115 protein-coding genes, 1 tRNA gene and 1 other RNA gene (1 of these 117 cut by a window edge) are annotated in these 108919 nt (G+C 61.2%); 68 read left to right on the plus strand and 49 right to left on the minus strand.

Features of this window, described 5'->3' with window-relative positions:
* Positions 1-116: 116 nt before the first annotated feature.
* On the plus strand, positions 117-644 hold the full coding sequence (locus tag J2046_RS21875; protein WP_233470204.1) for a P-loop NTPase family protein: 528 nt from the start codon (positions 117-119) through the stop codon (positions 642-644).
* A 52-nt stretch (positions 645-696) separates the two neighbouring features.
* Here J2046_RS21875 and rcdA read toward each other — a convergent pair whose 3' ends face one another.
* The 3 genes from rcdA to J2046_RS21890 form a co-directional block, all read right to left on the minus strand.
* Positions 697-1209, minus strand: a complete 513-nt coding sequence (rcdA, locus tag J2046_RS21880; protein WP_037156053.1) for a protease adaptor protein RcdA — start codon at positions 1207-1209, stop codon at positions 697-699.
* Between the two features lie 467 nt (positions 1210-1676).
* On the minus strand, positions 1677-1868 hold the full coding sequence (locus tag J2046_RS21885; RefSeq protein WP_210055556.1) for a DUF1192 domain-containing protein: 192 nt from the start codon (positions 1866-1868) through the stop codon (positions 1677-1679).
* Positions 1865-3136, minus strand: coding sequence for an MFS transporter (locus J2046_RS21890; protein WP_210055558.1), 1272 nt, complete (start codon positions 3134-3136; stop codon positions 1865-1867). Before J2046_RS21890 ends, J2046_RS21885 begins: the two co-directional genes overlap by 4 nt.
* Before the next feature lie 288 nt (positions 3137-3424).
* On the opposite strand from J2046_RS21890, the gene J2046_RS21895 reads away from it, so the two are divergent.
* Positions 3425-3586, plus strand: coding sequence for a hypothetical protein (locus J2046_RS21895; protein WP_200883990.1), 162 nt, complete (start codon positions 3425-3427; stop codon positions 3584-3586).
* A 16-nt stretch (positions 3587-3602) separates the two neighbouring features.
* On the opposite strand, the gene J2046_RS21900 is transcribed toward J2046_RS21895, so the two are convergent.
* The 5 genes from J2046_RS21900 to J2046_RS21920 all read right to left on the minus strand — a co-directional run bounded on the left by J2046_RS21900 (position 3603) and on the right by J2046_RS21920 (position 9196).
* The gene (locus J2046_RS21900) at positions 3603-4520 is read right to left on the minus strand and encodes a PhzF family phenazine biosynthesis protein (RefSeq protein WP_210055560.1); all 918 of its coding nucleotides are present in this window, start codon (positions 4518-4520) and stop codon (positions 3603-3605) included.
* Positions 4521-4640: 120 nt separating this feature from the next.
* Entirely contained in the window at positions 4641-4805 is a 165-nt protein-coding gene (locus tag J2046_RS21905; protein ID WP_210055562.1) for a hypothetical protein, read from the minus strand.
* A gap of 109 nt (positions 4806-4914) precedes the next feature.
* Positions 4915-5811: a fructose bisphosphate aldolase gene (locus J2046_RS21910; protein WP_210055564.1), complete on the minus strand. Its 897-nt coding sequence runs from the start codon at positions 5809-5811 to the stop codon at positions 4915-4917.
* Between the two features lie 215 nt (positions 5812-6026).
* Positions 6027-7229, minus strand: coding sequence for a phosphoglycerate kinase (locus J2046_RS21915; protein WP_210055566.1), 1203 nt, complete (start codon positions 7227-7229; stop codon positions 6027-6029).
* A 110-nt stretch (positions 7230-7339) separates the two neighbouring features.
* A complete protein-coding gene (locus tag J2046_RS21920; protein ID WP_210055568.1) occupies positions 7340-9196 on the minus strand; it encodes a potassium/proton antiporter in 1857 nt (618 codons plus the stop codon).
* A gap of 428 nt (positions 9197-9624) precedes the next feature.
* Here J2046_RS21920 and J2046_RS21925 point away from each other — a divergent pair, with 428 nt between their 5' ends.
* Genes J2046_RS21925 through J2046_RS21935 form a run of 3 tightly spaced genes read left to right on the plus strand, consistent with a single transcriptional unit; the run spans position 9625 to position 10951 of the window.
* Entirely contained in the window at positions 9625-9939 is a 315-nt protein-coding gene (locus tag J2046_RS21925; protein ID WP_210055570.1) for an ArsR/SmtB family transcription factor, read from the plus strand.
* Complete coding sequence (locus J2046_RS21930) at positions 9936-10295, plus strand: SRPBCC family protein (RefSeq protein WP_210055572.1); 360 nt, start codon at positions 9936-9938, stop codon at positions 10293-10295. The genes J2046_RS21925 and J2046_RS21930 overlap by 4 nt, the downstream gene beginning before the upstream one ends.
* A gap of 44 nt (positions 10296-10339) precedes the next feature.
* A complete protein-coding gene (locus tag J2046_RS21935; protein WP_210055574.1) occupies positions 10340-10951 on the plus strand; it encodes an ATP-dependent Clp protease proteolytic subunit in 612 nt (203 codons plus the stop codon).
* Between the two features lie 60 nt (positions 10952-11011).
* Here the strand turns inward: J2046_RS21935 and gap are convergent, their stop codons facing one another.
* Positions 11012-12022, minus strand: a complete 1011-nt coding sequence (gene gap, locus J2046_RS21940) for a type I glyceraldehyde-3-phosphate dehydrogenase (RefSeq protein WP_210055577.1) — start codon at positions 12020-12022, stop codon at positions 11012-11014.
* A gap of 47 nt (positions 12023-12069) precedes the next feature.
* Positions 12070-14052: a transketolase gene (gene tkt, locus J2046_RS21945; RefSeq protein WP_210055579.1), complete on the minus strand. Its 1983-nt coding sequence runs from the start codon at positions 14050-14052 to the stop codon at positions 12070-12072.
* 342 nt (positions 14053-14394) lie between these two features.
* Between tkt and J2046_RS21950 the strand changes: the two genes are divergently transcribed.
* The 9 genes from J2046_RS21950 to J2046_RS21990 all read left to right on the plus strand — a co-directional run bounded on the left by J2046_RS21950 (position 14395) and on the right by J2046_RS21990 (position 21359).
* On the plus strand, positions 14395-14667 hold the full coding sequence (locus tag J2046_RS21950) for a DUF4164 domain-containing protein (protein ID WP_210055581.1): 273 nt from the start codon (positions 14395-14397) through the stop codon (positions 14665-14667).
* Between the two features lie 28 nt (positions 14668-14695).
* Positions 14696-15073: a cell division protein ZapA gene (locus J2046_RS21955; RefSeq protein WP_210055583.1), complete on the plus strand. Its 378-nt coding sequence runs from the start codon at positions 14696-14698 to the stop codon at positions 15071-15073.
* Positions 15074-15153: 80 nt separating this feature from the next.
* Positions 15154-15313: non-coding RNA, 6S RNA (gene ssrS, locus J2046_RS21960), on the plus strand.
* A 117-nt stretch (positions 15314-15430) separates the two neighbouring features.
* Entirely contained in the window at positions 15431-16930 is a 1500-nt protein-coding gene (locus J2046_RS21965) for a sensor histidine kinase (protein ID WP_210055585.1), read from the plus strand.
* Positions 16927-17370 (plus strand): response regulator, encoded by a 444-nt coding sequence (locus J2046_RS21970; RefSeq protein WP_210055586.1) that lies wholly within the window; start codon positions 16927-16929, stop codon positions 17368-17370. Before J2046_RS21965 ends, J2046_RS21970 begins: the two co-directional genes overlap by 4 nt.
* A gap of 9 nt (positions 17371-17379) precedes the next feature.
* The gene (locus J2046_RS21975; RefSeq protein ID WP_210055589.1) at positions 17380-18408 is read left to right on the plus strand and encodes a sensor histidine kinase; all 1029 of its coding nucleotides are present in this window, start codon (positions 17380-17382) and stop codon (positions 18406-18408) included.
* 253 nt (positions 18409-18661) lie between these two features.
* Positions 18662-19933: a hemolysin family protein gene (locus J2046_RS21980; protein ID WP_210055923.1), complete on the plus strand. Its 1272-nt coding sequence runs from the start codon at positions 18662-18664 to the stop codon at positions 19931-19933.
* Complete coding sequence (locus J2046_RS21985) at positions 19933-20523, plus strand: 5-formyltetrahydrofolate cyclo-ligase (protein ID WP_210055591.1); 591 nt, start codon at positions 19933-19935, stop codon at positions 20521-20523. Before J2046_RS21980 ends, J2046_RS21985 begins: the two co-directional genes overlap by 1 nt.
* An 11-nt stretch (positions 20524-20534) precedes the next feature.
* Positions 20535-21359, plus strand: a complete 825-nt coding sequence (locus J2046_RS21990) for a TIGR00282 family metallophosphoesterase (RefSeq protein WP_037156095.1) — start codon at positions 20535-20537, stop codon at positions 21357-21359.
* Positions 21360-21502: 143 nt separating this feature from the next.
* Here the strand turns inward: J2046_RS21990 and J2046_RS21995 are convergent, their stop codons facing one another.
* From J2046_RS21995 to J2046_RS22005, 3 genes are all read right to left on the minus strand, one after another.
* Entirely contained in the window at positions 21503-22363 is an 861-nt protein-coding gene (locus tag J2046_RS21995; protein WP_210055593.1) for a transglutaminase-like domain-containing protein, read from the minus strand.
* A 252-nt stretch (positions 22364-22615) separates the two neighbouring features.
* Entirely contained in the window at positions 22616-22999 is a 384-nt protein-coding gene (locus tag J2046_RS22000) for a YciI family protein (protein ID WP_210055595.1), read from the minus strand.
* A 30-nt stretch (positions 23000-23029) separates the two neighbouring features.
* Positions 23030-23761, minus strand: a complete 732-nt coding sequence (locus J2046_RS22005) for a dienelactone hydrolase family protein (RefSeq protein ID WP_210055597.1) — start codon at positions 23759-23761, stop codon at positions 23030-23032.
* Positions 23762-23962: 201 nt separating this feature from the next.
* Between J2046_RS22005 and J2046_RS22010 the strand changes: the two genes are divergently transcribed.
* Positions 23963-24811 (plus strand): MBL fold metallo-hydrolase, encoded by an 849-nt coding sequence (locus J2046_RS22010; RefSeq protein WP_210055599.1) that lies wholly within the window; start codon positions 23963-23965, stop codon positions 24809-24811.
* Positions 24812-24836: 25 nt separating this feature from the next.
* On the opposite strand, the gene J2046_RS22015 is transcribed toward J2046_RS22010, so the two are convergent.
* On the minus strand, positions 24837-25349 hold the full coding sequence (locus J2046_RS22015; protein ID WP_210055601.1) for a pyridoxamine 5'-phosphate oxidase family protein: 513 nt from the start codon (positions 25347-25349) through the stop codon (positions 24837-24839).
* Between the two features lie 186 nt (positions 25350-25535).
* On the opposite strand from J2046_RS22015, the gene J2046_RS22020 reads away from it, so the two are divergent.
* On the plus strand, positions 25536-26282 hold the full coding sequence (locus J2046_RS22020) for a YebC/PmpR family DNA-binding transcriptional regulator (protein WP_210055603.1): 747 nt from the start codon (positions 25536-25538) through the stop codon (positions 26280-26282).
* Positions 26283-26449: 167 nt separating this feature from the next.
* On the opposite strand, the gene J2046_RS22025 is transcribed toward J2046_RS22020, so the two are convergent.
* Both J2046_RS22025 and J2046_RS22030 read right to left on the minus strand, forming a co-directional pair.
* Entirely contained in the window at positions 26450-27451 is a 1002-nt protein-coding gene (locus J2046_RS22025) for an LLM class flavin-dependent oxidoreductase (RefSeq protein WP_210055605.1), read from the minus strand.
* 115 nt (positions 27452-27566) lie between these two features.
* A complete protein-coding gene (locus J2046_RS22030; protein ID WP_210055607.1) occupies positions 27567-28397 on the minus strand; it encodes a methyl-accepting chemotaxis protein in 831 nt (276 codons plus the stop codon).
* A 199-nt stretch (positions 28398-28596) separates the two neighbouring features.
* On the opposite strand from J2046_RS22030, the gene ruvC reads away from it, so the two are divergent.
* From ruvC to J2046_RS22070, 8 genes are all read left to right on the plus strand, one after another.
* Positions 28597-29106, plus strand: coding sequence for a crossover junction endodeoxyribonuclease RuvC (gene ruvC, locus J2046_RS22035; RefSeq protein WP_037149610.1), 510 nt, complete (start codon positions 28597-28599; stop codon positions 29104-29106).
* A gap of 55 nt (positions 29107-29161) precedes the next feature.
* Entirely contained in the window at positions 29162-29425 is a 264-nt protein-coding gene (locus J2046_RS22040; RefSeq protein ID WP_210055608.1) for an AbrB/MazE/SpoVT family DNA-binding domain-containing protein, read from the plus strand.
* Complete coding sequence (locus tag J2046_RS22045) at positions 29406-29822, plus strand: type II toxin-antitoxin system VapC family toxin (protein WP_210055610.1); 417 nt, start codon at positions 29406-29408, stop codon at positions 29820-29822. Before J2046_RS22040 ends, J2046_RS22045 begins: the two co-directional genes overlap by 20 nt.
* Before the next feature lie 11 nt (positions 29823-29833).
* Entirely contained in the window at positions 29834-30451 is a 618-nt protein-coding gene (gene ruvA, locus J2046_RS22050) for a Holliday junction branch migration protein RuvA (protein ID WP_210055612.1), read from the plus strand.
* Between the two features lie 77 nt (positions 30452-30528).
* Complete coding sequence (locus tag J2046_RS22055; RefSeq protein ID WP_210055614.1) at positions 30529-30813, plus strand: AbrB/MazE/SpoVT family DNA-binding domain-containing protein; 285 nt, start codon at positions 30529-30531, stop codon at positions 30811-30813.
* Complete coding sequence (locus J2046_RS22060; protein ID WP_210055616.1) at positions 30810-31214, plus strand: PIN domain-containing protein; 405 nt, start codon at positions 30810-30812, stop codon at positions 31212-31214. Before J2046_RS22055 ends, J2046_RS22060 begins: the two co-directional genes overlap by 4 nt.
* Positions 31211-32251, plus strand: a complete 1041-nt coding sequence (gene ruvB, locus J2046_RS22065; RefSeq protein ID WP_210055618.1) for a Holliday junction branch migration DNA helicase RuvB — start codon at positions 31211-31213, stop codon at positions 32249-32251. The genes J2046_RS22060 and ruvB overlap by 4 nt, the downstream gene beginning before the upstream one ends.
* A 190-nt stretch (positions 32252-32441) precedes the next feature.
* Positions 32442-32828, plus strand: a complete 387-nt coding sequence (locus J2046_RS22070; protein WP_210055620.1) for a hypothetical protein — start codon at positions 32442-32444, stop codon at positions 32826-32828.
* Here the strand turns inward: J2046_RS22070 and J2046_RS22075 are convergent.
* Genes J2046_RS22075 through J2046_RS22085 form a run of 3 tightly spaced genes read right to left on the minus strand, consistent with a single transcriptional unit; the run spans position 32791 to position 35761 of the window.
* Positions 32791-33678 carry an NAD-dependent epimerase/dehydratase family protein gene (locus tag J2046_RS22075; RefSeq protein ID WP_210055622.1) on the minus strand — a complete coding sequence of 296 codons (888 nt, stop codon included), beginning with the start codon at positions 33676-33678 and terminating at the stop codon, positions 32791-32793. The genes J2046_RS22070 and J2046_RS22075 overlap by 38 nt on opposite strands.
* Positions 33675-34529: a glycosyltransferase gene (locus tag J2046_RS22080; protein ID WP_210055626.1), complete on the minus strand. Its 855-nt coding sequence runs from the start codon at positions 34527-34529 to the stop codon at positions 33675-33677. Before J2046_RS22080 ends, J2046_RS22075 begins: the two co-directional genes overlap by 4 nt.
* Before the next feature lie 11 nt (positions 34530-34540).
* Positions 34541-35761 carry an NAD-dependent epimerase/dehydratase family protein gene (locus tag J2046_RS22085; RefSeq protein WP_210055633.1) on the minus strand — a complete coding sequence of 407 codons (1221 nt, stop codon included), beginning with the start codon at positions 35759-35761 and terminating at the stop codon, positions 34541-34543.
* Between the two features lie 122 nt (positions 35762-35883).
* On the opposite strand from J2046_RS22085, the gene ybgC reads away from it, so the two are divergent.
* From ybgC to glmM, 10 genes are all read left to right on the plus strand, one after another.
* Positions 35884-36333, plus strand: coding sequence for a tol-pal system-associated acyl-CoA thioesterase (gene ybgC / locus J2046_RS22090; protein WP_210055634.1), 450 nt, complete (start codon positions 35884-35886; stop codon positions 36331-36333).
* A 254-nt stretch (positions 36334-36587) separates the two neighbouring features.
* Complete coding sequence (gene tolQ / locus J2046_RS22095; protein WP_210055636.1) at positions 36588-37307, plus strand: protein TolQ; 720 nt, start codon at positions 36588-36590, stop codon at positions 37305-37307.
* 25 nt (positions 37308-37332) lie between these two features.
* On the plus strand, positions 37333-37785 hold the full coding sequence (tolR, locus tag J2046_RS22100; RefSeq protein WP_037149007.1) for a protein TolR: 453 nt from the start codon (positions 37333-37335) through the stop codon (positions 37783-37785).
* A 10-nt stretch (positions 37786-37795) separates the two neighbouring features.
* The gene (locus J2046_RS22105; RefSeq protein ID WP_210055638.1) at positions 37796-38959 is read left to right on the plus strand and encodes a hypothetical protein; all 1164 of its coding nucleotides are present in this window, start codon (positions 37796-37798) and stop codon (positions 38957-38959) included.
* 14 nt (positions 38960-38973) lie between these two features.
* Positions 38974-40281 (plus strand): Tol-Pal system beta propeller repeat protein TolB, encoded by a 1308-nt coding sequence (tolB, locus tag J2046_RS22110; RefSeq protein WP_037149011.1) that lies wholly within the window; start codon positions 38974-38976, stop codon positions 40279-40281.
* A gap of 184 nt (positions 40282-40465) precedes the next feature.
* A complete protein-coding gene (gene pal / locus J2046_RS22115; protein WP_210055639.1) occupies positions 40466-40975 on the plus strand; it encodes a peptidoglycan-associated lipoprotein Pal in 510 nt (169 codons plus the stop codon).
* A gap of 178 nt (positions 40976-41153) precedes the next feature.
* Positions 41154-42188: a tol-pal system protein YbgF gene (gene ybgF, locus J2046_RS22120; RefSeq protein ID WP_210055640.1), complete on the plus strand. Its 1035-nt coding sequence runs from the start codon at positions 41154-41156 to the stop codon at positions 42186-42188.
* Between the two features lie 10 nt (positions 42189-42198).
* Positions 42199-43701 carry a tRNA lysidine(34) synthetase TilS gene (tilS, locus tag J2046_RS22125; RefSeq protein ID WP_210055642.1) on the plus strand — a complete coding sequence of 501 codons (1503 nt, stop codon included), beginning with the start codon at positions 42199-42201 and terminating at the stop codon, positions 43699-43701.
* A gap of 110 nt (positions 43702-43811) precedes the next feature.
* A complete protein-coding gene (gene ftsH, locus J2046_RS22130) occupies positions 43812-45749 on the plus strand; it encodes an ATP-dependent zinc metalloprotease FtsH (RefSeq protein ID WP_210055646.1) in 1938 nt (645 codons plus the stop codon).
* 286 nt (positions 45750-46035) lie between these two features.
* Entirely contained in the window at positions 46036-47391 is a 1356-nt protein-coding gene (glmM, locus tag J2046_RS22135; protein WP_210055652.1) for a phosphoglucosamine mutase, read from the plus strand.
* A 42-nt stretch (positions 47392-47433) separates the two neighbouring features.
* Here glmM and J2046_RS22140 read toward each other — a convergent pair whose 3' ends face one another.
* Positions 47434-47592, minus strand: coding sequence for a hypothetical protein (locus tag J2046_RS22140; RefSeq protein WP_200883933.1), 159 nt, complete (start codon positions 47590-47592; stop codon positions 47434-47436).
* A gap of 235 nt (positions 47593-47827) precedes the next feature.
* Here J2046_RS22140 and J2046_RS22145 point away from each other — a divergent pair, with 235 nt between their 5' ends.
* The 4 genes from J2046_RS22145 to serA all read left to right on the plus strand — a co-directional run bounded on the left by J2046_RS22145 (position 47828) and on the right by serA (position 53000).
* Complete coding sequence (locus J2046_RS22145) at positions 47828-48667, plus strand: outer membrane protein (protein ID WP_210055653.1); 840 nt, start codon at positions 47828-47830, stop codon at positions 48665-48667.
* Between the two features lie 159 nt (positions 48668-48826).
* Positions 48827-50002 (plus strand): GNAT family N-acetyltransferase, encoded by a 1176-nt coding sequence (locus J2046_RS22150; protein WP_210055655.1) that lies wholly within the window; start codon positions 48827-48829, stop codon positions 50000-50002.
* 142 nt (positions 50003-50144) lie between these two features.
* Positions 50145-51323: a phosphoserine transaminase gene (locus tag J2046_RS22155; RefSeq protein WP_210055656.1), complete on the plus strand. Its 1179-nt coding sequence runs from the start codon at positions 50145-50147 to the stop codon at positions 51321-51323.
* Positions 51324-51404: 81 nt separating this feature from the next.
* On the plus strand, positions 51405-53000 hold the full coding sequence (gene serA / locus J2046_RS22160) for a phosphoglycerate dehydrogenase (protein WP_210055657.1): 1596 nt from the start codon (positions 51405-51407) through the stop codon (positions 52998-53000).
* A 52-nt stretch (positions 53001-53052) separates the two neighbouring features.
* Here the strand turns inward: serA and J2046_RS22165 are convergent, their stop codons facing one another.
* Positions 53053-53499 carry a DUF305 domain-containing protein gene (locus J2046_RS22165; RefSeq protein ID WP_210055658.1) on the minus strand — a complete coding sequence of 149 codons (447 nt, stop codon included), beginning with the start codon at positions 53497-53499 and terminating at the stop codon, positions 53053-53055.
* A gap of 258 nt (positions 53500-53757) precedes the next feature.
* Between J2046_RS22165 and J2046_RS22170 the strand changes: the two genes are divergently transcribed.
* Entirely contained in the window at positions 53758-54786 is a 1029-nt protein-coding gene (locus J2046_RS22170; protein ID WP_210055659.1) for a Tim44 domain-containing protein, read from the plus strand.
* Here J2046_RS22170 and J2046_RS22175 read toward each other — a convergent pair.
* The gene (locus tag J2046_RS22175; protein WP_210055660.1) at positions 54783-55202 is read right to left on the minus strand and encodes a DUF1810 domain-containing protein; all 420 of its coding nucleotides are present in this window, start codon (positions 55200-55202) and stop codon (positions 54783-54785) included. The genes J2046_RS22170 and J2046_RS22175 overlap by 4 nt on opposite strands.
* Positions 55203-55320: 118 nt before the next feature.
* Between J2046_RS22175 and J2046_RS22180 the strand changes: the two genes are divergently transcribed.
* Positions 55321-56436 carry a mechanosensitive ion channel family protein gene (locus J2046_RS22180; protein ID WP_210055661.1) on the plus strand — a complete coding sequence of 372 codons (1116 nt, stop codon included), beginning with the start codon at positions 55321-55323 and terminating at the stop codon, positions 56434-56436.
* A 286-nt stretch (positions 56437-56722) separates the two neighbouring features.
* On the opposite strand, the gene J2046_RS22185 is transcribed toward J2046_RS22180, so the two are convergent.
* A complete protein-coding gene (locus tag J2046_RS22185; protein ID WP_210055662.1) occupies positions 56723-56995 on the minus strand; it encodes an endonuclease domain-containing protein in 273 nt (90 codons plus the stop codon).
* A 283-nt stretch (positions 56996-57278) separates the two neighbouring features.
* On the opposite strand from J2046_RS22185, the gene mnmA reads away from it, so the two are divergent.
* A complete protein-coding gene (gene mnmA / locus J2046_RS22190; RefSeq protein WP_210055663.1) occupies positions 57279-58475 on the plus strand; it encodes a tRNA 2-thiouridine(34) synthase MnmA in 1197 nt (398 codons plus the stop codon).
* Between the two features lie 131 nt (positions 58476-58606).
* Positions 58607-58683 (plus strand) — tRNA-Met (locus J2046_RS22195).
* Between the two features lie 341 nt (positions 58684-59024).
* Here the strand turns inward: J2046_RS22195 and J2046_RS22200 are convergent.
* A complete protein-coding gene (locus tag J2046_RS22200; protein ID WP_210055664.1) occupies positions 59025-59321 on the minus strand; it encodes a hypothetical protein in 297 nt (98 codons plus the stop codon).
* A gap of 182 nt (positions 59322-59503) precedes the next feature.
* Positions 59504-60865, minus strand: a complete 1362-nt coding sequence (locus J2046_RS22205) for an amidase (protein WP_210055665.1) — start codon at positions 60863-60865, stop codon at positions 59504-59506.
* Between the two features lie 156 nt (positions 60866-61021).
* On the opposite strand from J2046_RS22205, the gene J2046_RS22210 reads away from it, so the two are divergent.
* Positions 61022-61324: a hypothetical protein gene (locus J2046_RS22210; protein ID WP_210055666.1), complete on the plus strand. Its 303-nt coding sequence runs from the start codon at positions 61022-61024 to the stop codon at positions 61322-61324.
* 5 nt (positions 61325-61329) lie between these two features.
* On the opposite strand, the gene J2046_RS22215 is transcribed toward J2046_RS22210, so the two are convergent.
* Positions 61330-62184: a glycerophosphodiester phosphodiesterase gene (locus J2046_RS22215; protein ID WP_210055667.1), complete on the minus strand. Its 855-nt coding sequence runs from the start codon at positions 62182-62184 to the stop codon at positions 61330-61332.
* A gap of 213 nt (positions 62185-62397) precedes the next feature.
* Here J2046_RS22215 and J2046_RS22220 point away from each other — a divergent pair, with 213 nt between their 5' ends.
* Complete coding sequence (locus J2046_RS22220; protein ID WP_210055669.1) at positions 62398-62817, plus strand: DUF983 domain-containing protein; 420 nt, start codon at positions 62398-62400, stop codon at positions 62815-62817.
* A 34-nt stretch (positions 62818-62851) separates the two neighbouring features.
* Here the strand turns inward: J2046_RS22220 and J2046_RS22225 are convergent, their stop codons facing one another.
* Both J2046_RS22225 and J2046_RS22230 read right to left on the minus strand, forming a co-directional pair.
* A complete protein-coding gene (locus J2046_RS22225) occupies positions 62852-63136 on the minus strand; it encodes a hypothetical protein (protein WP_210055670.1) in 285 nt (94 codons plus the stop codon).
* A complete protein-coding gene (locus tag J2046_RS22230; RefSeq protein ID WP_210055672.1) occupies positions 63133-64458 on the minus strand; it encodes an NAD(P)/FAD-dependent oxidoreductase in 1326 nt (441 codons plus the stop codon). Before J2046_RS22230 ends, J2046_RS22225 begins: the two co-directional genes overlap by 4 nt.
* A 37-nt stretch (positions 64459-64495) precedes the next feature.
* Between J2046_RS22230 and J2046_RS22235 the strand changes: the two genes are divergently transcribed.
* Positions 64496-64675 (plus strand): hypothetical protein, encoded by a 180-nt coding sequence (locus tag J2046_RS22235; RefSeq protein WP_210055675.1) that lies wholly within the window; start codon positions 64496-64498, stop codon positions 64673-64675.
* A 97-nt stretch (positions 64676-64772) separates the two neighbouring features.
* Here J2046_RS22235 and treY read toward each other — a convergent pair whose 3' ends face one another.
* Positions 64773-67313 (minus strand): malto-oligosyltrehalose synthase, encoded by a 2541-nt coding sequence (gene treY, locus J2046_RS22240; protein WP_210055677.1) that lies wholly within the window; start codon positions 67311-67313, stop codon positions 64773-64775.
* Positions 67310-69124, minus strand: a complete 1815-nt coding sequence (gene treZ, locus J2046_RS22245; RefSeq protein WP_210055679.1) for a malto-oligosyltrehalose trehalohydrolase — start codon at positions 69122-69124, stop codon at positions 67310-67312. Before treZ ends, treY begins: the two co-directional genes overlap by 4 nt.
* 186 nt (positions 69125-69310) lie before the next feature.
* Here treZ and J2046_RS22250 point away from each other — a divergent pair, with 186 nt between their 5' ends.
* From J2046_RS22250 to lpdA, 5 genes are read left to right on the plus strand one after another with little or no spacing between them, the layout of a single operon-like run.
* On the plus strand, positions 69311-70441 hold the full coding sequence (locus J2046_RS22250) for an acyl-CoA dehydrogenase family protein (protein ID WP_210055681.1): 1131 nt from the start codon (positions 69311-69313) through the stop codon (positions 70439-70441).
* Between the two features lie 47 nt (positions 70442-70488).
* On the plus strand, positions 70489-71739 hold the full coding sequence (locus J2046_RS22255) for a 3-methyl-2-oxobutanoate dehydrogenase (2-methylpropanoyl-transferring) subunit alpha (RefSeq protein ID WP_233470209.1): 1251 nt from the start codon (positions 70489-70491) through the stop codon (positions 71737-71739).
* Between the two features lie 3 nt (positions 71740-71742).
* Entirely contained in the window at positions 71743-72756 is a 1014-nt protein-coding gene (locus J2046_RS22260; protein WP_210055682.1) for an alpha-ketoacid dehydrogenase subunit beta, read from the plus strand.
* Between the two features lies 1 nt (position 72757).
* The gene (locus J2046_RS22265; RefSeq protein WP_210055683.1) at positions 72758-74059 is read left to right on the plus strand and encodes a dihydrolipoamide acetyltransferase family protein; all 1302 of its coding nucleotides are present in this window, start codon (positions 72758-72760) and stop codon (positions 74057-74059) included.
* A gap of 4 nt (positions 74060-74063) precedes the next feature.
* Complete coding sequence (gene lpdA / locus J2046_RS22270) at positions 74064-75461, plus strand: dihydrolipoyl dehydrogenase (protein ID WP_210055684.1); 1398 nt, start codon at positions 74064-74066, stop codon at positions 75459-75461.
* 111 nt (positions 75462-75572) lie between these two features.
* Here lpdA and J2046_RS22275 read toward each other — a convergent pair whose 3' ends face one another.
* Together J2046_RS22275 and J2046_RS22280 are read right to left on the minus strand one after the other, a co-directional pair.
* On the minus strand, positions 75573-76292 hold the full coding sequence (locus J2046_RS22275; RefSeq protein ID WP_210055927.1) for a metallophosphoesterase family protein: 720 nt from the start codon (positions 76290-76292) through the stop codon (positions 75573-75575).
* Positions 76293-76324: 32 nt separating this feature from the next.
* The gene (locus J2046_RS22280; RefSeq protein WP_411828542.1) at positions 76325-77170 is read right to left on the minus strand and encodes a nucleotidyltransferase family protein; all 846 of its coding nucleotides are present in this window, start codon (positions 77168-77170) and stop codon (positions 76325-76327) included.
* Between the two features lie 186 nt (positions 77171-77356).
* Here J2046_RS22280 and J2046_RS22285 point away from each other — a divergent pair, with 186 nt between their 5' ends.
* Both J2046_RS22285 and J2046_RS22290 read left to right on the plus strand, forming a co-directional pair.
* Positions 77357-77545, plus strand: coding sequence for a DUF3008 family protein (locus J2046_RS22285; protein ID WP_210055686.1), 189 nt, complete (start codon positions 77357-77359; stop codon positions 77543-77545).
* 92 nt (positions 77546-77637) lie between these two features.
* On the plus strand, positions 77638-77868 hold the full coding sequence (locus J2046_RS22290; RefSeq protein WP_037149096.1) for a hypothetical protein: 231 nt from the start codon (positions 77638-77640) through the stop codon (positions 77866-77868).
* Between the two features lie 302 nt (positions 77869-78170).
* On the opposite strand, the gene hutX is transcribed toward J2046_RS22290, so the two are convergent.
* Positions 78171-78695, minus strand: a complete 525-nt coding sequence (hutX, locus tag J2046_RS22295; RefSeq protein ID WP_210055687.1) for a heme utilization cystosolic carrier protein HutX — start codon at positions 78693-78695, stop codon at positions 78171-78173.
* A 9-nt stretch (positions 78696-78704) separates the two neighbouring features.
* Positions 78705-79049, minus strand: a complete 345-nt coding sequence (locus tag J2046_RS22300; protein ID WP_210055688.1) for an antibiotic biosynthesis monooxygenase family protein — start codon at positions 79047-79049, stop codon at positions 78705-78707.
* 164 nt (positions 79050-79213) lie between these two features.
* On the opposite strand from J2046_RS22300, the gene J2046_RS22305 reads away from it, so the two are divergent.
* The 3 genes from J2046_RS22305 to J2046_RS22315 are packed head-to-tail and all read left to right on the plus strand — an operon-like array spanning position 79214 to position 81962.
* Positions 79214-80098, plus strand: coding sequence for a heme/hemin ABC transporter substrate-binding protein (locus tag J2046_RS22305; protein ID WP_210055690.1), 885 nt, complete (start codon positions 79214-79216; stop codon positions 80096-80098).
* Entirely contained in the window at positions 80098-81183 is a 1086-nt protein-coding gene (locus J2046_RS22310; protein ID WP_210055692.1) for a FecCD family ABC transporter permease, read from the plus strand. The genes J2046_RS22305 and J2046_RS22310 overlap by 1 nt, the downstream gene beginning before the upstream one ends.
* Complete coding sequence (locus J2046_RS22315) at positions 81180-81962, plus strand: heme ABC transporter ATP-binding protein (RefSeq protein ID WP_210055693.1); 783 nt, start codon at positions 81180-81182, stop codon at positions 81960-81962. Before J2046_RS22310 ends, J2046_RS22315 begins: the two co-directional genes overlap by 4 nt.
* Positions 81963-81974: 12 nt before the next feature.
* Here J2046_RS22315 and J2046_RS22320 read toward each other — a convergent pair whose 3' ends face one another.
* Positions 81975-82337 (minus strand): YbaN family protein, encoded by a 363-nt coding sequence (locus J2046_RS22320; protein WP_210055695.1) that lies wholly within the window; start codon positions 82335-82337, stop codon positions 81975-81977.
* Between the two features lie 154 nt (positions 82338-82491).
* On the opposite strand from J2046_RS22320, the gene galE reads away from it, so the two are divergent.
* The 6 genes from galE (at position 82492) to J2046_RS22350 (ending at position 87855) form a co-directional block, all read left to right on the plus strand.
* Positions 82492-83481, plus strand: coding sequence for a UDP-glucose 4-epimerase GalE (gene galE, locus J2046_RS22325; RefSeq protein WP_210055697.1), 990 nt, complete (start codon positions 82492-82494; stop codon positions 83479-83481).
* 11 nt (positions 83482-83492) lie between these two features.
* Entirely contained in the window at positions 83493-83888 is a 396-nt protein-coding gene (locus J2046_RS22330) for a VOC family protein (protein ID WP_210055699.1), read from the plus strand.
* Between the two features lie 11 nt (positions 83889-83899).
* A complete protein-coding gene (gene ung / locus J2046_RS22335) occupies positions 83900-84604 on the plus strand; it encodes a uracil-DNA glycosylase (protein WP_210055701.1) in 705 nt (234 codons plus the stop codon).
* A 119-nt stretch (positions 84605-84723) separates the two neighbouring features.
* Complete coding sequence (locus J2046_RS22340; protein WP_210055702.1) at positions 84724-85653, plus strand: VOC family protein; 930 nt, start codon at positions 84724-84726, stop codon at positions 85651-85653.
* 75 nt (positions 85654-85728) lie between these two features.
* On the plus strand, positions 85729-86343 hold the full coding sequence (locus tag J2046_RS22345) for an alpha/beta hydrolase (protein WP_210055703.1): 615 nt from the start codon (positions 85729-85731) through the stop codon (positions 86341-86343).
* 87 nt (positions 86344-86430) lie between these two features.
* Positions 86431-87855, plus strand: a complete 1425-nt coding sequence (locus J2046_RS22350) for an aldehyde dehydrogenase family protein (RefSeq protein ID WP_210055704.1) — start codon at positions 86431-86433, stop codon at positions 87853-87855.
* An 11-nt stretch (positions 87856-87866) separates the two neighbouring features.
* Here the strand turns inward: J2046_RS22350 and J2046_RS22355 are convergent, their stop codons facing one another.
* Positions 87867-88907 carry a phytanoyl-CoA dioxygenase family protein gene (locus tag J2046_RS22355; protein WP_210055705.1) on the minus strand — a complete coding sequence of 347 codons (1041 nt, stop codon included), beginning with the start codon at positions 88905-88907 and terminating at the stop codon, positions 87867-87869.
* A gap of 216 nt (positions 88908-89123) precedes the next feature.
* On the opposite strand from J2046_RS22355, the gene J2046_RS22360 reads away from it, so the two are divergent.
* Positions 89124-89513, plus strand: a complete 390-nt coding sequence (locus tag J2046_RS22360; protein WP_210055706.1) for a RidA family protein — start codon at positions 89124-89126, stop codon at positions 89511-89513.
* Positions 89514-89519: 6 nt separating this feature from the next.
* Here J2046_RS22360 and J2046_RS22365 read toward each other — a convergent pair whose 3' ends face one another.
* From J2046_RS22365 to J2046_RS22375, 3 genes are all read right to left on the minus strand, one after another.
* Positions 89520-90233 carry a hypothetical protein gene (locus J2046_RS22365; protein WP_210055707.1) on the minus strand — a complete coding sequence of 238 codons (714 nt, stop codon included), beginning with the start codon at positions 90231-90233 and terminating at the stop codon, positions 89520-89522.
* Positions 90234-90409: 176 nt separating this feature from the next.
* Positions 90410-90985 (minus strand): transglycosylase SLT domain-containing protein, encoded by a 576-nt coding sequence (locus J2046_RS22370; RefSeq protein WP_210055708.1) that lies wholly within the window; start codon positions 90983-90985, stop codon positions 90410-90412.
* A gap of 54 nt (positions 90986-91039) precedes the next feature.
* Entirely contained in the window at positions 91040-92233 is a 1194-nt protein-coding gene (locus tag J2046_RS22375; RefSeq protein WP_210055709.1) for a low temperature requirement protein A, read from the minus strand.
* A 94-nt stretch (positions 92234-92327) separates the two neighbouring features.
* On the opposite strand from J2046_RS22375, the gene J2046_RS22380 reads away from it, so the two are divergent.
* Complete coding sequence (locus tag J2046_RS22380) at positions 92328-92933, plus strand: GNAT family N-acetyltransferase (protein ID WP_210055711.1); 606 nt, start codon at positions 92328-92330, stop codon at positions 92931-92933.
* A 114-nt stretch (positions 92934-93047) separates the two neighbouring features.
* On the plus strand, positions 93048-93617 hold the full coding sequence (locus J2046_RS22385; protein WP_210055713.1) for a dihydrofolate reductase family protein: 570 nt from the start codon (positions 93048-93050) through the stop codon (positions 93615-93617).
* Between the two features lie 3 nt (positions 93618-93620).
* Here the strand turns inward: J2046_RS22385 and J2046_RS22390 are convergent, their stop codons facing one another.
* The 6 genes from J2046_RS22390 to J2046_RS22415 form a co-directional block, all read right to left on the minus strand.
* Positions 93621-94202, minus strand: coding sequence for an NAD(P)H-dependent oxidoreductase (locus tag J2046_RS22390; protein WP_210055714.1), 582 nt, complete (start codon positions 94200-94202; stop codon positions 93621-93623).
* Entirely contained in the window at positions 94202-95608 is a 1407-nt protein-coding gene (locus J2046_RS22395) for an FAD-binding oxidoreductase (RefSeq protein ID WP_210055715.1), read from the minus strand. The genes J2046_RS22390 and J2046_RS22395 overlap by 1 nt, the downstream gene beginning before the upstream one ends.
* A 3-nt stretch (positions 95609-95611) precedes the next feature.
* Entirely contained in the window at positions 95612-96928 is a 1317-nt protein-coding gene (locus tag J2046_RS22400) for a cytosine deaminase (RefSeq protein ID WP_210055716.1), read from the minus strand.
* A complete protein-coding gene (locus J2046_RS22405; RefSeq protein ID WP_210055717.1) occupies positions 96928-97779 on the minus strand; it encodes an ABC transporter permease in 852 nt (283 codons plus the stop codon). Before J2046_RS22405 ends, J2046_RS22400 begins: the two co-directional genes overlap by 1 nt.
* Positions 97779-98603, minus strand: coding sequence for an ABC transporter ATP-binding protein (locus J2046_RS22410; protein WP_210055718.1), 825 nt, complete (start codon positions 98601-98603; stop codon positions 97779-97781). Before J2046_RS22410 ends, J2046_RS22405 begins: the two co-directional genes overlap by 1 nt.
* Positions 98604-98789: 186 nt before the next feature.
* Positions 98790-99806: an ABC transporter substrate-binding protein gene (locus J2046_RS22415; protein ID WP_210055719.1), complete on the minus strand. Its 1017-nt coding sequence runs from the start codon at positions 99804-99806 to the stop codon at positions 98790-98792.
* 189 nt (positions 99807-99995) lie between these two features.
* Here J2046_RS22415 and J2046_RS22420 point away from each other — a divergent pair, with 189 nt between their 5' ends.
* Positions 99996-100961, plus strand: coding sequence for a LysR family transcriptional regulator (locus tag J2046_RS22420; RefSeq protein ID WP_210055721.1), 966 nt, complete (start codon positions 99996-99998; stop codon positions 100959-100961).
* Positions 100962-100963: 2 nt separating this feature from the next.
* Here the strand turns inward: J2046_RS22420 and J2046_RS22425 are convergent, their stop codons facing one another.
* Entirely contained in the window at positions 100964-101752 is a 789-nt protein-coding gene (locus J2046_RS22425) for a creatininase family protein (protein WP_210055722.1), read from the minus strand.
* A gap of 257 nt (positions 101753-102009) precedes the next feature.
* Here J2046_RS22425 and J2046_RS22430 point away from each other — a divergent pair, with 257 nt between their 5' ends.
* The gene (locus tag J2046_RS22430; protein WP_210055724.1) at positions 102010-102549 is read left to right on the plus strand and encodes a transglutaminase-like cysteine peptidase; all 540 of its coding nucleotides are present in this window, start codon (positions 102010-102012) and stop codon (positions 102547-102549) included.
* 47 nt (positions 102550-102596) lie between these two features.
* On the opposite strand, the gene J2046_RS22435 is transcribed toward J2046_RS22430, so the two are convergent.
* The gene (locus J2046_RS22435) at positions 102597-103484 is read right to left on the minus strand and encodes a DMT family transporter (protein ID WP_210055725.1); all 888 of its coding nucleotides are present in this window, start codon (positions 103482-103484) and stop codon (positions 102597-102599) included.
* Positions 103485-103769: 285 nt separating this feature from the next.
* On the opposite strand from J2046_RS22435, the gene J2046_RS22440 reads away from it, so the two are divergent.
* Both J2046_RS22440 and J2046_RS22445 read left to right on the plus strand, forming a co-directional pair.
* Positions 103770-105065 carry an adenylosuccinate synthase gene (locus J2046_RS22440; RefSeq protein WP_210055727.1) on the plus strand — a complete coding sequence of 432 codons (1296 nt, stop codon included), beginning with the start codon at positions 103770-103772 and terminating at the stop codon, positions 105063-105065.
* A 59-nt stretch (positions 105066-105124) separates the two neighbouring features.
* Positions 105125-107434 carry a hypothetical protein gene (locus J2046_RS22445; protein WP_210055729.1) on the plus strand — a complete coding sequence of 770 codons (2310 nt, stop codon included), beginning with the start codon at positions 105125-105127 and terminating at the stop codon, positions 107432-107434.
* Positions 107435-107653: 219 nt separating this feature from the next.
* Here the strand turns inward: J2046_RS22445 and rpoH are convergent, their stop codons facing one another.
* A complete protein-coding gene (rpoH, locus tag J2046_RS22450) occupies positions 107654-108556 on the minus strand; it encodes an RNA polymerase sigma factor RpoH (protein ID WP_037149163.1) in 903 nt (300 codons plus the stop codon).
* Positions 108557-108749: 193 nt separating this feature from the next.
* Positions 108750-108919: the 3' end of a class I SAM-dependent methyltransferase gene (locus tag J2046_RS22455; protein ID WP_210055731.1), read on the minus strand. The gene runs 616 nt beyond the window's last position; 170 of the gene's 786 nt are visible here — the last part of the coding sequence; its start codon lies off the right edge, out of view; the stop codon is at positions 108750-108752.

Below are 108919 nucleotides of genomic sequence, written 5' to 3' on the forward strand. Positions count from 1 at the left end.
ATAACCTCAATCCCTCGAACCGCCCGGTGCGGACCCGCATGCCGGGTGGTGTGGCAGGGGAGCGATCAAATAAGATCGCCCCCTATGCCGATTGATGGGGCAGGAAGGGATGCGGGATGGAAAACCGATCGCACTTGCCGGACCCACTCCGCCGTATCGTCATCATGGGCAATGGCGGTGCCGGCAAGACCTGGCTGGCGAAACGATTGGCGGTGCGGATCGGGATGGAGGCCGTGCACCTCGACGATGTCTACTGGCAGCCCGGCCGCTATGGCATCGCTCGCGATAAGTCGGTTGTCATTCAAGAGGTCAAGAAGCGGGCCGATGACGACGCATGGCTTATGGAGGGCGTCTACGGATGGCTTGTCGACGTGCTTCTTCCGCGTGCGACGCAATTGATCTGGATCGACCTTTGCGAGGAGGAGTGCGTTGCGAATATCCGGGCGCGCGGCATTCAAGGCGGGGAAAGCGAGGAAAGCTTCGAGGGACTGGTGAGATGGGTCTCGGAGTATCGCGCGCGGAAGAACAACTGGAATTCCTTCGACGGCCACCTAAAGCTCTATAATGGCTTTTCAGGCGTGAAGGTTCGCTTGAAAAGCCGGGATGAGATTGCTGCCTATGTCTGGGACATTTCGCGGACATGAAAACACCGGCGCAACCGATATGCGCCGGCTGAATGGAGTAAGTTCGTATGGGTCAGTTGCCGAACGCTGTGCGCAGCAGGTTGAGCTGGGCGCGGACGCTGTTTTCGTTGTCAGGCATGACGGTGGTGTCGGCGGGCCGATAGATTTCCCGGTCGAGGAGGGCGATCCGGTTCTGCAGGCGGAGCGAACGCTCGACGAGCTCGCGGAAACCTTCCGGCAGGTCGAGCCAGCCCGGCGCGCTGCGGTCGACGTTGAAGCCGTCGAGGCGTACCTTGCTCTTTTCCGACAGGACTTGATCGCGGCTCATCTCGCCGTTGTTGACGGCGCGTTGCAGGAGCAGCCAGGAAGCCATCTGCATCAGGCGGGTGGTCAGCCGCATGGATTCAGCGGCATAGAGGACCGACGCCATGCGCGGCAGGACCTTGGAGGCGGCGCGCCCCGGACCGTCGAGATAGCTCGCGGTTTCCTCAACCAGGGCCATGCCCTCAGAGTAGAGCGCCTTGAACTGCGAGGAGGCAGCGGCGCGGCCGGCAAAACTGACGGTGTTCAATCCCTGTTCGGACATCGAATTCATCCTGCTAACGCAATCACATTCAGGCAAATGGTCAAGGTCGAGTAAAAGTTCCCAACCGCTCTGACTGGCATGAACATGATACTTATAATGGAAATCCGCAAGACGTTTCTTAAGGAAAGGTTAATACCCACAAGAAGTGGTAAATAGAGGCCATCTTCTTGAAATGAGACACATTTCAGGCTGTGAATACCGCTGCGGGCCTAGCTTGGGAAACGGACCCGTGCCGAAGCTGCCGCGATGCCGTGCCGAAGGAAAATCGGAGGAATGGTCCTGCAACAAAAAGAAGAGCCGCGGGATGGCGGCTCTCAAGGTAAAACAGGGAGAAATCAGACCATTCGCCGAACGGTGAAACTGTCTGAGTCCAGGAAGCCTGGACAGATGGATATTCTCCGTTAATGATTAATATTCCGTTGAGGCGAAGCAAAAAATACCCTTAAACTTCTCGATATCTTAGTTTTTCAAGATCTGAAGAAGCTGTCGGCGGCGCGACGGCCGGCATCCTTTCTCTCTTTTTCCGCTTCCAGTCGCGCGATCTCCTCTTTCAGGAGCTTGATGCGCGAATCGAGCTCATCGACTGAGAGCATGGAAAGATCGGAGCCGATCTCATGGACTGTCGGCTTCTTGGGTCGATCGTCATCAAGAAAGCTCATGATGCCTCCTTCATCTCTGCGGTTGCCTCGTTCTTGGCGCGCGGATCGAGCGACAGGCTTTCCGGCGTCGCAAGCGGCCCGGCTGAGGTCGGCGCGGTCTGGTAGGCCTCGCGCTCCTCGACTGGCACCGGTGCGCGCTGGCGGCTGCGGATGATCGCATAAGCCGTTACCAGCATATGCGCGACCGCGGTCACAGCAAAGAGGGCATGCGGGCCGGCGAAGCTCATAACCGGGCCTCCGAGCGTCGGCCCGATGATCGTGCCGATACCATATAGCAGCAGCAGGCCGCCCGAAACCTTCACGAAATCCTCAGGTGCGGCGAAGTCGTTGGCATGCGCGACGGCGATCGGATAAAGCGCGTTCGCCGCAGCACCATAGATCGCCACCAGGATAACGATGCTGTATACGTCTGTCGGCCTCAGGAGCGCGACGGCGAGGCCAGCCAGCGCCGAGGCCGCCGAAAGGCCGGCAAGCACGTGGCGGCGGTCCATGGTGTCCGAGAGCCGGCCTGCCGGAAACTGCATGATCGCGCCGGCAAAGATGGTAATGCTGACCATGGCGGCGACCGCGCCGTGGTCCAATCCCGCCCGGGTCGCAAAGACTGCCCCGAGCGTCCCGTAAGCGCCGTTTGCCGTGCCGATCAGCAGGATGCCGACGAAGGAAATGGGGGAATTGCGGAACAGGCCGGGAAGATCCAGCCGTGCCCGCTTCAGCGGCTGCGGAGAAGCCGCCTTGGAGAGCGTCGTCGGCAGCGCGGCGATGGAGTAGAGGATGCCGCAGACCATGAAGAGTATCGGCGTGGAAATATCCGCGAAGGGCACCATCAGCTGGCCGCCGACCACGCCGAACAGGGTGATCGAGATGTAGAAGGAGAAGATCGTGCCACGGCTTTCGGGTGTGGCGCGTTCGTTCAACCAGCTTTCGATGATCATCGACGTGCCGGCGGTGCAGAAGCCGGTGATGGCGCGCAGGATCAGCCAGGCGGTCTGGTCGACCAGGATGCCGGTCAGGAGCACATTCAGGCATATCAGAGACAGGAAGCCGGAAAAGGCGCGCACATGGCCGATGCGGCGCACCACGTTCGGCGCCACGAAGCAGCCGATTACGAAACCGGAGGCCCAGGTGGTGCCGAGCAGCCCGAGCACCTCGTTGGAATAACCTTCCTGCGAGCCGCGCACTGGCAGGAGAAGACCCTGCAGGCCGTTGCCAAGGAAGAGGAAAAGCGTACCGCAGAGGAGGGCGAGGACGGGCAGAAGGTTTCGGCTCATTTTTCGGTACTGTCAGCTCTTTTCGCGGATGCAGTCAATCATGGCATCGCGTGCAAGCATTGTTGCATGCGGATGAATCGGGCGTTAACGAAGGCGGAGCGGGTTCCCCCGAATCCTCTCCAGAGCTATCTGTGGTGAAGCGCAAAAATGTCCAGCCTGTGGCGACTAAGCATGTCGCGCAAAAGTGTGCAGCGGTTTTGCGATAACGACATGCGTGAAAATAAGCACTTAAAGCGTGGTAAGCGTATCTGAAGGATCGCGACACGCTTTAGCGAAACGAAGAATGGAATGACGAAGACAATTTCAGTCCTGCTGATCCTCGCCATGGCGGCCCAGATCATCAAGCCGCTCGGCTTGCCGGGTCTCAGGCGTCGCGGCGATTTCTGGAAACTCGCGATCTTCGCCTTCGCGATCTGGGGTGCGACGCTGATCCTGCGCGATTTCTCCTGACGCTGCCGAGATTTCCTCAGCAGTCGATTGCACCGCGCATGACGGAGATGCAGCGGCCGGTAATGCGCACGTCGGTAACGATACCGCCCGTTTTCGCCACATCCAGTTCGATCAAGCTGCGGCGCCCCATCTCGACGCCCTGTTCAATCGTGATCTGCATGTTTGCATCCACCTCGGACGCCCGCGTCGCCAGAAAGGCGGAAAGGGCGGCAGATGCGCTGCCGGTTGCCGGATCCTCCATGACGTTGTCGAGCGGCGCGAACATGCGGGCACGGATATGCCATGGATTTTCGGTGTTACGGACGTAAAGGAAAAGCGAAAAATCCCCTTCCGCACGCGGATGCCGGGCGGCCGCTTCGTGGAAGACCGTGATGTTCGGTCGCGCAGCAGCCAGCGCATCGAGGTTTTCAAGCTCGGCGATCGCGAAGGGCAGGCCGACGGAGGCGATAACCGGCTTGTGGCCGGAGATGCGGACATGAGCGGCTTCGATGGAAGCGCAGCCGGCAACGAGATCCGTCGGCACCTCGTCACCAAGTTCCAGAGGACGCGGCGCGCGGATCGTGGCGCCGGTTACCGTGTCGGCCTCGCGAAGAAGCGTGATCTCCACCAGTCCGGCGATTTCCTCGAAGCGGAGCCTCTCGCCGACCGGCCTGCCGAAGAGTTCCCCCTGGCAGCCGAGCACGAAAGCCGTGCCGACATTCGGATGGCCGGCAAAAGGGATTTCCATAGTCGGCGTGAAAATGCGCACGCGGGCGCTGTTCTCCGGATTTTCCGGCGGCAGCACGAACGTGCTTTCCGCATAGCCGAATTCGGCGGCGATCTTCTGCATCTCATCAGCTGTCAAGACGCGTGCGTCGGGGATGACGGCGAGCGGATTGCCGGCAAAGCGCTCGGTGGTGAAGACATCGACGGTGACAAATTCGGCGGTCGGCATAGCGGCGTCGCTCCCAGGATATGCAGTTCGTTAGTTAGTTAAACGACGAATTTCTCTTGCGCCAACCAATCTTTGTGATTCACCGATCAATAAAACGAAGGGCCGGCGACTAGGTGCGGATCAGACCAGGCCGTGATCCTTCATCGCCTTTTCCTCGTCGCCCGTGATATAGGCAAAATCCCAGCCGACCTCTGTGAGTGCGTGCAGATCATGGCTCAGCCTCCTTTCCGCAGAGAGGTGGCGCCGCCAATTCGGGTCATCAAGACTTACCGACCGGACTGCCAAGCAAAAGGCCGCTCCGTTGCCGGTGCGGCCCATTCCCTTCCGTGACAAGGTTCGTAGCATGGCGCCCGAGATCGGCGATATGCTCCGCCACCGATCAATCGGGATCGCATCAGGACTTATTGACGCTCGCGGCGTAGATCTGATCGATCGTTTCGGCCAGGCTGGTATCGAACTCTGCATCGCTCATCGTGACGCGCAGTTTTTCCGTCAGCCCGCGCGAGAAACTCGCGATCATGCCATGGTTATGGCTGAGCTTTTCGCAGGCTTCCGCTGTGCTGTAGCCGCCGGAAAGGGCGACGACGCGAATGACTGATTTATGAGCGACCAAAGGCGCATAGAAATCGGGGACCGTCGGGATCGTCAATTTGAGCATGACGGTCTCACCTGCTGGAAGCTTTTCGAGCCGTTCGGCGATCTCGTCGCGCAAAATGGCTTCAGCCTGTTCCTTTGTCGGGCTTTTGATGGAAACTTCAGGCTCGACGATCGGCACCAGGCCTTGGCCGATGATCTGGCGCGCAACCTGGAACTGCTGCTCCACGACGGCAGCGATCCCGGCCTTGTCGGCATGGGCGATCACCGACCGCATCTTCGTTCCGAATATTCCCTTTTCACGACCGCGGATCAGAAGAGTATCCAGATCGGGCATCGGCTTCATCGTTTGAACGCCGTTTTCCTCGGCATTCAGGCCCTTGTCGACTTTGAGAAAGGGTACCACACCGCGCTTTTCCCAGAGATAGGACGGAACAGCCTCACCATCGACATCGCCGTCCATGGTCCGCTCGAACAGAATAGCGCCGATAACCTTGTTACCCGTAAAGGCGGGCGCGCTCATGATGCGGACGCGCATGGCATGCATCAGGCGGAACATCTCCTCGTCGCCCTGATAGTCGGTGTCGGACACGCCATAAAGGCGCAACGCTCCAGGTGTTGAACCACCGCTTTGATCCAATGCCGCAATAAATCCGGGCGCAGAGCTGATCTTGTTCAACATCTTCGCGTCCACCATACTACACTCCTGTCCCTAAGTTGGCGCAAAACGCGCTCATATCTCCTAAGATGCCATCCGCGGATAACAGAAGTTTTTTTTAAGGGAAATCCCGTGGTAAGTCATTGAAACGATTGAAATCGTTTCAATCGTTTAAAAGATCTAAAGTTTTTAAATGCTTCTTGACGCCGGAACGTGCGGACATAAATCCGCACGCCGATTTTTGGAATTATAGCTCAAGCCGCCTTGGAAAGCACGGCCACGCCCGGCAGTTCCTTGCCTTCCATCCATTCCAGGAAGGCCCCGCCCGCGGTCGAGACATAGGAGAAGTCGTCCGCCACGCCGGCATGATTGAGGGCCGAAACCGTATCGCCGCCGCCGGCGACCGAGACGAGCTTGCCGGCCTTGGTCTCTTCTGCCGCATGCCTGGCTGCCACGACGGTCGCCTTGTCGAAGGGGGCGATCTCGAAGGCACCGAGCGGACCATTCCAGACGAGCGTCGAAGCCCTGGAAATCCAGTCGTTGATCGCCGCCACCGATTTCGGACCGACGTCCAACACCATGGCGTCCGAAGGGATCGATGCGATATCGACAACCTCGTTGGCGGCGCCCGCCTTGAACTCGCGCGCGACGACGCCGTCGGCCGGCAGCACGATCGCGCAATTGGCGGCGTCCGCTTCCTTCATGATTTCCCTAGCCGTATCCGCAAGGTCGTGCTCACACAGCGACTTGCCGACATTGATGCCCTTGGCCGCGAGGAAGGTATTGGCCATGCCGCCGCCGATCACCAGCGCATCGACCTTTTTCACGAGGTTCTTGAGGAGGTCGATCTTGGTGGAAACCTTGGCGCCGCCGACGATCGCCACCACCGGGCGGGCCGGATTGCCGAGACCCTTTTCCAGTGCCTCCAGCTCTTCCTGCATGGTGCGGCCGGCATAGGCGGGTAGATGATGGGCGAGGCCCTCGGTCGAGGCATGTGCACGATGGGCGGCGGAGAAGGCGTCGTTGACGTAGATGTCGCCGTTTTCGGCAAGCGCTTCGGTGAAGGCCGCGTCGTTCTTCTCCTCGCCCTTGTGGAAGCGGGTGTTTTCGAGGAGCAGGATGTCGCCGTTCGCCATAGCGTCGATCGCCTTCCTGGCATCGGGGCCGATGCAGTCGGTCGCGAACAGGACTTTCTGTCCGAGCACTTCGTTGACGGCCGTCATGATCAGTGACAGCGACATGTCGGCGACCGGCTCGCCCTTCGGACGGCCGAAATGGGCGAGCAGGATGACTTTCGCACCCTTCCCGGAAAGTTCCAGGATGGTCGGCGCCACGCGCTCGATTCGGGTCGCGTCTGTCACCTTGCCATTGGCGACGGGAACGTTGAGGTCGACACGCACGAGCACGCGCTTGCCTGCGATATCGGGAAGATCGTCAAGGGTTTTAAAGGCCGGCATGATGCTGATCCACTTGCTGAGGAAAAGTTCGTGCGGACCATACTATGCCAGACCGATGACGCAAGGCGGTTATCCGATGCTTGCGCCATTCTCTTCGGGAACCTCGGCATTCATGCCGCGGAGGCCGGACCTTCCGGGGGCGTCGCGCCGCTTTTTTCGGGCACCGGCTTGCCGCGATACTTGCGCAGGAGGTCGCGGATGCGGTGGGCGATCTCGCGCATGTTGATGAAGATCGGCAGGTTGGTCGCCGGCTCCACCGGCTCCAGCGAAATGCCGAGGCTGCGGATCTCGTCATGTTCGTCGAGCTCGCGGACGATCAGCACGATCGAACCGAAGCGGATGCGGTCCGCATATTCCGCTCTTCCGCCAAGCCTGGAGGTCATCAGGTCGCCGACCGTCATGTTCTGCTCGTTGGCGGATAGCAGGCCGGGCCCGTAGGCCGCATCGAGCTCCCTTGCAGGGCGCGTCGGCGAGATGGCGAAGGCGCCGAAGAATTCGGCATCGTCCTCCTCGACCGGCACGCGGCTTGCGAAAAGGCGATCGAGAAGCTTCGTGTAGCTGGGCGCCACGAAGAGATAGACCTGGTCGCCTTCCTTCAGCCGCCCGGCATATTGGTAGCGCATGCTGCGGCCGTCGCGGATGACGAGCGACGGCATCGCCCAGCGTGGGATGCGCTCGCCGCTCAGGATCGGGCTGTCCTTCATGACGCGGTAGGAGATCAGTTCGTGGGTCGCCTTGCCGGGCAGGTCCAGTTCGACCTTGTCGACCGCCCCCATGCGCGGCGGGATGATGAGGCCGAGCCTTTCGGCAACCGGCCTGATCGTCCAGCCCTGGACCAGCAGGGAAGCGAGCACGATGATGAAGGTCGTGTTGAAGAAGACGGAGCCGGTTTCGACCCCGCTCAGGATCGGCATGATCGCAAGCAGGATCGACACCGCCCCGCGCAGGCCCACCCAGGCGACGAAGCCGGTTTCCTGCTGGGTGAAGTCGTAGGGGAGCAGGCTGAGCCAGACGGCGACGGGGCGGGCGACGAACATCAGGAAAAGCGCAAGGCCGATCGCCGGCAGGAGGATGGCTGGAAACTGCGAGGGCGTGGCGAGCAGGCCGAGCACCAGGAACATGATGATCTGCGCAAGCCAGGTCAGCCCTTCGTTGAAACGGACGATCTGCTGCTTGGCGAACATCCGGCGGTTGCCGGAATAGATGCCGGCGACATAGACGGCCAGGAAGCCGCTGCCACCCATGACGCCGGTGAAGGCGAAGACGAGCAGCGCCAGCGTCAGCACGAAGATCGGCGCAAGCCCCCGGTCGGAGGTGAAGCGGTTCAGCACCCAGACGATCATCATGCCGCCGAACAGGCCGAATATCAGACCGAGCCCCATCTGCTCGATGAAAAGCATCAGGAAACGGAAGTCCAGGCCGGAAAAGCCCTGGCCGGTGGCGACCAGTTCCGACAGCGCGATCGTCAGGAAGATCGCCATAGGGTCGTTGGTGCCGGATTCCACCTCCAGCGTCGAGCGCACCCGGTCGCGGATGTTGATGCCGCCAATGCGCAGCAGGAAGAAGACGGCGGCGGCATCCGTGGACGCGACGATCGAGCCGAGCAGCAGGCCTTCGACAAAGGAGAAGCCGAGGAAGAGCGAGGCGGCAATCGCGAAAATGCCGGCCGTCAGGAGCACGCCGGCAGAGGCCAAGGTCAGCGCCGGCGCGGCGGCGATGCGGAAGGAATGAGCGGGCGTCATGAAGCCGGAATCGAAGAGCACGATCGCCAGTGCCAGCGATCCCAGCATGAAGGTGAAGGAGTAGTTCTCGAACTGGATGCCGAGGCCATCGACGCCGGCGAGCAGGCCGATCGACAGGAAGACCAGGAGGAGGGGGGCGCCGAAGCGAAAGGCAAGCAGGCTCGAAAGGGCAGCCGACAGCACCAGGACCGTGCCGACCAGCAGGATGATGTAGAATGCCTCCACCGAATTAAGCCCCTTCCTTCACACCTCGCTCGTGACACGATCCCCGCCCGCAGTCCCGATCGCCGGAACTGTGCTGTGCCGCCCGTGCGGCTTTGCAAGAATGAGGCAGATCCCGACTGGAAGCCAGGCGAATCGATACGATGCGTTGATTAGGGAGGAACAAATCCGGCAAGAGAAGGGCGGGATATAAAAAACCTATAAAGAAAAAGTGGCCGCACCCCTGACTGAAATGTGGAATACCTGGCGTCGCAAAAGTCGCTCGCATAGTTCGGAATTTTGCCGTTGAGCTTTGCGACAGAAATTCCTTCTTTGCTCAGCGGCCGCCGGTTTCCCGGCGAAAATCAGCATTCTCGCGACAAAGAGAAGCGTAGTGCCGTCAGGCTTAGAATTAGCTTGCGAATCACATAAGTATGCGCTTATGTTTTGGCATGATCGAGAATGATATTTTCCGAGCTTTGTCCGATCCGACCCGTCGCGCGATCTTCGAGAAATTGGCGGCGGGCGGCATGAACGCCAGCGCCCTGCGCGAGGGTATGGAGATCAGCCAGCCGGCTATGTCTCAACATCTCGCCGTGCTGCGGAGCGCCAAGCTCGTGAGGGAAGAACGGCAGGGGCGTTTCGTGAATTACGAAGTCGATCCGGATGGTTTGGCTCTCATCGCGCAATGGTTGGAGAAGTATCGCGCCTACTGGCCCGCGCGTATCGAAGCTCTCAAGGTCTTGCTGAAGGATATGGATCAATGAACGACGGAAAGACCAAGAGGCCGAATAACGGCATTGAGCTGGAATTCGACCTGGATGAACCACCGCAAAAGGTCTGGCGTGCGATCAGCATTCCAGGGTTTCGGGACAACTGGCTGCCGAAGGACGCATTGGTCGATTCGGAAGCGACAGCCATCACTCCCGGTCAAGAAGTCCGCTATAGGCTGCGCGACGGCACCCCGCCATTCCTCGAAAGCACTGTGACGTTCACGATCGGCCCGAATACGACCGGTGGAACCCGCCTTCGGATCATCCACGAGCTGACCGATGCGAGGTACGACCGGATGGCGAAGGCCGCTGCAAACAGTAACAATCCGGCACTCATGCTCGCAGCCTGACGCGACAAGCTTCCTTTCAAATTTGAAAAGATTGGAGTTCGCCAATGCGCGAAGCAATGCAACTCATCCCTATGGTCATAGAACAATCCAGTAGAGGGGAGAGGTCCTTCGATATCTACTCCCGCCTTCTCCGCGAGCGGATCATCTTCCTCAGCGGCGAGGTGAACGATACCGTTTCCGCACTGGTCTGCGCGCAGTTGCTATTCCTTGAGGCTGAAAACCCGAAGAAGCCGATCAATCTCTACATCAATTCGCCGGGCGGCGTCGTGACCAGTGGCCTTGCTATGTATGATACCATGCGCTTTGTCCGCGCGCCGGTGCATACGCTCTGCATGGGAACGGCCCGTTCCATGGGCTCGTTTCTGCTGATGGCAGGCGAACCCGGTGAAAGAGTCGCGTTGCCCAATGCCAGCATCCTCATTCACCAACCTTCCGGCGGCTTCCAGGGTCAGGCTTCAGATATGCTGATCCATGCCGAGGAAATGCTGAAAACCAAGCAACGCATGACACGGCTCTATGCAGAGCATTGCGGCCGCTCCTATGAAGAGTTCGAGCAGGCGATGGACCGGGATCGCTTCATGACGGCGCAAGAAGCACTGGAATGGGGCCTTATCGACCGCATCTTGCAGGCGCGCGAAGACGCGGCTGAACTATAAGCAGGCCCTCACCCTAACCTTCTCCCCGCAAGCGGGAAGAAGGTGACGGGTATCGTCCGCTCAGATCAGCTTTGCAAGCACGATCGCCGTGTCCGCCATGCGGTTGGAGAAGCCCCATTCGTTGTCGTACCAGGTGAGGATGCGTACGAAATTGCCTTCCATGACCTTGGTCTGATCGATCGCGAAGATCGAGGAATGGCTGTCGTGGTTGAAGTCGCGGGAAACCAGTGGCTCCTCGGTATAGGCGAGAACGCCCTTCAGCGCGCCGTTGGCGGCGGCCTTGATGGCCTCGTTGATTTCTTCCTTGGTCGTGTTGCGCTTGGCGACGAACTTTAGGTCGACGACGGAGACGTTCGGCGTCGGGACGCGGATCGAGGAGCCGTCGAGCTTGCCCTTCAGTTCCGGCAGCACGAGGCCGACGGCCTTGGCGGCACCCGTCGATGTCGGGATCATCGAAAGTGCCGCGGCGCGGGCGCGGTAGAGGTCCTTGTGCATCTGGTCGAGCGACGGCTGGTCGTTCGTGTAGGAGTGGATCGTGGTCATGAAGCCATGATCGACGCCCACGAGGTCGTTCAGCACCTTGACGACCGGCACGAGGCAGTTGGTCGTGCAGGAGGCATTGGAGACGACCAGGTGTTCGCTGGTCAGCTTGTCGTGGTTGACGCCGTAGACCACCGTGAGGTCGGCACCGTCGGCGGGGGCCGAGACGAGAACGCGCTTGGCGCCGGCGGTCAGATGGGCGGCGGCCTTGTCGCGGGCGGTGAAGATGCCCGTGCATTCCATGGCGATGTCGACGCCGAGTTCCCGGTGCGGCAGGGTCGCCGGGTCCTTGATCGCGGTCACCTTGATCGGCTTGCCGCCGTTGATGGCGATCGTGTCGCCTTCGACTTTCACTTCAGCGGGAAAGCGGCCGTGGATGGAATCGTAGCGCAGCAGGTGCGCATTGGTCTCGACCGGGCCGAGATCGTTGATGGCGACGACTTCGATATCGGTGCGGCCGGATTCCACGATGGCGCGCAGAACGTTGCGGCCGATGCGGCCGAACCCGTTGATGGCAACCTTGACAGTCATTTCTGATACTCCCGCTTCTTACAGGTCTCTGGGTGAATGGTTCCGGCTCACGCGAGCTCTTTCTCGGCAGCGGCGACGACCGCTTCCGCGGTAATGCCGAAATGCTTGTAGAGATCCTTGGCCGGACCGGAGGCGCCGAAGGACTTCATGCCGATGAAGACGCCCTTCGGGCCGATGAAGTGATCCCAGCCTTCGCGCACCGCTGCCTCGACGGCGATCTTGACCGGCGAGTTGCCGACGATCGCCTGCTGGTAGGCTTCCGGCTGCTCCAGGAAGAGTTCGACACAGGGGACCGAAACGACGCGCGTCGCGATCCCCTTGCCGTCGAGGACAGCCTGGGCCTTCAGCGCGATCTCGACTTCCGAGCCGGACGCGAAGATCGTCACCCTGGCGTCGCTTGCGGAAACCAGTTCGTAGGCTCCGTGGGCGCAGAGGTTCTTCTCTTCGTAGGTCTTGCGGGCAGGCGTCAAGTTCTGGCGGGTGAGCGCCAGGCCGGAGGGGCGATGCTTTTCCTTGAGCGCCAGCTGCCAGCATTCCGCCGTCTCGGTCTCGTCGGCCGGACGGAAGAGGAGCAGGTTCGGGATCGCCCGCAGCGCAGCCAGGTGCTCGACCGGCTGGTGGGTCGGGCCGTCCTCGCCGACGCCGATCGAGTCATGCGTCCAGACGTGAACGACGCGGATGCCCATCAATGCCGCGAGGCGGACGGACGGGCGGCAATAGTCCGAGAAGATCAGGAAGCCGCCGGAATAGGGGATCAGGCCGCCATGCAGGGCGATCCCGTTCATGGCCGCCGCCGTCGCATGCTCGCGGATGCCCCAGTGCATGTAGCGTCCGGAGAAGTCGGTCGGCGTGATCGACTTCATCTGGCTGGTCTTGGTGTTGTTCGACGGCGTCAGGTCGGCGGAACCGCCGAGCGTTTCCGGCACAAGCCCATTGATGATTTCAAGCGCATCCTCGGAGGCCTTGCGGGTTGCGACCGTCGGATTGTTCTCGGCAACCTTCCTCTTGAAGGCGTCGATGGCGCTATCGAAGCTGCCCGGCAGGTCGCCGGCGAAGCGGCGGACGAACTCAGACTTCTTTTCTGCCGGCGCGGCGGCGAGGCGATCTTCCCATTCCTTGCGTGTCTTGGTGGAGCGCAGGCCTGCGAGGCGCCAGGCATCCAGCACGTCGGCGGGGACGACGAAGGCTTCCGCCTCCCAGCCCAGCGCCTTGCGGGTCGCGGCGATTTCCTCCGCGCCAAGCGGCGAGCCGTGCACCTTGTGCGTACCGGCCTTGTTCGGAGCGCCGAAGCCGATGATCGTCTTGGCTGCGATGAAGGTGGGACGATCAGATTTCTGGGCGGCTTCGATGGCGGCGGCGATCTGATCGGGATCGTGACCATCGATCTCGATCGTGTTCCAATGCGCAGCCTTGAAGCGGGCGATCTGGTCGGTGGAATCGGCGAGGCTCACGGGGCCGTCGATGGTAATGTTGTTATTGTCCCAGATGAGCACGAGCTTGTTGAGCTTGAGATGTCCGGCAAGTGCGATCGCTTCCTGGCTGATACCTTCCATCAGGCAGCCATCGCCGCAAAGCGCGTATGTATAATGGCTCTGCAGGTCGGAGCCGAATTCTTCTTCAAGCTTGCGCTCGGCGATCGCCATGCCGACTGAGTTGGCAATGCCCTGGCCGAGCGGGCCGGTGGTCGTCTCGATGCCCGAGGCATGGCCGTATTCGGGGTGGCCGGCCGTCTTGGAGCCGAGCTGGCGGAACTGCTTGATGTCCTCGATAGTCATATCCTCATATCCCGTGAGATAGAGGAGCGAATAGAGGAGCATCGAACCGTGACCGGCGGACAGTACGAAACGGTCGCGGTCCGGCCAGAGCGGGTTCTTCGGATCGAATTTCAGGTAGCGGGTGAAGAGCACGGTCGCGATGTCGGCGGCGCCCATCGGCAGGCCTGGATGGCCCGAATTGGCCTTTTCCACAGCATCCATGGCAAGGAATCGGATCGCATTCGCCATCCGGTTATGTTTGTCGCGAGAGGTCATAGCTAATCCGCTTTTTCCGGGTGTCGGTCGCGGTCCCGTTGGTACCACCAGGAGGTGGACCATGGACCGTCGGGGAGCGGCTGATCCTTAGCAGGTGCAACGCGCAAGTCAATAAAAGCACAGGCCCGACGATGGAATGATGGCGAAGTTTCCCGCATGCTGCCTGATTTATATGCAGTGCGAAGAGCATGTCAAAACACAGGCCATGATCCACAGCTAGAACAGGTTCGGCGGGTTTGGATTGATTGACCGCCTTGCAACCCGTGAATAGTCTGTGGCGATTGTGGAGAATGCGGGCCGATGCGATTCGGCCCTCTTCGCGTTTCGACAGGAAGGCTTCTCATGCCGGCGGAAAAGACGATCGACATGGCGATCTCGGAGCTGAAGGCCGCGATCGGCGGTCTCGAAAGCGCCATCGACGCGCGCATCGAGCGCCAACGCGAAGGCCAGGAGGTGGAAGGCGAGGTTCGCCGCGTGCACGCGGACCGGGCGCGCCTTGCCCAGGAACTCGACGAATCGCAATTTCGCGCCAACCGCCTGGAAGAAGTGAACCGGGAAGTCTCGCGGCGCCTGGTGACGGCGATGGAGACCATCCGCGCCGTGCTCGACCGCTGACGCGGCAACAGGATCAAGAGGGGACCTCATGGCCCAGGTAACGGTGACGATCGACGGAAAAGCCTATCGCATGGCCTGCGAAGAAGGACAGGAAGAACACCTGACCGAGCTCGCCGAGCGCTTCGACCAGTATGTCGGACATCTCAAGAGCCAGTTCGGCGAGATCGGCGATCTCAGGATCACCGTCATGGCCGGCATCATGATTATGGACGAACTGTCCGAGGTGACGCGCAAGATGGGCAAGCTGGAGGCGGAGGTTGGGGCGCTCAAGGCAAGCAGCGACGGTACGCTCGAAAGCCAGCGGCAGAACGAGCAACTCGTGGTCTCCGCGCTTGGCGAACTCGCCTCCCGGCTCGAGGGCCTGACCGCGAAGCTCAACGGGCGTGCTTCGGCGACCGTGAACTAGCCAACAGGCGCTGGCGACCGGCGATAAAAAATGGCCGCGCCGCCACTGGTGCGAAGCCGCTTTCCTCCTTATATTGGCCTCGCGGTCTGTGCTTCTCGACAGGAACACTGAATCCTCGGGGCCATACCCGATCCTTAGGGAGCTGTCCCTGACCAGGCTCGTGGGCCTGGACATACGGCGCCCACCTACGTAAGTAGGCGCCCAGGATCGAAAGCTTCCATCGGTTGTCTCGGATCGCACTCTATCCTTTGTTCCTCAACAGATCATCTTCGCGGGCGTCCGTACCGTTCGGCGCTTGAAAACGGTGGCGAGGCAACCAACTTCTTGCCGTCCCCTTCCACCAGCGGCTTGTTTTCAATGCGCCTTTTCAATACGACCTTCGCCCGATCCTCCCTGCTTATGCTGCTTCTCGGCAGCGTCATCCTGGTCGCGATCGTGCTTTCTTCCTTTTTCATGGCGCGAAAGACGCAGGTCTATTTTCAGGACGTGGTGAAGCTGCGCGACGTGCGCAGTTCCGCCTCGGATTTGCTGCTCAATCTGCGTGCCGCCGAATCCGGCCAGCGGGGTTATCTGCTTGCCCAGGACGAACAGTTCCTGACGCCTTATACCCTTGCCACGACGAGGTTGCCGCAGGCTCGAGCCCGGTTCAAGGCAGCCGTCGAAGCGCAAAACTCCATACAGGTCCGGATGGACGAACTCGATCATCTGATGGACGAGAAGCTGGAGGAGTTGCGTGGCACAGTCGATCTCGGCAGGAAAGGCGACTTCGCCGGCGCCGTCGCGATCGTCAAGGGAGCCTATGGCCGCCAGACCATGGATGGCATCAGCGCGATCCTCAGCCAGTTGGTTCGGGACACGGATGGACGGCTCAATGCGGGTGTCGGCGAGCTTCATGATTCGGCGTCGTCGCTGCAGTGGTTCACGATCGGCGGCGGCGTTCTGATCATCCTCGTGCTCGGCGGCGCGATTGCCGTCGTCGTTCAGCATATACGCGAGTTGCAGCGCGCGCGGGCGGAAGTGGTGGAACTGAACAGCAGTCTCGAAGAGCGCGTCAACGAGCGGACGGAAGATCTCATCCAGGCGAACCGGGAGATCCAGCGCTATGCCTATATCGTATCGCACGACCTGCGGGCGCCGCTCGTCAACATCATGGGCTTTACCAGCGAACTCGATCAGACCCTGAAATCGATCAGCACCTATGTTCTCGCCGACGGGGCCGCGCTGACGGAAGGCGAAGTGCAGGAAGCGCGTCAGGCGGTCGAGGAGGACCTGCCCGAGGCGATCGCCTTCATCCGCTCCTCGACGAAGAAGATGGACGGGCTTATCAACGCGATCCTGAAGATTTCGCGTGACGGACGGCGTGAGCTGAAACCGGAGAGCGTCAACCTGCAGGAACTCCTCGAGATGACCGCGGCGAGTGTCTATCATCAGGTCAACGAGGCGGGCGGAGAGGTGAATATTTCGGTGGCGGCAGCTCGCGGCCTTATTACCGACCGATTTTCGATGGAACAAATCTTCGGCAATCTTTTCGACAATGCGGTCAAGTACAAGCACCCGGACCGCCCGTTGATGCTCTCGGTCAAGGCCATGCCGGCGGGGCGCAATTCTATTCGCATCGAGATCGCCGACAACGGCAGAGGAATAGCGCCGGAGGATCACGGGCGAATTTTCGAGCTTTTCCGGCGTTCCGGGGTCCAGGACAAGCCTGGCGAAGGAATCGGTCTCGCCCACGTGCGCTCATTAGTGAGAAATTTAGGGGGCGAGATTACGGTGACCTCCACCCTGGGCGGCGGCGCGACGTTCATCATCCGCCTGCCTACCAATCTGTCCCAATCTGTCAGGAGTTACGGGTCATGAAAGCTGCCGGAAGAGAAGTCACGATCGTGATGGTCGAGGACGACGAGGGTCATGCGCGGCTGATCGAGAAAAACGTCCGCCGCGCCGGAGTGAACAACGAGATCGTTCCGTTCACCAATGGCAACTCGGCGCTGGATTACATTCTCGGGACGGACCGCTCGGGAGCGGTCAGCCATGAACGGTACCTGCTCATCCTGCTCGACCTCAATCTGCCGGATATGTCGGGCGTCGACATCCTGGAGAAGGTGAAGTCCAATCCTCACACCAAACGCCTTCCGGTCGTCATCCTGACCACGACCGATGACGAGCGGGAAATCCAGCGTTGCTACGACCTTGGAGCCAACGTCTACATCACCAAGCCCGTCGACTACGAAAACTTCGCGCACGCCATCAGACAGCTTGGGCTGTTCTTTGCCGTGATGCAGATACCCGGACAATAACGAGAAGCGATGCCGCGCACCATTCTTTACGTCGATGACGACCTTGCCCTTGCCAGACTTGCCGAACGCCACCTTGGCCGCGCCGGTTATCAGGTCGTTCACGCGCTGGATGAGGCCTCCGCGATGGACGCGGTGGATCGGGGCGGCCTCGACGCGGTCGTGCTCGATCATTACCTGAGGTCCGGCACCGGGCTTGCGATCCTCCACCGGTTGAAGGAGCGTGGTTCGGATATTCCCGTGATCTACGTTACAGGCTCCAGCGACGCGACGATCGCCATCGACGCCTTGAAAAGCGGCGCCTCGGACTATGTCATCAAGACGGTCGGCGAGGAGTTCTGGCCGCTGATGGAAAGCGCAATCGATCAGGGCATTTTCAATGCCGAACTGCGCCGCGCCAAGGAGAAGGCCGAACAGGAGATCCGTCGCGGCAAGGAGCGCGCCGAGATACTGCTTGCGGAAGTCAACCACCGGGTCGCCAATAGCCTGGCGCTGGTTGCCGCACTCATCCGCCTGCAGGCCTCGAACAGCGGCAGCGAGGAGGTCAAGGCGGCACTCTCCGAAACGCAGGCGCGCATTACCGCCATCGCCGGCATGCACCGCAGCCTCTACACCTCCGACGACGTCCGCCACGTGGCGATGGACAAGTATCTCGACACGCTGGTGCGCGAGGTCCAGAGCTCGGTCAATAATCGGCAGGGGCCTTCGATCCGGCTGGATGCCGAACCGGTATCGCTCTCGTCCGATCGCGCCGTTTCCATCGGCATGATCGTCACGGAACTGCTTACCAACGCGTTGAAATATGCCTATCCGGCCAGCGCGGAAGGCGAGGTGAGAATCCTCCTGAAGCGTCAGGGCGAGGACAGCGTGCTTCTTGCCGTCGAGGACGACGGCATCGGTTGGCGCGAAGACGATCAGCCGAAAGGCACGGGGCTCGGCAGCCGTATCGTCAAGTCCATGGCTGCGACGCTCGGTTCGGCCATCCACTATGTGCCGAATATCGCCGGAACCCGCGCCGAACTGACGATCGGCCTGCACTGAAAGCTTCAGCCACTTCGCATGATTTTGTTCCAGCCATTGCAATGGGCGGGATGCGACCCTATGATTTCCATCTGCGAGTGAAGGTGCATAGCTCCGAGAACCGGTCTCCGGTTTTCTGAGCTGTGCGCGAAACTTTGCCGGCGAGGCGTCTTCGGCGCGATCGCATCAAGGCGGGCCGTTCTTCGGAGCGATGCTTCTGTTTCGCGCGCGGAATATTGTCCTAGCCAAAGAGCTCCTCTTGTTAACCGAAATCATCATCGTCATTGCGCTCACCGTTTTGAATGGTGTCCTGGCAATGTCGGAACTTGCCGTCGTGTCCTCCCGCCCCGTTCGTTTGAAGGTCATGTCCGAACAGGGCAACCGGGGCGCGGCGACGGCCATGCGGCTTGCGGAAGACCCCGGCCGCTTCCTCTCCACCGTGCAGATCGGCATCACGCTCGTGGGCGTGCTTTCCGGCGCCTTCTCCGGCGCCACGCTCGGCGCGCGTTTCAGCGGATGGCTTCAGGCACAAGGCCTGTCGGACAATGCCGCGGATGCGCTCGGCGTCGGCTCGGTGGTGGTCGCCATCACCTATCTCTCGCTGATCATCGGCGAACTGGTGCCGAAGCGGATCGCATTGCGTGCGCCGGAGACGGTCGCCGCGCGGGTCGCGCCGGCCATGAAGCTGCTTGCGACAATCGGCGCGCCGATCGTCTGGTTTCTGGATGTTTCCGGCCGTATGGTGCTTAGCCTGCTCGGCCAGAGGGGCGAATCCGGGGACAGGGTGACGGACGAGGAAATCCGCACCGTGCTCGCCGAAGCCCAGAGCGCGGGGGTGATAGAGACGGAGGAATCGGCGATGATTTCCGGCGTCATGCGGCTCGCCGACCGCACGGCGCGCGGCCTGATGACGCCGCGCCGGGATGTCGAGGTCATCGATACCGAGGATGACCCGGAAGAGCTTCGCGCCCAGCTTCGCGCCACGCAGCGCTCGCGCTTGCCGGTGCGCAAGGGTAGTTCCGACGAGATCCTTGGTGTGCTGTTCGTCAAGGACGCCTACGGCTTTATCGCCGGCGAGAAGCAATTCGACGTGGCGGGGCTGATGCGCGAGGCGCCTGTCGTTTCGGACCTCACGGGCGCGCTCGATGTCATCCAGGCGCTCCGCCGCGCGCCGGCCCATATGGCGCTGGTCTACGACGAATACGGTCATTTCGAAGGCATCATCACTTCCGGCGACGTCCTGGAGGCCATCACCGGCGTCTTCCAGGAGGACGAGGAGGAGGAGCCCGCGATCGTGCCGCGCGACGACGGCTCCTTCCTGGTGGCCGGCTGGATGCCTGTCGACGAGTTCGCCGAACAGATGGGCGTTCCGATCGGGGAGGACCCCGGCTACGAGACCGTCGCGGGCTTTGTGCTTGACGAGATGAAGCACCTGCCGGAACTCGGCGAGAGTTTCACGAAGAACGGCTGGACCTTCGAGGTCGTGGACCTCGACGGCCGGCGCATCGACAAGTTGCTCGTCACCAAGGCTACGGAAAGAGCGTGATGGCGGATGGGAAGACGAAAGCGGAGTTGCGTGGCGAGCGGCTCGCCGCGCGTGACGCTATCTTGCCGGTCGAGCGGATCGAAAGGAGCCTGGCGATCGCCTCGCACGGTGCCGGCGCGATCGACTTCGAAGCAGGCGCGATCGTTTCCGGTTTTCTGCCGATCCGCTCGGAGGTCGACCTGAGGCCGCTGATGGCCTCCTTGAGGGACCGCAGCGCGCGGCTTTGCGTTCCCGTCATCCTCGACAAGAAAACGATCGTCTTCCGCGAACTGATCCGCGGAGCCAACCTGGTGCCCGGTACGTTCGGCACCTTCGGCCCGGGTCCGGAGGCGGCGGAACTCGATCCCGACGTCATGCTGGTGCCGCTTTCGGCTTTCGATCGGCAGGGGCACCGGATCGGCTACGGCGGCGGCTACTATGACCGGGCGATTCACCGTCTACAGCAAAAAGGCCTGAAGCCGAAGCTGATCGGGATTGCATTCGACTGCCAGGAAGTGGCATCAGTGCCGTTTGAACCTCACGATATCAGACTGGACGCGGTCCTGACGGAAAGCGGCTACCGGCCCTTCGAACAATCGGGCCAGGCATAGATTGGATAAGAATGCGCCTTTTGTTTCTGGGTGACATGGTGGGCAAGACCGGCCGCACGGCGGTGTGGGAAAAGCTGCCCGGCCTCGTCTCCGACCTGAAGCTCGATTTCGTCATCGTCAACGGGGAAAATGCCGCCGGTGGTTTCGGCATCACGGAAGAGATTTTTCTGGAAACGATCAATGCGGGTGCCGACGTGGTGACGACCGGCAACCATGTCTGGGACCAGAAGGACGCGATTGCCTTCGCCGCTCGCCACGACCAGTTCCTCAGGCCCGCCAACTATCCCGCCGGGACGCCGGGCAGGGGCGCCGGGCTTTATTATGCCAGGAACGGCGCCCGCATCCTGGTCGCCAATATCATGGGCCGGGTCTTCATGCACCCGGAACTCGACGATCCGTTCAAGAGCGCCGAGACGATCCTCGCGGCTTGTCCGCTGAAGGAACAGGCGGACGCGATCGTCTTCGACTTCCATGCTGAGGCGACCAGCGAGAAGCAGTGCTTCGGGCATTTCGTTGATGGCCGCGCCAGCCTCGTGGTCGGCACCCATACGCATGTGCCGACGGCCGATTGCCAGATCCTCAACGGCGGCACGGGCTACATGTCGGATGCCGGCATGTGCGGCGACTATGACAGTTCGCTCGGCATGGACAAGGAAGAACCACTCAACCGCTTCATCTCGAAAATGCCGAAGGGGCGCTTCGAGGCGGCGACGGGCCCGGCCACGCTCTGCGGCCTCGGCATCGAGATTTCCGACGCCACCGGCCTTGCGGAGAAGATCGCGCCCCTGCGGATCGGCCCGCGGCTGGCCGAAACAGTTCCATCTTTTTGGAACTAGAGGGCTGCACTTGAGGGATGGTCTCAGGCCCAGCCCCCAACCTGAATGTGGAATAGCTCGTGTCAAAAATCTCTGTCGCGAAACTCTGACTTTTGCGACAGGATTTTCCTGAAAGGATCAGCCTCCCGTTTTTGTCGCAGAAGTTAGGAGTTACGCAACCTGACAGCCATAGGCTCGCCGTGTGGGAAGCTGATAACCTGCTCTGGTAACGGCCAATCCGCGATAGCTTCCGGCTCGTCCTCCCCATCAACAGTGACGATCCTGAGCCGTGAAGCGAGATGGTCTAGCGTCGTCCTCGCCTGGTGCGACAACCCGGTTGAAACGGGGGAGAGGTCCCTTGATAGACCCCAGTAATCCCACGGTTTCAGCTCCAGTTTACGCAGGGCTGCGATTTCTCGAAGCAGGCTTCCCGCGACGAACCATTCCCCGCCGAGATCGAGGCTCGATACGCCAAATCGTAAGGCAATCTCCGGCTCGTCTTTGATCCGGAACCATGCTTCGCCTGCCGTCAGGAACCGCTCGCGTGGCACATCCAGAGTGTCGAAAGAAACTCCTCCTATAGCCGTAAACTCCACATCAAGCCGTTTCCAACGCTCGCCGTCATGCCATTCGCAAAGCCAATGATCCTCCCAATGGTCTTGAACCAGATAATCGGCGAACCCGACACGGAGGCGAGCTGGAGTGCCGCACTCACGAAATCTGCTGACAGCCAGTATAGCGAAATCCCGGCATACGCCGCCGACCTTATGCTGTGCGGTATCGCCTTCAAGCAAATCGCGTTTTACGGCGACAGACAAAATTTCTGCCACTGAACGAAGCTCCAAATCGGCGGCCTGTTCAGGTGTGAAGCCTCGTTCTCGGGATTCGGCCCCGCGAGGATGCTGCATGAATGAGCCAATCCACCGGGCAATTGAGTTTGGCTCGACGCCACCGCGCATCAATGTTTCGCGATAAGGCCCAGGTTCCGAGTAGATGCTATGGGAAGCGTAGAAGGATTTGTGCATTGCTGTCTCTTCCTGTTGAGGTTGAGACACGACAAGAAGGGCAAATTTTCAAAAATTGTCAATCAAACCGTTGTCGCGTTAACCCCGATTAAAGCAACAGTTTTTCCGTTGAGTTCTGTTACCGCAAGATGCGCCTGCTGAAGCAGCCACGCCGCAAGCGGGCGCGGCATCCACATCCCCTCGAATGCCACATTTCGATATGGGGCGGTCCGGGCTGGGCCTCTTTTCGTTTCATGACTTCGGAAAGAACCCTTAACCCTCGTCCCGGGTCTCCAGTGGCGCCCCCGGCAGATAGAGTGAAACCGGCCGGATTTCATAGACCGCGGTCGGATTGACGCGGCGCAGGTCGCGCGCCGCTGCGACAGCGTCATCCAGCGTCGGGAAATCCACGACATAGAAGCCGAGCAACTCTTCCTTGGTTTCGGCAAAGGGGCCGTCGGTGACGATGCCGTCGCCCTTTCCCCGGAGAGTGACGGCGCCTTTCGTGGGGCCAAGTCGCGCGGCCGGTCCCAGATGTTTCTCCCTGACCAGCCGGTCATTGACCTTGAGCAGGTCGGTCATCAGCGCCGCATCCTCCTCTTCGGTCCAGGATTCGACCACTCCTTCCGCGTGATAGGCCAGGATTGCGTAGTACATGGATTGTCCCCTCCTTCTTGCAATCTCTCGTTAGAGCGCTTCCTCAAGCAGCGTCAGCAAGCGCTTGAAATGCCGCTCGGAACCCTGCTCGTTGTAGACGCTGTGGTCGGGTACGGCCCAGCCATGGGCCATGCCGACATAGTTTTCGATCGCATGGTCGACGCCGCCGTTGCGAAGGGCTTCCGCGAGCCTGGCCGACTGTTCGGGTGGAAACGAGTTGTCGACGCCGGCGACACCCACATAAACCTGTGCCTTTATCTTGTCGGCGAGCCTGTGCGGACTGTCATCGGCGTCGCTCGCCAGATTGCCGCCGTGGAAGCTCGCCGCCGCCTTGACGCGGTCGGGATAACGGGCGGCGGCGGTGAGAGCGCGTGCGCCGCCCATGCAATAGCCGACGGCAGCGACCGGGCCGGTCGCGCCTTCGCCGGCCAGCGCATCGATGAAGGCGGCGCTGTCGCGCGCCGTCATGTCCTGGGTGGTCGCCCGTATCATGGTCCTGAGCTGGGTTCCGGAGGCTTCCTGGCTGAAGGCGGTCTTCGCGTCGAACGGCCCGTAGCTGCCGAAGCGATAGAAAAGATCGGGGACGAGCACGACATGCCCGGCATCGGCAATGCGCCGGCCCATGCCGTAGAGGGCCTGGCGGGGGCCGAAGGCATCCATGTACATCACGACGCCGCTGGCCGTCGCCGCGCCGCTTTCCGGCTTGATGACGGTAGCCCTGGCAGTGCCGTCGGCCGTCTTGATCTCAATTTCATGCTTCATGAAATATCCCTCCAACATTCCTGCCTCATGCGCCGGCGAGGTTATCTCGGTCGGTGCGAAAGCTTTTCAATAGTCAATTTCATGATCTTCACCAATGACAGAATTGTGAGGGTCGGCGAGCCAATTCCGGCTGGACCGGTCTTTCGCATTGCCGCATGTTTTCGCCGGGAATGAGCATGAACCGCAGTTCTTGGGAGTGGCATGATGCTACGGGCTCTCGCATTCGGTCTTTCCAGTCTCCTTCTTTCGGCCTTCGCGGTGTTCGCGCAGGATGCCGGACTTCCGGTCAGCCAGTGCCAGGCGATCGCCCAGAAACTCCCCGGCGTCATGTTCGCGAGCTTCAAACCTTCCGACCTGCAGTTCGTCCAGGCGGGGAAAAACCTCTCGCTTGCCGAAAAGGAGGAGGTGCGGATCACCTTTGTCGGCCACTCCACCTATTTCATCGAGACGCCGGAGGGCGTCGGGATCGCGACGGATTACAGCGGTGTCTACCAACCGCTCCGTCTTCCCGACGTGGTGACTATGAACAAGGCGCATTCCACGCACTACACGCTCAGCGCTGATCCCGGCATCAAGCATGTCCTGCACGGCTGGAGCGATGTGCCGAGTGAAAAGGCCGAGCATCGTCTGACGGTCGGGGATGTCTATATCCGCAACGTCGTCTCCGACATTCGCTCCTGGGGTGGGGGCATCGAGGAAAACGGCAACTCGATCTTCATTTTCGAGGTCGCTGGGCTGTGCATCGGCCATCTCGGCCACCTGCATTTCGAGCTCACCGAGGAGCAATATACGGAGATAGGCCGGCTCGACATCCTGATGGTGCCGGTCGATGGCGGGCTCACGATGGGGGCGGACAGCATGAGCCGCGTCGTCCAGCGCCTGCGTTCCTCGCTCATCCTGCCCATGCACCGCTGGGGCCCGCCGCTGGACAATTTCCTCGCCATGTTCGACGGCCGGTTCGATATCGGCTATGCGAAGGAGCCGGTGATCAGGGTCTCGATGCGAACGCTGCCGAAGAAGCCAACCATTCTGGTGCCGCAAGGGCTGTGAGCAACCTTGCGGCTTTCGGAATGGGTCAGTGGAATTGCGGAAAGGCGAGGTGCTGCTTGACGCCGACCTCCGGCATCTTCTCATCGTTCAGGTTCGCCTTGGCGATCTCCCAGCCGAATTTTAGCGAACTGTCGGTGGACGCCCAGATTTCCGCATCGTCGACACGGAAGGCAAGCATGGTGAGCAGCGCGTCTTCCTTGCCGTTTTCGTACCAGGCGGCGGTCACGGCGCTCCAGTAGCTGTCGATCTTTGCAGAGTCCTTGCGCACTTCCAGGGTGCCGGCAAGGCAGGCATGATAGTCGTGGTTCTTGCCGACGACGCAGAAATGTGCCCGTGTACCCGGACGGATGGCTCGCACCAGGTCCGTATCGGTCTTGGTGAAGAACCAGATCGTGCTGGTCTTCCGATCGACATGCGGCGCCATCGGCTGGAAATGCATATGCGAGCCTTCGATGCCGAGCATGCCTGCATGGATGTTGTCGATCTCGTCCCAGAGCTGGCGTTCCGGCGCTTGGCGGGCTTCTGTCAGGCTTGCCATAGATTGTCTCCTCTATCTTCGTTCAGATGAAGAAACAGCGAGGCTTGGGCTTTGTTCCTGGATCGGGGCAGCGAAAAAAGCCCGCGGCGCAACCGGAAATGCTCTTGAACGGAAAAGCCTTGAACCTGTTGGGCTTCGAAATTATAAGGCGCCCATTCCAAAACAAGCTAAAGCGTCAGGGGTGCCATGGCTGGCCATTCACAGTTCAAGAACATCATGCACCGCAAGGGTCGCCAGGATGCGATCCGGTCGAAGCTGTTCTCCAAGCTCGCGCGCGAAATCACCGTCGCCGCCAAGCAGGGTTTGCCCGATCCGACCATGAATGCGGCCTTGCGTCTGGCGATCCAGAACGCCAAGGCGCAATCCATGCCGAAGGACAATATCGACCGTGCCATCAAGAAGGCGTCCGGCGCGGATGCCGAAACCTATGATTCCGTCCGTTACGAAGGTTACGGTCCGGGCGGCACGGCAGTCATCGTCGAGGCGCTGACCGACAACCGCAACCGCACGGCCTCGAACGTCCGTTCGATCTTCACCAAGGCGGGCGGTGCGCTCGGCGAAACCGGTTCGGTCTCCTTCTCCTTCGATCATGTGGGCGAGATCACTTACAAGCCGGGCGCCGGCGATGCGGACAAGGTAATGGAGGCGGCAATCGAGGCGGGCGCTGACGACGTGACCTCCGACGAGGACGGCCACACGATCATCTGCGCGTTCGAAAGCCTTGGCGAAGTGTCGAAAGCGCTGGAAGCCACGCTCGGCGAAGCCGAGACCGTCAAGGCGATCTGGAGGCCGCAGAACACGATCGAGGTCGATGAGGAAAAGGCGCAGTCGCTGATGAAGCTCATCGACAACCTGGAAGACGACGACGACGTGCAGAACGTCTATTCGAACTTCGAGGTCTCAGACGAGGTGATGGCCAAGCTTTCGGCTTGAATCTACGCATCCTTCAACGCCCCTCATCCGCCCTGCCGGGGCACCTTCTCTCCGTCAGAGCGGGGAGAAGGACATATGTCGACCGGTTTCCTCACCATGGAGGTTGAGTTGGCACGTTCCCTCTCCCCGCGTGCGGGGAGAGGGTTAGGGTGAGGGGCAAGTAGCTGCTAGGCCTTCACCCTCTCCATCATCGGGAGCGTCGCGAACAGTTCCACGGAGCGCAGGCGCTTGTCGACGTCGTGGATCGGCATGGAGATGATCAGTTCATCCGCCTGAGTTTCCTCCAGGAAGTCCCTGAGCTTGGCCGCGATCGTCGGCACGGAACCCACTGCTGCGTAACGCAGCGTGTGCTCGACATTCATCTTCTCCATCGGCGTCCAGAGGCCTTCCATGCTGTCGACCGGCTTCGGAAAGCGGGTGCGGATATTCTTGCGCAGGTTGACGAACTGCTGCTGCGAGGACGTGAAAAGCCGCTCAGCCTCGGTATCGGTTTCTGCCGCGACGCCCATGACGCCCACCATCACATAGGGCTTTTCGAGCTCAAGCGAGGGCTGGAACCGCTCACGGTAGATCGCGATCGCCTCCATCAGCATGTCGGGCGCGAAATGCGAGGCGAAGGCATAGGGAAGGCCCAGCGCGGCGGCGAGGTGGGCGCTATAGATGCTCGATCCGAGCAGCCAGATCGGCACATGGGCGTCCATGCCGGGAACGGCGATGAGGCCCTGGTCCTTTTCCGGTGTGCCGAGCAGACGCTGCAGTTCGAGGATGTCGTGCGGAAAATTCTCCGCCCCTGCTTCTAGGTTGCGGCGAAGCGCGCTTGCGGTGCGCATGTCTGTTCCCGGTGCACGGCCGAGGCCGAGATCGACACGACCGGGCAGCAGCGCTTCCAGCGTGCCGAACTGTTCGGCAATGACGAGCGGCGAATGATTGGGCAGCATGATGCCGCCGGAGCCCACGCGGATTGTCCTGGTCGCAGCGCCCACATGGCTGATCACCAGCGATGTGGCGGCGCTTGCGATACCCGGCATGCCATGATGTTCGGCGAGCCAGACCCGTTTATAGCCCTCCTCTTCCGCCTTGATTGCCATGCGGCGGGACTGGTCGAGCGCATCGCGCACGGAATAACCTTCACCGACTGGCGAAAGATCGAGAATGGAAAAGGGGATCATCGGCATGTCCTGAACGGATGGGAGACAGGGTGTCCCATCTATTTAGGCAGCCGTGTCCAGGAATGCGACCCCTCGGATCCACGGAAAAAGGGGCCGCGATGGCGGCCCCGACAGGTCACGATTTGACCAGCCGCAGATGCGGACCGCGCGTTCCGGGATCGCGCGGCGGCGGGGTGATGACCGTGACATGCATGAAGCGGCTCGCCTTCTGGTGGATCTCGGCGATGTTCCGGTCCATGCGGTCGAGTGTGAGCGTCTCGATATCGGCCTTCAGGCTCGCGGAGCGTCTCGATTTTGCAAGTTCGTTCAACTCGTCATGCGCGGAGGACGCGGCGCCGGCCTGGGTTTCGGCCATCTCCGCGAGATTGACGATATGTTCGCCCAGAGCGTCCAGATAAAGGCTGAGGGCGTCCAGTTCCCGGCCGATCTGCTCAGTCTTCTCCGAGAGCGCCTCGATGCGGCCGGATGATGCCTTGCCGCCGGGTTCTTTGCCGATCTTTTCAATGAGCTTCAGCGCGCCGGCAATCGCCTCCCTGGGACGATGGATGTCGAGCTTGGCGTTCTCGGCGATGGTGGCCGCGTGCTGGGCAAGCGCCTTCTGCTGGCGAAGGCCCAGGGCCACGCTGCCGGCAGCGGCGACCGCTTTGGAAAGGCGCGTGGATCCGTCGGCCTCTTTCCCGGCGTTTTCGGTCATGCTCTTGCGAAGAGAATCGGATTCGTGGCGGAGGAGGCTGGCGTTGTCGACGACCGAATCCATCGTGCCGCTCAGTGCGCGCAGGCCGCGGTTGAAATCCCGCCGCATGCCCTCGAAGTGGGCGGGAAAGGGCGTATCGATTGTCGCCTCCAGGTCTCCGACGGCAAACCGTCTCAGCCCACTGTCCAGCGCGTTGACGACGACACGCATATGCTGCAGTTCCAATTCATTCGGATCTCGATCCCGTATCATTCGGGCGCCTCCTTTATGCTTCGGCTCCCTCCCTTTGTGCTCAATCAACGCAGTGAAGGAAAGGCAGTTGCCGGATTTGTTAAGGTTCTGCCCAAATCCTTTTCCACATAGTTAACGGCGGTCGAGTTAAGCCGAAGTCGGCGATATGGCCGTCACGTCGGCGTGGCGCCTTTTGCGGGAAGGCGATAGGTTTACGCGCATGACAGAGACGATTCGCATCATCGGTATAGATCCGGGGCTTCGCCGCACCGGTTGGGGGATTATCGAGACGCTGGGCAACAGCCTGCGCTTCGTCGCATCGGGCACGGTAACCTCGGATGGCGACATGGACCTCGCCTCGCGCCTCTGCCAGCTCCATGACGGGCTTGCAGAGATCGTGCATGCCTACAGGCCGGACGAGGCGGCAGTGGAACAGACCTTCGTCAACAAGGACGCGGTGGCGACACTGAAGCTCGGCCAGGCGAGAGGGGTCGTCATGCTGGTGCCCGCGCGTGCCGGTCTGCCGGTTTCCGAATATGCACCGAATGCGGTGAAGAAATCGGTGATCGGTGTCGGACATGGCGAAAAGCAGCAGATCCACATGATGCTGAAGATCCTGATGCCGAAGGCAGATTTCAAAGGCAATGACGCGGCCGACGCACTGGCGATCGCCATCTGCCATGCTCATCACCGGGGTGGAAGGCGCATGCGGCAGGCATTGGCGGGGTAGTTTGTTCTTGACTTGTTCACGTTTGGTCAGTAGGTAATACTCGAGAGGTATTACCGTGCGCGTCACTGAAAAAGGTCAGGTTACGATTCCGAAGGAGATCCGCGACCGTCTGAAGATCGGTCCGGGATCGGAAGTGGATTTCATCGCTGACGACAAAGGTGCGAGGCTGGTCGTCGTGGCGAGGGGACCTGTCGAATCTGAAGAGGATTTCGAAACCTGGCTCAAAAGCAGGTCCGGCACGTTCGATACCGGGGGCATGACGACCGACGAATTCATGGAATGGCTGAGGGGGCCACGCGATGACCTCGGTCCTCGTTGATACGGATATTTTCATCGACGTTTTCGGGCCGGAAACGCCATTCAAGGAATGGTCTTCGGACGCAATCCTGTCGCTCAAAACCGACGTGCAATTCATCTTGAGTCCGATCGTATGGGCAGAACTCGCCAGCATGGCGCCCAACGAGGAGGAATTGATGTTCCTCTTGTCGCGTCTCGATCTCGTGCGCGAGCCATTGCCGTTTTCAGCGGCTTATCGAGCTGGGATGGCCCATGTTCAGTATCGGAAAAGCGGCGGCCTTCGGAAACGAACTTTGCCGGATTTCCTGATCGGCGCGCATGCATTCATCCGGTCGCACCGTCTTCTCACGCGCGACGCGTCCCGCTATCGCGCCTATTTTCCTTCGCTCGACATCATCTCCCCCGAAACTCATCCCTGACGGACTTTCTTATGATCGGCAAGCTCAAAGGCACTATCGACGAGATCGGCGACGACTACGTTCTCGTGGACGTGCATGGCGTCTGTTACGAGGTCTTTTGCTCGTCCCGCGCGCTTTCGAAGATGGGCTCGGTGGGCGAGGCGGTGGTGCTCTTCATCGAAACCTATGTGCGCGAGGACCAGTTGAAGCTCTTCGGCTTTCTTTCGGCGCTGGAGCGGGAATGGTTCAACCTGCTGCAAAGCGTGCAGGGGGTCGGCGCCAAGGTGGCGCTCGCCGTGCTTTCGACGCTGACGCCATCCGAGCTTGCCAATGCGATCGCGCTGCAGGATCGGACTTTCGTGTCGCGGGCGCCGGGCGTTGGCCCAAAGGTGGCGATGCGCATCGTGACGGAACTGAAGAACAAGGCCCCGGCCTTTGCGGGCGAGGCGTCTGCGAATATAGGCTTCAAACAGGAGATCGGCGAGGGTGTCGCTTCGGCGCCGGTGGCGGACGCGGTCTCGGCGCTGACCAATCTCGGCTATTCGCGCGACCAGGCGGCGAATGCGGTGGCGGCGGCACTCAAGAACGGCGGGGAGGGGGCGGACAGCGCCAAACTGATCCGGCTGGGCTTGAAGGAACTGGCGCGGTGATTGGCGGAATGCTTGGTTGTATGAGGAAAATTTGCCAATATTCGGCCAAGATTAGTTTTGTCGGAAGGAATTCGGATATGAATCGGGAGGTGACGCTTTCTCCGAAAGGTCAGGTGACAATCCCGAAAGAAATGCGGGAGGCTCTAAATCTTCATCCTGGGGACCACCTTATCTATTCCTTAGTCGATGGAGAGGTTGTTCTGACGCCCAAGAACCTGGATTTCAACGATCTTGCAGGTCATTTAGGCAAGCCGCCCTGGGGGCAGGCGACGCTGGAGGAGATCGAGGCGACAATCGTCAAGGCAGGTGGAGCAAACGCGGTCAACACACGGGATGATGATCAGGCGGAAGCGGCTGAATGATGATTTTTGGCCTTGATACCAATGTTATCCTCCGGCTTTTCATTGATGATGACCCAGCCCAGAGAGCGGCTGCCCTTGGGTTCGGGGAAAGACTTGGAAAAGATTATTCTGCCTTCGTCACATTGATCAGCTTGCTGGAGCTTGATTGGGCGCTTCGCTCGCAATACGGATTCAGCAAGAAACATGTAACGCTTGCCATCGATAAACTGCTTCATACGCGTGGGCTCGTCATCAAGAACCACACGCTCGTCGTGAAAGCATTGAGATTTGTCGAATCAAACAACGCAGACTTTGCCGATGCGCTGATAGCTTGTCGGTTGTCCGAGGAAGGTTGTCAGTCGACCAAAACTTTCGATATGAAAGCGGCCCGTAAAGTCCCCGGAATGGAACTTCTCACATGAATGAACCCGCCCGCCTGATATCGCCGGAAAAGCGGGGCGAAGACCTGGATGTGACGCTGCGCCCGCAGTCGCTGGACGAATTCACCGGCCAGGCGGAGGCGCGCGCCAACCTGAAGGTCTTCATCGAGGCGGCGAAGGGGCGTGGCGAGGCGCTCGACCACGTGCTTTTCGTCGGCCCGCCCGGGCTCGGCAAGACGACGCTGGCGCAAATCATGGCGAAGGAACTCGGCGTCAATTTCCGTTCCACCTCCGGCCCGGTCATCGCCAAGGCGGGCGATCTTGCGGCACTGCTCACCAATCTCGAAGAGCGCGACGTGCTCTTCATCGACGAAATTCATCGCCTCAATCCGGCGGTTGAGGAAATCCTTTATCCCGCCATGGAGGATTTCCAGCTCGACCTCATTATCGGCGAGGGGCCGGCGGCGCGTTCGGTGAAGATCGATCTTTCGAAATTCACGCTGGTCGCCGCCACCACCCGTCTCGGCCTGCTCACCACGCCGTTGCGGGATCGTTTCGGCATTCCGGTGCGCCTGTCATTCTACACCGTCGAGGAGTTGGAACTGATCGTGCGGCGCGGCGCGCGGCTGATGAACCTGCCGATGACGGACGATGGCGCCCGTGAGATCGCCCGGCGTGCGCGCGGCACGCCGCGCATCGCGGGCCGGCTGCTGCGTCGCGTGCGTGACTTCGCGGAGGTCGCGAAGGCGGAGGCGGTGACGAAGGAGATCGCCGACGAGGCGCTGACGCGGCTTCTGGTCGATCATGCGGGTCTCGACCAGCTCGACAAGCGCTACCTCAACATGATCGCTGTGAATTTTGGTGGTGGACCGGTTGGCATCGAGACGATTGCCGCTGGCCTGTCCGAGCCGCGCGATGCGATCGAGGACATTATCGAGCCCTACATGATCCAGCAGGGTTTCATCCAGCGCACGCCGCGCGGCCGCGTTTTAACCGCAAATGCCTGGAAACATCTCGGAATGCAGCCGCCCAAGGATCTTGAGGCAGCGCAATTCCGGATGTTTACCGAGGACGAGTAAGCGATCACCTCCGGCGGTCCCGGCTGACCCGATCTTGATCTCCGGTCCCGGCCAGCGGAACCTTCGCTGTCTGCCTGGGTTTTTCCTGGAAAGGAGAACGCCATGCGGACGATCGATATCGAGAACGCAGTTCATCGGACATGGCAGCGAAGCGAGGGGGAGCTTCTGAAGAGCCGGTCGGAGTTCTGCCATGTCTGACCAGGGTCCTGATCGCATCCCCCCGGCCGAAGTGGCAGAAAATGCGGAGAAGGGGCTGAAATTGCGCGCGCAATATCGGCGCGGCGGCACGATGGCGGGTATCGCCCGGGCCCGCGATCTGAAGAACCGCAAGCCGCTTTCCGAGAAGACCATCAGGAAGATGGTAAGCTACTTCCACCGTCACAAGGCGGACAAGCGCGCCGAGAACTTCGGTGACGATGAGAATCCATCAACCGGTTATATCGCCTGGTTGCTTTGGGGAGGCGATGCCGGTCAGAAATGGGCGGAAGAGCACAAAAGGGCGATCGAAACGGCCAGAAACGAGGGCAGGATGCGGCGTTTCAAACAGTCGGAGCACGGGCGTTCGCCAGATTCCTGACAGTCCGGTTTAAGAGCATCATGCCGCCCGGCTGCCAGCCCAGTGCCCTGATCTTATCCGTCGACATGGGATTGATCGAATGACGGTCGGCAGGTCGCGGCAGTTCATGCGGACGGTCTGGCAGATTGCCCAGGATCTCCCTTGTATCGGTCAGGATGTCGGAAATGTTGAAAACCTGCCCGTCGATCTTCCCTATCTCGGTATCGAGCATCAGGCGAACGGCAGCAGCCACGTCGCGGCCGTGGACCTCGGTGCCTGCCCGTGACGGCACGGGTCGGCCGGCGAGGTAATCCTCGAAAAGCGCGTCCCACTTGCTTGGCTGAAAGTCGCCGTAGACGCCCGTCAACCGCAGGCTCGCCGTGACGAAACCCGGACCGGAGAGAGCTGCGAGTGCCCGCTCGCCGTCGAGCTTGATCTCTCCGTAAAGGCTGTCCGGCCTGAGGACGAGGTCTTCGGTCAGCGGCGTACCAGCCGGCAGTCCGTCGTAGACCGCACGGCTGGAGAGAAAGATCGCGCGCCGCGTGCCCGCTCGTTTGGCCGTCTCGAAGAGCTTGACCGTCCCGTCGAGATTCAGCCGTCGGAAGCGGGCCGGATCGTTGCCTTCGCCGCCGCGGTATTTTCCGGGGAGGTGATCGAAGGCGGCATGCACGAAGAAATAGGCATCGTCGAAAGCCTCCATCCGGTCGATATCCGGATCGAGCGAGAGGGATGTGAAACCAACAGGTCGGGAGAAGAAGCCGGGTGCCGGCGGCATCCGTCCGCCGACGATGACCCGGTACCCGGCTTCCAGCAGGCCCTCGACGATGTAACGCCCCACAAGGCCGGTACCGCCTGAAACCAGGACTTTCATGAAGGCTCCCCCGGGTTGGGAAGTGCAGCTAGATCCGGGACATCCCGACCTTCATGAAAGGCATCCCAAAGGTCGATCAGCGGGCGCAGGCGATCCGCCTTCGGATGATCCCTTTCCCAGGGTTTCTCATACTGGTAGTGCAGCACCGAAATGCGCTCCCAATCCCAGAGCGCCGGCATATTGAACCATACATATTGCAGCATGTTCATGAACACCGGCAGGCCATGCCAGTCCGGGAAGAAGCTTTCGAGAAAGGTCTGGTCGGTGCGCCGCCAGAAGGCATCCGGCCGGTCGAGCGAGGCCAGCATCCGCTCGAAGGTCTCTGTCGAAGGCTTGGCAACGAAGACACCTGAGTTCAGCCGGTGGAAATCGGCGAGGCTTTCATAGACATTCGGCGCGGCGGAGAATTCCGGATAGTCGAACAGCTTGTCGATGTTCTTCAGTACCAGCGCATCGGCATCGATGAAGACGGCCCTGTCGTATTCGGTGAGCTGCCAGAGGCGGAGCTTGCAGAAATTGTCGAGCGGCGTGTGGAAGTCCGGCTTGCGGCCCTTGGTGAAGGGGGCCGCGCCATGCAGGTTTTGTCTGGCATGCCGTTCGTTGAAGGCGTCGGAGAGCGGCAAGTGGTCAACCTCGACCAGCCGACAGCCGAGAGAGATGAGGGCCCCCAGATCGTCTTTCGGCGCGCCGCCCGTGTGCAGCACGACGATCTCCGCCGCGGTGTCTGTCTGCCGGATCGAACGGGCAAGCGCCAAGGCGCCCATCGCATAGTCGGCATTGGTCACCAACGTAACGAATGCGTGCTTCGAACGGGCGGGGGAGGCGGGACGGAGACCGTCCCGCGCGGACATTCCGGCAACCATCAGGATACCGATTTCAGCCGCTTGCCTTCCGGGTCGTGCTCCACCTTGGCTGCGATGTCCCTGGTCCAGGCAGAAACGGCGGGAACGCGTGATCTGTCAACGCGATAGGCGTATTTCTTCGCAACATCGACGATCTCGCCGAGCAGACCTTCTCCGAGCGTGGTGGGGGCAAGACCAAGGCCGAGGAACTTCTCGTTCTTGACGATCAGTTCGTTTTCCGGCGCCTCTTTTCGCGGGTTCGGCAGCCAGGCGATCTTCGCGCCGGTCATCTTCGCGACCAATTCGGCAAGATCGCGCACCCGGTGAGTCTCGGTCATCTGGTTGAAGATCTCGACGCGGCTGCCGCGCTCAGGCGGATTGTTCAGTGCGATCTCGATGCAGCGCACCGAATCCTGGATATGGATGAAGGCGCGCGTCTGGCCACCGGTGCCGTGCACGGTCAGCGGATAACCGATCGCCGCCTGGATGAGAAAACGATTCAAGACCGTCCCGTAATCCCCGTCATAATCGAATCTATTGATCAATTGCGTGTGCCGCCGCGTCTGCTCCGTATGGGTGCCCCAGACGATGCCCTGGTGCAGGTCGGTGATCCGCAAGCCGTCGTTCTTCGCGTAGAACTGGAAGAGAAGCTGATCCAGGCACTTCGTCATGTGGTAGATCGAACCGGGATTGGCGGGATAGAGGATGTCCTGGGAAACGGTGCGGCCATCGGGGGTCTCGATGCCGACCGGCAGATAGCCTTCCGGAATTGCCGCGCCGACCGTCGAATAGCCGTAGACGCCCATCGTGCCGAGATGCACGAGGTGTGCGTCGAGTTCGAGTTCGACCAGCGCATTCAAAAGGTTATGGGTGGCGTTGACGTTGTTGTTGACCGTGTAGTTCTTGTGCCGGTCGCTCTTCATGGAATAGGGCGCGGCGCGCTGTTCGGCGAAATGGATGATGGCGTCCGGTCGATGCTTTGCAAGCCAGCCCTTCAGAAGCTCGTAATCCTTGGCGAGGTCGATCAGGTGGAAATGGATGCGGCGGCCGGTCTCCGCGTGCCAGATGCGGGTGCGCTCCTGGATGCTGTCCATCGGGGTGAGGGACTGGACGCCGAGCTCTGTGTCGATCCAGCGGCGGGAGAGGTTGTCGAGGATGTGAATTTCGTGGCCCGCATCGGACAGGTGAAGCGATGTCGGCCAGCCGACGAAACCGTCTCCGCCGAGGACTGCAATCTTCATGACGTACTCTCCGCTGGTTTTCGATGAATTTCCTGATAGGGAGGAACTGTGACAGCTCTTGAAAGCTGGTTCAGTGTTCCATGATTATCCAGTGGGCGATGAGGTTTTTCCAAGGCAAGCTTATGCAGGCACACAATTTTTTGTTATCGGGCGAATTGGTGGAGGGAGGCCATCGGCTTGCCCAGCGCGTCTATTATGAAGACACGGATTTCTCGGGCCTCGTCTATCACGCGCGCTACCTGCACTTCCTCGAACGCGGCCGCACGGACTATCTGCGCTGCCTCGGTTGTGAGCAGAGCGCGCTTCTTTTGGCCGACGAGGAGGGGCTCGTCTTCGTCGTCCATCGGATGGAGATCGATTTCAAGCAGCCGGCCCGCATGGACGATATCCTCGTCATCCAGACGGTGACGGAAAAGGCGGGCGGCGCGAAAATGGTGCTCAATCAGGAAATCCGCCGCGGCGAAACGCTATTGATCGCGGCAAAGGTGGTGATTGCCGTCATCAACAAACACGGCCGCCCGCGCCGCCTTCCGGAGAGTGTGGCGGAAAAGTTTCTGGGGCACCCGGTTTAGCTAAATGAAGTAAACCGGCATCCTCGGCTGTAACACATCCTTAACGATAATGATGTCTTACTGGCCGGTGAGGAATTTGTGCAACGCACGCCTTCCTTTGACCAAAATTGAAAGCGAGAAGCCAAGCTGGAAACTCAGGGCATCTTGGGGTTACGGCGGGCGCATTCAGCGATCAAGGACATTCTCGCGAGAGCGCGCTTTTGAACCCGCCCGGTCCTTAAAAACCGGGCGTTTGGATTCGGGGATAGTAGTAGATGGAACAGGTAGGTTTGGCGGCGGCGGCAAGCGAAGTAAGCCTCTGGTCGCTGTTCATGCAGGCCGGTCTTGTCGTCAAGCTGGTCATGATCGGTCTCATCGGCGCGTCGGTCTGGACCTGGGCGATCGTGATCGACAAATACGTGAGCTTCAACAAGGCGAAACGCCAGTTCGACCAGTTCGAACAGGTCTTCTGGTCCGGCCAGTCGCTGGAAGAGCTCTACCGCACGCTTTCGGAACGCCAGAACAACGGGCTTTCCGCCATCTTCGTCGCTGCCATGCGCGAGTGGAAGAAGAGCTTCGAGCGCGGCGCACGCGCGCCGATCGGATTGCAGATGCGCATCGACCGGGCGATGGACGTCACCATGGCACGTGAGAGCGAGGCTTATGAAGCCCGTCTCGGATCGCTCGCGACGATCGGTTCGGCGGGGCCTTTCATCGGCCTCTTCGGCACGGTTGTCGGTATCATGACCTCGTTCCAGGCGATCGCCGGTTCGAAATCCACCAACCTCGCCGTCGTCGCACCGGGTATCGCCGAAGCGCTGCTTGCCACCGCGATCGGCCTCGTGGCGGCCATACCGGCAGTCATCGCCTACAACAAGTTCACCGCAGATGCCGGCAAGCTTTCGGCCCGCATGGAAGGTTTCGCGGACGAGTTTTCCGCCATTCTGTCGCGCCAGATCGATGAGAAGCTCCAGCCGCGCCAGGCGGCGCAGTAAAGCGATCCGCAAGGAGTAACGTATCATGGGTATGTCGGCTGGAGGAGCAAAGGCATCGGGTGGTGGCCGTCGCAGGCGCGGCGGTCGGCGCGGCGCCATCAGCGAGATCAACGTCACGCCGCTCGTCGACGTGATGCTCGTGCTGCTCATCATCTTCATGGTGGCGGCGCCGATGATGACTGTCGGCGTGCCGATCGACCTGCCGGAAACACAGGCGAGCGCGATGAATGCCGATACGCAGCCGATCACCGTCTCGGTCAATCCGCAGGGCGAGATCTACCTGCAGGAAACGCCGATCGGCATCGACGAGATCGTACCGAAGCTGCAGGCGATCGCCACGACCGGCTACAACGAACGCATCTATGTGCGCGGCGACACGACCGCGGCCTACGGCGTCGTCATGAAGGTCATGGCCCGTATTTCCTCGGCCGGTTACAAGAATATCGGCCTCGTCACGCTTCAGGAACAGGAGAAGTGATCGCGGCGCCATGAGAGGTAGTCTCGGCACATCGCTGGTTCTCCACACACTGGTGCTCGGTTATGCGCTGGTGTCCATCAGCGCGCCGGCCTCCTTCGAGGTGGCCGACGTGGAAGCTTTGCCTGTCGATATCATTCCGGTCGAGTCAATCACCCAGATCCAGCAGGGTGACAAGAAGGCGCCCGTTGCCGAGAAGGCCGCGCCGAAGCCGACGACCAAGCCGAACATCGTAGAGAATGCCGAAAATGCCGGCGACAACGATATCGATCTGAAGACGCCGCCGACGCCCGCCAAGAAGCCGGTGCCGACGGAGGCGGCGGCTGCGCCGAAGCCGGCCGAGAAGCCGGTGCCGACCCCGACCCCCGAACAGAACGAGGTCAAGGACATCGTGCCGGAGGAGACGACACCAAAGCCGGCCGAGGTTGCCGCCCTGCCGGAGCCGAAGCCCGACGTAACGCCGCCGCAGCCCAAACCCGAACCGGCGCCTCAGCCCCAGCCGACACCAGCACCCGCCGAAACCCAGGCGGAAGAGATCCCGCTGCCGGACGCCGTGCCGATCCCCGTCGCCAAGCCGAGGCCGGAACCGCCGAAGGAAGAGGCCAAACCGGTCGAGAAGCCTGCCGAAAAGCCGGCCGAGAAAAAGCCCGAGACGCCGAAGCCGGCGGAGACCGCCAAGGCTGCCGAGAAGCCGACCGACAAGAAGGAAGGCAAGAAGCAGGAGACCGCCAAGTCTTCTTCCTCGAAGGAGAGCGACTTCAACGCAGACGAGATTGCCATCCTGCTCAACAAGCAGGATGCTTCCGGCGGCGGCGCCAAGCGCTCGTCCGCGCCGGCGGCCTTGGGTGGCAAGAAGGATACCGGCGGCTCCAAGCTCAGTCAGAGCGAAATGGATGCATTGCGCGGCCAGATCGAGAACAACTGGTCCGTCATCGCCGGCATCGAAGGGGCGGAGGGCGTGATCATCACCGTCACCATGAAACTGGACGAAACCGGCGCGATTGTCGGGCGGCCGGAAGTGACGGCCAAGGGCGGCTCCGATGGCGCCCGCCGCACGCTCGAAGGCAGCGCGCTTCGTGCGGTCATGCGCTCGTCGCCGTTCAGGAACCTGCCCGCCGACAAATACGACGCCTGGAGCGAAGTCGTCGTTAACTTCGACCCGAGCGAATTGCTTTGAAAGGCTCTGATATCATGATGAAACGTTCTTTCATCCGCCTCGTGATCGCGCTTGCCGGCATGGCCGTGATGTTTGCCGCGCCGGCCGAGGCGCGCGTGGAAATCAACATCAACAAGGGCAATGTCGAACCGCTGCCGATCGCGATTACGGATTTCCTGTCGAACAACGAACTGGGGCCGCAGATTTCCCAGGTCGTCGCCGCCGACCTGAAGCGTTCTGGCCTTTTTGCGCCGATCGACAGACAAGCCTTCATCGAGAAGATTGCCGACCCGAACCGTGCGCCTCGCTTCGAGGACTGGAAGGTCATCAATGCCCAGGCGCTGGTGACGGGCCGTGTGACCCGCGAAGGCGACGGGAGGCTTCGCGCCGAGTTTCGTCTCTGGGACACCTTCGCCGGCCAGCAGATGACCGGACAGCAGTTCTACACCCAGCCGGAGAACTGGCGCCGGGTCGCCCACATCATTGCCGACGCGATCTACAAGCAGATCACGGGCGAGGAGGGCTATTTCGACACCCGTGTCGTCTTCGTCTCGGAGAGCGGCCCGAAGACGGCCCGCCAGCGCCAGCTTGCGATCATGGACCAGGACGGGTTCAACGTCCGCACACTCACCGATGCCAGGAACATCGTGCTGACGCCGCGCTTCTCGCCGAGCCGCCAGGAAGTCACCTACATGTCCTTCGAAGGCAACCAGCCTCGCGTCTACCTGCTCCAACTCGAGACGGGACAGCGCGAGGTGGTCGGCAACTTCCCCGGCATGACATTCTCGCCGCGCTTCTCGCCGGATGGCCAGAAGGTCATCATGAGCCTGCAGCAGGAAGGCAATTCCAACATCTATACGATGGATCTTCGCTCGCGCACCACGACGCGGCTGACCTCGACCCAGGCGATCGACACGTCGCCGTCCTATTCGCCGGACGGCACGCGCATAGCGTTTGAAAGCGACCGCGGCGGAAGGCCGCAGATCTATGTGATGAATGCCGACGGTTCGGGCCAGACCCGCATTTCGTTCGGCGACGGCTCTTATTCCACGCCGGTCTGGTCGCCCCGCGGAGACCTGATCGCCTTTACCAAGCAGTCGGGCGGCAAGTTCTCGATCGGCGTGATGAAGACGGATGGTTCGGGCGAACGCATCCTGACGACCGGCTTCCACAACGAGGGCCCGACCTGGGCGCCGAACGGCCGCGTCCTGATGTTCTTCCGCCAGGCGGCAGGCTCGGGCGGTCCGCAACTCTATTCGATCGACCTGACCGGCTACAACGAACAGCTCATCAAGACCCCCTCCTATGCGTCCGACCCGGCCTGGTCTCCGCTTCTGGAATAGGACCGGTGAACACAAAGGAGGCGGCTTGTCGCCTCTTTTGCGCCCGAATCTCCTGAGAAACGACCTAATAGGGGGCGCGGTAACATTCCGTTAACCATAAGTGTTTGGTCATGGTTAACCGAGCCCGGTTAGAGTCTGGCAACTCTGAAATTTCGGAATTTATTGATCTAAGGAGAGACCGGCCATGAGCCGCATGCAGAATCTCGCTCGCAACCCTGCCGTCATTGCGCTCACGCTCGCACTCGCGCTCGCGGGCTGCGCCAACAAGAAGAACCTGCCGAACAGCGCCGGTGAACTCGGGCTTGGCGGCGCCGGCGCTGCGACGCCCGGCTCGCAGCAGGATTTCACCGTCAATGTCGGCGACCGCATCTTCTTCGACACCGACAGTTCCTCGATCCGCGCCGACGCCCAGCAGACGCTCGACCGTCAGGCCCAGTGGCTGCAGCGCTATCCGAACTATGCAATTACCGTCGAAGGCCATGCCGACGAACGGGGCACGCGCGAATACAACCTCGCCCTCGGCGCCCGCCGCGCCGCGGCCACCAGGGAATATCTCGCTTCCCGCGGCGTTCCGGCCAACCGCATGAAGACCATTTCGTACGGCAAGGAGCGCCCGGTCGCCGTCTGCGACGACATTTCCTGCTGGTCGCAGAACCGCCGTGCCGTCACGGTTCTCGGCGGCGCCGGTTCGTAATCGAGGCCACAGGTCCCCGGAATAAAAGGCGGCTATCCAGGCCGCCTTTTTGCTTTTTCCATAGTTTGGCCCTGATTTCAGGGATTTTTGAACGTGACCTTGGTTGCTTTTTGGCGTCAGTTGGAAAAATCTCCTGCTGCGCCAATCCGGTGCACACGAAAGAGCAGGACGGACACTTATGAAGAAACTTGTCTTGGCAGCGATGCTGGGGCTGATGGCGACGAGCGCTTCTGCGGGGGCTTTCTCGCTGCCGAAACTTTTCCGGGGTGATCAGGCTGCAGCGGAACGATCTCAGGCTCATCAGCCGCCGGTGGTTCTTGCGCAGAGCGCTGATGCCGTTCGTATCCAGCAACTCCAGGAAGAGGTCCGCCAGTTGAACGGCCGGATCGAGGAAATGAGTTATCAGCTTCTGCAGATGCAGGAGCAACTGCGCAAGACGCAGGAAGACAACGAATTCCGCTTCCAGGATCTGGAGAAGAACAAGCGTAGTGAAATCGATACCACGGCCGGGAGACCGGCCGTGGCGTCCAATCGTGCTCCCGCACAAACCGCGCCCTCCGCCCAGCCTTCCGACGATGTCGCCAGGATCATCGAATCACCGTCCGACGGCGATATCGGACAGGATCAGGCCGCTGATGGCCGGATGGCGCCGCCGCCGACCACGCTTGGCTCCATCGAACTCGATCAGAGCGGCAATCCGCAGGGTGCCACGCGCAACGACCGGGTCAACAACGCCGCCAGCCTTCCAGGCGTAGATCTCGGCTCGCAGGCTCCCGGCAAGGCCGCGTCGCGCGCGAAGACCGATCCGCAACAGACGGCCGCCCTCGGTAGCGAGAGCGACGCCTATCAGATCGCCTACAATCACATCCTTACCGGCGACTACTCTCTCGCCGAGCAGGAGTTCTCCGGCTATATCCAGTCCTATCCGAGGAGCACGCGCCTCGCGGACGCCAATTTCTGGCTGGGCGAAGCACAGTATTCGCAGGAAAAATACAACGAAGCCGCCAAGACTTTCCTCAACGCGCACCAGACTTACGGCAAGTCGCCGAAGGCTCCGGAAATGCTCCTGAAGCTCGGCATGTCGCTTGCCGCCCTCGACAATACCGAAACCGCCTGCGCGACGCTCCGCGAAGTCGCCAAGCGTTATCCGTCCGCCTCCAAGGCGGTGCTTTCCAAGGTCGGCAGCGAACAGAAGCGCTTGCGCTGCGGCTGACGGCGTCTTCGTGACCGCCTCCGCCTCAAACCTGCCGCCTGTCGAAGCGATCCTGCGGCTCCTTGCCGATATCACGAAGCCGGCACGCCTTCTCATCGCCATCTCCGGCGGCAGCGATTCCACCGGCTTGCTTGTCGCCCTTTCGAAGACCAATCCTCCCGGTTCAGGCATCTCGCTTTTCGCCGCCACCATTGACCATGCGCTGAGGTCTGAATCCGCAGAAGAGGCGCTGAGCGTCACCGCCCTTTGCGGCAGGCTCGGCATCCAGCATGTCATCCGCCGCTGGGAGGGCGAAAAACCGGAGACGGGCCTTTCCGCCGCGTCCCGCGAGGCGCGCTATCGCCTCCTGGCGGAGATCGCCGACGAGATCGATGCCACCGCCATCCTCACCGGCCACACGCGCGACGACCAGGCGGAAACGGTTGCCATGCGCGCTGCCAGGAGTGGCAGAGAAGACAATCTCGGTCTTGCCGGCATGGCGGAGGCGGTGCTTCTCGAACGCCGCCGCTGGCTTCTGAGACCTCTCCTTAAGACCCGCCGCGCCGATATCCGCGCTTTTCTGACCAATGAAGGGGAGAGCTGGATCGACGATCCCAGCAATCTCAATCCGCATTACGAGCGGGTGAGGGTGCGCGGAAAGCTCGCGACTGAAGGCTCGTTCGACGCCGCAGCGCTCACCCGGGCTGTCAAACGGCGGACGGCGTTGTCCGATGCGGCAGCGCGTCTCGTTCACGATCATGTGACGATCCGTCTTGGCGTGCTGGCCCATCTTGCTCCGGCGGGCCTTGCGGGTGATGGGGCCGTGCGCCGCCACGCCTTGTCGCTGCTTTCGGCGGTGCTCGGGGGGAGGGCACATGCCTTGCGCGGCGAGAGCATGAATAGGGTGATGGCCTTTCTCGACAGCGGCCGGCCCGGGCGTATCACCGCCGGACGGGTGATCTTCGACCTTCGCCGCGACGGGCTTTATCTTGCTCGCGAGAACCGGGGTCTCATGCCGCTGCACGTCCCGCCGGGACAGGCTGCGGTCTGGGATGGCCGTTACCGGATCACCAACGGCAGTGCGTGCGAAATCATCGTCGGTCCGACCGTTCCGGATCGGGAGGAGGCGCTTTTCCTCTTTCCGGATGCGCCGCCGGCGCTTGCCATGCGGGCGATGAGCGTGATGCCGTGGGTTGAGGCGAACTCCCGCTTCTCCCCAGCAGGGAGAAGGTGGTCCGAAGGACCGGATGAGGGGGGCGAAGCCCGAGAGCAGAACGCTGAGCCTGCCGCTCTTACACCCCCTCATCGCCTCTCAACCGCTCGGCACTTCTCCCCGCCGGGGAGAAGAGGGAGTTCGCCGATCGCGTCGAGCCAGCCGTGCACCGCCGGCCAAATCCACATCAAGCCAACCCTTGCCCCCTTCGACCGCTTTTTGCCGCAGTTTGACCTCAATCTCGCAAGCGAGTTTGCTGTTTTGCTCGGATGCGACGTTTTTCCCCCGCTGCCGGTTAAGGATTCCGCGCGGAAAAGCTAGGCGGCGGCTCCGGTTCTCCTTGGCAAGGACGTGCCGCAACCCTATGTTAAGCGGCAAGTAAGGCGGTCGCCTCGAAAAAAAAAGCGGGCCGTCACAGTCCGGGGAGTTCAATGAACCCAAACTTTCGTAATATCGCCCTCTGGGTCATCATAGCCCTTTTGCTGGTCGCATTGTTCAGCATGTTCCAGACGGCGCCGACGCAGACCAACTCGCGTGAGATTCCCTATTCGCAATTCCTGCGTGACGTGGATTCGGGGCGGGTCAGGGATGTCGTCGTCACAGGCAACCGGGTGCTCGGCACTTACACGGAGAGCGGCTCGGGATTTCAGACCTATTCGCCCGTCATCGACGATACTCTGATGGAGCGGCTGCAGTCCAAGAACGTCACCATCGTGGCCCGCCCGGAAACGGACGGGTCTTCCGGTTTCCTCAGCTATCTCGGCACGCTTTTGCCGATGCTTCTGATCCTCGGTGTCTGGCTGTTCTTCATGCGGCAGATGCAGGGCGGCTCGCGCGGCGCGATGGGCTTCGGCAAGTCCAAGGCCAAGCTTTTGACCGAAGCGCACGGGCGCGTGACGTTTGAAGACGTCGCCGGCGTTGACGAGGCCAAGCAGGACCTCGAAGAGATCGTCGAATTCCTGCGCGATCCGCAGAAGTTCCAGCGGCTCGGGGGCCGCATCCCGCGTGGCGTGCTGCTGGTCGGCCCGCCCGGTACGGGTAAGACTCTGCTCGCCCGTGCGATTGCCGGCGAGGCCAATGTGCCCTTCTTCACCATTTCCGGTTCGGACTTCGTCGAAATGTTCGTCGGCGTCGGTGCCTCCCGCGTGCGTGACATGTTCGAGCAGGCCAAGAAGAATGCGCCCTGCATCATCTTCATCGACGAAATCGACGCGGTCGGCCGTCATCGCGGCGCCGGCCTCGGCGGCGGCAATGACGAGCGCGAACAGACCCTCAACCAGCTCCTCGTCGAGATGGACGGTTTCGAGGCGAACGAGGGCATCATCCTTATCGCCGCGACCAACCGTCCGGACGTGCTCGACCCGGCGCTTCTGCGTCCCGGTCGTTTCGACCGCCAGGTGGTCGTGCCGAACCCGGATATCGTCGGCCGCGAGCGCATCCTCAAGGTTCATGCCCGCAACGTCCCGCTGGCCCCGAATGTCGATCTCAAGGTACTGGCGCGCGGCACGCCCGGCTTCTCCGGTGCCGACCTCATGAACCTCGTCAACGAGGCGGCCCTGATGGCGGCCCGGCGCAACAAGCGCCTTGTCACCATGCAGGAGTTCGAGGACGCCAAGGACAAGATCATGATGGGTGCGGAGCGTCGCTCTTCGGCCATGACCGAGGCGGAGAAGAAGCTCACCGCCTATCACGAGGCCGGCCATGCGATCTCCGCGCTGAACGTCCCTGTTGCAGACCCTCTCCACAAGGCGACAATCATTCCGCGCGGTCGTGCGCTCGGCATGGTCATGCAGCTTCCCGAAGGCGACCGCTATTCGATGAGCTACAAGTGGATGGTGTCGCGCCTGGTCATCATGATGGGCGGGCGCGTTGCCGAGGAACTCACCTTCGGCAAGGAAAACATCACTTCCGGCGCCTCTTCCGATATCGAGCAGGCGACCAAGCTTGCCCGCGCGATGGTCACGCAATGGGGCTTTTCCGACGTGCTCGGTCAGGTCGCCTATGGCGAAAACCAGCAGGAAGTCTTCCTCGGACACTCCGTGTCGCAGTCGAAGAATGTTTCCGAGGCGACCGCGCAGAAGATCGACACCGAGGTCCGCCGTCTGATCGACGAGGCCTATCAGGAGGCGCGCCGCATCCTGACCGAGAAGCACGACGAGTTCGTGGCTCTTGCCGAAGGCTTGCTTGAATACGAGACGCTGTCAGGCGAGGAGATCAAGGCACTGCTCAAGGGGCACAAGCCGTCGCGCGATCTCGGCGACGACGCGCCGCCCGCCCGTGGTTCGGCGGTGCCGAGCACCGGCGGTTCCAAGAAGGACGAGCCGAAGGGCGGCGAGCCTGAAAGCGGTCTCGAACCCCAGCCGCACTGAACCGTCCAAACATAACTCGAAACCGCCGTGGAGCTATCCGCGGCGGTTTTTGTTTGCCTGCTATCTCCCTGGCTATCTCAATGAGTGACGGGCCTTAGCCTTATTGGTAACGGGATATAAGCGATTTTGACGCTAATTTATGTGCTTATTCATGCGATCTATGGCATGAGCCGACCATGAGGCCGGCCCGGCCGTTGGGAGGATCGCGGGTCCGATCCCTGCCAGGACTTCGCCCGGGAGCGCGCCAGAACCGCGCGATGTGAGGCGCGATGACGAAGGAGTTTACATGACACGCCGCTATTTCGGCACCGATGGCATTCGCGGACAGTCCAATGTCTTTCCGATGACGCCCGATCTTGCGATGCGGGTCGGCATTGCCGTCGGTACGATCTTCCGCAACGGTAATCATCGCCACCGGGTGGTGATCGGGAAGGATACGCGCCTTTCCGGCTACATGCTGGAAAATGCGATGGTGGCGGGCTTCACTGCCGCAGGCCTCGACGTCTTTCTGCTCGGACCGATCCCGACGCCGGCGGTCGCCATGCTCACCCGTTCTCTGCGTGCCGATGTCGGCGTGATGATCTCCGCTTCGCACAATCCCTATCAGGACAACGGCATCAAGCTCTTCGGACCGGATGGTTACAAGCTCTCCGACGAAATCGAGATGCAGATCGAGGATCTGCTTGACAAGGACATGCATGCCCAACTCGCCAAGCCCGGCGATATCGGCCGCGCGAAACGCGTCGAGGGCGATATTTACCGCTATATCGAGCACGTGAAGCGCACGCTGCCGCGCGATGTCACGCTGCACGGCCTGCGCGTTGCGATCGATTGCGCCAATGGTGCGGCCTACAAGGTGGCGCCGCTCGCGCTCTGGGAACTCGGCGCCGAGGTGGTGACGATCGGCAACGAGCCAAACGGCACGAACATCAACCTCGACTGCGGCTCGACCAGCCCGGAAAATTTGCAGAAGAAGGTCCATGAAGTGCGCGCCGATATCGGCATCGCGCTCGACGGTGATGCGGATCGCGTCATCATCGTCGATGAATGCGGCGAGATCATCGACGGCGACCAGTTGATGGCGGTGATCGCCGAGAGCTGGGCCGAGGACGAGAAGCTGAGGGGCGGCGGCATTGTCGCAACCGTCATGTCCAATCTCGGACTGGAACGTTTCCTTCAGAAGAAGGGCCTCGACCTCCACCGCACCAAGGTCGGCGACCGCTACGTGGTGGAACACATGCGCCACAATGACTTCAACGTCGGGGGCGAACAGTCCGGCCATATCGTTCTTTCGGATTTCGGCACGACCGGCGACGGCCTTGTCGCCGCGCTGCAGATCCTGGCGCGGGCCAAGCGCCTTGGGCGGCCGGTCAGCGAGATCTGCCGTCGTTTCGAGCCTGTGCCGCAGCTTCTGAAGAACGTCCGCTTCCAGGGGGGCAAGCCGCTGGAGGATGGCGCCGTGCGTCAGGCGATCGCCGATGCGGAAGCCGAGCTTGCCTCCCACGGCCGCCTCGTCATCCGTCCTTCCGGCACCGAACCGCTGATCCGGGTGATGGCGGAGGGCGACGACCGGGCGCAGATCGAACGCATTGTCGACGGCCTTGTCGGTGCCATCGCCAGCGCCCGCAGCGCTGCTGCCTGAACCCGTCTTGCGCAGATGAGGCTTGCCTGAACGCTGCACGCCTCAGGGCTGAGCCGCGCCCGTCAGTGAAAAATAGATGAAGGCCGCCGCGAAGAAGGCGGCGATGCCGAGTGCGATCAGCAGGCGCTTGAGCCATGGCGGCGTTTGCCGTGGTGGCTTCGGTTTTGGCGGACGCTGGAACTTGATGACATTGTCTGGCATGTCGCCTTCCTTAAACGTCGCGGAAGCTTTTGCCAATGGAAGCGGTGCAGCGCCATGGTTAACTTGGTCAAAGCCAAGCTTTCGTCTGCGGCCCTGACTGAAATTAAGGAAAACATGCGGTAAACAAGCATGGTTAAGCGGCGCTTAACCTTTCTTCTTCATCATCTGTCGCGGATCAACCCGTTGGCTGCGCGCTCCGCCAGCCATACGCGATACGAGCTTTGGAGATGAAGCCATGAAAAAGTGCTTGACCAGCGCATTCGTGCTGGCGCTGACGGTGAGCACCGCCAATTCTGCAGATCTTTATCAGCCGCAACCCGAGCCGATCATGGATGCTCCGGAAGTAACCGTGCAGGAAGCCAGCGGGTGGTATCTGCGCGGCGATGTCGGCTATTCCTTCAACGACATACGCGGGGCGAATTACTATCAGGGCTCCAATTCTACGCTGACGAATTTCGACCACACATCGCTGAAAGACAGTTTCCTGCTGGGGGCGGGTGTTGGCTACCAGATCAACAACCATCTGCGCACCGACGTGACTTTCGACTACCTCACCTCGGCGGATTTCCGCGGCGGCACGTCGGGTGTCTGCGGTGACGGCGTCGGCAACCCGTTCGTTGCATGCTCCTCCAGCGACAAATCCTACATGCACGCCTATTCGCTGATGGCGAACGTCTATGTGGACCTCGGCACTTACGGCTACATCACGCCCTATGTCGGCGGCGGTATCGGCGGTGCCTACGTCAAGTGGGGCAAGCTCCGCAACACGATCTGCGACGATCCCTATGCCGCCGGCTGCTATACCAGCGAACACGAGGGCCAGAAGAGCTGGCGCTTCACCTATGCTCTCATGGCGGGCGCGGCCATCGACATCACCTGCAACCTCAAAGCCGATATCGGCTATCGCTACCGCCACATCATGGGCGGGGACATGTTCGGCTACAATCTCGGCGGCGGTCCCGGCGATGACAAGGGCTTCGACATGCATGAGGCCCGCATCGGCGCACGCTACACGTTCGGTGGCTGCGAAGCTCCGCCCTACGAGCCCCCGCCGGAGCCGATCGTTTACAAGTGAGTTTCAGATATCCGAAAATAAAAGCCGCCTTCCGGGCGGCTTTTGCGTTTGAGGCGGCAGATGAAGCGTCGTCGAAATTAACGATGTATCCGGTTTCGGGTTCAAAACTCGGGCCTGAGCCGCTATCGAAGGCCCAAGACATTCCAAAAAGGCTTGCAGATGATGCCGGTGTTCAAGATCTCCGTCTTTGACGACCTCGACGACGTCTCGCCGGACTGGCCGCAGGGCGCAACGGCGGAGAACGGCGCACGCTTTCACCCTTTCCAGAGCGTCACGTTTCTCAAGGTGTGGCTTTCGAGTTTCGGACGAACCGGCCGCCGCAGCCTGCATTTCGTGGAAGTGCGTGACGCTGCCGACCGCCCGATCATCTTCATCCCCCTTTGCATCAGCTTGTCGAAGGGGGCGAGAATCCTTGAATTCATCGATGCCGATGCAGCCGATTACAACGCACCGGTATTGTTTCCGACACCGATCGCCTGGTCACGCGAGACGGCGGAGGAGCTTTGGCGGGCCGTCACGGACGCCTTACCGCCCTTCGATGTCGTGATGTTCAGCAAGATGCCGGTCGATATCGACGGCATCGTCAATCCGCTCGGCCTTATCGGCGATCGTCCGAACGGAGTTTCCTGTCACGGCAATGACCTGCGCCGGCCCTGGGCGGAGATCGAGGCGGGGATACCGCAACGCAAGACATTGATGCGCAAGATCCGCAACCTGGAAAAGATCGCGCCGCTTTCCTTCGGGATCGCGGCGGGGGAGGCGGAACGCCGCCAGGCAACGCTGGCCTTCATGCGCCAGAAACAGTGGCGGTTCGAGCAGACCCGCGTTCCCGGTTTCGACGTCGATGCCGGAAAGCGCGACTTCTTCGACAGGGGCACCGAACTCTTCGCCCGTGAAGGCATGCTCAAGCTCTTCTACCTGAAGTCGGGAGAGGAGATCATCGCGACCATCTGGGGCCTTGCGGCGGGCCGGCGCTACTATGCAATCATGCTGTCCTTCGAGGCAGGCGCCTGGGCGAAATACTCGCCCGGTAGCGTGCTTTACTGCCGCACTCTCGAATGGCTCTGCCAAAACGGCTTCGAATGGCTGGACCTCGGCATCGGCGATGAGGCCTGGAAGCTCGAAAGCTGCGAGACGATCTTTCCCCTGACGGCCCGGGAGCAGCCCGTTACACTGTGCGGCCGGATTTTCCTCATGCGACGCCGTGTCGCCGCCGGCATTCGCTCCACCGCCATCTGGCAGGCGGTGAGACCCCTGAAATGGGTCATCCTGCGGCGTTTGCGGCAGGCGAACGTCGCCTTTCTCGGATGGATGTATTTCCCGGTGATCTGCTGACCTCGCCATATCGAGAGGCGCCTGCGGCAGAAATTTATCCAGGAACGACGTCGCCCGCTTGACTGTGAAAGCGGACAGGAATATCCACGGCGGCGGGACACTCCTCCCCAACGAGGAGCCATCTATCTGGAAGGATAGCATCATGGCGGATACCGCAAAGCCGGACGTACGTCCGAACAATACCCATTTCTCCTCTGGCCCTTGCTCGAAGCGCCCCGGTTGGACGCTCGAAGCGCTTTCTGATGCTCCGCTCGGTCGTTCGCACCGCGCCAAAGTCGGCAAGACGAAGCTGAAGCAGGCCATCGACCTCACCCGCGAAATCCTGAACGTGCCGGCGGACTACCGCATCGGCATCGTGCCGGCTTCCGATACCGGCGCCGTCGAGATGGCGCTCTGGTCGCTGCTCGGCGAACGCGGCGTCGACATGCTCGCCTGGGAAAGTTTTGGCGCCGGCTGGGTCACCGACGTCGTCAAGCAGTTGAAGCTCAAGGACGTCCGCAAGTTCGAAGCCGATTACGGCCTGCTGCCGAACCTGGCGGAAGTCGATTTCGACCGCGATGTGGTCTTTACCTGGAACGGCACGACCTCGGGCGTGCGTGTTCCGAATGCCGATTTCATCCCCGCCGACCGCAAGGGTCTGACGATCTGCGACGCCACTTCGGCGGCCTTCGCGCAGGACATGGACTTTACGAAGCTCGACGTAGTCACCTTCTCCTGGCAGAAGGTCCTGGGCGGCGAGGGCGGTCACGGCATGTTGATCCTTTCCCCGCGCGCCGTCGAGCGTCTGGAGACCTATACTCCGGCATGGCCGCTGCCGAAGATCTTCCGCATGACCAAGGGCGGCAAGCTGATCGAGGGCATCTTCACCGGCGAGACGATCAACACGCCGTCGATGCTCTGCGTTGAGGACTATATCGATGCGCTCCTCTGGGCGAAGCAGGTCGGCGGACTCAAGGCGCTGATCGCCCGCGCCGATCGGAACGCCAAGGCCATCCACGATTTCGTGGCAGCGAATGCCTGGATCGAGAACCTCGCAGTTGATCCGGCGACGCGGTCCAACACGTCCGTTTGCCTCAAGATCGTCGACCCGGAAGTCTCGGCGCTCGATGACGACGCCCAGGCCGCTTTCGCAAAGGGCATCGTCGCGATCCTCGAAAAGGAAGGCGTCGCCCTCGACATCGGCGCCTATCGCGACGCGCCGTCGGGCCTGCGCATCTGGGCGGGCGCCACGATCGACGAGGCCGACATGAAGGCCTTGATGCCATGGCTCGCTTACGCCTTCAATATGCAGAAGGCCGCGCTCGCCAAGGCTGCCGCATAAAACGATCGCGTATCTGCTCCGCCTTTCGAGGCGGAGCCCGCTTCCTCATCCAAGACAGAACCCTTTTCAAGGAGCCCAGACATGGCACCTCGCGTCCTCGTATCCGACGAATTGTCGGAAACCGCCGTCCAGATTTTTCGCGATCGCGGCGTCGAAGTCGATTTCCAGCCGAAGCTCGGCAAGGACAAGGACAAGCTTGCCGAGATCATCGGCAATTATGATGGCCTTGCCATCCGTTCCGCCACCAAGGCGACGGAGAAGCTGATCGCGGCTGCGACCAATCTCAAGGTCATCGGGCGCGCCGGCATCGGCGTCGACAACGTCGACATTCCGGCCGCCTCGCGCCGCGGCATCATCGTCATGAACACGCCCTTCGGCAACTCGATCACCACGGCCGAGCATGCCATCGCGCTGATGTTCGCCGTCGCCCGCCAGCTTCCGGCTGCCGATAGCTCGACTCAGGCCGGCAAGTGGGAGAAGTCCCGCTTCATGGGTGTCGAGATCACCGGCAAGACGCTCGGCGTCATCGGCGCCGGCAATATCGGCTCGATCGTCTGCAAAAAGGCGATCGGCCTCGGCATGCATGTTCTTGCCTATGACCCGTTCCTCTCCAAGGAACGCGCCGAGGAAATGGGCGTCACGAAGGTCGAGCTCGACGAGCTGCTCGCCAAGGCCGACTTCATCACGTTGCATGTGCCGATGACCGACAAGACGCGCGGCATCCTGAACAAGGAAGCCCTCGCCAAGACGAAGAAAGGTGTCCGCATCATCAACTGCGCCCGCGGCGGCCTGGTCGATGAGGCAGCGCTTGCCGAGGCCATCAAATCCGGCCATGTCGCCGGCGCCGGCTTCGACGTCTTCGAGGTGGAGCCCGCCACCGAGAGCCCGCTTTTCGGCCTCGACAATGTCGTCTGCACGCCGCATCTCGGCGCCTCCACCACGGAAGCGCAGGAAAATGTCGCACTGCAGGTGGCCGAGCAGATGTCGGACTATCTCGTCAAGGGGGCTGTTTCGAACGCCATCAACATGCCGTCGATCACGGCCGAGGAAGCCCCGATCCTGAAGCCCTTCATCAAGCTCGCCGACGTGCTCGGTTCGTTTGCGGGGCAGGTGACGGAAAACCCGATCAAGGAAATCGAAATCCTCTACGACGGCATCACCGCGACGATGAACACGAAGGCGCTGACCTCCGCGCTGCTCGCCGGCCTCATCCGCAATCAGGTTTCCGACGTCAACATGGTTTCGGCGCCGATCATGATCAAGGAAAAGGGCGTCATCCTGTCCGAGGTCAAGCGCGACAAGACGGGTGTCTACGACGGTTACATCAAGCTCACCGTCACCACCGAGAAGCAGACCCGTTCGGTCGCCGGCACCGTCTTCTCGGACGGCAAGCCGCGCTTCATCCAGATCAAGGGCATCAACATGGATGCCGAAGTCGGCCAGCACATGATCTATATCGCCAATACGGACGTGCCCGGCATGATCGGCTTCATGGGGACCACGCTTGGCAACGCCGGCGTCAACATTGCCAACTTCCAGCTCGGCCGGGACAAGGAAGGCGGCGACGCGATCGCGCTGCTTTATGTCGACGGCCCGGTGGCCCCGGAAGTCCTGGAGAAGCTCACCGCCAATCCGGCGATCCGGCAGGCCAAGCCGCTGGTCTTCAACATCGACTGAAAGTCATCCTCCCAAGGATAGTGCAAGGAGCCCGGCGCGTTTCGTGCCGGGCTTACTGTTTCTGCAGATCGGCAATCAGGGCCTTCATCTCATCGATCTCCCGTCGCTGCGTTTCGATGATGTCATCGGCGAGTTGGCGCACGCGCGGATCGGAAATATTGGCCCGCGAACTTGTCAGGATGGCGATCGAGTGATGGGGGATCATCGCCTTCATATAGGAGACGTCGTCCACGGTCGTCTGGCTGCGGACGAGAAAAAGAGCTGCCGCGAAAACGACTACACTCCCTATGAAAATGGCGGTATTGGCCATCCGGTTCTTATACATCTGCAGCATGAAGGCGAGCATGATGATGGCCATGACTGCGCCCATCACGAGGGCCATGTAGGCGCGTGTTTCACTGAAGAAGACATGGTCCAACTGGTAGGTGTTGAGATACATCAGCCCGAACATGACGACGGTCGATGTCGAGATCATCGTAAAAAAGCGCGCATAGTGCATGGATGAAACCTTTCTTGATGCCCGTGGTGGGAACAGGGGCGGGACGTGATTGTTCCAGTCATGCAAGGGCCGGATGTAATGCGAGCTTACCCGAAGTTTCTGGAATCCCTTATAGGTTGTATTTTCAGAGCTTGCCTCTCGTTTCTCCGTCCATTATCTACTCCAGCGCGAAAAGCGACGATGCCCTCTAAAATCGAAAAGGGTGCATTGCTATATAATCCGGGAATGCCGCATCCATGCGGTTATGAGGAGAAAGAGATGTTATCCAAGCTTCGGCGATTCCAGAAACTGTTCGCGGTCCTTGCGATCGGCATGGCGGTTTCGCTGACCGCCGTCGACATGGCAGAGGCGCGTCGCGCGGGCGGGTTCAGCAGCTTCGGCAGCCGCGGCACGCGTACCTATTCGGCTCCGCCGGTCACCCGCACGGCGCCGGCGCCCGCGACCGGCATTGAACGCTCCATGACCCCGAACACGCAGCAGAACGCCACGCGTCCGCAGACCGGCCTCGGTCAGCAGACGACCCAGCAGCCGCGCCGCGGTCTCTTCGGTGGTCTGGCCGGCGGTCTTTTCGGCGGGCTCCTGCTCGGCGGTCTGTTCGGCATGCTGATGGGCACCGGCTTCGGCGGTGGCTTCGGCTTCCTCGGCATGTTGCTGCAGATCGCGCTGATTGCCGGTCTTGCCATGTTCCTGCTGCGCCGATTCGGCAATCGGCAGCAGCCGGCCGGCCCGGCCGGAGGCTACGGTCAGCAGCGCAATGCTTACGAGGCGCCGCATCAGAACACGTCGTCCTTCCAGATCCCGAAGATCGGTTCTTTGGGCGGCGGTGCTGCTGCCGGCGGTTACGGCGCTGCATCCCGTCAGGCGGGACCTGAGACCGACGAGATCGGCATCACCAATCGTGACCTCGACCAGTTCGAGAAGATGCTGACGAATGTCCAGGCGGCCTATGCCGCGGAAGACTATGCGAAACTGCGCGATCTCACCACGCCGGAAGCCATGTCCTATCTGGCTGAGGAGCTTGGCGAGAACGCCACCAGCGGCCGCAGGAACGAGGTGAAGGACGTGAAGCTCCTGCAGGGCGACCTTGCAGAAGCGTGGCGCGAGAACGGCCAGGAATATGCAACTGTGGCCATGCGCTATTCGAGCGTCGACTTCATGCGTGATCGCAATAGCGGCGCGGTGACCGAAGGCGATCCGGACAACGCCACGGAGACCGTGGAGATCTGGACCTTCGTCCGCAAACCCGCCAACGACTGGAAAGTCTCGGCGATCCAGGCCGCGGCCTAGGCGCGTAACAGCGCGATGGTCTTTTCGTCGCGTTCGCCGCGATAGAACTGCTCAAGGGCTCTCTCGAAAGGAGAGCCCTTTGCGCTGACCATTTCGAACAACGTCATCGAACTTTTGAACTTCATGTCGTCCGGCGAGCCGAGGATCGCATGGGCCGAGAGGTCCTTGTGGGCAAGCATTGCTTCGGTGCATTCGACCAGCCGGCGCCCGAGCAGCGGATGGCGGAGATAGGCCCGGGCTTCCTCCTTCGAGCCGATCGCGAAACGCTGCGACATGATCGAGAATCCAAGCCCCGCGATCTGCGGGAAGATGTACCACATCCAGTGAGTGTCTTTCCTGCCGTTCCGCAATTCGTTGATCGCCCGGTCGTAGACAGGCGCCTGCGCATCGACAAAGCGCATGAGATCGAATTCCATCGCATTCTCCTCCGCCCTGTTTTTCGTGCCTTGGTCGCCCCACGCCATCAGGCCTGCCAAACATGATATTTTTGCGGCCACTCTTTTCTATGCTGCATTGCACTCTAGCTCATGCTCTATGGAGCATTTTATTCGGGAATTCCGCAACGACACGGCCTGGCTGCCGGACTGGTTCGTCAGCATCGGTGTGCTCGTGGTCGCCTTCCTTATCGGTTTGGCCATTCAACGCTTCGGCTTCCGCTTCCTGACGCGGCTCGTCGAGAACCGGGATCTCTTCTGGCGCTCGCTCGTCTCCCGCACGCGGCGGCCCATGCGGCTTGCGATCCTCACCTGGACGCTGTCCTTCGGCGCGACCGTCGCGCCTCTCACCGGCAATCAGGCTTCAGTGATCCGCCATATCCTGCTGCTCTGTTTCATCGTCGTGGTCGGCTGGATGGCGAAGATCGCCCTGCATGTCTGGACGGTCGTCTATCTGCGCCGCTTCAAGCTCGATGCCGAAGACAACCTGCTTGCCCGGGCGCATGTAACCCAGTCACGCATCATGGAGCGCATCTTGAGCTTCATGATCGTGGCGATCACCATCGCCGCCACGCTGATGACCTTCCCGGCGGTGCAGCAATACGGCGTCAGCCTGCTTGCATCCGCCGGTGTCGCGGGTATCGTGCTCGGCCTGGCCCTTCAGCCGGTGCTGAAAAATATCTTTGCCGGCATCCAGCTTGCGATCACCCAGCCGATCCGGATCGACGACGCGCTGATCGTCGAAGGGGAGTGGGGCAATGTCGAGGAGATTACCTCCACCTATGTGGTGATGAAGTTGTGGGACTGGCGGCGGATGATCCTGCCGCTCAGCTATTTCATCGAACAGCCTTTCCAGAACTGGACGCGCGAAGGGGCGGCGCTGATCGGCACAGTGATGATCTATCTCGATTATTCCGTGCCGGTGGACGTCATCCGAAAGAAGGCCGAGGAGATCGCGGCCGCCTCTAAACTCTGGGACAGGCGGGTCGTTGCGGTGCAGGTGACGGACTTCAGGGAAAACGTCATGGAGATCCGCATCCTCGCCTCCGCTTCCAACGCGCCCAAAACCTTCGACCTGCGCTGCGAAATGCGCGAGAAGCTGATTGACTTCATCCAGCGGGAATATCCATCGGCATTGCCGCGGGTAAGGGCGGAGGGGGCGGCCAACAGCGCGGTCGTTGGCGAGGCGGCGCAGCCCAGGACGCTCCAGTCATGATGGAGCTGCAGGCTGCGTTTCTTGTTGAACGTCGGTGCGCAACCGGATGCAAATTAACATTTGTTAGCTAAGGTGAATTAGCGTTTGTTGATCGCGGATCAAAGAAGCTAGCTTCCGAATCGGAAAGGGCAGGCTTTAGATTTGATGATGTCGGCATTCGAAAATCTGTTGCCTCTCATCTTTTTCTTTTTGGTTGTCTATCTCTTTTTCCGCTGGGTCGTCCGCGACATGAACCGGTCTTCGGATCGGTAAGAGATGTTGCTGTTCTTGTTTGTATCCGGCATTCTCACGCTCCGGTATTTCTCAACTCAGCCAATGCCGTCAGAACCGCGCCATCGCGGTTTTTCACGACGTCATCGTTCCAGAAGCGCAGGATGCGGAAACCCTGTGAACCAAAGTGGGCATCTCGGATCTGGTCAGATTTGCTTTCCGCGTGTTGCCCGCCATCGACCTCGATGATCAGACGAGCTTCGAAGCAGACGAAGTCGAGGATGTAGCCATCCAGCGGCACCTGCCGTTGTGCCCATGGAACATGCCCCTCTCCTGAAAAATCTGGCACTTAGCTTTTTAAGCTAAGATGCCGATTTTTCTTCCTCCCCCGCAAGGGGATAGGGAGACTGCCGCACCCTTGCAGTCCGCTCCGGCAACATTCTTCATCCCCGCCCTCCAAACCTATGCCATCCATGCCGAAGCCGGCCAAATATCCATCCTCCTTGCGCCGGCCACAAATCCTTTCTATATCCGGCAAGAATAGCCTGGATTGCGGCCGATCCCACGCCAGGCCCCGATTTCATGGCCTTCCTGACATGGACCGGCGGCCCGATATACCGAGAGAGTTACCCGTGAATACGCTGGATTTTGACAAGAGGCCGGAAGACACACGCGTTGTCGTTGCCATGTCGGGGGGAGTGGATTCCTCCGTCGTCGCCGGTCTGCTCAAACGCCAGGGCTATGACGTGCTCGGCATCACGCTGCAGCTCTACGATCACGGGGCGGCCGTGCATCGCGCCGGTTCCTGCTGTGCAGGCCAGGATATCGACGATGCGCGTCGGGTTTCCGAAACGCTCGGCATTCCGCATTACGTGCTTGATTACGAGAAGCGGTTTCGCGAGACGGTGATCAATCCGTTCGCCGAAGCCTATGCGATGGGCGAAACGCCGGTCCCGTGCGTTGCCTGCAATCAGACGGTCAAGTTCGCGGATCTTCTGGCGACGGCGCGGGAGCTCGGCGCGGATGCGCTTGCGACCGGCCATTACATCCGTTCGCACCGCAATCCGACAGTGGACAATCCGAACCGCCGCGCGCTGTTCCGCCCGGTCGACAGCGACCGTGACCAGAGCTGGTTCCTGTTCGCCACCACCCAGGAGCAGATCGACTACCTGCGCTTTCCGCTCGGCGGCATGTCCAAGGCGGAGGTGAGGGCGCTGGCCGAAGACATGGGTCTCGTCGTCGCGAAGAAGGCCGATAGCCAGGACATCTGTTTCGTGCCGCAGGGCAAGTATGCCGACATCATCAGCAAGGTGAAGCCGAATGCGGCGCTTGCCGGCGATATCGTGCATATGGACGGCCGAGTGCTCGGTCGCCATCAAGGCATCGTGCATTACACGATCGGTCAGCGGAAGGGGCTCGGGGTAGCCACAGGCGAGCCGCTCTATGTCGTCTATCTCGATGCCCGTTCGCGTCGTGTCATCGTCGGCCCGAAGGAGGCGCTGGATACGCATCGCGTCTATCTGCGCGACGTCAACTGGATCGGCGACGGCGCGCTCGGCGAGGATGCCCGCGACGGTTTTGCCTGCTTTGCCAAGGTCCGTTCGACCCGTCCGCCGACGCCGGCCACCGTCCATTGCGACGACCGCGGCGTCTATGTCGACCTGATGATGGGCGAGGCGGGCGTGGCACCGGGCCAGGCCTGCGTCCTCTATTCGGCGGAAGGGCCGGATGCACGCGTCTATGGCGGCGGTTTCATCGAACGTTCGGAACGTGCGTCTGCGGCTGAAGCGTCTCTCCAGGCGCTGCTTTCCGCCCCTGTCGCGGCCTGATCCGGCGCTTTCCGGCGGTCTTTAAAATAGCCGCCGGATTTGCCAAAACCGCGCTTGACACTTTGGTGACGGGCGACTTATAAGCCGCACGACCAAAGCGGACCGGACTTCCGGAACACCGCAAATCCTGTGGCGGGATAGCTCAGTTGGTGAGAGCGTGGGATTCATAACCCCAAGGTCGGCAGTTCAATTCTGCCTCCCGCTACCAATCTATCACCGAATCCTCCGGGCGGATCAGGCTCGACAGATATCCTTGATGCCGAGCTTATACGGTTCGGCGGCCATCCTGCTACAATTCCTCGTCGCCCGCTTGCGATCGGGAGGCCTTGATCTGAAGATATTCTCAGGAAAAAGTAATTTGCAGCCGGATCATCAGAATGACGAAGCCCGCGCAATCTTCCCCCAGCGCGGGCTTCGCCGAAAGTCGAGCCTCTTCTATGCTCGGCTTACAATCACGGATTTTAGTCCGATGTTTTCTGCCGGTGAACCTGGCCTAAAGGAGTAGGTTCATCCGGATGGCCTAGTTCCGCCGGCTGTGCGCTGGTTCACCTACGCCTTTCCTCCGGTGTCGCCATCTTCCCCCTGCTGGCGCACCGGGGAATAGGCATTCCCTTCCAACCATTCCCGCACCATCAGCCGGATTGCCTCGTCTCGGGTGACGTCCAACTCTTTGGCGATGGCCTGAATGGCAGATGCGATCTGCTGATCGAATTTGACTTCGCCGGTGTTCCAGGCGTGCGCTGCCGCCTGTCGTAGCGCGTCCATGAGCTCCGGATCGACAACCTTCGCCGCGGCCTCTGCTACTCTTCGCGATTGGTCCGACCGATCGTCCTCTTCCGATGACATCAAGCCATTCCTTTATCCGGTGAGCTTTCGATCGTGCGGATCATGCCGGCGGGAACGATGCGCCGTTCCGCCGCGCTCACCAAACCAAAGTGCCACGACGGACAGCAGAGTCAATGGTGTCGGTCCCTGTCTGACGAGGTACTTGGCAGTCCGTGTCAGGACGTGCTCTTGGCCGCCGTTTCCTACCCTCTGACGGTCTCCTCGTAACTCATCGCGGCCTGCAGCAGCGCCTCGTCACGGTTGGCGCCTGCCGACAGCAGGAAGCCGACGGGCATATCGGCGTCGCCCTTGCCGCAAGGGATCGAAACACCACACCAATCGAGGAAATTGCCGAGCGCGGTGTTGCGCAGCGTCTTGCCATTGGTCGCGAAGAACAGTTCGTCATCCTTTTCGAGCGCCTCAATCGGCGGCGCAACATGAGCGACCGACGGCATGGCGACGAAACGGTCGCCGATCAGTGCCTCGGTCTCGGCGATCAGGCGTGCTTTCGTCTCAAGAATGGCGATATAGTCCGGCATGCTGATCTTCTCGCCAAGACGCGTCCGGGCCACGACCCGGTGGTCCATTTCGACAGCCTCCGGTCCCGACAGCCGCTGCTGATGAAGTGCAAAGGCTTCCGCCGTCACGAGCGCGCCGCGCTTTGCCATCAGTGCCGGGATCTCATCGAAGGCCGGAATGGTGGTACGGCTGATCCTCGCACCGGCCTTTTCGAGCCGGCCAATTGCAGCTTCGAAGGCGGTGACGACGCCCGGTTCGGCACCGTCGAAGGCAATGTTGGTCGGGATGACGATGTCGAGCGGCTCTTGCGGCCGGCGGGCGGTCTGCGGGGCGGCAAGGCCGCGCATGGCGGTATCGATCCAGACGGCGTCCTGGACCGTACGGCAGAGGGGGCCAAGCGAATCGAGGCTCGTCGCCAGAGGATAGACCCCGTCCATCGCATGGCGACCGCGTGTCGCCTTGTAGCCGACGATACCGTTCAGTGCCGACGGGATGCGGATCGAGCCGCCGGTGTCCGTACCCATGGCGACGGGGACGAGGCCGGCTGCAACCGCGACGGCGGAGCCGGAGGACGAGCCGCCCGGAATGCGTGGCGCATCCTTACCATGCGGATTGCGAGGAGTGCCGTAGTGCGGGTTGATGCCGATGCCGGAAAAGGCGAACTCGCTCATGTTGGTGCGGCCAACCGCCACCATGCCCGCCTGTTTCAGAAGATCGACAATCGCGGCATCCTTCCTGGCGGGTTCGGCCTTCTTCAGCACCTTGGAGCCTGCGGTGGTCGGCAGCCCCTCGATGTCGAAAAGGTCCTTCCAGGCGATCGGAATGCCATCGAGCAGGCCGAGCGAGCGGCCGTCCTTCAGGCGCTTCGAGGACGCCTCGGCCTCGGCCAGCGCCCGGTCCTTCAGGAGAGAGACGAAAACCGCCTTGTCCGGATAGGCCTCGATGCCCGCAAGCACCGCTTCAGTCACTTCGACCGGATCGACCGCTCCGGTCTGGATGAGCGCGGAAAGTTCGGCGATCGACATGGCTCCATACGGTCTCGTCACGGCACGCATTCTCCCCATTCAGTGATTGGCGATTGAAATGTGTAACGAATATTCTGGCGATGGGTAGAAGATTTATCGGCCGGGCGAGTTGGGAACTTCGGATCGACTTCCGAATTGAGCCAATCCGCCACTGCTTCAAACCGGGAAGGATCACCCATGAGAACCATCGTCGCCATCGCCGGCCTTGTGCTTGCGCTCGCCGGCTGTACCGTCGATAGCGCCGGCAGGCCCAGTCCAGCTCTCGAAATCGGACCCGGGATCGAGCCCATTCCGGGCAGCATCACCTATGGCGGCCAGCCGCGCACCCGGCTCACCAAGTCTCCGATCGGCAGCGTCGTGAGCCATCAGTTCCGCAACGAGTTCGGGCAGCGGGTCGAGGAGCGATATATCCTGCAGCCGGATCGCAGCCTGAAACTGGTCAGCAGGCGCGTCTATCGCGAGCCGTTCTGGGACGATTGAGACGTTCAACCTGCGAGCCCGGTCCAGGCGCGTTCCGTGGCGGGGGCCTCGTCGGTGGTGATCTGGTCCGGCTTCAGCGCCATCAGGGCGGCGAAATCGCGCGCTTCTCCCTCGTCGAACCCCGCATCCGGGTTCTTAAGGTTGAAGGTCCAGGCGTCAACCAGCTTGCCGGCATCGTGGCAGAGGCCGATCATGTCCAGACCGGCTTTGGCGGCGTCGAGCAGGATCGGCCAGTAGAGATAGACCGTGTCCGGTTCGGTTGGGCCGTGAATGTCGGCGAGCAGGTCCTTCTCGACGGCGCTCCAGCCGCCGGCCTTGTAAATGTCGCCAAACTTGTCGCTGGGATCGATGCCGCGTTTCAAATCCGGCAGCCTTTCCTTGACGGCCAGTATCAGGTCGAGGTCATGGCCGCTAATGATGATAGACGAGCCGGCATCGGCAAAATAATGCAGAAGATGGTCCATCCCACGCGGACCGATGGCGGCAAGCTCGTCCTTCATGTCGAACTGAAGAAGCGCGTCCGGATGAGCGGTCTGAAGCATCGTTGCCAGATCTTCGCTGAGGATAGGCGGATGGCAACCGCTCTTGAGGTGAAGTCGGCGAATGGCATCCGCGGAGGCTTCGCGGATGAGGCCGCTGCCATCGGTTTCCCCTTCGAGCTCCTCGTCGTGCAGGACGACGAAGCCGCCATCGGCGCGTATGCGCAGATCGAGTTCGGTTGAGGCACCCAATCGGAACCCCTCGGCCATTATCTCGGCGGAAAACAGGGGATCTGTCAGGCTGCGGCGCAGCCGGTGCCATTTGAGCCGCGTGAAGTGGCCGCGATGCGTGATGCCGAGGCCTGGAAATTCGGATGTCATGGGATTCCGTCGAGAGCAGCAGGACGATTCGGTTGCCCTCAGACTATGCATTTCGCATCTCCTGCCATAGACCTGTCACAGAAGTTTCATGGTTGGACATGGCAGTCCGCATGCGGGGCGAATTGACGCGTATCACGAGAAGACCTTGCTTGAGCGGTATTGCCGAGCCAGAGATGAACCACAGATTGTGTCCTGTCACGAAAGGCAGATGTCATGGCATATGACGCCGATTGGCCCCCGCTTTCTCCCTCCAGCACCGGTATGCGTGGCCGGTGCCCGCGTTGCGGCCAGGGACATCTTTTCAACGGCTTCCTGACACTCCGGCCCAATTGCGAGGTCTGCGGCCTCGACTATTCCTTTGCCGACCCGGCGGATGGCCCCGCCTTCTTCGTCGTCTGTTTCGGCTGCGTGCCCAGCATCGCGTTGGCTGTGTGGCTTGAAGTCTCCTACCAGCCGCCATTCTGGGTGCATCTCCTGATCTCTCTGCCGGTGCTGCTCATCACTTGCCTCTTGCCACTCAGGCCGCTCAAAGGTTGGCTGATCGCGAGCCAGTATTTCTACAAGGCCGAGCCGGGCAAACTGGAGAGGGAGCCGGAGAGCCCCCGGGAGGCCGAAAGCGGCAGGGATGGCTGACGCCAGCCTGTTGAGGCGCCGCACCGCATGGCCTTCAGGTCCGCCGGCCGATCTCCCGCGCCAGATCATCGAAACAGAATGTCGTGCCCTGTTCATGTGCCTCGTTCGCCAGAAGCAGAAGGCGGATCGGGAACGCGACGGCTTTCTGATGGGAGCTCGAAATGCTGAGCGGCTTGTCGTCGGCAAGCACCGCACGTTCGGTGGTCTGCAGGACATCCTGGATTTCGACGTGGGATACGAGACCCTTGTCGACCAGAAGGCGGTTGATCGCGGCAAGCGCGAGATAAAGACCTTCGAGCTGTGGGTTGGCGGTGTTCATGTCTCGGTCCTTTGCGTGGATGACGGCACGAAGGCAGCGGCATTCTCGTCGATCAGCCGGGCTCCGCGCTGCCGGGTCAGATAGCGCCAGATCCACTGAATGCTGACGAGCAGGCGCTTTTCGAAATTGACGAGCAGATAGACATGCACGATCGCCCAAAGAAGCCAGGCAAACCAGCCCTTGAGCGTCCATTTGCCGAAGTCGAAGATCGCGGCATTGCGGCCGATCACGGCCGTATTGCCACGGTTGTGAAAGTGGAAAGGTTCGGCGGGTTTGCCGTCCAGCAATTTCTCTTTGAGTGCCCGGCCGAGATATTCGCCCTGCTGCTTGGCGACCTGGGCGAGTGCCGGCAACGGTTTACCGTCTTCGGCAAGGCCAAGCGCCGTATCGCCGATCGCGAAGATATCGGGAAAACCGGTGACGGAGAGATCAGGCTCGACCGGAATACGGCCGCCGGCCTTGCCTTCGATGCCGAGCCACCTGCCGGCCGGGGATGCTTTCACGCCTGCTCCCCAGATGATGCAGCCGGCGCGGAAGTGCCGCGAGCCTGCCACGACCTCATCCTTGGTCACTGCTTCCACGGGAAGGTTTGTCAGCACCTCGACGCCCGTTTTCTCAAGTTCCCGAAGCGCATACTGGACGAGATTATCGGGGAAGGCTGAAAGGATCTTCGGACCAGCCTCTATGAGGATCACCCGCATATGGTCGGGCTCCAGCTTGCGAAAGTCGCGGGTGATCATGAAGCGGCCGAGTTCGGCAATCGCGCCTGCCATCTCCACCCCGGTCGGCCCGCCGCCGATGATGACGCTGGTCAGAAGCGCCTTTTTTTCCTCCGAATCCTGTGAGAGTTCGGCCTTTTCGAAGGCAAGCAGCAGGCGCTGGCGGATCAGCCGTGCCTCGTGGATCGTCTTCAGCCCCGGCGCCCAGGCGCGCCAATCCTCGTGGCCGAAGTAATTATATTCGGAGCCGGTGGCGATCACCAGCTGGTCGTAGGGTACCGAGGCGCCGTGATCGAGCTTTACCGTTCTTGCCGAGGGATCGATGCCGGTCACTTCCGCCAGCATGACCTTGATATTGCGGAAGCGGCCGAGCGTGCGGCGGATCGGCTCGGAAATATCGGCAGGCGACAGCGCCGCGGTCGCAACCTGATAAAGCAGCGGCTGAAAGAGATTGTGATTGCGGCGATCGATGACGGTGACGTCGATTCCGGTATTGCCGAGGGTGCGGGCGGCCGCCAGACCCGCAAAGCCTGCTCCGACGATGACCACGCGATGCGCCGTCGCTCCGGTCATATTGTTGCCCTGAGGCGTTTCTCCGGCCATTTCACCCCACCCTTCCTGACGGAGGTCGAAGCTCCGCATGACGCTCGTTCAACACGTGCCGACCCTGTTTGTTCCAAAGGCATTCTACCGGAACATTTTCTGCCCCGCGCCGTTCACACCACAACATCGAAAGGAGAAAGATATGAACAGCATCATCTGGTTGGTTGGCGCCATCGTTATTGTCATCGCGATTCTGAATCTCGTCGGATTCGCTTGATTTCGTTGAGAGATTTGCGGGAATCTCAACCTCTGCAAGAGAATCAAGGCGCCGTTTCGAAGCAGATCGGCGCTTTCTCCACCGGCGTAACCGACAGCTATTCCGCAAGCAGTAGCGCGAAGGGATAGTCGGCGAAGACCCTGCTGAGGGCGACCTGCTCTCCGAAATGCATCGTCTTTCCGGCACAGATGTCACGATAGCGGCGATGGGCGAGTTTTTCCGGCAGCGAAACCTCAGTTTCGGCCCACCGGTCTGCCCCGAGCTGAGGGGATGCCGTATGGAAGGCGCTGAAGACGAGCCGGGGGGCGATCAAGATCAATGCATCTTCGGTGTCGGCGCGGGCGAAGGCAACGATGTTTTCGGCGCGCTTGCCGGCGGCTCCAAGGGGCAGGTATTCGCCCTTGCGAAACAGCGTCGGTGCTTCCTGGCGCAGGCGCAGGAGGATTGCGGTGACATGCTGTTTCAGCCGGCCGCTTTGCCATTCTTCGTTTGTCGACGGACGCCTCTCACTGTCGGAAAGCCAGATCTCCAACGTCTCGAAATCCGGCTCACGGCGATTGTCCGGATCGACGAGACTGAAATCGAGGCCTTCGCTGCCCTGGTAGATATCCGGCACGCCGGGAGCGGTGAGTTTGATGATGGTCTGGGTGAGGCTGTTCACCAGACCGGCATGGATGAAGGGGCGGAGCGCATCGGAAAAATCCGCCAGAAAGGTCTGGTTCCCGGGCGAAAGAAGTGCGCGGGCATAGCCGATGACGGCTTTCTCGTAGGCCTCGTTGGAATCACCCCAATTGGTGCGGAGTTTCGCCTCGCGTAACGCCTTCCCGACGTAAGCGGCGAAGCGCTCCTCGAGGGCCTTCAGATCTTCCAGGTTCCCCGGATCGAAGTTTGCCGGCCAGACGCCGGCAAGCGCCTGATAAACCATCCATTCGACGGGAGGTTCGGGGGCGGGGCCGTCATCCAATGCCGAGATCAAAGCTCTGTTCGTTTCAGCCCAGCGCGCGGTGGCTTCGGCCCACGGTTCGGGAGCTTCGCTCAGCGCATAAAGACGTGCGCGAGCATCCTCACCGCGTTTGGTGTCATGGGTGGAGGTGCCGGAAAGCGCGTCGGGCTCCCTTTGAAGCCTCGTCTCCATCGCTCCATGGAACCGCGCGAGCGAAAAGGCGCGAGGGAGTGGTTCGCTCCCGACCTCGTTCAGCGCGAGCAGCACATGGTGACGATAGAAAAGCGTGTCCTCCATGGACTTTGCCATAAGCGGACCGGTCAATTGCTGGAAGCGGGTGCGGAAGACTGAAGCGCGGCCGGCGACGGATTGCTCGACATCGCCGATCAGAATGCGCTCCAGGAAAGCGAGAGCATGGAGCGGCGGAGCGTTCGGTCCGTTTCGCACCGTGTCCAGAACTTCTCCCAGCACCCTCCGGTCTTCCGTCGGCAGGCCTTCCCGCGTGCCGTAAGTGCGGTAGATAGGAAAGGCAACCAGCAATTCGCGCAGGGCTGATCTCACGGAGGCTTCGGCAAGTGCCGATTCCCGATCCTCCACCTGCTGGATCTGCATGGCGAGCTTCAGCAGGGTTGCAACTTCTCCGGCGAAGTTGTTGTCCACCATCATCAATTTCGCGGCGCGGAGTTCGGCCTCCATATCGACCGCATGGCCGACGACCCGTTGATAGGTCTCCCGGAGCGTATCGAGCTTTCCCGCATCGATGAGGACGTCGCTGACGGCGGCGATGAATTCGTAGCCGGTCGTACCGGAGACCGGCCAGTGGGCGGGGATATGCTCGCCTTCCCCGAGGATCTTTTCGACGATGATGTAGCAGTCTGGTCCGGCCTCGTGGCGCAGCCGTTCAAGGTATCCCTTCGGGTCGGCAAGGCCATCCACATGGTCTACGCGCAGGCCATCGACCATGCCGCCATGGACGAGTTCGAGGATGAGGTGATGGGTATCATCGAAGACCGAACCGTCCTCAACCCGGACGCCGACGAGACCGGCGATTTCAAAGAAGCGGCGGTAGGAGAGTTCGCGTGGCATGTCCCGCCAGGACATCAGCCGATAGGGCTGCTGGTCATGAAGTCTGGCGATCGCGGCTTTGTCCGTGGTCGCGAGCACCGCCGTTTCACCGCCGGCATAGCTCGACGGCGTCAACGGATAGAAAGTCTCGTAGTAGGCAAGCGCCGGTCTGCCGGTTTTGGGATCGAGCCTGATGGAAATCTCGCCGGCTTCTAGCACCTTTTCGAACGTGTCGCCGAGAAAGGGAAGGGTGAGACGACGGCTCCAGTCGATGTCGAAATGACGGGCGTAACGGCTGTTCTCGCCGTTTTCGACGACATCGCGCCACCACGGGTTTTCGAGCGATGCGGCCATGTGGTTCGGTACGATGTCGAGGATGAGGCCGAGACCGCCCGCCTTCAGCGCCCGCACCATGCGCTCGAAACCGGCACGGCCACCGATCGCTGGATCGATCTCGTTGGCGTCGGTGACGTCATAGCCATGCGTAGAGCCTGTCGTCGCCGTGAAGACCGGTGAGGCATAGAGGTGGCTGATGCCGAGCCGTTTCAGATAGGGCACCAGCGCCGCGGCACGATCGAAGGTCATGCCGTTGCGGAATTGGATGCGGTAGGTGGCGGTTGGGACCTTCATGCCGTGTCTCCGGCCGGTGCAAAGCTCACCACGATGGAGTTCGGGGGCAGATCCTCGGCCTGCTCCGGCCAGCTGAAGATCACCTTGCCGGACTGCCCGGGCAGGGTTTGCGGTGCTTCGCCGATGTTGATCGCCATAGAAAGCGTGCCTTTCGGGAAGGTCCACGTGACTGCAAGGAAGCCCTTTTCCGTCTTCAGGACTTTGCCACTGCGACCGTGCGCCGAAGGAAGCAAAGGCACGATATATTGCCTGCGAAGCTCAAGCAGCTTTCCGGTGAATTCCAGCCAGTCCCGGCCGTCAGCCGAGTTCAGCTTGTTCCAGTCGAGCGTGGAGAAGTCGAAGGTCTGCCTCGCATTCGGATCCGGCACCAGGGTATCGTCGCCATGGCCGGCATGACCCTCGAATTCCTTCCGGCGGCCGTCGCGCACGGCCGTCGCAAGATCACCATGAAAATCCGTGAAGAACAGGAAAGGATTGGTCTCGCCATATTCCTCGCCCATGAAGAGGAGCGGGATATGCGGAGAAAGCAGCAGGGCGGCGAACAGCACCTTGGTCTTATATGCGCCGGCGAGCGGAAGCAGTCGTTCCCCTTGCGCCCGGTTGCCGACCTGATCGTGGTTCTGGATGAAATCGACGAAGGCGACCGGCGGCTGATCTATGCTTTTGACGCCGCGTACTTTACCTTTCCGCGGCGAAATCTCCCCCTGATAGGCGAAGCCCTCGGTCAGCGCGCGGGCCGCGAGCTTTTCCGGATCCGTGGCGAAGTCCTCGTAATAGGCATGCGTTTCGCCGGTCGCGAGCACATGGACGGCATTGTGGAAATCGTCGTTCCACTCGGCCGTGAAGAGAGGAGCGTTGCCGTCTCCGTCGCGGGGGTGCAGGAAGGTGACGTTGCGGTTGTCCTCGGTCGTCAGATGGATCGGCCGGTCGGTGATTTCGGCGCGGATGCGCTCGGCGATCTCGATCAGGACAGGTTTTTCGGATGGATCCTCGATCACGTCGACGGCATCGAAACGCAGGCCGTCGAGATGGAATTCCTCCAGCCAGTAGAGCGGGTTCTCGACAATATAGCGCCGCACCGGATCGATGTCGTAGGCGATCGCAGCACCCCAGGGCGTTATTCTTTCCTTGTGGAAGAAGGACGGCGCGAGCATCGGAAGATAATTGCCTTCCGGACCGAAATGGTTGAGCACGATATCGAGCACGACCATGAGGCCATGGCCATGAGCGGCATCCACAAAGGCCTTGAAATCCTCCGGTGGACCATAGGCCGCATGCGGAGCATAGAGCAATGCCCCGTCATATCCCCAGCCGCGATGGCCACCGAAATGCGCGACCGGCATGACCTCGATCATGGTGATGCCGAGATCTGCCAGATAAGGCAACTTGTCGATCGCGGCGCGGAACGTGCCTTCCTTGGTGAAGGTGCCGATGTGGAGTTCGTAGATGACGGCCTCTTCCCATGGACGCCCTTTCCAGTCCGGATGCTGCCAAGCATAGCTGGTCGGATCGATCGCCAGCGATGGTCCGTTGACGTCCTGTTTCTGGCCGCGGGAAGCGGGATCGGGAACAATCATGCCGTTGGCGAGCAGGTAGCTGTATTCCGTGCCCGGCACGACGCCGGTCGCGAGCAGCTCGAACCATCCCTCAGGGCTGCGGGTCATCTCCGTGTCTTCGCCGTTGAGCCTCAGCCAGACTTTTTTCTGGCCCGGCGCCCAGAGCCGGAAGCGCACCTCGCCGGCGGCGACATATTCCGCCCCCCATGTTCTTGGAAAAACGCGCAATTCGGTGACGGCATCCAGTTCCGGCATATCGACCTGTCCCTAATTGAGAGAGACCGGCAAACGGCTGAATTGCTTTCGAGTTCCATAGGGCCGTGTACGCGCAAGAAAATTGCCGAAAGGCGTAACAAATAACAAGTTCGCAGGAGTGGTCCGCCATCGATTCCGGCTCTAAATTAAAGCTGGTGCAGACGGTTTCGAGGAGGAGATCTTTGCATGCTGACCGATGAGGAGGAACTCATCCGTTCGACGGCCGCGGAGTTTTCCCGCGATGTGCTGAAACACGGTGCCGCGGCGCGCGACAAGGCGCATGCGATCGAGCCGGAGGTTTTGCAGCAGCTCGGCGAACTTGGCTTTCTCGGCATGCGCGCGAGCGAGGAATGGGGCGGCGTCGGCTGTTCCTATGTCGCCTATGCAAGCGCCCTGATGGAGATCGCGGCGGGTGACGGGGCGATCTCGACGCTCGTCAGCGTCCACAATTCTCCGGTCTGCTCGCTCATCGACGCGCATGCCTCCAACGAACAGAAAGAAAAATTCCTGCGGCCACTCGCCGAAGGACGGCATATCGGCGCTTTTGCGCTGACCGAAGCCGATACCGGCTCCGATGCGGCGGCGATCCGCACCCGGGCAACGAGGGATGGCACCGATTACGTCATCAACGGCTCGAAGATGTTCATCACCTCGGGCAAGATCGCCGGTAGCGTGATCATCTTCGCCGTCACCGATCCCTCTGCGGGGAAACGCGGCATTTCCGCCTTCGTCACCTCCACCGATGTGCCCGGGTTTTCCATTTCCAAAATCGAGGACAAGCTCGGCCAGCGCGCTTCCGATACCGCGGCGCTGATGTTCGACAACCTGCGCGTTCCCGAAAGCCAGCGGATCGGCGCGGAGGGGGAGGGGCTGAAGATCGCACTTTCCGGGCTTGAGGCGGGCCGCATCGGGATTGCGGCCCAATGTGTCGGGATGGCCCAGGCGGCATTCGATGTGGCGCTCACCTATGCCAAGGAGCGCAAGGCTTTCGGCAAGGTGCTGCTCGACCATCAGGCGGTCGCTTTCCGCCTGGCCGAGGCGAAGACCCAGATCGAGGCAGCGCGTCAACTGGTCTTGCATGCGGCGAGGCTCAAGGATCGTGGCGAGCCCTGCCTTTCGGAAGCCTGCATGGCAAAACTCTTCGCATCGGAAATGGCCGAAAAGGTCTGCTCTGCGGCGATCCAGACGCTCGGCGGCTACGGCTATATTTCTGATTTTCCGGTCGAGCGCATCTATCGCGACGTGCGCGTCTGTCAGATCTACGAGGGCACGTCCGATATCCAGAAGATCATCATCGCCAGGGGCTTGGCGAATTGAGTTGAGGTGACGCGGCAATTGTCGGTTCTTTGGGAGGAGAAGCGAATATGAAAGATGGAATGAGGCCTAGCCTGCCCGGCAAACTAAGCCTGCATGTGCCGGAGCCGGAGGTCAGGCCGGGTGGAAAGCCGGATTTTTCCAACGTAGCCATTCCAAAGGCCGGCTCCGTGCGCCGGCCGGAGGTCGACGTCGACCCGGAGACGATCCGCGATCTTGCTTTCTCGATCATCCGGGTGCTGAACCGGGAAGGGGAGGCAGTCGGACCCTGGGCCGGAATGCTCACCAACGAGGAATTGATGGAGGGGCTGAGGCACATGATGCTGCTGCGCGCCTTCGATGCCCGCATGCTCATGGCGCAGCGGCAGGGCAAGACCTCCTTCTACATGCAGCATCTCGGCGAGGAGGCGGTCTCCTGCGCCTTTCGCAAGGCGCTGCAGCCGGGCGACATGAATTTCCCGACCTATCGTCAGGCGGGCCTCCTGATCGCCGGCGGGTATCCGATGGTTCAGATGATGAACCAGATCTATTCCAACGACGCCGACCCGTTGAAGGGCCGGCAGTTGCCGATCATGTATTCGGCGAAGGACCACGGTTTCTTCACGGTTTCAGGCAACCTCGCCACGCAATACGTGCAGGCGGTCGGCTGGGCCATGGCGTCGGCCATCAAGAACGATACGAAAATTGCCGCCGGCTGGATCGGCGACGGATCGACGGCTGAATCCGATTTCCATGCGGCGCTGGTCTTCGCCTCGACCTACCGGGCACCGGTCATCCTCAACGTCGTGAACAACCAGTGGGCCATTTCCACGTTTCAGGGCATCGCTCGGGGTGGCTCCGGCACTTTCGCGGCGCGGGGCCTGGGTTTCGGCCTGCCGTCGCTCAGGGTCGACGGCAACGATTATCTCGCCGTTCATGCGGTCGCCAAATGGGCGGCGGAGCGGGCACGGCGGAATATCGGCCCGACATTGATCGAATACGTCACCTATCGTGTCGGCGCCCATTCCACCTCCGACGATCCCTCCGCCTACCGACCCAAGGAGGAGTCGGAGGCCTGGCCGCTCGGCGATCCGGTCATTCGCCTCAAGAACCATTTGGTCCGCATCGGTGCCTGGAGCGAGGAACGCCACAGCCAAATGGAGGCGGAAATCCGCGACACGGTCGTGGCCGCCCAGAAGGAGGCGGAGCGCCACGGCACACTGCATTCCGGCGGCCGCCCCTCGATGCGTGACATGTTCGAAGGCGTCTATGCGGAAATGCCGCCACACCTGAAACGCCAGCGCCAGCAGGCGGGGGTGTGAGATATGGCACGAATGACGATGATCGAGGCGATCCGCAGCGCCCTGGACGTTTCCATGGGGCGTGACGACGACGTGGTCGTGTTTGGCGAGGACGTCGGGTATTTCGGCGGCGTCTTCCGCTGTACGCAGGGCCTCCAGCAGAAATACGGCAAGACGCGGTGTTTCGACGTGCCGATCAATGAATCCGGGATCGTCGGAACCGCGATCGGCATGGCCGCCTATGGATTGAAGCCCTGTGTGGAGATCCAGTTCGCCGACTACATGTATCCGGCCTATGACCAGATCACCCAGGAAGCGGCCCGGCTGCGCTATCGCTCGAATGGCGATTTCACCTGCCCCATAACCATCCGCATGCCGACCGGCGGTGGCATCTTCGGCGGGCAGACGCACAGCCAGAGCCCTGAGGCGCTGTTTACCCATGTCTGCGGCCTGCAGGTCGTGGTACCCTCCAACCCCTATGACGCCAAAGGCCTTTTGATCTCGTCGATCGAGAACCCGGATCCGGTAATCTTTCTGGAGCCGAAGCGGCTCTACAACGGCCCCTTTGACGGTCATCACGACCGGCCGGTGACGTCCTGGGGCTCGCATCCGCTCGGCGAGGTGCCGGTGGAGCACTACACGGTGCCGCTCGGCAAGGCGGTTGTACGCCGGCCGGGTTCGGCGGTCACTGTGCTCGCCTATGGCACGATGGTGCATGTGGCCGAGGCGACGGCCGAGGAGACGGGGATCGATGCGGAGGTGATCGACCTGCGCACGCTGCTGCCGCTTGATCTCGAAACCATCGTAGCGTCGGTGAAGAAGACCGGCCGCTGCATGGTCGTGCACGAGGCGACAATGACCTCCGGCTTCGGTGCGGAGCTCGTGGCATTGGTGCAGGAACACTGCTTCTACCATCTCGAAGCGCCGGTCATCCGTGTCGCCGGTTGGGATACACCTTATCCGCATGCGCAGGAATGGGACTATTTCCCGGGGCCGGCCCGTGTCGGCCAGGCACTGCGCGACATGATGGAGGCCTGACATGGGCGAAAAAATCATCAAGCTGCCGGATGTCGGCGAAGGGGTTGCGCAAGCCGAGCTCGTGGAATGGCATGTGAATATCGGTGACCTTGTGCGGGAGGACACAATGCTAGCCGCGGTGATGACCGACAAGGCAACCGTGGAAATTCCCTCCCCGGTGGAAGGCGAGGTGACCTGGAGAAATGGCGATATTGGCGACATGATTGCCGTCGGGGCAGCCATTCTCAAGATCAAGACCGCCAGTGACGGAGGGGAGGAAGAGGTGGGCATCGAACCCACGGTGCCTGCGTCGCAGCCGGAACCGCTGTCCGTCGGGCCGGAACCGATCGCGGAGAAACCGAAACCGGCACCCGAAATCACTCCGCCGAAACAGATTGCAACAGTAGGGCCGAAGAGCGGCGGGGTTGGTCAGGGTGCGCCGCGCGCCGAAGGCGAGAAGCCTCTGGCGCCTCCTGCAGTGCGGTTGCGGGCCAAGGAGGCAGGTATCGATCTCCGGCAAGTGCCGGGAACCGGTCCGGCCGGGCGCATCACCCATGAAGACCTCGATATGTTCCTGAGCCGCGAGACAGGGAGCGCTGTCGCGACCGGCCTGCAGCTCAACAAGAGCGTGCAGGAGGTCAAGATCGTCGGCCTTCGCCGCCGCATCGCGGAAAAGATGGCGCTCGCCAAATCGCGCATTCCCCACATCACCTATGTGGAGGAGGTGGACATGACGGCGCTGGAGGAACTGCGGGCCCGTCTGAATGGCAATCTGAAGCCGGGCAAGCCGAAGCTCACCATATTGCCGTTCCTGATGCGGGCGATGGTCAAGGCGATCGCAGAGCAGCCGGGCATCAATGCACATTTCGACGACGAGGCAGGGGTGATCCATCAATTCGGCGGCGTGCATATCGGTGTTGCGGCGCAGACGCCGTCCGGCCTCGTCGTACCGGTGATCAAGCATGCGGAGGCGCGGGACATATTCGACTGTGCCCGTGAGGTGGCGCGGCTGAGCGAAGCCGCGAAGAACGGCACAGTGCTACGCGAGGAGCTTACCGGCTCGACCATCACCATCAGCTCGCTCGGCGCGATGGGCGGGATCGTTTCGACACCGGTCATCAACTATCCCGAAGTGGCGATCATCGGCGTCAACAAGCTCGCCATCCGGCCGCATTGGGACGGGACGCAGTTCGTGCCGCGCAAGATGATGAATCTGTCTTCCAGCTTCGATCATCGGGTGATCGATGGCTGGGACGCCGCGACCTTCGTGCAGAGGCTGAAGGCTCTGTTGGAAACGCCGGCGCTGATATTCGTCGAGGAATAAAATCATGAAGGAAATCGCCTGCAAACTCCTCGTCATAGGGACCGGTCCGGGCGGCTATGTCTGCGCCATCCGGGCCGGCCAACTGGGGTTGGATACTGTCATCGTCGAGATGGCGAAGCCGGGCGGCACATGCCTCAATATCGGCTGCATTCCGTCCAAGGCGCTGATCCATGCCGCCGACGATTTCTACGGAGCCGTGGCCATGGCTGCGGGTAAGAACGCCATGGGTATCCGGGCCGAGAACCCGGCCATCGATCTCGCGAAGACCATGGCCTGGAAGGACGGGATCACCGGCCGCCTGACCATGGGCGTGTCGGGCCTCCTGAAGAAGGCGGGTGTGAAGATCGTCGTCGGCCGGGCGAAGTTCCGCGACGGCAAGACGGTTGCGGTGGAGACCGAGACCGGTCAGCAGGTCATCCGGGCGGAGAATATCGTCATTGCCACAGGCTCCGCGCCGGTCGAGCTGCCGGCATTGCCGTTCGGCGGAAAGGTCATTTCATCGACCGGTGCATTGTCGCTGACCGAAGTGCCTGGAAGGTTGGCGATAGTTGGAGCGGGTTATATCGGCCTCGAACTCGGCATCGCCTTCGCCAAGCTGGGGTCGAAGGTGACCATCGTCGAAGCGCTCGACCGCATCCTGCCGCTCTACGATACACAACTGACGCAGCCGGTTGCAAAGCGGCTGTCGGCTCTGGGGGCGGAGGTGCTGCTTGGTACCAAGGTGAGGGGTATGTCGGCGACCGGCGAGGCACTGCTTGCGGAAACCGGAGATGGTGAGGAGAAACGGATCGCCGCCGACAGGGTGCTCGTGACGGTTGGTCGTCGGCCGGTCACCGAAGGCTGGGGCCGCGAGGAACTGGAACTCGACATGGACGGGCGGTTCCTGAGGATCGACGAGCAATGCCGCACGTCAATGCGCGGTATCTATGCGATCGGCGACGTGACCGGAGAACCGATGCTGGCGCACCGGGCGATGGCGCAGGGCGAGATGGTGGCGGAGATCGTTTCGGGCAAACGCCGGAACTGGGACAAGCGCGCGATCCCAGCCATCTGCTTCACCGATCCGGAGATCGTGTCGGTCGGGCTCTCGCCGGACGAGGCGCGAGCGGGCGGCCGCGAGGTCAAGGTCGGCCACTTTCCGTTCACGGCCAATGGCCGGGCGATGACCTTGTCATCGGAAGAAGGATTTGTGCGGGTGGTGGCGCGCGCCGACAACCATCTGGTGCTCGGCATACAGGCGGTCGGGACAGGGGTTTCGGAATTGTCCGCGGCTTTCTCGCTGGCGGTCGAGATGGGCGCGCGGCTGGAGGATATCGCCGCCACGATCCATGCACATCCGACGCAATCGGAAGCATTTGCCGAGGCGTCGATGAGGGCGCTGGGGCATGCGCTGCATGTGTGAGGGAGAGAAGGCCAGCAACGCCCCTGATCCGGCTGCCGCCACCTTCTCCCCGCAAGCGGAGAGAAGGTTAGGGTGAGGGGCGATTCAAACACGGAGAGCGTGGGTGAAGTCTCACAACTCCAGCAGCGCGTAAGGCCGGCCGGTCGGTTTTTCGATATGCGAGGCGACGTTATAGACGGGTGCGCCGCCGGGCGTTTTGCCGGAATAGGTGCCCCGATGGGCGTGGCCGTGTACGACCGCTTTCACCGGGAAACGGTCGATAGTTTCGGCGAGGCGCGAGGAGCCGAGGAAGGGATAGATTTCCTGCGGTTCACCCGCCACTGTATCCAGAACCGGGGCATAATGCAGCACGACCATCGCCCGTTCAGAGCGCACCTGCCTGAGCGCGTTTTCGAGCCGCATGGTCTCTTCCACGCTTTCCGCCACCATGGCCTTGATCGCCGGTTCGCCGAAGGAGCCGAGCATATAGCGGCCGAAGCCCCCGGCAAAACCCTTTACGCCTGCAAACCCGACGCCGTCGATCTCGACCGCCTGGCCTTCGAGCAGCTGGACGCCGGCATCCTTGATGATAGCGGTTACCTCTTCCACATGGCCACATTCGTAATCGTGGTTGCCGAGCACGCCGACGACGGGGATGGAGCAGGAGCGAAGTTCCGCGGCAAGAATTTCCGCCTCCCTCGGCTTGCCGAGGTCCGTCAGGTCACCGGTGAGCACGAGGATGTCGGCGATCTGGGATATCTCGCTGAACAGCTCCTTGTATGACGTGCCGTCGTTTTCCTTCACATGCAGGTCGCCCATGGCGGCAATCTTCAGACTGCCGTTGGATTTCATCGCGGTGTCGTCTTTTGCGTCGGTCGTCCGGGTCACGACGATGCTCCTTGCAAGTCCCTGGGCAAGTCTTTTGGCAGGTCGTCGCGCAGGTCGCCTTCGCCACCCACGTCGGCAAAACCCCATTCCTTCACGTCGATCTCGAAATCCACCCGGCTGAACATGCGGCCGCGGCAGATCTTCATCTGCGGCAGCGGTAGCTCGCGCTGGGCCTTCAACCGGTCGAGCAGCTCGTCCAGCAGCCAGTCGGGCACCTTGTCGCGCTCAGTGGGGTAGATCCAGCGGAAATTCAGGAGGTGGATCAGCAGCACCTCCCAATGCACTTCCATGTGGTTCAGAAGTCGCTGCCAGTCGATCTGGTCGTGAGCGCGCAGGATGACATGGACGATGTCTCCGCCGTCATAGCGGTGGCGGAGCTGCACGAAACATTTCGACCAGATGAGCTCGGTTGGCGCGATGATGCTCACCTTATGGCCGCCCATCTCGATCTGCCGGGCATTCTCGAACCAGGCGTCGCTGATCGGCATCGTGCCGTTCGAGCCGGCGAAAATGACATCGAAAAAGTGCGGGCCTTTCTTCACCTTGCCGAGCCAGCGGTCGTCCTCGACCTCGATCTCGTAACCCTTCTCCTTGAAATGAGCGAGAATGCGGGCGTAATCGCCGGCGCGGCAGAAGATGTCGAGGTCCTTCGTCTGCCGGGAAATGCCGGTATAGGCACTCACCGCAAAGGTGCCGGCGACAAGGAAGGGGATATGGCATTTGACGAGGTCTTCGAGCGCCATGGCCACGAAGGACTCGGAATCCGGATCGGCAAGCGTCGGTGATGCCTTGACTTCCATCTCGGGCTCGTTCCCCAGCATAGCCTTCGCCGGCTTGGGCATCAGGTTCTGCGCGGCATTGGCTTCGGCGTTCATTGACGATCTGGCCCTTCTTCTTATCGCACGCCGCCCGAGGGGCGCTGTTACTTACCGGAACAACCCGTGGGGGAATGAGATGTTCCACCTCAAAGGGGGGAACCAAAATCATGCCGGTCTGTTCTTCTCGGATGCAAAACCGAGGAGGCAGACATGCCAGCGAAATCGAAATCACAGCAGAAGGCCGCCGGCGCGGCGCTTGCCGCCAAGCGGGGCAAGATCAAGAAGAGCGAACTCAAGGGCGCGTCGACGGGCATGGAAAAATCCATGAGCGAAAAGGAATTGCACGAGATGGCTTCGGCGAAGCGCAAAGGCAAGCCGGAGCATGCCGCGCACCGCTGATTCCTGATCCCAAGGGCTTTGGAGCCAGATCGGAACTTCCGGGAGAGACGGACGTTCTCGGAGCGCCGTCTTTTCGTGGAGGAGGAAAAGCCATGCCGCCGGAAGAACTCGATGCGACATTGACCGCCTTGCCGCTCCGGATCGGAGTCTATGTTCCGGACGATCTTTTGGAAGACTGGTTTGCACCAGGCACCGGCATGAAGCCGGCGAGCGCGGCGGCGCTGACCGCTGCGGAAGCCTATGGCCGGCGCTTCGAATGCGAATTCAAATATTATCCCGAGCGGATGGAAGGCGTTTTCTGGAAATGGGTTCCGGCTCTTTGAGGCCGCGTGCAACTTCGTTAAGAAGGGGCCCAGTCAGAACGGGAAGGCTGCCGTGCCGTTCAAGATCGCTCTCCTCCACGCCGTCGGAGCGAGCGAACGGTCCGCCAAGAGACACGGCAGCACTCCACGCAATCATACGGGACCGATAAACGACAAAACGGGAAGCCGCCGTCGGCGGTCCCGGACCACATGATACCCGATCCCATCGCCGTTAACGAGCAAACCGGCAGGTGGTTCCGGAGAAAATGCAACCCGGCTAAAATATGTTTCCGCCGGGTCACTTATGGTTGTTCCGATGCGGTCTACGCAGGAACGTAGCGGTCGCGCAGGGCTTCGAACTTATTGAGCTGTTCTGCGATCAGTTCGCGGTTTTCGTCGCGGCGGACGAAGACCTTGAACATGGCCGAACCCTTTTCGTTCATGAACCAGACCGAACAGGAACGGCGGCCGTGGAAGGCGCGGTCCACAAACGTCACCGACGCGCAGTTATCCTTCCGGATATGGCCGCCGATCGGACTGTCTCCGTGGATGTTGAACCAGCCGTGTGCCTCGGAGCCGGCCGGAAGGCTTCCTTCTGCCTCCAGCACGATGTCCTCCGTATGGACGATAAAGAGGACTTCGCCCCAGGTGCCCATCTCGGACCAGATATCCAGGAAATGATCCTTCCCGGCGATAACCGCAGCACCTCCCGGCAGGATTTCGAGGATTTCGGCCGGCGTCACCTCGGCCTTTGCGGCAATCGCTTCGACAACGCCGTCGGGCTTTTCAGCAAGTGCTGCGAGCGCCCGCTCACGTCGGTCCGGCTTGACGTCTGAATCAGCATTCATCGGCCGGCCTCAGGCAGCGTCGGCGCGTGCGCCGTTCTTGTCTTCATGGATGATGACTTCGAAACCCTCGAAATGCGGGCCTGAGAGATATTCGACCTTGCCGCGGTTTTCGCCAGCCTTGGCATGGGCTGCGCGGAACTGCTCCGACTTCGTCCAGGCCTCAAAATGCGCGAAGCTTTCCCAGACCGTATGCGATGCATAGAGGGTGTGATCCTCCGCCTTCGGACCCTTCAGCATGTGGAACTCGATATAGCCGGGAAGCTCGGCGAGACGGCCCTGGCGGCTGCGCCAGATATTCTCGAAAGCCTCTTCGTAACCCGGCACCACGCGGAAGCGGTTCATGGCGATATACATTTATCGGTTCCTCACAATAAGTTTCATTTTCGGCTCAAGATATCTGCGGCCGGCGCTCTTGAAAAGCCGAAAAAACTTGCGTAGTCAACTCAAGTTATGTCGCCAAAGGCGCGGCGCCGGGTGTTTGTTTGCAAGCCCGGGATGATACGATCAGGGTTGGCATTATGACATATTCTTCCGCTGTTTGCCGATTTTTCATGGCCGCATCTCTTGCAATGGGTCTTGCCGCCGGCCATGCCGCGGCGGCCGACAAGGGCAATCCCGAGGCCAAACGCATCGTTTCGGTCGGCGGCACGATCACGGAAATTCTCTACGCGCTTGGCGCCGAAGACCGTATCGTTGCACGGGATTCCACCAGCTTCTATCCCGATGCTGCGAATTCCAAGCCGGATGTCGGTTATATGCGGGCGCTTTCTGCGGAAGGCGTTCTCAGTCAGAAGCCCGACCTCATCCTGATGGAGGAGGGCTCCGGCCCGCCGCCCGTGCTTGAAATACTGAAAGCAAGCGAGGTGCCCATGGTGGTGGTCCCGACGCCGCCCGAGGCCGACAAGATCGGCCAGAAAATCCGCGACGTGGGCGCCGCCGTAGGCCTTTCCGACAAGGCCGAGGCGCTGGCGGCCAAGACGGAAGCGGACCTCAAGAAACTCGCCGAAGACGTTTCGAAAGTTCCTGGGCCGAAAAAGAAAGTGCTCTTCGTCCTGTCGCTCTCGAACGGCCGTGTGATGGCCGGTGGTGCCGACACGGAAGCCGGTGCGGTGATAGAAATGGCCGGCGGCATCAATGCCGCGCCGACGATCAACGGCTACAAGCCGCTCGCCGACGAGGCGGTGATCGCCGCCCAGCCGGACGTGATCCTTTCCATGTCGCGCGGCGATCACAAACTTACACCGGAACAGGTCTTCGCCGTTCCTTCCATGCAGACGACGCCGGCAGCCGCCAACAAGGCGCTCATCTCCATGGACGGCCTGCTGCTGCTCGGCTTCGGTCCGCGCACGCCTGAGGCCGCCCGCGCGCTTGCCGCGCAGATCTATCCGGGAGCGATCAACTGATGAAAGCGCTGGCGCTGGCCTTTCGCCCGGCAAGCAGCGGCGACCGGACGCAGCAGGGTGTCCTGGTCCTCATCCTGCTTGCGGTGATCCTCGTCGTCGCCTGCCTCATCTCGCTCGGCGTCGGTCCGACCGGCGTCGGCCTTCGCGATCTCTGGGCCTACGCGACCGGCAACGCTGCAAGCCTTTCGGCGCAGGAGCGGGTAATCCTCGAGGCCGTGCGCCTGCCGCGCACGGCGCTCGGGCTGCTGGTGGGCGCGGGGCTCGCCGTTTCCGGCGCGATGATGCAGGGCCTCTTTCGCAATCCGCTCGCCGATCCCGGCATCGTCGGCGTGACGTCGGGCGCCGGGTCGGCTGCGGTCGCGGCGATCGTACTCGGCAATACGGTGCTGGCGCCCGTCGCCATGCTGCTCGGCAACCAGTTCCTGCCGCTAATGGCTTTCTTCGGTGGCCTTTTCAACACCTGGATGCTCTATCTGATCGCAACCCGCGACGGCCGGACGTCGACCACTACACTCATCCTGTCCGGCATCGCGATAGGTGCTCTTTCAGCGGCGATCATGGGCCTCATGATCGTCATGGCCGACGACCGGCAACTCCGTGACATCACCTTCTGGAGCCTCGGCTCGCTCGGTGGGGCCACCTTCGGTCGCGTGCTCTCGATCCTGCCGTTCATCGCCATCGTGCTCGCCATCATGCCCTTCGTGGCGCGAGGGCTCGACGCTCTGATCCTGGGCGATGCTGCCGCCTTTCACATGGGCATCCCGGTGCAGAGGCTGAAGACGATCGTCATCGTGGCGGTGGCTGCCGCCTGCGGTTCGACGGTCGCAGTGGCGGGTTCCATCGGTTTCGTCGGCATCGTCGTGCCGCATCTCCTGCGTCTCGCCATGGGGCCGTCCCACCGTTTCCTGCTACCGGGGTCGGCCCTCGGAGGCGGGGCGCTACTGCTCATCGCAGACAGCGTGGCACGTACCGTCGCCGCGCCTGCGGAACTGCCGATCGGCGTCATCACGGCGCTCTTCGGTGCACCGGTCTTCCTCTTCCTGCTCATCGGGAAGAAGGGAGTGAGCATGCGGGACATGCCATGATTTCGGGCGAACACATTACCGTCGCCCGCTCGGGCCGCAAGCTTCTCGACAATGTCGGGATCGACCTCAGGCCTGGTCGGTTTACCGTGATCATCGGTCCGAATGGCGCCGGCAAATCGACGCTGATGAAGGTGGTATCCGGCGAGATGAAGCCGGATACGGGTTTCATCTCCTACTACGGAACGAGTATCGGTCTTTGCCAGCCGGCCGAGCTTGCCAGGCGTCGGGCCGTGCTGCCGCAGGCAACACAGCTTGCCTTCCCCTTCACGGCACTTGAAATCGCCCGCATGGGCGCGGTGGCGCAGGGGGCGCTGAACCCGACCGAGCAGGCGCGGCAGGCGCTCGCCAAAGTCGGATTGCGCGGTTTCGAAAGCCGGCCCTATCCGTCGCTCTCCGGCGGCGAACAGCAGCGGGTGCAGTTTGCCCGGGCGCTTGCCCAGGTACCCCAGCCAATTGCCGATGGCATACCGCGCGCGCTCTTCCTTGATGAGCCGACTGCAAGCCTTGACCTCGGTCACCAGATTTCGGTGCTGGAGATCGCCCGCGATTTCGCGAGTGCCGGCGGAATCGTGCTCGCCATCCTGCACGACCTTAATCTCGCTGCGGAATTTGCCGATCAACTTGTGGTGCTGAACCACGGCAAGATCGTTGCGGAAGGCGCCTGTGCGGAGACGGTCAATGACGAGATCATCGCCAGCGTCTATGGGATTGCCGGCGCGGTCGGGCGGCTGCCGGCCGAACATATCCCATATGTGCTGCCGCAATCGCGGCATCGCTGACCCTCGCCGACCTCAGGCACCGGGTTCCGGACGGGTGACCACGAAAATCGCCGGACCGATCATCAGGGCTGCGACCAGGGTAGCACGCCAGAAGGGCGGCGACGTCCCGAACCAGAAGATGGCATAGCTGACGCTCATCATCACGACCGCGGCGATTTTCGCCTTCCGCGGGATCGCACCCTTTTCCCGCCAGTCCCTGAGCGGCGGGCCAAATTTCGGGTGTTCGAGCAGCCATGCTTCGAGCTTCGGCGAGGAGCGCGCAAAGCAGGCGACCGCAAGCAGCAGAAAGGGCGTCGTGGGCAGGACCGGCAGGAAAACGCCAATCACGCCGACAGCTACGAAGAACCAGCCGAGACTGAGAAGCAGGGGACGCATGAATGACCTACAGTAAATCCTGAGCAGGATAGAGAAGTTTGAAGGCCGAGTCTCGACAAATTTGTGCAGTGCGATTGACCGCGCAGTCTGCCCTTCCCATTTGTTTCATGCCCGTTATAGTGCCCGCCGGTTTCAACAGCCTTCAGGAGACATGATGTCGAAGAAGAAAGTGCTCGTGGTCGGCGGAGCCGGCTATATCGGCTCCCACACGTGTCTGGTGCTGGCGGAGCGGGGCTACGAGCCCATCGTCTTCGACAACCTCTCCAATGGCCATGCGGAATTCGTCCGCTGGGGACCGCTGGAAGAAGGCGATATCCGCGATCGCGCGCGCCTCGACGAGGTTTTCGCAAAATATAAGCCGGATGCGGTTCTGCATTTCGCGGCGCTGATCGAGGTGGGGGAATCGGTCAAGAACCCGGTCGGCTTCTACGACAACAATGTCATCGGTGCGCTCACGCTGCTGTCGGCGGCGATGGATGCGGGCGTGAAGGCCTTCGTCTTCTCCTCGACCTGCGCCACCTATGGCCTGCCTGACCGCGTGCCGATGGACGAGACGCACAAGCAGGCGCCGATCAATCCTTATGGTCGCACCAAGTTCATCATCGAGCAGGCGCTTAAGGATTACGGTCAGTACAAGGACCTGAAGTCCGTCATGTTGCGCTATTTCAACGCCGCCGGCGCCGATTTCGAGGGCCGGATCGGCGAATGGCATACACCGGAAACGCACGCCATCCCGCTGGCGATCGAGGCCGCACTCGGCCGCCGCCAGGGCTTCAAGGTGTTCGGTGACGATTACGATACCCGCGACGGCACTTGCGTGCGCGACTATATCCATGTGCTGGATCTGGCCGATGCCCATGTCCGCGCCGTCGACTATCTGCTCGCGGGCGGCGAGACGATGGAACTCAATCTCGGCACCGGCACCGGCACGACGGTGAAGGAACTGTTGGCGGCGATTTCCGAGGTGTCCGGGAAACCTTTCCCGGTGGAATATGTCGGAAGGCGCGAGGGCGATTCCACGTCGCTCGTCGCCAATAACGACAAGGCGAAGGCTGTACTCGGCTGGGAGCCGCAATATACGCTCGCAGACATCATCCGTTCCGCCTGGAACTGGCATTCGCGCAGCAATCACGTTCTGAACTAGGAAGGCCCGTCATGGCAAAATTGGTCCACTCGATGATCCGGGTGCTGGATGAGGCGCGTTCGGTCGATTTCTATGAGAAAGCTTTCGGCCTCAAGATCGCCGAGCGGGTGCCGTTCGACGGATTCACACTGATCTACATGGCCAATCGGGAGACCGGATTCGAGCTGGAACTGACGGTCAATGCCGGCCAGGGAGAGGCTTACGACCTCGGCAACGGTTACGGGCATCTCGCCGTCTCGGTCGAGGATATCGATGCGGAATACAGGCGCTTTGTCGATCTCGGGTTGCCGGTTGGCAAACTTGTGGACATGCAGCATAACGGCAAGCCGTTTGCGCGGTTCTTCTTCGTCACCGATCCTGATGGCTATAAGATCGAGGTCCTGCAGCGAGGCGGCCGGTTCCAATAGGAGAACAAGCGATGGCGGAGGGCGAGGTCAGGCTCGAGGAAAGCTGGAAGCACGTGCTCGGGCCGGAATTCGAAAATCCTTACATGAGCGAACTGAGGCGTTTCCTCGTCGCCGAGAAGCAGGCGGGCAAGCGGATATTTCCCAAGGGCAGCGAATACTTCCGCGCACTCGATCTCACTCCGCTCGATCATGTGAAGGTCGTCATCCTCGGCCAGGACCCCTATCACGGCTACGGCCAGGCGCACGGGCTCTGCTTCAGCGTCAGGCCGGGCGTGCGCATCCCGCCCTCGCTCGTCAACATCTACAAGGAGATGGAAACCGATCTCGGCATCCGACCGGCCAATCACGGTTTCCTGGAGCATTGGGCAAGCCAGGGCGTGCTTCTCCTGAACAGCGTACTGACGGTCGAGGAGGCGCGGGCGGCCTCGCATCAGGGGCGGGGATGGGAACGCTTCACCGATGCCGTCATCCGCGCCGTCAACGAGGATTGCGACGGCGTCGTCTTCATGCTCTGGGGCTCCTATGCCCAGAAGAAAGCGGCCTTCGTCGATACGAAAAAACACCTTGTGCTCAAGGCCCCGCATCCTTCGCCGTTGTCGGCCCATAACGGTTTTTTTGGCTGCGGGCATTTTTCCAAGGCCAACGACTTCCTGATTTCGCGCGGTAAGGAACCGATCGACTGGCAATTGCCCGAGCGTGTAACTGTGAACAATTAACCGCTCGCCATCTTCGAAAAGTGAACAATGCGTTCGGATAGGGCAGTCTATCCAATCCGCACCCGATCGACCAAATAATGCCCCAGACAACGGCTCTCTGAGCCAGAAAGGGGTTTGAAATGCTCGACCAGATCAAGGGCCTCCACCACGTCACATCGATGGCTGCGAGCGCCGGTATCAACAACAGGTTCTTCACCGATACGCTTGGGCTTCGCCGGGTCAAGAAGACCGTCAATTTCGATGCGCCTGATGTCTACCATCTCTATTACGGCGACGAAGTGGGTACGCCCGGTTCGGTGATGACCTATTTCCCGTTCCCGCATATCGCCCGCGGCCGCCCCGGCACCGGCGAAGTGGGCACCACGCTCTTTTCGGTCCCGGAAGGTTCGTTCGGCTACTGGACCGACCGGCTGAGCAAGGCAGGCGTCGACGGTTTGAAGACCGACAGCGCCTTCGGAGAAAACCGGCTGTATTTCGCAGGCCCGGACGGCGATGGCTTCGCGCTCGTTGAAGTCAAGGACGATCCGCGTGCGCCCTGGACCGGCAACGGCGTTGGCGAGGACAATGCGATCCGCGGTTTCCATTCCGCTTCGCTGAGGCTTCGCGACGAGGGTGCCACCGGTGAACTGCTGAAATACATGGGTTACAGCCAGATCGATGCGAAGGACGGCGTTACGCGCTTCGGTATCCCCGGCGGCAACGGCGCCGACTTCATCGACATCGAAACCATGCCCAACATCGCGCATGCTCATCTCGGCGCCGGCTCGGTCCACCATATCGCCTTTGCGGTCGAAAACCGCGAAAAGCAGCTCGAAGTCCGCAAGGCGCTGATGGAAACCGGCTACCAGGTAACCCCGGTCATCGACCGCGATTACTTCTGGGCGATCTATTTCCGCACGCCGGGCGGCGTGCTGTTCGAGGTTGCCACCAACGAGCCCGGCTTCAACCGGGACGAGGATACGGCCCATCTCGGCGAAGCGCTGAAGCTGCCGAAGCAGCATGCGCATCTGAGAGAAGCTCTCGAACAGCATCTCGAACCGATCGAATAATCCGGCAAAGGCGGGCCGAAAACGCAAGGCGTCTTCGGCCTGCCACCGGGATCAAGCAGATTTCAGGAGAATCCAATGAGTTACGACAGCTACGTGCACCGGGCAAAGGCCGGTGCACCCGGATCGCCGATCCTGTTCGTCTTCCATGGCACCGGCGGCGACGAGAACCAGTTCTTCGATTTCGGCGGCAGGCTTTTGGCCGGTGCCACGGTGATCTCGCCGCGCGGCGACGTGTCCGAACACGGCGCCGCCCGTTTCTTCCGGCGCAAGGCGGAAGGCGTCTACGATTGCGACGATCTGGCGCGCGCCACCGAGCGGATGAGCGAGTTCGTGGCCGCCAACCGCGACCGCTACGAATCCTCGACCGTGCTCGGCCTCGGCTTCTCGAACGGTGCGAACATTCTCGCCAATATCATGATCGAGAAGCCCGGCCTGTTCGAGGCGGGTGTCTTGATGCATCCGCTGATCCCGTTTTCGCCGAAGGACCGCAAGGTCGGTGAAAAGGCGCATGTGCTGATCACGGCCGGCGAGAACGACCCGATCTGCCCGGTGCCGCAAACGGTGGCGCTTGCCGACTATCTCAAGCGGCAGGGCGATACGGTGACGCTCGAATGGCACGGCGGCGGCCACGAAATCCGGCCGAACGAGATCGAAGCCATCAAGACGTTTTTCACGCCTTACGGGGCATAGGGGCTCAGGGACAACTCCGGGCTTGCGAGGGATAGGGGCTTGGCCGATAGTGGCCATGCCGTTTCTCTGGCTGCCCGGAGGTCTTCCATGAGCAACCATCTGAAGTTCTTCATCGACGGGACCTGGGTGAAGCCCGAAATTCCCGTCGCGCTCGATGTCATCGATCCTTCGACCGAAGAGGCCTATACGCAGATCGCGCTCGGCTCGACGATGGATGTGGACAAGGCGGTCGCCGCCGCAAAGGCCGCATTCACCTCCTTTTCCCAATGGTCGAAGGATGAGCGGCTGGCGCTTCTCAAGCGCATCCTTGCCGAATATGAAAAGCGCTACGAAGACATAGCCCAGGCCGTCTCACGGGAGATGGGTGCGCCGCTCGGTTTTGCCCGCGAGGCGCAGGCAGCGGCCGGCAAGGGGCATCTCGGCGCCACGATCGAGGCGCTGGAGAGATACGAATTCACGGAAAGACGTGGCACGACCACGGTCGTCAAGGAGCCGATCGGCGTCTGTGCTCTGATCACACCCTGGAACTGGCCGCTTAACCAGATCACCTGCAAGGTAGGCCCTGCGATCGCCGCCGGCTGCACCATGGTGCTCAAACCTTCAGAGATCGCGCCGATTTCCGGCGTCATCTTCGCCGAGGTGATGGAGGCGGCCGGCACGCCGAAGGGCGTCTTCAACCTCGTCAACGGCACAGGGCCGGACGTGGGGCAGGTGATGGCCGGCCATCCGGACGTGGACATGGTCTCCTTCACCGGCTCGACCCGCGCCGGCATCATCGTCGCCAAGACGGCTGCCGATACGGTGAAGCGCGTCGCGCAGGAGCTCGGCGGCAAATCTCCCAATATCATCCTGCCGGATGCTGATTTCGAAAAAGCTGTGACGGAGGGAGTGACTGCGTGCTTCGGCAATTCGGGCCAGTCCTGCGATGCGCCGACCCGCATGCTGGTGCCGGCGACGCGGCATAGCGAGGCGCTTGAGATTGCCAAGACTGCTGCGGAGAAGCTCAAGACCGGCGATCCGCGCGCCGACGGCACCGATCTCGGCCCGGTCGTCAGCCAGACGCAGTTCGACAAGATCCAGCGGCTGATCGAGGCCGGCATTTCCGAGGGCGCGACGCTCGTCACCGGCGGACCGGGCCGCCCCGAGGGGCTCAATCGCGGCTATTACGTGCGGCCGACCGTGTTCGGTCATGTCACCAACGACATGACCATTGCCCGCGAGGAGATTTTCGGGCCGGTGCTTTCCGTTCTTTCCTACGAGACGGAAGAGCAGGCGATCGAGATCGCCAATGATACGCCCTACGGGCTTGCCGCCTATATTCAGGGTGAACTCGGTCATGCCCGCGAGGTGGCGTCACGCCTGCGCGCCGGTTCCGTCTACATCAACTATCCCGAATGGGACCTTTTCGCACCCTTCGGCGGCTACAAGCAGTCAGGCAACGGTCGCGAATATGCCGACTGGGGCATACACGACTTCCTCGAAATCAAGGGGATCGTCGGTTACGGCGATTGAGCGGGCCGTTGTCAGATATGCGGCTCGGAAAAGGCGGTGCAGGCGCCGACATCCTTCCAGACCGGTTGCCTGCCGGCTTTCTTCGCCTTGCGGTCCGCGAACATGAGATAGAGATCGAGCTGGCGATCACGGATGCCCGGAATGAGGCTGGTGAGCGAGAAGGGCAGCGGCGTAAAGGGATTGGCGCGATGATAGGCGTGCAGTTCCACCCGGGTCGTGTGCCTGTCGCTGACGGCACGCGAATGGAAGGCATAGGTATCGGCCACCACTAGCGTGTTGGCAGGCACCGCCACCTTCTGCGGCGCGAAGTCGCCAAGCTCCGACAGTTCCGCGGGCGTGATGCGGAACGATCCGTCCGCGTGATGCGTGCGCTTGTCCGAATTGGCCAGCAGGCTTTGCCGGTATTCCCAGTCCAGCCGCTTTTCGGTGAGTTTGTGGCTCCCGGGCACGAATACGAATGGTCCGTCGTCCGGGCCGACGTCCTCCAGAAACAGCCAGGCCTTGGACGTCGAGTGAAAAGTATCCGCATGCAAGGCGGTCTGCGGATCGGCCTGCTTGATTGCCGGTTCCGCGATGACGGACTGAATGAAATAGACCGGATCGCCTCCGGCGCCTCCCACATAACGGATGAGGCCGGCAATGGACGGATCGCGGCTGAAGCGCGCCAGATCCGGCATCTTCGCCAGAAGCTGCGGATTGATGGGGATCATCCGCGTCACCGCCTGTCCCTGGCGCATCTCGCGGGCGGGCAGCGGCTCGTTCTGAAGGAAATCACGGATGCGCTGGAAGACGTCTGCGGGGAGGGCGTTTTCCCGGATGACGAAACCGTTGCGATCGAAGGCTGCTCTCTCCTCGGCGCTCACCGATAAGCCGAGCAATTTGCGACGGTAGTTGGCCATGCGGGCGGCGAGGCGGACGCGTTCGCGATGCAGGCCGAGTTCATTGAGGCGGGGATGCCCGAGCAGCGGATTCTTGCGAAAGGATTTCTCACTGCCGAAAATGCCGAGGGCAAAAGCCGGATAACGCCACCATTGGGCGACAGCGCGCGACATGGATCTCCCCTCCTTTGTCCCTGCATAATCCCTGATGAAGGATAATCAGAAAGAGGGGCGAGGCAAGAGGCCCGGAAATCGCGTGCCCTCTTCAACGGCGCCCCTGAAATGTTGCCGGCGTGGCATAACATCACCGATGCCTTGAATCCAGTGGAGAGAATCGATTTGCTGGTTTACCGTCCGATGCATCCAGCACGAACCGAAGAGCTTGCCCCCATGAATCGTGTTTTCAATCCTCCTTCCGTGCGCAAGCCGTTCGGTGCCTACAATCATGGACTTCTGGTGCCGCCAGGCGCGAGCCTGCTGGTGACTTCCGGCCAACTTGGCATTTCGCCTGACGAGAAAATACCGTCGGACGTGACCAGGCAGGCGGAGCTTTGTTTCCAGGCGATCGGCGCGATTCTGAAAGAGGCGGGCATGACCTATGCGGACGTCATCCGCATTTCCGGCTTCGTGACGAGCCGCGAAGACTTTCCAGCCTATATGGCGGTGCGCGACCGCTACACGCTCGACCCGAAGCCGGTGTCGACGCTCATCATCGTCAGTGGCTTCACCCGGGCGGAATTCCTGGTCGAAGTGGAAGTGACAGCCGCCAAGGTGTTTTGAGCGCCGTCAAAATTCGACAACAGATATAATCCTTGCCTGCCGTCGCGGGGGAACTTGCGGCATATCGGGAGGAATCCGGAAGGTCCGCAATTTGGCACTTGTTGAAATATCGGGAAATACCGCGTTTATTTCAGCGAGGTGGTCCTTTGAAATCTGCGATCTTTCGCAGGCACCTTTCTCGTTCCAGAGACGTCTTGCAATGCCGCTGCTCACGGCAGAAGTCACTGCTTCTCCGGCAAGGTCGTTCCTTGCCACCTTCCTTTCATCGATGAGGGCATGGATGGCCTCCCCAACGATCCTGGCTGACTCGTCGAAGTCGACATCGCGCAGGTCTTGAAAGCGGGCGTCCGGAGCCTCGTCCACGAGGCAATGCCTCGCCACGAAAAGCCAGTCGTGAATCATGTAGGCCGGCGCATAGCCCCAGGGTGAAAGTCCCTTGAACATCTGGGCGATCTTGGGGATGGAGCCGCCGTCGGTATACATGACGCCCGGCTTTATGGCACCCGCCGTGCGGCTGCCCGAAGGCCGCGTGAAGGTGAGCTCATTTCCGGGAGCCGGGACAAAGACAAACTTGCCGTCTCCGCTGGAATTGCCTTCGCCGACCCACATGACAAAGAGCTTGCCGCTGAAGGAGCCGGGTTTCAGATCACGATAGTAAATCGTTCCGCAGCCGACCAAAACAAGCAAGGCAATACAAGCCGCATAAATGCCTTTTTGCATCTATCTGCCCCCTCCGTTTGGGGATATTGCCTCAGCTATACTTCGGATGCAACTATAGGTGATTTTTGTTTTATTTGCCCTTTATTGCTGTATCTGCTTCCGGTCATGCCACACGCGGATCTGCGACGTGATCCTTTCCTGCGGATTACGGCTCATCGTCGCCGTTAGGAAGAAGCTCAGTACCCGCAGCTTCTGAGCTGGGCCTCGTACCGTTCGGCCATGGCGGCCGATTTCTGTGCCGCCCGTCGCGTGCCGGAGGAGAACTGGCCGCGCGAATAGCCCGCCTGGCCGGAATAATAGGCAAGGTAGAGATTGTAGCTGTCGGTGAGCGGAATGCCGTTCTTTACATGGCTCTGGTTGTGATACCAGCCGACGAAATGGATGGCGTCGCCGAAATCGCTGCGGCTTGCCCTCCAGCGGCCTGTCTCCTTCTTGTACTGGAGCCAGGTGCCGTCGAGCGCCTGCGCATAGCCGTAGGCGGAAGAAACGCGGCCCCACGGGATAATGCCGAGGACATATTTGCGCGGCGGCTTGGCATAGGGCCGGAAGCCGGATTCCACGTAGATCGTCGCCATCAGGGTCGGCACCGGCACCCCGAATTCCCGTTCCGCCGCCTTGGCCTGGCGCGACCAGTTGTTGAAGAGGCCGTCCTTCTGCTCGAAGATCGCGCAGGCATTCGTGACCCGGCTCGGCGCGGAGGCGCAGGCGGTCAGTGTGAGGGCCATGAGGGCGATGAAAAACGCAATACGCATCGCTTAATCTCTCAAGTTCGAGAGATTAATAACCGGTAAAATTTAAGGAAAAGTTTAGTGGCTGATATGGGCCGCAGATTCTCCACGCCCCACCAGCCAGTTGCGGACGATGACGCCAAGCGCAGTCGTTGCGGCAATACCTTCCAGGCCGAGCCCGATTGCCGGCGCGACGAGGCCAAGCAGACCGAAGATGAGGAGCGCATAACGGGAGAAGCCGTTACAGGCAAAGCGGTCGCGCACAAACCAGAGGCTTGCGTAATAGATGGCGACGGGGATCGCCACCGCATAGTCACCGACGAGAAGCGGCACCTCCGAATGATGGGTGATGATGTCGACCAGCGCGGCAAAGCCTGCCCCGACGGCCGCCCCGGACGCGAAAATGAAGAAGTGGCCGTAACCCCATAACAACGACCGGCTGAGCTTGCGGGAGCCGAGATGTTCCTGGCGGGCGAAATAGGCCCACCAGAGCGCGAAGACAATGACGAGTGCCGAAAGCGCCGTGTGCACCAGCATGATGTCGAAATGGCCAGCCACCTGCCTGAGCGCCATGGAGCCGGAGAGCAACGTTTCTCCCAGCACGATGATGTTCAAAAGGCCGTAACGCTCGATGATATGATGGCGATGCCAGGGCGTGTTGGCGCTGAGAGGCTCCGCAATCGCGGGGACGGCTATTTCGAGAATAGCGCCGATCACGAACATGGCATAGGCCGTGCCGGTGGAGACCGGCTGCACGGCAAGGAAGGCGACCCAATAGAGTTGGGCGATGAAGATGCCGGCCGCATAGGCAAGCGCGGTGCGGCGGCGGTTGGGATCGTGATAGGCGGCGCGAAGCCAGAGGATGATCATGGCAATGCGCATGATCACATAGCCGAAGATCACCATGGTAAAATCCGGCTCTTCCGTGAAGAGTGCCGGAATGCCGGCGGCCATCGTCAGCGAGCCGCCCATGATAACCATGGTCAAGAGCCGGTAGACGACGTCGTCATTGTCGTAGGCCGAGGCGAACCAGGTGAAATTCATCCAGGCCCACCAGATGGCGAAGAAGGCCATGGCGAAGGTGATGACGCCCTGGGCGGCGTGGTTTTCCGCAATCGCATGGTGCAGGCCGGCGGCGGCAGAGGCAATCGCGATCACCGATACGAGGTCGAACAGCAATTCGAGCGAGGTCGCGACGCGGTGATGTTCGTCCGGATCGCGGGAGTGAAGGGGGCGGAGAAAACCGGCGATCGGTGAGGCTTGGTTCGTCATCGTTCGCATGTCCTTGAATCAACAGTCGAGATGACGAATAGCGCAAAAAAGCGTTCTCAAGTAAAGACCGACTCCATCGAGCAGCGGAGGGAAGATGCCGGAGGTTCTTGACACCGATCGACTGGTCTTGCGGAAGCTCAAGCGAGCCGACGTGCCTATCCTGCATCGCATCTTCGGCGATGCCGAGAGCATGCGGTATTATCCGCGCTCCAAGACCCTGGAGGAGACATTCGCCTGGTTCGAAAAGCTTGCCTTTCAAAGCTATGCGGAAAATGATTTCGGTCTTTGGGGAATCGTCGAGAAGGCGGGCGGCGAACTGATCGGCGACTGCGGGATTACGCTGCAGAAAACGCCATCAGGCTTGGAGCCGGAGATTGGCTATCATCTGCGGCGCGAATGGTTGGGGCGTGGTTATGCCATCGAGGCCGCCTCCGCCTGCCGGGACTACGGCCTCACCAAACTGAGATTCCGGCGAGTTGTCTCGATCGTCAGTCCGGAGAATGTTCCCTCCCTGCATGTGGCGGCCAGAATTCACCATCGGTGGGAGACCTATCGGACCGTGACGTCTGCGGGTGCGGACGCGGATCGGTTTCTTTTCATTTCCGAAAACGTCGACGGGCCGGAAATGACAGATGCCGGAGCCCGAATTGCTGCGGTCGAGGCTGAGGCCTTGCGTTTGCGGCGCGGTGCCCAATGCTGAAGGCAAGGAAAAATCTTGTTTCGCATAGGCTGATGTCGGCGAAGTGAAGGCTGCGGCGTCCTTGGGTGGAAGGCGCGGATGCGCTTTGAAACGCAAAGCCGGAGGAGAGAGCCAATGACGGCCAAAATCATCGTTTCGCAGTACATCTCGCTTGATGGCGTGATTGAAGACCCGGTCGGGATGGAGAATTCCGGTCTCGGTGACTGGACCGGCCCCTTCACGCGCGGGCCGGACGGCGACAAATTCAAGCGTGCGGAGCTGTTCTCCGCTTCCGCCGTGCTGCTCGGGCGCATGACCTATGACAGCTTCGCCGCCGTCTGGCCGCTGGTGAAGGACGAGGAAGGCTTTGCCGACCGGATGAACAGCATGCCGAAATTCGTCGCCTCGAACAGCCCTTCGGAAGCGGGCTGGAACAATACGACGGTGCTCTCCGGCGATGTCGTCGCGAGAGTCGGGGAGCTCAAGGAAAAGCTCGACGGCAACATCCTGATCTACGGTAGCGCAGGCCTGGTGCATTCGCTGATGCCGGTCGGGCTGATCGACCGGTATAACCTGATGGTCTATCCGACCGTGCTCGGGCGCGGCACACGGCTCTTTCCGGCGGGATATTCCGTGGCTCAGATGAAACTCATCGACGTGCGGCCGTTCAACGACGGCATCGTCCATCTGCGCTACGAGGCGTGAAGATCAGAAGCGCTCCATCTCTCGTTTCACTCTAGCGAGGAAGGCTGCGCGGGTTTCGGGCGTGCAGTTGTTCATGTCGTAATGGGCGAGAAATTTGACCGCCCTGGCCGGATTGGTCTGGACGCGCAGCACGCGCCTGGCGAGTTTCCTTGGCGGGTCGCCGGCAAGGAAGGCACGCCAGCGGGTGGCGCCATAGGTCAGCACGACCGCCACTTTCCGGATGTTGTCGAGCTTGCGGGTCAGCTTTCCACCTTCCATCTCGAAGGTCACGCCCGGCAGCCAGACGCGGTCGAAATAGCCTTTGAGCATCGCCGGCCAACCGAAATTCCAGACGGGCGTGACGATCACCAGGCCCTCCGCCTTCTGGAGCCGGTCGACATAAGGTCTCACGAGTTCCAGATTGTCGGGATAGGTGTGATAAATCATCCGGTCATGGCGGGACATGACCGGATCGAAGCCTTCCGCGTAGAGATTGCAGTCATCTACCTCATGCCCGGCTTTCCCCAAGCTCTCACGCGTCTGCTCATACAGCGCAGCGCTGTAGCTCGATTCGACCGGATGCGAGTGGAGAAGCAAAACGCGCATTAGCCGCCTGCCGCTGCAAGTCCGGGGAAGAGGTAGTTCTTGCCGGCCGAGAAATCGAAATCCGGATTATCCCAGGCGATCATCTTGCCGGGGTTCAACAGGCCTTTCGGGTCCGTTTCCTTCTTGAAGGCAAGCTGCACCACGTCCGTCTGTTTCATGCCGCCTTCCTCCAACGTGTAGCGGTGCGGGTTGAAGATCGGGCAACCGTTGTCGCGGTGGATCTGCATGATCTCCTCCAGCCGCTCCCTGGTCGTGTAGCGCACCAGGGGAAGCCCGGAGCACTGCATGCGGCCGTCGAATCTGATGAATTCCAGATGGCCCGGCACTTCGTCGCCAAAAATCTTCACCATTTTCTCGACCTTGGCAACATGGTCAGGCCCCGGATACTGGACCTGCAGATAGGTGAAGTTCGGATCGACCTTCAAGGCGCGCAATGTCGTGTGGTTCCACGCAAGTTCATAGGCATGCGGGATGCCCTTCATGCTCTCGACCTTGTCGGAACGGAAAAGGATTTCGCCCTTCTGGCGCTCGGTGAAGGCGGTGAAGGCATCCATGGAGTGGGGAGCCACCATCAGCACGCAGATCGACTGGCCGCGATGGCGGATGAACGGCTTGTGGCGCGGGAAATAGTCATAGGGGATCGGGGCTGCGATCGGCGCGATCTCCTTCACCAGGATACCGTTCTTGTGGGCGATGGCATCGCCGAAGCGTACCGCATCCATGAAGTCGTCGTAACCGACCAGCACGTCCACCCAGTCATAGGCCGGCGCCAGCGGCATCTCGACCTCGACGATGATGCCGTTGGTGCCGTAGGCGTGGGTGACCTTCTGCAGGTCCCAGGCGGTGAGGTCCAGCACGCGCGGTTCTGCTTCCATGGTGACGACGCGCAGGCGCAGGATATTGCCGAGGTCGCGCAGGCCGCCCCAATGGATCGAGCCGACGCCTCCGGAGCCGCCAGCGACGAAGCCGCCGATCGTCGCCGTCTGGGCGGTGGAGGGGTGGAAGCGCAGTTCCTGGCCGGAATGCGCTCTCGTCTGGCGGTCGAGTTCGGCGATCACGACGCCCGGCTCGGCGATCACGCGGCCCGGATGGATTTCCTTGATCCTGTTCATGTTGATGAGGTTCAGGACGATGCCGCCGGAAAGCGGCATGGCCTGGCCGTAGTTCCCGGTGCCGGCGCCACGGGGTGTGACAGGCACGCCATGGGCATAGGCGACCTGCAGGGTGCGGATCACCTCTTCTTCGGTCTTCGGCGAGACCACGAGGTCGGCGGTGACGTTTTCGAGCTCTTCCTTCAGGATCGGCGAATACCAGTAGAAATCGCGGCTCTTCTGGCGCACCAGCGCCGGATTGTCCTCCACCGCGATGCCTTCGAGCTCCTGTTTGATCTTGGCGTAATCGGCCATGCCTCAGCCTTTCATGATGATCGGGTCAAGGTCACGATAATCCGGCAGGCGACGGTCGATGCCCATGCCATTCCGCATTACGATGCGGTCGGCCTGCGGACGGGAAAGGAATTCACTCCAGCGTCTGGCGCTGAAGAGGATGAGATCGGCGGGCGCACCTTCGGCAATCACGCCGATATCGGGCCGGCCGAGAATTTCAGCAGGCGTCGAGGTGACGACGCGGGCCGAGGTCTCGAGCGGGTGGTCGAGATGCAGGATGCGGACTGCCTCCCGGAAGACTTCCACCGGGTCCATGTCGCCATAGGCATAGAACGGATCGCGGGTATTGTCGGAGGAGACGGCGGTCTTGACGCCCGCGGCAACCAGTTCATGAAACAGCGTCACACCGCGCCAGCGGGGCGTGCGGCCGTCATAGCGGTCCTGCAGGTACATGTTGCACATGGGGAGCGACACGACCGAAATCCCGGCCTCCGCGACCTTGTCGATCACGCGCTTTGCCGTCTCGTCGTCCTGCCTCGCCAGCGAGCAGCAATGGCCGACGGTGACCGCGCCCTCGAAGCGGTTGCGTTTCTTGGCGTTGGCGATCGCTTCCAGCGTGAGGACCTGTCGGTCCTCCGTCTCGTCCACATGCAGGTCGATGTCGAGGCCGTTGTCGGCTGCCGCGCGGAACAGCCGGTCGAGGATACTCTCGAAATCGGGGAGGATGCGGGTGGCGCCGCCGAGCAGCCCGCCATGACGCTTTGTCGTGGAGACGATGCCGTTGAAAACTGTCTCGTCGGGCACGCATTCCAGCGGTAACAAAGCGACTGCCTGCAGCGCGATCCTGTCCTTCCACTCCTCGCGCAGTTCCGCAAACAGCGGAAAGGAAATGTCCGGCTGCGGCGGGATCGAGTCGAGATGGGTGCGGATCAGCTTCGTGCCGTGCGCATAGGCACTTTTGAGCGAAAATTCGAAGCGGGCGCGGACGTCGTCCGCCGTCCAGTTGGCGATGCGGTCCTCTCGGACATTATCGAGCGCGCCCATGAACGTGCCGTCGGGGTTAGGGCGGCGATCCCAGAAATGCCCCTTGTCGAGATGGGTATGCATATCGACGAAGCAGGGCCAGACCATGCCGCCGCGCAGGTCTGCCTTGACGAGATCGGCAGGCGCCGTGCCGGCGGGCAGGATCTTTTCGATCCTGCCTTGAGAGACGATCAGATCCGCCGAGATCAGGCCCTCTCTTGCAGGCGCGGCAAAACCTTTCACGACAACGCCGGGCAAGGTCGCGTTGACAAGTGCGAAACGGTGGGCGTCCGGAAGCTGCATGAAGCCGGCAGTCATCAGTTCTCTCTCTTCAGGCTGCTTTCATGCCAACGGTGCAGACCGAGCCAGGCGATGAAGGAGGTGATCATAAAGATCACCACGCCGAGCATGGAAAGCAGGATCAGCGCCGCAAAGAGCCGCGGGATGTTAAGGCGATACTGGGATTCGAGCAGACGGAAGGCAAGGCCGGAACCCGCGCCCGCCGAACCCGCGGCGAATTCCGCCACCACGGCGGCGATCAGCGCCAGGCCGCCGCCGATCCTCAAACCCGTCATGAAATAGGGGAGCGAAGAGGGGAGTTTGAGATAAAGCAGCGTCTGCCAGCGGGAGGCGCCGTAGAGATCGAAAAGGTTGAGCAGGTTGTGATCGACGCTTTTCAGGCCCTGCACCATGTTGGACAGGATCGGGAAGAAGGCGACGAGGAAGGCGCAGATCAGCAATGCAACCTGCGTCGTCGGCGCATAGATCAAAATCAGCGGCGCGATCGCCACGATCGGTGTCACCTGCAGGATGACGGTGATCGGATAGAAGGCCGTTTCGATCCATTTCGACTGGACCAGGAAGATGGCAATGCCGACGCCGCCGATCAGCGCAAGCGCCAGCGCCTGCATGGTGATCTGCGTCGTGACCCAAAGGGCCGGCCAGAGCGTGCCCCAGTCGTTGTAGAGAGAATTGGCGACCGCCAGCGGCCCCGGCAGGATATATTGCGGGATGCTGTTGAGAGTGATGATGGCCTGCCAGAGCAGGATCAGCGCGATCACCACGCCAACCGGGATCAGCGTGCGCAGGAGCGTATCGCGATTACGGCCGAAAAAGCCGGGCTTTGGGGGCGCAAGGGGCGGATTGCCTTCAAGACTGGTCGTCGCCATCAGTGTTCCTCCCCGCCGATTGCTTCGAGCAGCATGTTGGAAACTTTCTCGCAGGCCTGGCGATAATCTTCCGAGGTGCGGTAATGCGCGTCGCGGCTGAGACTCGTGACCAGTGGGAAATCCGCATGCACCCGGCCGGGCCGCGCCTTCATCACCACAATGCGGTTCGAAAGATAGGCGGATTCGAAGACGGAATGGGTGACGAAGATCACAGTGATCCCCGTTTCGTGCCAAAGCCGCAGTACGTCGTCATTGAGTTTCTGGCGGGTGATCTCGTCGAGCGCCGCAAAGGGCTCGTCCATCAACAAGAGCTTCGGCTTCGTCACGAGCGCGCGGGCGATCGAGACGCGCATCTTCATGCCGCCGGAAAGTTCGCGCGGGTAGGCGCCGGCGAAATCCTGGAGGCCCACGGTCGTGAGCGTCTGCATGATCTCGCCACGGGCGGCGGATTTCGACACGCCGCGCAGCTTCAGCGGCAGGTAGACATTGCCGAACACGGTCTGCCAGGGCATCAGGGTCGGCTCCTGGAAGACGAAGGAGATGTCGCCTTCCGGCAATCCCTTGGAATTGATGCGCGAGCTTGGCCAGTCGATCGTACCCGTCGTCGTGTCGCCCAGGCCGGCGATGATCCGGAGTGCCGTCGACTTGCCGCAGCCGGAAGGACCGAGGAGGCTGACGAACTCGCCGGGTTCGACCGTCAGCGACATGTCGGAGAGTGCGAGCGTGCCGCTTGAGAACATTTTCGAGACGCCGCGCATGACGACCAGCGGGCGTCTGCGGGTGTCTCCGGGGGCTGGGATCAGCGGTGCTTGGGACGTGGTCATGCTTCACTCGATCAGAAGGGCGGCATCTGCCGCTTCATCCTCCCCTTGAAGGGGGCGGCGGTGCGTGGAGCCCCTCCTCCTTTAGGAGGAGAGGTTGGGGAGGGGTTCCGATCTCGATCAAAATCCCTCCCGCCTGCCGGCAACCCTCCCTGTGCCGGGAGGGTTAAGAATGCCGCACCGGTCACGCTATTTCTTCAGCGCCATGCCGACGCCCTTGCAGACGAACTTGGTGGAATAGGCTTTCTTGAAATCCAGGTCGGCCGGTTCAACACCGATCGCCACCATCGAGTCGAAGAACTTCTTGTAGCGCTCATCGGTGATGCAGCCGATGCCCTTTTCCAGAGCGTCGCCGGATTCGACGATGCCGTATTCCTTCATCTTGGCGATGGAATAGGCGATCTGGCCATCCGTCATTTCCGGATTGTCCTTCTTGATCAGATCGTTGGCCGCCTTGTTGTCACCGTAGAGGTAGTTGTACCAGCCCTCGATCGAAGCGTCGACGAAGCGCTGCACCACATCGGGCTTCTTGTCGATCATCTGCTGCGTGGTGGTGATCATGGTCGAGTAAGAGCCGTAACCGGCATCGGCAATCAGGAAGACCTTCGGCGCCCAGCCGGCCTGCTTTTCGATCTCATAGGGCTCGGACGTCAGATAGCCCTGCTGCGCGGACTTCTTGTCGGCGATGAAAGGGGCGGGATTGAAGGTATAGGGCTTGTACTGGTCGTCGCGGAAGCCCTGGAAATTCTTCTTCATCCACTCGAAATAGGTGACGTAGCCCTCCTTGCCCATGAAGATCGTGTCCATCTTGGCAAGGTCTTCGAATTTCTCGACGCCGGCGTCCGGATGGGCGAGCAGAACCTGCGGGTCCTTCTGGAAGATCGAGGCGACGCTGATGAGCGGGATGCCCTGCTTGACGGCATCCATATCACCAAGCGGTCCGCCCATATAGAAATCGACCTTGCCGGCGATCAGAAGCGCGCGATTGGCGGCGTTCGGTCCACCCTGGACGATGGTCACCTTCAGTCCGTGCTTCTCGTAGGTGCCGTCGGCGACGGCCTGGTAGAAGCCGCCGTGCTCGGCCTGGGCGAGCCAGTTGGTGCCATAGGAGACTTCATCGAGAGCACTTGCCGGTGTTGCCGCAAGTGCCGCCGCGAAGAGGCCGAAAGCGGCCAGAATACCCTTTATTTTCAGTGTGTTGGACATGTCGCTTCGTTCCCCTGTTAAACCTTTCGGCATCGTGAGAGCATTCCATTTACAGCATTTGTACGGTTGCGTTGCTCTTTGAAAAGCATCAAAATTCGTTCACATTGATGCCTTTCAGGCATCGGTCGAGTTTTGATCTGCCAAATTGTGCGGCATGATCAAAAAAGAAGCAATGAGGGTTGGGGTAAAATGCTGCACTCGCGAAAACTTCTCTATATCGACGAGATCGCCCGCTGCGGCTCGATCCGTAAGGCGGCGGCCCGGCTGAACGTTGCTTCCTCGGCGGTCAATCGGCAGATCCTGGCACTCGAAGAGGAATTGGGGGCGCCGATCTTCGAGCGGATGCCGCGCGGCCTGAAGCTGACGGCGGCCGGCGAGCTCTGCATCGAGCATATCCGCGAGGTGCTGAAAACCTACGAACGGATGGAGGCGCGCATCCGGGGGCTCAAGATGCCGCAGGCGGGCAAGGTGACGCTGGTTTCGACCGTCGGGCTCGCTGCCGGGCCGTTGCCGGAGATCATCGCGCGTTTCATCGCGAAGCATCCGCGCGTGCGCATCCATCTCAGGAACGACGGGCCCTCGAACACGCTCCAGCCGGTGATTTCGGGGGAGGTGGATTTCGGTCTCGGCTTCAACATCCCGGCGACGCCCGGCATCCGGACGCTTGCCAATTTCGATATCCCGATTGGCGCCGTGATGCCTCCCGGGCACCGACTGGCGGGCGAGGAGGGGCCTGTCGATCTCGCTGAGGTGGTGCAGGAGCCGCTTGTGCTCGCCCAGCCGGGCACCAGCTTGCGCAACGTCATCAATCTCGCGCTTTCGCCACTTTCCGCACCGGTCGAGCCGGTGGTCGAGACCAACGCATCGGAAATGCTGAAGAAACTCGTCAAGGCCGGCACGGGGCTGACGCTGCTCAACCCGCTTGACGTGCTGCCGGACTGCCGGCGCGGCGAACTCGTCTTCCGGCCGCTCGCCAATCCCCACGCGCGTCACCAGCCGATGAAGCTTTTCGCTCGCTCGCGCGCCACGCTCGACACGGCGACAAGCCTGTTCGTGGAATTCCTGCTATCGGAGCTTATCGCGATCGTGAGCGAGCTGGAGGCCAAGGGACATGTGCCGACGCAGGCACTGACCAGAGATGCCCAGCGCGACTAGGGTCAGCGGGAATAGAGATTGTCGAGCGAAAAGCCTTCCAATTCGCGTAGCATCTCGATGAAGCCCGCCACCTGATGGCGGCAGATGACGGCGCCCTTTTCGGCAGTGCCCTTGGAAGCATCGCCGACCACACCGTTCGGATTGAGGTCGTGCGCCAGCCATGACAGGACATGCGGCGGTGCCGGCTGGAAGAATTTCGACCTTGTCTCCGCCTTCGAGACGAAGTTCTCCGCCTTGTCCATGCGCACCAGGTCGGGGCGGAAATGCAGCATCAGCGAGGTCTCCACCTCACCGCCGTGAATGCCGAATTTCTGCTCATGATCGCTTATCAGGCCTTGCGGATGGCCGAAGCGGCCCCATTGGGTGCAAACCACCGCCATTTGATGACGGACGCGCAATTCGCGGCCGACGATGCTCATGATGTCAAGATTGCCGCCATGCGAATTGACGATGACGAGCTTTCTCACGCCTGCTTCCGCCACCTTGGCGCCGATCGCCGTCCAGGCGGGGATGAGGATTTCGGGGCCGAAGGAAAGCGTGCCGGCCCCGTAGACGTGCTCGTTGGCCTTGCCGATCTCCTGGGTCGGCAGCACGAGGATGTCGAGATCCTCCGGACGCCTGGCATTCAGTTCGGCGAGCATGCCGTTGGCGATCACCACGTCGGTTGCGACCGGAAGGTGGGGCCCGTGCTGTTCCGTCGAAGCGATCGGCAATATGGCGATGGTCTTTTCGGGCGAAAGATCAGCGAAATCGAGCGTATTGAGTTCATTCCAATAAAATGGCTTGCCCATGCTGTTCCTGCCTTTCATCCATGTTTGCGACAGGGTTAGGAGATCGAGTACGTCTCGAAAAGCATCAATTTCCGCCCGGCATGCTGCCTTTTTGCGTACGCATCGGATAATCGCCTGTCTCAAGGTGGGAAAAAAGCGGATTTCAATAAAATTGCATCTATCTGCTTAAGCGCCCCGAAAACCATCCCCGCGTATGGTTGTGCCATCAAGAGACAAGGCGGCGGCAAAGCCGTCCGATGGAAACAGGGTGCAGCGTTATGATCAAGAAGCTCATTATTTCCGCGGTCGTCCTGACGGCCCTCATCTACAGCAAGGAAGCCAATGCCGCCGGCGCCGGCGGTTTCGCCCGGTCGCTTTCGTCTATCATGGCGGCGCAGATCCATACGTCGGAAATCCCGGCCATCGAGCGTCATGAGGACGCCGATGACGCCGTGCTGATCCTGACCTTCGCCAAGCGACGCGAACTGCTGCGGGTCAACTCGGCCGTCAACGGTACGATATCCGATCTGGACGACTATTTCGACGATATCGCCGGCGGCCTCTCGCTCGATTTCGGCGTCAACGGTTGCCTGGATTGCGCCGACCTGAAGCGAGACCACCTGGTCTCGCTTGGCTGGTCTGCCAAGGCGATGCGGATTGCCTATGCGGTGAGCGAGGAAGGCCGCGTCGAGCGTGTCCTGGTGCTGGCGACAGACCGTGGCGATGTGATCCTTGGCAATGACAGCCCGGTCATCGACATGTGGGGCCAGGCGCCGCGCCTGATCCGCGGTCGCGCGCCGGCCCTCACGCGGGCCTAATACGACATCTGATTCTTCAAGCTGTTCTTCCCGCTCCAACCCGCTTTTCAGACGGAGGCAGGTTTTCCCCATTCGGCGATGGCGATGCCGCAGAGCGCCAGCGCCAGCGCGACGATATGGAAGATCTGCAGGTCCTCGCCGATGATGGCGACTGAGAGCAGCGTGCCGAAGACGGGCACGAGATTGATGAACAGACCCGCCCGGTTGGCGCCGATCTTCCCGACGCCGACGATGTAGAGCACCTGCGCGATGAGCGAGGCGAAAACGGCGGTATAAAGCGCAACGATCCAGCCCGTCGTATCCGGCCAGATCATCCGGCCGCTCGAATATTCCCAGGCGGCCAGCGGTATGCTGAAGAGCATCGCGACAAGGGCCGGCACAGCCATCAAGGTCCGCCAGTTGACCATCGGCCGCCATCTGAGTGCGACCGTATAGATGGCATAACCGACAATCGCGATCATCATGATCGCATCGCCGATGTTCACGGTCAGCGTCCGGAGCGTCTCGAAATCCCCGTGGACGGCGGTAATGAGGCCCCCGATGAATGTCAGCGTGAAGCCGAATACCTGTGCCCAGGAGACCTTCATCCGGAACAGCGCGAAATTCATCACGAAGATCAACATCGGGATGAGCACCTGCTCGACGGTCACGTTGATCGCGGTCGTGTAATTGACGGCCGTGTAGAGCGCGGCGTTGAAGACGACGTAACCCATGACGCCGAGGAAGATGAGAATCGGCAGGTTCTTCCTGACGACCGGCCAGTCCTTCCTGAGCTGCGGCGCAGAGATCGCGAAAATGATGACGGTGGCAATGAACCAGCGCCAGAAGGTCAGCGTCATCGGGCTCACATGGCCGACGGCGAGTTTGCCTGCCACCGCGTTGCCGCCCCAGCACAGGGTTGCTATGACGAGGGCAAGATAGGCTTTTTTATGCAAAACACGTCTCCGGCGCCGGCGGGACCGCGGCGATTTGAGGGCGAGGCGGGAAATAGCGCGGGCCTCGCACTTTTGTCACGTAAAAACCACGGCGGAGTCACAAACAGGTCGCTTTCCTCCGGCCAAGGCATTATAGATGCGCCCGTTTGCAATGCCTGGACGGTTTGCCGTAACAAGCAGTGCAGGAAATCGAAGTGGCGTATCGACCGTTCGTCAATCAAGATTGACTTATGGACGATGCGCGTATGGTTGCGTGGGCTTTGCCCAGATCATAGGAAGCAAAGAATGACGAATGTAGTCGTGGTGGGTTCGCAATGGGGCGACGAAGGCAAGGGCAAGATTGTCGATTGGCTTTCCGAGCGCGCCGATATCGTCGTGCGCTTCCAGGGCGGTCATAACGCCGGCCATACGCTCGTCATCGATGGTGTCAGCTACAAGCTTTCCCTCCTGCCGTCCGGCATCGTGCGGGGCAAACTCAGCGTCATCGGCAACGGCGTCGTGGTCGATCCCCATCACTTCGTGGCCGAGATAGAGAAGCTGCGCGGTCAGGGGGTGGTAGTGACGCCTGACGTGCTGCGCATTGCCGACAATGCGACGCTGATTCTGTCTTTGCATCGCGAACTCGACGCCCTGCGCGAGGATGCCGCTTCCAACAGCGGCACCAAGATCGGCACCACCCGTCGCGGCATCGGCCCGGCCTATGAGGACAAGGTCGGCCGCCGCGCCATCCGCGTCATGGATCTTGCGGACATGGAAACGCTGCCGGGCAAGGTCGATCGTATCCTCACCCACCACAACGCGCTCCGTCGCGGCCTTGGTGAGAAGGAAGTCTCTCACGCCGCGATCATGGAAGAATTGACCTCAGTCGCCGAACGCGTGCTCCCATACCGCGAGACGGTCTGGGAACTGCTTGACAGGGAACGCCGCAAGGGCGCGCGCATCCTTTTCGAAGGTGCGCAGGGCTCGCTGCTCGACATCGACCACGGCACATACCCCTTCGTCACGTCCTCCAATACGGTGGCCGGCCAGGCGGCTGCCGGTTCGGGCATGGGACCGGGTTCGCTCGGCTATATCCTCGGAATCACCAAGGCCTACACGACCCGGGTGGGCGAAGGGCCGTTCCCGACCGAACTCAAGGACGAAATCGGCCAGTTCCTTGGCGAACGGGGACATGAGTTCGGCACGGTGACGGGCCGCAAGCGCCGTTGCGGCTGGTTCGATGCGGCTCTCGTGCGCCAGTCCGTTGCGACCAATGGAATCACCGGCATCGCGCTGACCAAACTCGACGTGCTCGACGGTCTCGACGAACTGAAGATCTGCGTCGGCTACAAGCTGGATGGCGTTGAGATCGACCATCTTCCGGCCAGCCAGGGTGCCCAGGCGCGCGCCGAGCCTATCTACGTCACGCTGGAAGGCTGGAAGGAATCGACGGTTGGCGCCCGCAAATGGGCCGATCTGCCGGCCCAGGCGATCAAATATGTCCGTCAGGTGGAGGAGCTGATCGGTGCGCCTGTCGCGCTTCTTTCCACCAGCCCGGAGCGGGAGGACACCATACTTGTGACCGACCCATTTGAAGATTAAAGTCAAATATTGGTTACCATTCGGCCGGCTTTCGGTCCGGCGATCATGAGAAAGTGCTGATGGCTGATTTTGTTGCGGTGATCCGCCGCGCCGTTGACGGACTGGCGAACAATACGCCGGAGATGCGTGCGAAGGTGTATGACAAGGCTCGTGGTGCCGTGCAGCGGCAACTCGAGAACATGAAGCCGCGGCCGCCGGAAGACATGCTGCGTCGGCAGATGGAGAAGCTCGAAGCCGCGATCACGGAAGTAGAGAGCGAACACACCGAAGCGCTTGAACCTGTCGACGATGCTGCTGCGGTGCCACCGGTCACGGAAGAGGCGCCAGTCGAACAATATGGCGAAGAGCCGGTGACCGAACGGGCGGCAGGGGAGCCAGCGCCGGAAGAGCTCGAAGAGCAGGCCACTCAGCCGGTCGCCGAACATTACGAGGAAGAGCAGCCGGCAGAGGCTTCCGAGCAAGCGCCCGAAACCTACCAGGCCCAGGCCGAGCCGGTTGAGGTCGAGCCGGCACCGGTCCAACAGGACGAGAGCCTTGAGGAGCCGTCGCCGGCCGGCATTCAGGTGGAGCCTGCAACCGAAGAAGCGCCTGTCGAGGAGCCGCCTGCTTTTGATGAAGAGGAGGCCGTCGCTTCCGCATCCGCCGAAGAAGAGCCGGCAGTCCCGAAATACGGCGATTGGCGTGATGACATACCGCCGGAAGAGCCCGTCTCGGAGCCTGCAGCCTACGACCATTCGGAGCCCGTTCAGGCCTCGGGTACTGAGACGCCCGGGTCCGTCATGGGGCAGCCGGAGCCGGCCGAGGATTGGGGCTGGCAGGAGACGTCGGCTCCTGCCCCGAGCCACGGGGCCCATGTCGCTGCCGTTTGGAACGACGTGCCCGAACTCGTTCCGACCGGGCCCGTCGAGCCGATCGACCGGGGGGTAACGGCCGAAGCGGTCGATGCGCATTTCCATCCGGAGACCCATGCTGCGGCCGACACGGTTCGGATGCCTTCGGTTTCCGATCTTCCGGATATTCCACCGCCGCCAACAGGCTCGACGGCAAGTGCCGATCCCTTTGCCGACTATCTTGATCAGAAGCCCAAGGCGGATGTGAAATCAGCCGAAAGTGATCCTTGGGGCGATCTTGAAGAACTCATCGGCTACAACAAGGACGCATCCTCTTTGGCCGCTTCGTCGCAGAGCGCGCTGCATACGGAAGCCGATGCGGATGACCTCATGCCTGCGCCGGCCAGGCCCTACCGGGTCACGCCCGTCCGCAAGCGCAATTATGCCGGCATCATTCTCGCCATCATCGGATTGGCTCTGGTCGGCGCCGGTGGCTATGCCATCTGGCTCAATCGTGATTCGCTGAACGACATGGTCGATGGCTTGATCCAGTCCAGCTCGCCGGGCAGCCAGACGGCAGAGCAGACGCCGACACCGGCGCCTGCCAATCCCACACCAAGCGAGACACCTGCAACGCCGGCACCGGCTCCGCAGAACAACGCGGAGAATTCGCCGGCTCCCACGACGCCGGCGCCGGCAGACGGCTCTTCTGCCGGGACGAAATTCACGCAACGCCTTATGCCGGATGGCAGCGAGGTGGATGGCGGGCCGGGCGATGTTGGCAGCCTGGCGCAGAACGCCGAAGGCCAGTCGGTGGCCCAGCTCAATTCGCCACCCGCAACGCCGGAGCCTGCTGCAACCCCACCGGCATCGAACGCTGCCGCGCCAGCCGGGTCTCCTGCCGCTGAAACCGCTCCGAATGCCGCTGCACCGTCTGCCAATGCGCCAGCGGCAAATCCGGCGGACGTTCCGGCACTGTCGGGCGAGAAGATATTCCTCTACGAGGAGCGGATCGGCCAGACGGCGCCGACGGCAATCGACGGCGCCGTCTCGTGGTCGCTGCAGCGCGAAGCCGGGGCGAACGGCCAGCAGGAGCCGGTCATTCAGGGACGCGTTACGGTGCCGGGAAGGGGACTTAGCGCGCTTGTTACCTTGAAGCGCAACACGGATTCGTCCCTGCCGGCGAGCCACCTGATCGAAATCGTCTTCGCCGTACCGCCGGACTTCGAAGGCGGCGCGATCGACAGCGTGCAGCGCATTGCGATGAAGCAGACCGAACAGGACCGCGGCAACGCCCTGATAGCCGTGCCGGCCAAGATTACCGATGACTTCCATATGATCGCGCTCAACGATTTCCCCGATGCGCGCGCGACCAATCTGGAACTCCTGCGCAGCCGCAACTGGATGGACATTCCGGTCGCCTACCGCAATGGACGTCGGGCCCTGTTCACCCTTCAAAAAGGGCAAGAGGGCGAGCGCGTCTTCAACGAAGCGATCAACGAATGGAACGCGCTGGGCACGGCAACGAGCGGACAGTAAATTTTACCGGCAGCGAATGAATACAGGAAGGCCCGGCGGTTGTGACGCCGGGCCTTCCTGTTTCAAAATCGAAAATTTCCAGCGCGGGATGCTGAAAAGCGTGCACAGGCTACAACCTTGTTTGATACCGGTGGTTCGCAAGGTTTTTCCCCTGGCCTATATATAAAAAAGAAAAGGGGCCGCCGAAGCAGCCCCTTTTTTACGTTCGCTTTATATGGATCAGGCGTCGACGACGCGGAGCGCATTTGCCTGGGCAAGCGCTTCCTTTTGTACGGCTTCCTGCACTTTTTCGAAGGCACGAACCTCGATCTGGCGCACGCGTTCGCGGCTGATGTCGAACTCCGCCGAAAGCTCTTCCAGCGTCACCGGTTCCTCGGAGAGGCGGCGGGCTTCGAAGATGCGGCGTTCGCGGTCGTTCAGGACACCCATGGCCTTTGCCAGCATCCGGCGGCGTGTATCGAGTTCGTCCTGCTCGATCAGCACGTCCTCCTGGCTGTCATGTTCATCCACCAGCCAATCCTGCCATTGGCCGGATTCGCCCTCCGTGGCGCGGATCGGCGCGTTCAGCGACGCGTCACCCGAAAGGCGGCGGTTCATCGAAACCACTTCCTCTTCGGAGACCTTGAGCTTGGTGGCGATTTCCTTGACCTGGTCCGGCTTCAGATCGCCCTCGTCGATCGCCTGGATCCGGCCCTTCAGCCGGCGCAGGTTGAAGAAGAGGCGCTTCTGGTTGGCGGTGGTGCCCATTTTCACGAGCGACCAGGAGCGCAGTATATATTCCTGGATCGAGGCCTTGATCCACCACATGGCATAGGTCGCAAGCCGGAAGCCGCGATCCGGATCGAACTTCTTGACGGCCTGCATGAGACCGACATTGCCCTCGGATACGACTTCGCCGATCGGCAGACCATAACCGCGATAACCCATGGCAATCTTCGCAACGAGACGCAGGTGGCTCGTCACCAGCTTATGGGCCGCATTACGGTCGCCATGTTCGGCATAGCGCTTCGCAAGCATGTATTCCTGCTGGGGTTCCAGCATGGGGAACTTGCGGATTTCATCGAGATAACGGTTGAGGCCGGCTTCGCCGGCGGTAATGGAAGGCAAAGTATTGCGGGCCATAAAGCACCCCTTTCCGATCGTTGTCGGCTCCCTCTCAAGATTTAGCGATACAAGCTGAAGGCGAACCGAATGGCGCGGGTCATTTCCGACCCCGCACCAACCCAGCTAACAAATAAGTGCGGCAGAACCGTGATTCAAGTGATCACGGAGGCGTTATATCATTACATATTGGTAATGATTCCGCTGTCCCTTCTCACCGGTAAACGCGCTCCGAAAAGACGCTCATACCCGACCGCACCATCAATTCATACAGGATTCTCCGGCCCAGCGGATTGTGCAATCTTGCTACTTTTGAACCCAGGAACTGCGTTTCCAAGTGTTCGAACGCGAGCAGGTCCGGAGCTTTTTTGATCACATCACAAT

The organism is Neorhizobium petrolearium, assembly GCF_017873175.1.
In the GTDB taxonomy this organism is placed as follows: Bacteria; Pseudomonadota; Alphaproteobacteria; order Rhizobiales; family Rhizobiaceae; genus Neorhizobium; species Neorhizobium petrolearium.

Excerpts from the sequence above, each read along its gene's own strand:
- J2046_RS21875 (WP_233470204.1), top strand. The coding sequence starts at position 117 with ATGGAAAACCGATCGCACTTGCCGGACCCACTCCGCCGTATCGTCATC.
- rcdA (WP_037156053.1), bottom strand. The coding sequence starts at position 1,209 with ATGTCCGAACAGGGATTGAACACCGTCAGTTTTGCCGGCCGCGCCGCT.
- J2046_RS21885 (WP_210055556.1), bottom strand. The coding sequence starts at position 1,868 with ATGAGCTTTCTTGATGACGATCGACCCAAGAAGCCGACAGTCCATGAG.
- J2046_RS21890 (WP_210055558.1), bottom strand. The coding sequence starts at position 3,136 with ATGAGCCGAAACCTTCTGCCCGTCCTCGCCCTCCTCTGCGGTACGCTT.
- J2046_RS21895 (WP_200883990.1), top strand. The coding sequence starts at position 3,425 with ATGACGAAGACAATTTCAGTCCTGCTGATCCTCGCCATGGCGGCCCAG.
- J2046_RS21900 (WP_210055560.1), bottom strand. The coding sequence starts at position 4,520 with ATGCCGACCGCCGAATTTGTCACCGTCGATGTCTTCACCACCGAGCGC.
- J2046_RS21910 (WP_210055564.1), bottom strand. The coding sequence starts at position 5,811 with ATGGTGGACGCGAAGATGTTGAACAAGATCAGCTCTGCGCCCGGATTT.
- J2046_RS21915 (WP_210055566.1), bottom strand. The coding sequence starts at position 7,229 with ATGCCGGCCTTTAAAACCCTTGACGATCTTCCCGATATCGCAGGCAAG.
- J2046_RS21925 (WP_210055570.1), top strand. The coding sequence starts at position 9,625 with ATGATCGAGAATGATATTTTCCGAGCTTTGTCCGATCCGACCCGTCGC.
- J2046_RS21930 (WP_210055572.1), top strand. The coding sequence starts at position 9,936 with ATGAACGACGGAAAGACCAAGAGGCCGAATAACGGCATTGAGCTGGAA.
- J2046_RS21935 (WP_210055574.1), top strand. The coding sequence starts at position 10,340 with ATGCGCGAAGCAATGCAACTCATCCCTATGGTCATAGAACAATCCAGT.
- gap (WP_210055577.1), bottom strand. The coding sequence starts at position 12,022 with ATGACTGTCAAGGTTGCCATCAACGGGTTCGGCCGCATCGGCCGCAAC.
- tkt (WP_210055579.1), bottom strand. The coding sequence starts at position 14,052 with ATGACCTCTCGCGACAAACATAACCGGATGGCGAATGCGATCCGATTC.
- J2046_RS21950 (WP_210055581.1), top strand. The coding sequence starts at position 14,395 with ATGCCGGCGGAAAAGACGATCGACATGGCGATCTCGGAGCTGAAGGCC.
- J2046_RS21955 (WP_210055583.1), top strand. The coding sequence starts at position 14,696 with ATGGCCCAGGTAACGGTGACGATCGACGGAAAAGCCTATCGCATGGCC.
- J2046_RS21965 (WP_210055585.1), top strand. The coding sequence starts at position 15,431 with ATGCGCCTTTTCAATACGACCTTCGCCCGATCCTCCCTGCTTATGCTG.
- J2046_RS21970 (WP_210055586.1), top strand. The coding sequence starts at position 16,927 with ATGAAAGCTGCCGGAAGAGAAGTCACGATCGTGATGGTCGAGGACGAC.
- J2046_RS21975 (WP_210055589.1), top strand. The coding sequence starts at position 17,380 with ATGCCGCGCACCATTCTTTACGTCGATGACGACCTTGCCCTTGCCAGA.
- J2046_RS21985 (WP_210055591.1), top strand. The coding sequence starts at position 19,933 with ATGGCGGATGGGAAGACGAAAGCGGAGTTGCGTGGCGAGCGGCTCGCC.
- J2046_RS21990 (WP_037156095.1), top strand. The coding sequence starts at position 20,535 with ATGCGCCTTTTGTTTCTGGGTGACATGGTGGGCAAGACCGGCCGCACG.
- J2046_RS21995 (WP_210055593.1), bottom strand. The coding sequence starts at position 22,363 with ATGCACAAATCCTTCTACGCTTCCCATAGCATCTACTCGGAACCTGGG.
- J2046_RS22000 (WP_210055595.1), bottom strand. The coding sequence starts at position 22,999 with ATGTACTACGCAATCCTGGCCTATCACGCGGAAGGAGTGGTCGAATCC.
- J2046_RS22005 (WP_210055597.1), bottom strand. The coding sequence starts at position 23,761 with ATGAAGCATGAAATTGAGATCAAGACGGCCGACGGCACTGCCAGGGCT.
- J2046_RS22010 (WP_210055599.1), top strand. The coding sequence starts at position 23,963 with ATGATGCTACGGGCTCTCGCATTCGGTCTTTCCAGTCTCCTTCTTTCG.
- J2046_RS22015 (WP_210055601.1), bottom strand. The coding sequence starts at position 25,349 with ATGGCAAGCCTGACAGAAGCCCGCCAAGCGCCGGAACGCCAGCTCTGG.
- J2046_RS22020 (WP_210055603.1), top strand. The coding sequence starts at position 25,536 with ATGGCTGGCCATTCACAGTTCAAGAACATCATGCACCGCAAGGGTCGC.
- J2046_RS22025 (WP_210055605.1), bottom strand. The coding sequence starts at position 27,451 with ATGATCCCCTTTTCCATTCTCGATCTTTCGCCAGTCGGTGAAGGTTAT.
- J2046_RS22030 (WP_210055607.1), bottom strand. The coding sequence starts at position 28,397 with ATGATACGGGATCGAGATCCGAATGAATTGGAACTGCAGCATATGCGT.
- ruvC (WP_037149610.1), top strand. The coding sequence starts at position 28,597 with ATGACAGAGACGATTCGCATCATCGGTATAGATCCGGGGCTTCGCCGC.
- J2046_RS22045 (WP_210055610.1), top strand. The coding sequence starts at position 29,406 with ATGACCTCGGTCCTCGTTGATACGGATATTTTCATCGACGTTTTCGGG.
- ruvA (WP_210055612.1), top strand. The coding sequence starts at position 29,834 with ATGATCGGCAAGCTCAAAGGCACTATCGACGAGATCGGCGACGACTAC.
- J2046_RS22055 (WP_210055614.1), top strand. The coding sequence starts at position 30,529 with ATGAATCGGGAGGTGACGCTTTCTCCGAAAGGTCAGGTGACAATCCCG.
- J2046_RS22060 (WP_210055616.1), top strand. The coding sequence starts at position 30,810 with ATGATGATTTTTGGCCTTGATACCAATGTTATCCTCCGGCTTTTCATT.
- ruvB (WP_210055618.1), top strand. The coding sequence starts at position 31,211 with ATGAATGAACCCGCCCGCCTGATATCGCCGGAAAAGCGGGGCGAAGAC.
- J2046_RS22070 (WP_210055620.1), top strand. The coding sequence starts at position 32,442 with ATGTCTGACCAGGGTCCTGATCGCATCCCCCCGGCCGAAGTGGCAGAA.
- J2046_RS22075 (WP_210055622.1), bottom strand. The coding sequence starts at position 33,678 with ATGAAAGTCCTGGTTTCAGGCGGTACCGGCCTTGTGGGGCGTTACATC.
- J2046_RS22080 (WP_210055626.1), bottom strand. The coding sequence starts at position 34,529 with ATGTCCGCGCGGGACGGTCTCCGTCCCGCCTCCCCCGCCCGTTCGAAG.
- J2046_RS22085 (WP_210055633.1), bottom strand. The coding sequence starts at position 35,761 with ATGAAGATTGCAGTCCTCGGCGGAGACGGTTTCGTCGGCTGGCCGACA.
- ybgC (WP_210055634.1), top strand. The coding sequence starts at position 35,884 with ATGCAGGCACACAATTTTTTGTTATCGGGCGAATTGGTGGAGGGAGGC.
- tolQ (WP_210055636.1), top strand. The coding sequence starts at position 36,588 with ATGGAACAGGTAGGTTTGGCGGCGGCGGCAAGCGAAGTAAGCCTCTGG.
- tolR (WP_037149007.1), top strand. The coding sequence starts at position 37,333 with ATGGGTATGTCGGCTGGAGGAGCAAAGGCATCGGGTGGTGGCCGTCGC.
- J2046_RS22105 (WP_210055638.1), top strand. The coding sequence starts at position 37,796 with ATGAGAGGTAGTCTCGGCACATCGCTGGTTCTCCACACACTGGTGCTC.
- tolB (WP_037149011.1), top strand. The coding sequence starts at position 38,974 with ATGATGAAACGTTCTTTCATCCGCCTCGTGATCGCGCTTGCCGGCATG.
- pal (WP_210055639.1), top strand. The coding sequence starts at position 40,466 with ATGAGCCGCATGCAGAATCTCGCTCGCAACCCTGCCGTCATTGCGCTC.
- ybgF (WP_210055640.1), top strand. The coding sequence starts at position 41,154 with ATGAAGAAACTTGTCTTGGCAGCGATGCTGGGGCTGATGGCGACGAGC.
- ftsH (WP_210055646.1), top strand. The coding sequence starts at position 43,812 with ATGAACCCAAACTTTCGTAATATCGCCCTCTGGGTCATCATAGCCCTT.
- glmM (WP_210055652.1), top strand. The coding sequence starts at position 46,036 with ATGACACGCCGCTATTTCGGCACCGATGGCATTCGCGGACAGTCCAAT.
- J2046_RS22140 (WP_200883933.1), bottom strand. The coding sequence starts at position 47,592 with ATGCCAGACAATGTCATCAAGTTCCAGCGTCCGCCAAAACCGAAGCCA.
- J2046_RS22145 (WP_210055653.1), top strand. The coding sequence starts at position 47,828 with ATGAAAAAGTGCTTGACCAGCGCATTCGTGCTGGCGCTGACGGTGAGC.
- J2046_RS22150 (WP_210055655.1), top strand. The coding sequence starts at position 48,827 with ATGATGCCGGTGTTCAAGATCTCCGTCTTTGACGACCTCGACGACGTC.
- J2046_RS22155 (WP_210055656.1), top strand. The coding sequence starts at position 50,145 with ATGGCGGATACCGCAAAGCCGGACGTACGTCCGAACAATACCCATTTC.
- serA (WP_210055657.1), top strand. The coding sequence starts at position 51,405 with ATGGCACCTCGCGTCCTCGTATCCGACGAATTGTCGGAAACCGCCGTC.
- J2046_RS22165 (WP_210055658.1), bottom strand. The coding sequence starts at position 53,499 with ATGCACTATGCGCGCTTTTTTACGATGATCTCGACATCGACCGTCGTC.
- J2046_RS22170 (WP_210055659.1), top strand. The coding sequence starts at position 53,758 with ATGTTATCCAAGCTTCGGCGATTCCAGAAACTGTTCGCGGTCCTTGCG.
- J2046_RS22175 (WP_210055660.1), bottom strand. The coding sequence starts at position 55,202 with ATGGAATTCGATCTCATGCGCTTTGTCGATGCGCAGGCGCCTGTCTAC.
- J2046_RS22180 (WP_210055661.1), top strand. The coding sequence starts at position 55,321 with ATGGAGCATTTTATTCGGGAATTCCGCAACGACACGGCCTGGCTGCCG.
- J2046_RS22200 (WP_210055664.1), bottom strand. The coding sequence starts at position 59,321 with ATGTCATCGGAAGAGGACGATCGGTCGGACCAATCGCGAAGAGTAGCA.
- J2046_RS22210 (WP_210055666.1), top strand. The coding sequence starts at position 61,022 with ATGAGAACCATCGTCGCCATCGCCGGCCTTGTGCTTGCGCTCGCCGGC.
- J2046_RS22215 (WP_210055667.1), bottom strand. The coding sequence starts at position 62,184 with ATGACATCCGAATTTCCAGGCCTCGGCATCACGCATCGCGGCCACTTC.
- J2046_RS22220 (WP_210055669.1), top strand. The coding sequence starts at position 62,398 with ATGGCATATGACGCCGATTGGCCCCCGCTTTCTCCCTCCAGCACCGGT.
- J2046_RS22225 (WP_210055670.1), bottom strand. The coding sequence starts at position 63,136 with ATGAACACCGCCAACCCACAGCTCGAAGGTCTTTATCTCGCGCTTGCC.
- J2046_RS22230 (WP_210055672.1), bottom strand. The coding sequence starts at position 64,458 with ATGGCCGGAGAAACGCCTCAGGGCAACAATATGACCGGAGCGACGGCG.
- J2046_RS22235 (WP_210055675.1), top strand. The coding sequence starts at position 64,496 with ATGACGCTCGTTCAACACGTGCCGACCCTGTTTGTTCCAAAGGCATTC.
- treY (WP_210055677.1), bottom strand. The coding sequence starts at position 67,313 with ATGAAGGTCCCAACCGCCACCTACCGCATCCAATTCCGCAACGGCATG.
- treZ (WP_210055679.1), bottom strand. The coding sequence starts at position 69,124 with ATGCCGGAACTGGATGCCGTCACCGAATTGCGCGTTTTTCCAAGAACA.
- J2046_RS22250 (WP_210055681.1), top strand. The coding sequence starts at position 69,311 with ATGCTGACCGATGAGGAGGAACTCATCCGTTCGACGGCCGCGGAGTTT.
- J2046_RS22255 (WP_233470209.1), top strand. The coding sequence starts at position 70,489 with ATGAAAGATGGAATGAGGCCTAGCCTGCCCGGCAAACTAAGCCTGCAT.
- J2046_RS22260 (WP_210055682.1), top strand. The coding sequence starts at position 71,743 with ATGGCACGAATGACGATGATCGAGGCGATCCGCAGCGCCCTGGACGTT.
- J2046_RS22265 (WP_210055683.1), top strand. The coding sequence starts at position 72,758 with ATGGGCGAAAAAATCATCAAGCTGCCGGATGTCGGCGAAGGGGTTGCG.
- lpdA (WP_210055684.1), top strand. The coding sequence starts at position 74,064 with ATGAAGGAAATCGCCTGCAAACTCCTCGTCATAGGGACCGGTCCGGGC.
- J2046_RS22275 (WP_210055927.1), bottom strand. The coding sequence starts at position 76,292 with ATGAAATCCAACGGCAGTCTGAAGATTGCCGCCATGGGCGACCTGCAT.
- J2046_RS22280 (WP_411828542.1), bottom strand. The coding sequence starts at position 77,170 with ATGCCCAAGCCGGCGAAGGCTATGCTGGGGAACGAGCCCGAGATGGAA.
- J2046_RS22285 (WP_210055686.1), top strand. The coding sequence starts at position 77,357 with ATGCCAGCGAAATCGAAATCACAGCAGAAGGCCGCCGGCGCGGCGCTT.
- J2046_RS22290 (WP_037149096.1), top strand. The coding sequence starts at position 77,638 with ATGCCGCCGGAAGAACTCGATGCGACATTGACCGCCTTGCCGCTCCGG.
- hutX (WP_210055687.1), bottom strand. The coding sequence starts at position 78,695 with ATGAATGCTGATTCAGACGTCAAGCCGGACCGACGTGAGCGGGCGCTC.
- J2046_RS22300 (WP_210055688.1), bottom strand. The coding sequence starts at position 79,049 with ATGTATATCGCCATGAACCGCTTCCGCGTGGTGCCGGGTTACGAAGAG.
- J2046_RS22305 (WP_210055690.1), top strand. The coding sequence starts at position 79,214 with ATGACATATTCTTCCGCTGTTTGCCGATTTTTCATGGCCGCATCTCTT.
- J2046_RS22310 (WP_210055692.1), top strand. The coding sequence starts at position 80,098 with ATGAAAGCGCTGGCGCTGGCCTTTCGCCCGGCAAGCAGCGGCGACCGG.
- J2046_RS22315 (WP_210055693.1), top strand. The coding sequence starts at position 81,180 with ATGATTTCGGGCGAACACATTACCGTCGCCCGCTCGGGCCGCAAGCTT.
- J2046_RS22320 (WP_210055695.1), bottom strand. The coding sequence starts at position 82,337 with ATGCGTCCCCTGCTTCTCAGTCTCGGCTGGTTCTTCGTAGCTGTCGGC.
- galE (WP_210055697.1), top strand. The coding sequence starts at position 82,492 with ATGTCGAAGAAGAAAGTGCTCGTGGTCGGCGGAGCCGGCTATATCGGC.
- J2046_RS22330 (WP_210055699.1), top strand. The coding sequence starts at position 83,493 with ATGGCAAAATTGGTCCACTCGATGATCCGGGTGCTGGATGAGGCGCGT.
- ung (WP_210055701.1), top strand. The coding sequence starts at position 83,900 with ATGGCGGAGGGCGAGGTCAGGCTCGAGGAAAGCTGGAAGCACGTGCTC.
- J2046_RS22340 (WP_210055702.1), top strand. The coding sequence starts at position 84,724 with ATGCTCGACCAGATCAAGGGCCTCCACCACGTCACATCGATGGCTGCG.
- J2046_RS22345 (WP_210055703.1), top strand. The coding sequence starts at position 85,729 with ATGAGTTACGACAGCTACGTGCACCGGGCAAAGGCCGGTGCACCCGGA.
- J2046_RS22350 (WP_210055704.1), top strand. The coding sequence starts at position 86,431 with ATGAGCAACCATCTGAAGTTCTTCATCGACGGGACCTGGGTGAAGCCC.
- J2046_RS22355 (WP_210055705.1), bottom strand. The coding sequence starts at position 88,907 with ATGTCGCGCGCTGTCGCCCAATGGTGGCGTTATCCGGCTTTTGCCCTC.
- J2046_RS22360 (WP_210055706.1), top strand. The coding sequence starts at position 89,124 with ATGAATCGTGTTTTCAATCCTCCTTCCGTGCGCAAGCCGTTCGGTGCC.
- J2046_RS22365 (WP_210055707.1), bottom strand. The coding sequence starts at position 90,233 with ATGCAAAAAGGCATTTATGCGGCTTGTATTGCCTTGCTTGTTTTGGTC.
- J2046_RS22370 (WP_210055708.1), bottom strand. The coding sequence starts at position 90,985 with ATGCGTATTGCGTTTTTCATCGCCCTCATGGCCCTCACACTGACCGCC.
- J2046_RS22375 (WP_210055709.1), bottom strand. The coding sequence starts at position 92,233 with ATGACGAACCAAGCCTCACCGATCGCCGGTTTTCTCCGCCCCCTTCAC.
- J2046_RS22380 (WP_210055711.1), top strand. The coding sequence starts at position 92,328 with ATGCCGGAGGTTCTTGACACCGATCGACTGGTCTTGCGGAAGCTCAAG.
- J2046_RS22385 (WP_210055713.1), top strand. The coding sequence starts at position 93,048 with ATGACGGCCAAAATCATCGTTTCGCAGTACATCTCGCTTGATGGCGTG.
- J2046_RS22390 (WP_210055714.1), bottom strand. The coding sequence starts at position 94,202 with ATGCGCGTTTTGCTTCTCCACTCGCATCCGGTCGAATCGAGCTACAGC.
- J2046_RS22395 (WP_210055715.1), bottom strand. The coding sequence starts at position 95,608 with ATGGCCGATTACGCCAAGATCAAACAGGAGCTCGAAGGCATCGCGGTG.
- J2046_RS22400 (WP_210055716.1), bottom strand. The coding sequence starts at position 96,928 with ATGACTGCCGGCTTCATGCAGCTTCCGGACGCCCACCGTTTCGCACTT.
- J2046_RS22405 (WP_210055717.1), bottom strand. The coding sequence starts at position 97,779 with ATGGCGACGACCAGTCTTGAAGGCAATCCGCCCCTTGCGCCCCCAAAG.
- J2046_RS22410 (WP_210055718.1), bottom strand. The coding sequence starts at position 98,603 with ATGACCACGTCCCAAGCACCGCTGATCCCAGCCCCCGGAGACACCCGC.
- J2046_RS22415 (WP_210055719.1), bottom strand. The coding sequence starts at position 99,806 with ATGTCCAACACACTGAAAATAAAGGGTATTCTGGCCGCTTTCGGCCTC.
- J2046_RS22420 (WP_210055721.1), top strand. The coding sequence starts at position 99,996 with ATGCTGCACTCGCGAAAACTTCTCTATATCGACGAGATCGCCCGCTGC.
- J2046_RS22425 (WP_210055722.1), bottom strand. The coding sequence starts at position 101,752 with ATGGGCAAGCCATTTTATTGGAATGAACTCAATACGCTCGATTTCGCT.
- J2046_RS22430 (WP_210055724.1), top strand. The coding sequence starts at position 102,010 with ATGATCAAGAAGCTCATTATTTCCGCGGTCGTCCTGACGGCCCTCATC.
- J2046_RS22440 (WP_210055727.1), top strand. The coding sequence starts at position 103,770 with ATGACGAATGTAGTCGTGGTGGGTTCGCAATGGGGCGACGAAGGCAAG.
- J2046_RS22445 (WP_210055729.1), top strand. The coding sequence starts at position 105,125 with ATGGCTGATTTTGTTGCGGTGATCCGCCGCGCCGTTGACGGACTGGCG.
- rpoH (WP_037149163.1), bottom strand. The coding sequence starts at position 108,556 with ATGGCCCGCAATACTTTGCCTTCCATTACCGCCGGCGAAGCCGGCCTC.